The sequence below is a fragment of the Amycolatopsis saalfeldensis genome, from assembly GCF_900110575.1.
Classification (GTDB): Bacteria; Actinomycetota; Actinomycetes; order Mycobacteriales; family Pseudonocardiaceae; genus Amycolatopsis; species Amycolatopsis saalfeldensis.
Genome location: NZ_FOEF01000015.1, coordinates 1 through 111,274, shown reverse-complemented (window position 1 = coordinate 111,274; position 111,274 = coordinate 1). Strand labels below are relative to the sequence as shown.

Genomic DNA, 111,274 nt, shown 5'->3' with positions numbered 1-111,274 from the left:
CGGCCGCGGCGGTGCCCTCGGCGCCCGGCACGTTCTTCGTGCCCGGCGGGTCGTACGTGTTCACAGCTCCGGCGTGAGCCGCTGAGGCCGGAGCCGTCGCTGGGAAGGCGGCTCCGGCCTCAGCGCTTGTGACCTGAGTCACCACGCGATCAGGCAACCCGGCGAGGCCCCGGAGGCCTGTACCCGGTGTGGAGCAAGGCTCGGAGGACGAGTTCGTCGCGTACGTCGCAGGTTCCTCGGCGTACCTGCGCTCGACCGCGTTCGTCCTCCGCGGGGACTGGCACCGCGCCGACGACCTGCTGCAGGTCACCTTCCTCAAGCTCTACCGGGTGTGGCCGCGGCTCGTCCGGCGCGGTGAGCTGGACGGGTACGCGCGGCGGATGGTCGTGCGCGCGTTCCCGAGCGGGAACCGGCGGAAGTGGCGTTCGCGCGAGCACCTGCCCGGCGAGCTGCCGGACGGGCCGGCGGCGCCGGAATCCGACCACGCCCAACGCCTTTCCGTCCGCACGGCGCTCGACGGCGTGCCCCCGAAGCAGCGCGCGGTCCTCGTGCTGCGTTATTGGGACGACCTCAGCGTCGAGGAGACTGCCGAGGTGCTCGGCCGGCACCGTGAAGAGCCAGTCCGCGCGGGGCCTGGCGACGCTGCGCAAGCTCCTCGATCCCCTTTCAGCTCGGGTGACACCCACCTACCACCGGCCACCGCTGCCCCGGTCCGGCCCGGCCGCCGCCCACACGACACTCACCAGTCACCCGGCACCATCACTCACCCGCACAACACCCACCACTGGGCCGCCACCACCACCGACCCGCACGACACCCACCGGCCACCGCCCACCACCACTCACCCGCACACCACCCCCAACCGCCCCTCGCCCGGCATCACCGCCGACTCCGACCCCACCGGTGTCCCCGCCGGACCCCGTCCGCCGGTATCTTCGGGGGGCCCGCACCACCAGGAAGAACTGCCTTGACGACACTCGCAGAACCGGCCGCCCCCAGCCGTCCGGTGATCCGCTGGTATCAGCGGCCCTACGTCCGCACGATCGGCGTGTACCTGCTCGTGCGCGCGTTCGGCGTCGCCGTGCTGGCGGTGTTCGCGGCGAAGACCGGCCAACCGCTGATGGACCGGCTCACCGCGTGGGACGGGCAGTGGTACCTGGACCTGGCCAACCACGGGTACTTCGGCATCACGCGCGGCCTGTACGACGCGGCCGGGAACTACGCGCCGAACACGCCGCTCGCGTTCTTCCCCGCGTACCCGATGCTCGCGCGGGTCCTCGCGCCGGTGACGCTCTCGAGCACGTTGGTGGCCGAGCTGCTGCTCAGCGCGATCGCCGGGTGCCTGGCCGCGTGCGCGATCTTCCGGCTGGCCCGGCTCGTCGACGGCCGCGAGCGGACCGGGCTGCTGCTGGTGGCGCTGTGGGCCGGGGCGCCGATGGCCATCACGCTGTCCATGACCTACACCGAGGCGATGTTCACCGCCCTGGCCGCCTGGGCGCTGGTCGGGGTGGTCGAGCGCCGGTGGCTGCTGGCCGCCGTGTGCTGCGTGGCCGCGGGACTGACCCGGCCGACGGCGACGGTGCTCGTCTGCGTGGTCGGGCTCGCGGCGCTGATCGCCTTCTTCCGCACGCGCGACCGCTGGCAGACGCTGGTCTGCGTCGTGCTGTGCCCGCTCGGGCTGCTCGGCTTCTGGACCTGGGTCGCGATCAACACCGGCACCCCCACCGGCTGGTGGGACCTCGAGCGGAACAACTGGTGGACCCGCTTCGACGCCGGTCGCGAGGCGGCGCAGTTCGCCTGGGACAAGCTGGTCCCCGGCGCCTCGGTGATGGAGACGATGACCGTCTTCATCCTGCTGGCCGGGGCGGTGCTCGCCGTGCTGCTGTTCCGGCTGCTGCGCCCGCTGGCGCAGTGGTGGCCGCTGGCCGCGTACGGCGCCGGGATGCTGGTGCTGGTCATCGGCACCGCGGGCCTGCCGTCGGCGAAGGTGCGGTTCCTGCTGCCCGGCTTCATCCTGCTGTACCCGGTCGCCCGCGGCCTCGCCGCCCGCCGCCCGGGCACCGCGATCGCCACGGTCGCGGGCTTCGTCGTCCTCGGCAGCTGGTTCAGCGCCTACGCCCTCACCGGCTGGCACTACACGATCTGAACGCACGGAAAACGGGCAGGGAAACGGTTTCCCTGCCCGTTTTCCGTCCTATCGGGTCAGCTCAGGGTCACCGCCAGGTCGTCGAGGACGAAGGACGTCTGCAGGGACGCGTCCTCCACGCCGGTGAACTTGAGGGCGAGCGTCTGGCCGGCGAACGACGACACGTCGACGGTCTTCGCGGCGTAACCGCTGACCTGGTCGAGGTTCGAGTAGCTGGCCAGCGTGGTGCTGCCGCCCGCGACGGTGAGCTTGTCGTAAGCGGTGGCGCCCGTTTCAGAGGTGTCGATGTGCAGGGAGTACGTCAGCGTGGCGTGGCAGCCGGCCGGGATGCTCACCGACTGCGCGAGGGTGTCGGTGTGCGACTGGCCGTACCCGTCGAGCCAGGCGTTCCAGGTGCCGCCGTGGGCCGGCTGCTGGCTGCCGTTCTGCGCGATCACGCCGGTGGACGCCGTCCAGCCGGTGGCGCCGGATTCGAAGCCGGGGTTGACCAGCTTCTGGCCGGAGCAGCCGGTGGTGGTGCCGACCGTCCAGCTGAACGTCGCCGTCCCGCTGTGGGCGGCGCTGTCCTTCGCGGTCACCGTGACGTTCGACGTGCCCGCCGTGGTCGCGGTGCCCGAGATGGTGCCGGTGGAGGCGTTGATCGACAGGCCGGCGGGCAGGCCGGTCGCGGTCCAGGTGTACGGCGCGGTGCCGCCACTGGCCGTGAGCGGCAGGTTGACCGCGGTGCCGGTGGCCGTGGACTGGTTGCCCGGGCTGGACACCGTGACCGTGCCGGTCGCGCTGCACGTCGGGTCGCCCGACTGCGCCGGCACGCTGATCGCGTCCCACGCCGCCTTCACGGTGTTGAACTGGGTGCAGCTGCCCGGGAACAGGTTCTTCGCCGCGGTCAGCGTCCAGGTGCGGTACTTCAGGTACGAGCTGGCGGAGGTCTTCAGCAGCATCGCGTTGTAGAAGATCTTCACCGCGTCCTGCACCCCGAGGCCGGTGACCGTGGAGCTGTTGCAGGTGGTGCTGGTCGGCTGCCCGTTGGTCGGGTTGGTGCCTTCGGCCAGCAGGTAGAACCAGTGGTTGCCGGGGCCGGCCGAGGCGTGCACCTCACCGCCGGGGACGGAGCTGTCGTAGCAGTTCTTGTCCCCGAGCGCGGACGGGTTGTACATGTTGCGGATCGGGCCGCTGCCGACGAGGTTGACCTGCTCGCCGACGAGGAAGTCCGGCACGTCGTAGGGCGCGGGCTCGTTGGCGAACCACTCGGTCGAGGCACCGAAGACGTCGGCGACGAACTCCTGGGTGCCGTTGCCGGAGATGCCGCCGGGGGTGTGGTCGTCCACGCCGTGGCCGTGCTCGTGGGCGACGACGTCGATCGAACCGATCCACTGGTTCGCGGTGTTGTGCCCGACCTGCACCTGGGTGCCGTCGTAGTAGGCGTTCTCGTCGTTCAGGCCGACGCGGATCGGCCAGCCGCCGCCGTTGCCGTCGAAGCTGTTGCGCCCCAGCCACTGGGACAGCATCTTGTTCTCGGTCTGCGCGGCGAACAGCGCGTCGACGCAGCCGGTCTCGCGGCTGGTCGCGTTGCCGGTGCCCCAGTGGTCGTCGGGGCCGCTGAAGGTGGTGTTGTTCGCGGCGTCCTGGCAGCTGACGTTGGTCAGCGTCGGGTCCTTCATGCTGTACGTGCCGCCGGACTGCGTGGTGTTCAGGGCCACCGGGTTCGGCCCGTTCCACGCGCTGTTGCCGTCGTGCAGGACGTGCTCCTGGGTGTGCAGGACCTTGCCGGTGAGGGCGTCGACGACCACGTCGAGCCGGGCCGGGCCCTCGGCGTCACGGCCGGTCACGGTGCTCTCCCAGGCGAGCCGGGGCGAGCCCAGCGCGTAGGTGACGAGCTGCGCGGCGCCCACACTGTCCACAGTGGGCAGCTGCTGGCGGGCGGTCCCCTGGGCCTGCGCGCCGGTCACCGACGGGGTGACGCTGGGCAGGTCGATGGTGGCGTCCTGCGCGACCGACGTGCCGACCACCTGGCCGGTCGAGTCGGTGGCGACCACGAAGTCACCGCCGACGACGGGCAGGCCCCGGTAGGTGCGGTCGTACGGGACGTACTTGAGCCCGTTGGTCGAGGAGATCACGTTGTGCTGCACGAAAACGTCGCTCGCGCTGGCGTGCAGGGCGGCGGGCCGGGAGGCCACCAGCCCGGCCGCGGCGCTGACGGCCATCGCGTCGGCGGTCTGCGCGGCGGCGGGGGCCGCCGGTTGCGCCTGGGCAGTCGGGGTGACGGCCAGCGCGGCCGCCAGGACACCGGTAGAACCGAGGACGGTCAAACGTCTCAGTTTGTTCATCGAAGAAGCTCCTCCGGGCAGGACGGACACGGCCCGGGGTCACCAGGCCGTGCACGGTCGGGGTGGGGAAACTCGCTGTGTGAAAACGGGGTGAAATCGGAGCAGGGAACGGAAATCAGGATCCGGCGCGGACACCGGGGAAACAAGCGACGAAGGTAGTGATCTCATCAGTCGGCGGCAATAATTCCCATAAAGGACATTTCGGGAGGGTGCCGATCAGCGGAAAGTGTTGGCACGACTGAAGATCAGGCCGCACGGGACTACTCCGAATGGCCCTGGATCGGCGTCTCCGGAAAGGACCGAGGCCGCCGTGCGGAAAGCGTTGCGCCGTCAGGAATCGCGGCGACGCGACCGGTCAGTCCTCGTTCCTGGCGGCCTTCCGGACGGCGTCGATCGCCGCGGTCTCGGCGGGAGTGCGGCGCTGGGCCCCGAGGCCGAGGAAGCCGCCTTCCTGGTTCGCGTCGGCGACCACCGTCGCGATCTCGACCAGGAACTCCCGGAAGTCCGGCAGCTCCGCCGGTGCGGTGCGGGCGACGATGGCAGCCGCCGAGCGGATCGCCTCCAGCGCCGGCACCTGGTAGTCGGCGTACTTGATCCCGGGCCGCAGCCCCGTTTCGAAGGTGCACGCCGCGGTGAGTTCGCGGATGAGCCGCCTCGGGTGCGTGACGCTGGCCTCGCGCAAGGTCTTGATCAACGTGAACATCTCGTCGGAGTCGACGCCTCCCACGGCGAGCGCGGCCAGTATCCCGGCCGCCATCATCGCCCGCTGCAGGACTTCCTGTTCCGGCGCGGTGAAATCCGCTTCCCCGGCGCCGTCACGTGCCCGCCCGTCGCGGACCACCTGCATGCCCACACTCGCCACCAGGCCGGGGATGCTGCGCGCCACGTGCAGCCGCCTCGCCCGCGCCGGCTCGGGAAGCCGGTCCCACGGCCCGAGGTCGGGCACCGGCCCGTCCACCGGCTGCCCGGTCCGCTCGGCCAGCCACCGCTCGTGCTCCTGCCGGGCCAGCAGCGCCACTTCGCTCTCGTCGAGGGTGATGGTCAGCGTCGCATCGAAGGCCGGCACCATCACGCAGCCGACGGTGGCCAGCTGCTCGCCGAGCTGCCTCGCCTGGGCCTGCGCCAAGGCCTTGTGCTCGGGGGGCAAGTGGTCCCATCGGAGCCGCAGCGGGCCGCTGTCACCGGCGCGTGGCCCGGGGCTCGTTTCCCGCAGGGCGTGGCTGTCCGCATCGTGGATGGCCCGCGCGAGATCCTCGATCAGCTCGCCCCGGGTGTAGCGGCTGAGGTCGTCGATGAGGCGGTCCTGCGCCAGGAGGCGTGCCTTCATCCGCCCGCACTCGTGCAGGATCGCCTCGCCGTTGAAGAACGTCTGCTCGGAACGGCGGTCGCCGGCCCGGCCGAGCACGCCCTGCCCGACCATGATCACGATCATGAAGATCAGCTGGGCCAATGTGGACAGAAAGGACATGAACGCGAACGGGTAGGGGTCGAACCGCTGCACCCCCAGCGCCGCCAGGCCCATCCAGACCACCTGGGTGCCGGCCGCCGCGTAGAACGCGGCCATGCTGCCGAGGCGTTGCGTCAGCCGCGCGGCGATGCGGTCGTTGACGCTCACTTCCTGGTCGAGGGCCTGGGCCGGGCGCCCCACCTGATGCCGCTCGATCCACGGGTGCGGGCTCGACTCCAGCAGGCTGACCCCGCGGCTGAGCGCGCGGTCGTGCCGGTCGAGGTGCTGCTGGAGGTCCGCGATCCGGGCGAAGACCGCCTCGGCGTTCTCGTAGGTCTGCACCGACCGGCGGTCCGCGGCGCGGCCCAGCACCCGCTGCCCCACCAGGATCACCAGGCAGAGCACGAGCTGCACGACGTTGTCCAGGAACAGAAGGAACGCGAACGGATACGGGTCGGCCGCGTGCAACGGCCCCCAGGTCGCCAGCGCCATCCAGCCCGCGACGAGGACGAGCACCACGTACAGCGCGGGCATCGAGCCCACGACCCGGGTCAGCGCGGCCGCGATCGCGCCGTTGAGGCCGACCCGCTCGTCCGCCGTGGTGACCGGCTGCCGACGCGGCCGGACCCGTCGGCCGGTGTTGCTCACAGCTTCTCCCACCTGATCGCCGGACCCGCGACGGTTTCCCACCGTCGCGATGCCCCGTCATTGTGGACCCCGGCGGCGATGGGCCCCCACCGCCACCACAGCCGCGCCACCGAAGCACCCGATCCAGCGAACGGGAGGGAAGTCCGTTGCGCCCCAAGGCGAAGCCGCGGCCCACCACCGGCCGCGGCGGGCGCAGGCTAACCACCGGATGCTGGCAGAACGCTGAGAACGCTCCGTGGGCGCGCGCGGCGGAACCCGGTAGCGTTCTGGTACCCGGAAACGGTGCGGTCCCGGGTTTCCGGACTGGCCGCGAGCACGGGCAGGATCGCCGAACGGGCCGCGAAACGCGAGGCGGGCCGGGGGAAGGCGAGGCGGTGAGATGAGCGGCCGGCGCACAGTGGCAGTCGCGGCGATGGGCTTGGTGGCACGGTTGTCTCCGGGCGCGGTGGCGAGTCCAGGCCCGGGCGGGGTGGGGGACTTGGCCCCGGGCATGGTGGCGCGCCTGGTCCTGGGTGTGGTGGCGCCGTTGTCCTCCGTCGTGGTGGCGCGCCTGGTCACGGGGGTGGTGGCACGCCTAGGCCCGGGCAGGGCGGGACGCTTGCCCCCTCGGGTGATGGCACGCCCAGCCACAAGCGTGATAGCACATCTGACCCCAGGCAGGGCGGGACACTTGCCCCCGCGGGCGATCGCGCGCCCAGCCACTAGCGTGATGGCACACCTGACCCCAGGCATGGCGGGACACTTGTCCCCTCCGGTGATGGCGCGAGCGTGATGGGACCCCTGATCCGCGGCAGGGCGGGACGACTGGCCCGTCGCGCGATGGCGCGCCCAGCCACGGGCGGGGCGAGACGCTTGTCCCCGCGCGTGGTGGCGCGGTTGGCGGCGGGCGTGGTGGTGGGTGCAGCCGGGCTGGTGGCCGGGTGCTCGGGGCCTGCCCCGGTGCCGCCACCGTCCCCGTCGACGTCCACTGTGGACCCGATCGATCTGGCCGCCTTCGAGAACGCGCCCTGCGGGCTCCCCGGCGACGCGGAACTCACCCGCTTTTCCTTGACCAAGCCCGGACTTCTCACCACAGTGGCCGGAATTTCCCTGTGTGATTGGGTTTCAGCCAATCCGCGGGCCGCTCGCTACCAGGCCGGCGTGGACCGGCGTTCCGGCGGTCTCCCGGGGTTGCGGCGCCGGACCGCGTTCACCCGGTCCGGGCCGGACGTCATCCACGGATACCCGGCGGGCCACGCCGCCGCGGACCGGACGGCGGGCCGGTGCACCGTGGACGTGGGAGTCGCCCCGGACACGGTGCTGCGGGTGACCGCGGACATCCCCGCCCCGGGCCCCCTGTCGGACGACCCGTGCGCCGACGCCGACCAGTTCGCCGGCGCGATCATCGGCTTCCAGGGGCACCGGGCCCCCTGAGCGCCCTCCGCCGGACACCCACGCCCTGGCCACGACCGGAAACCCGCTCCGATCACCTCCGGCCAGACCACGATCCCGCCACCCGCGATCGCCCCAGCCGACCCGCACCCCAACCACCATCCCAGCCGGACACCCGCCAACTGCCTCGAGCCAAACGACGCCACCTGCGACTGGGACCCGACCCCGCCACCCCACGCCCGACCACCCACACCCGCGATCACTGCAGCCGATCCGCACCCCAGCCGGGCACCCGCACCAAGCGCCCGACCGCCACCAACCAGCCCGCAACCACCAGCCACCGGCACCCGACCCCACCACCCACACCCGGCCACCCCGCAGCCCAACCACCACCCCAGCCGAACACCCGCACCGAACGCCCGACCGCCTCCAGCCAGACCACGACCACCAGCCAGCGGCACCCGACCCCACCACCCACACCCGGCCACCCGTACCGCAGGCCCGGCCACCCTCCGCAGGGCCACCGCCGTGGTCACGGATCGTCTTCGGGGCAGGCCGCGATCAACCGAGGCCGCGGCGGGGCCAAGGCCCGGGTCCACCACGCGTGCCCGCCAACAGGTCACCCACGCAGCCGGGTTCTACAGCGGGCGGGCGCTCATCTGAGCACATCGGCTCCACCCGCGCCCTAAATCCGGCTCAAGTCCATTTCGCTCGCGCGGCCGTAGTGCTAGACCTGGCCTGCCCAAGTTCGCGAGTTGCCTCGAGGTGTCGCGGCCGCCGGGGAGGTCCCGGGGGACGTGCACGGACCGGCCGGGCCGGCCGCCTCGTCCCGGGAAGGGATGCTCATGCGTACCAGCAGGAACTTCAGAGCCGCGGTGTCGATCGGCCTCGTCGCCGGTCTCGCCCTGGTCTCCGCCGCGGCGCCGAGTTCGGCGCAGCCCGCGCGGCCGCTGCCCGCCAAGCAGCCGGTCGCCGAAGGATCGGGCGGCGCGGTCGTGTCCGACACCGCCGAGTCGACGCAGGCCGGCATCGACGTCCTGCGCCGGGGCGGCACCGCCGCCGACGCCGCCGTCGCGGTGGCGTCCACGCTCGGCGTCACCGACCCCTACGTGGCCGGGCTGGGTGGTGGCGGCTACTTCGTCTACTACGACGCGAAGACCAAGAAGATCTCCACCATCGACGGCCGCGAGACCACCCCCGCCGCCGACAGCCCCACGATGTTCATCGACCCGGCCACCGGCAAGCCCTACGCCTTCGAGACGGCCGTGGAGAGCGGCCGCTCGGTCGGCGTGCCCGGCATGCTCGCGACCTGGGAGCGCGCCCTGCAACGGTGGGGCCGGTTCAGCCTCGCCGACAACCTGCGCCCCGCCGAGGAGGTCGCCGACCGCGGGTTCGTGGTCAACCCCGCCTTCGCCCAGCAGACGCAGCAGAACGCGGCCAAGCTCGGGCACTTCAGCTCCAGCGCGCAGCTGTTCCTGCCCGGCGGCAAGGTCCCGCAGGTCGGCTCCGTCATGCGCAACCCCGACCTCGCCGCCACCTACCGGCAGATCGCCCGCCAGGGCACCGGCGCGTTCTACGGCGGCTCGATCGGCCGCGACGTGGTGGGCACCGCCCAGAACCCGCCGCTGGCGCCGAACGCCCCGATCCAGAAGATCACCGGGCCGATGCAGCTGTCGGACCTGAAGGCGTACCAAGCGCTCGACGGGACGCCGACGCACATCAACTACCGCGGTTACGACGTCTACAGCATGGCGCCGTCCTCCAGCGGCGGCATCACCGTCGGCGAGTCGCTCAACATCCTCGGCAACTACGACCTCGCGCACATGGACCGGGTCCAGGCCCTGCACCACTACCTGGAGTCCAGCCGGCTCGCCTTCGCCGACCGCAACCGCTACATCGGCGACGCGCGTTACGTGAACGTGCCGCAGCAGCAGTTGCTGTCGAAGTCCTTCGCCGCGACTCGGGCCTGCCAGATCGACCCGGCCAAGGCGGGCAAGAGCCCCGTCGCCCCCGGTGACCCGTACGCGCCGGGCGGTGGCTGCACGACCGTGCCCGCCGCTTCGTCGGACAGCAACGAGCAGCACACCAACCACTTCGTGGTCTCCGACCGCTGGGGCAACGTCGTGTCCTACACGAACACGATCGAGCAGTCGGCCGGCAGCGGCATCACCGTCCCGGGTCGCGGGTTCCTGCTCAACAACGAGCTGACGGACTTCAACTTCGCCCCGACGCAGGGCAGCGCGCCCGACCCCAACCTGCCCGCGGGCGGGAAGCGGCCGCGCTCGAGCATGTCGCCCACGATCGTGCTGCAGGACGGGAAGCCGTTCCTGGCCGTCGGCTCGCCGGGTGGCGCGACCATCATCACGACGGTCCTGCAGGTGCTGGTCAACCGGCTCGACCTCGGCATGACCCTGCCGCAGGCGATCGCCGCGCCGCGCGCGTCCCAGCGCAACGCCGCGACGAGCGACGCCGAGCCCGCGTTCATCGCCCAGTCCACGACCGCGGGGCTGCAGGCGCTCGGCCAGAGCTTCACCGACGTCGGCAGCATCGGCGTCGCGGCCGGGCTGGAGTTCCTGCCGCACGGCCGGATCCTCGCGGCGGGCGAGCCCTCCCGCCGCGGCGGCACGGCAGCGGCGGTGGTGTCCCGCCACTGACCCTGCCGGCCGCGCAACCACCGGCCCTGACCCGCTGACCCGTGATCCGGCCGGACCCGCTACCCAGGCCGACCGGGCGGGCAGCCGGCCGGCCCGCTACCCGGGCCGGCCATTGACCCGCCGTCCGGCCCGCTTCCCCGACCGGGCCGGACGGCGCCCGGGCCCTGTCCGCCCGCGTGCCTCACCGGCCGCGGGCGGGCGGGGCCTTCCCCATTTCGGCCCCTCCCCACCCGGCCCTCGCCCGGTCCGCCCTGCCCTCTCGGCCATCCCGGCCCAGCCCTCGCCCGGTCCGCCCTACCCCTTCGGCCATCCCGGCCCGGCCCTCGCCCGGCCAGCCCTGCCCGGCCCTCCTCCCCCCAAGCCTTTCCAGGCCCACCGGCCGACCCGCGGGCAGGTCCACGGCACCGCGGGAATAACCCGGTGCCACGCGGTGATTGCACCCCGCATGAGAGCTGTCACGTACCGCAGTCCCGGTGGTCCCGAGGTGCTTTCCCTGTCCACCCGTGAGCGCGCCGAGCCCGGGGCCGGCGAGGTCCGCGTCCGCATCGTGGTCTCCGCGGTGAATCCGACCGACTGGAAACAGCGGCGGGGCGCGGGAGTGACCGCGGTGGACGGATCCGTGGAGACCGTGCCGAACCAGGACGGCGCGGGCGTCGTCGACGCGGTCGGGACCGGGGTCAGCGGGATCGAGGTGGGCGACCGCGTCTGGGTGATCCTCGCGGCCGCGTACGGCCCGGGGTCCGGCACCGCGCAGGAGTACACCGTGGTGCCGGCCGAGCATGTACTGCCGCTGCCCGACGGCGTCGGGTTCGACGAGGGCGCGAGCTTCGCCATCCCGGGCCTCACCGCGCACCGCGCCCTGACCGTCGCCGAAGGCGGACCGGACCGGCTCGCGCCGGGCGCGCTCGAAGGCACCACGGTCCTGGTCGCCGGTGGCGCCGGCGCGGTCGGGAACTCGGCCATCCAGCTGGCGCGCTGGGCCGGGGCGACGGTGATCACGACCGTCAGCACCGAGGCGAAAGCCGAACTCGCGCGGGCGGCCGGCGCCCACCACGTCCTCCGCTACACCGAGCCCGGTCTCGAGGACGCGATCAAGCAGCTCGCGCCGGACGGCGTGGACCTGATCGTCGAGGTCGCCGCGGGCGTGAACGCCGAGCTGGACTCGCGGGTGCTGCGGCCCCACGGCACGATCTCGATCTACGGCGACGACGGCGGGACCGGCACGGTGGGCCTCTCGTTCCGGGCCAACGCGTGGGTCAACGCGCGCTACCAGTTCGTCATCCTCTACACCCTCGGGATCGACCGGCTCCGCGCCGGCGCCGAGTCGATCTCGGCCGCCATGGCCGGCGGCGCCCTCGCCATCGGGGAGAAGACCGGCTTGCCGATCCACCGCTTTCCGTTGGCGGACACCGCATCCGCCCACGCGGCGTCGGAGAACGGCGCCATCGGGAAGGTCCTGATCGACGTCACCCCGGCCGGCTGAGCCCCGGGTGGCCGGTACGAGGGGTGCCGGCCACCCGGAACCCGGCGCTCCGGCGGCCCGATAGCCGACGTCGATCGCCTTCTCCCACTTGCCCACGACCAGGGTCGCCACACAGTTGCCGGCGATGCCGGTGAAGACGAACGCGGCCGAGCACCAGCGCGATGCTGCTGACCGGGATCGTGTGCGTCGCCCTGAGACGTCAGCAGCAGCAACGGGCCCAGCTGCGCCTGCCAGCCCAGGTCGGTGCCGGTGACGCTCACCGCGGCGAAGTACGCCAGGGCGGCTGGCCCGGCATCGTGGTCCCGGTGGTGAACAGGCGGAATCCGGACAGCCCCTGGTCCTGCCGGTACCGGCTGCGCTCGACCGCGTCCGGGGTCGACCGGGGCAGGAGGTTCTCCGGACAACCTCGTACGCGATCGTCCACACCGAAAAAGCCGCCTCCCCGGAGCGGATCCGGGAAGGCGGCTGGGGTTCTGCGACGGAGTCAGCGGGTCACGGATAGCTCGTGACGTTCACCGGCTTCGTGCCGTCCGGCGTGACGTCGCCCGTGTCGTTGACGACGTGGGTGATCGTGCCCCGGTGGTTGAGCGAGACCGTGAGCAGGCTGTGCAGCTTCACCCCGGCGTTCTGCGGGACCTCGAACGCATGGGCGCTGGCCACCGCGGGGTTGGTGTCGAAGAAGCAGTAACTGCCCAGGCCCCAGGCCTCGTGTGAGGTGACGTTGTCGCCGACCTTGTACGCCGCGTAGCCGGTGACCCCGGGCGCGGAGTTCCACGAACCCTGGTCCGGCACGTCGTAGGGCATCTCGTTCTGGAAGAAGATCGTCTTGCCGCCCTGGCCGTTCCAGATCACCTGGAACTTCTGGTAGTGCTCGACGAACAGCCCGGTCGCCTCGACGTTGTCGCCGTTGACCAGCACGCCGGTGTCGGCGGTGTTGGTGGTCCAGCCGACCGTGCCCGGGTTGCCGTGGTCGGCGCGCCAGGCCCAGACGTGGTCGATGATCGTGTTGTTGCTGTTGACGACCAGGCTGGTGGTCGCCTTGCCGGCGATCTGCCCGCCGACCCGGAAGAACACGTCCTGCAGGGTGGCCGGGTCCTTCGAGTGGTCCGCGGACCCGCCCTCGTCGCCGACGGTCAGCAGGGACTTCGAGTTGGCCGTGCCCGCGTCGAACAGCAGGCCCTTGACCCGCACGCCGTCCACGTCGGCGACGTGCATCGCGTCCACGCCGTTGTCCGGCACCAGCGTCGGGTAGCCGACGCCGAGCACCACGGTGTCGGGCCAGGTCACGTTCAGCGTCTTGTCCAGGTGGTAGGTGCCCGGGGTGAAGAACAGGTTGCAGCCCGAGGAAAGCGCGTTGTTGATCGTGTCCGCGGTGTCGCCGGACTTGACCACGTAGAACTGGGTCATCGGCACCGAGTCGCCGGGGGTGTCGCCGTTCGCCCAGCTCGGGCCGGAGGCGTTGGTGCGCAGTGCGGGGCGGAACACCTGGTAGTTGCCGCTGCTGTCGACATAGAGGTACGGCACGTCGCGCGAGACCGGCGTGGTGTCGAGCGTCGTCTCCGGCGGGCTCGGGAAGGTGTTCGCCGGCGCACCGCTGGTGCCGGAGAAGACCATGTTCCAGACGCCGCCGTCCCAGCTGCCCAGCGCGGAATCGCGGGTGTACCACTGCTGCTGCGAAATGGACGCGGCCTGACCGGAGACGCGGGTGTCGGCGAGGTAGCCGCCGCTGGCGTAGCCGTAGCTCGCGGGGAAGAGCTGAAGCCCGCCCTTGATGTCCATCCGGCGGAACGGCGCGGCCTGCGAAACCGCCCACCGGTCGTTGCCACTGGACGGCGTGACCGCCATGTTCTCCGCGGAGCGCCAGAAGTTCTGCAGCGCCGAGCCCTGGTCCGACGGGTTGAACGCGTCCACGGTGATGTCACCGTTGATCTGCACGTCGTCCGGGTTCTTGCCCAGTCCGGCGACCGAGGTGTAGTAGCCGACGTTGTCGTGCACGCCGTAGGTGCCCGGCTTGAACAGGTGCGCCACGCGGCCCTCGGAGAACTGCGCGGTCTGCGTGTCCTTCTGGGCGTTGAAGTCCTTGTCGAGCTGCGCCTGGATGGTGTCAGCGGGCATGCTCGGGTCGAAGACGTGCACGTTCGGGCCGAAATCCGGCTGCGCGGGCTGACCGGTGCAGCCGGCCTGCGTACCGTTGCCCGCCAGAGGCCGGTCGGCGCCGGCCGCGGCGCCCGGGATGCCCAGTCCCGCCGCGGTCAGCAACCCCGCGGCGGTCAGGGCGACCGCGGCGACCGGGCCGCGACGGCCTCGCAGCAGCCGTCCTGGTAGCCGTCCTCGTACTGACTGTCCAAAGGTCCGGTCCACGCCGTGACACCTCCGCCGTTGGGGATTCACCGACCACATATTTGTTGTTCGCGACAACAAAGTAGCTTCCAGGGAGGAATCCGGCAGTCACGGTTGGGTAACATTTGTCTGGACCAATGATCGAATACGGCCGCGCGTCGCAGAGATCGAGTGCGCCCGGACCCCGCGGGAATAGTCACTGTCCGCGTCGGGTTGACTTCGGGCATGGCCGATGAGAAAGCCGAACTCAGCCCGACGGGCTGGGTTCAGGACCAGACGAAGACCATCCTCGAGACCGGCACCACGGAAGGCCTGCAGGTGGCCGGGTCGCCGATCGTGCTGCTGACCCTGCGCGGCGCGAAGTCCGGCAAGCTGCGCTACACGCCGGTGATGCGCGTGGAGCACGAGGGCAGCTACGCGGTGGTCGCCTCCAAGGGCGGCGCGGACGAGCACCCGGTCTGGTACTACAACATCAAGGCGTACCCCGAGTTCCCGCTTCAGGACGGGACCGTGACCAAGGATTACGTGGCCCGCGAGGTCGAGGGCGACGAGCGCGCCGCGTGGTGGGAGCGCTCAGTCGCGGCGTACCCCCCGTACGCCGATTACCAGAAGAAGACCGACCGTCAGATCCCCGTCTTCGTGCTCGAGCCCAAGGCCTGAAAAAGCTCGTGAGTGTTGGGGACGGTCAGCACCGTCCCCAACACTCACGAGTGCTAGTCGACGGTCATCAGGCCGTCCGGGAGGCCGTCGAGGCCGACCTCGACCCACCTCGTCCGCCAGTTCTCGACCTCGTGGTAGCGGCGCAGTTCCGCCAGGCCGGCGAGCGCGCCGAGCCAGCCGTCGTACGGCGGGCGGGCCTCGTCGAATCCACTGTGGACGAAAGTCAGCCGGGTGCGCCCCGCCGAGTCGTCCAGCTCCCAGGACTGGACCATCTCGCCCCAGTCGACCGACATCGAACGGCCCGGCTGGAGGTCGACGATGCGCGCGGGGGTGGGGTTCGCTTCGAAACCGCCCATCGCCCAGCGGCCGCCCGGGCGCAGCTCGGCCTCGACCTTCGCGCCGAACCACCGGGAGAACTGCTCCGGCTCGGTCAGCGACGCGTAGACCGCGAGCCGATCGGCGTCGATCACCAGCTCGTCGCGCAGCACCGCGCTCGTGAAGTCGCACAGCGCGACGGGTTCCCGTCCTTCGGCGTAGTCGGCCAGATTGGCCAGGACCAGCGCCCAGTAGGTGTGCATGAGGCTGCGGTTGCCGGGGGTCGACAGTGCTTCGGGCCAGCCGATCACCTCGGCCTGGGTGAGCGTCAGCAGGGTCGATCCGCCTTCCCCCGGCTCGGCGGCCAGTCCGATGTCGACAGTGGTGGTGACGCCGTCGAGCTCCCAGTCGAAGCGCAGCGAGCTGTCGTCGACGTGCCGCAGTCTTTGGTGCGGCGCTTCGCCGTCCGGGGTGAAGCGGCCCCAGAACCGGTACTGGCCGGGCAGGTCCACCTCGGCGTGCTCGGCGAGCCAGACCCGCAACGCCGCCGGGTCGGTGAGCGCGCGGTGCACCGCGCCGGGCGAGGCGGCGATCCGGATGCTCTTCTTCAACGTGGCCATCAGTCTTCTCCTTGTCGGCTTCGGTCGTCTTCGTCGTGGGGGCGGTCGGGGTAGCAGGCGACGGCGAGCTTGAACGCGTCGCCTTCGGCACCGCCGTACTTGGTGAACAGGTCCTGCAGCGCGGACTTCAGGTCCGCCATGAACTCGGGCCGCCGGTCCGGCCGCACCCGGATCTCGCCGGAGACGCCGAGCGACGGCAGGTCCGGCTCGGACTCGCTCTCGTCCCGCTCGACCCGCTGGGCCGCCTGGGCGTGGAGGGCGGCGACGTCGTACTGGACCTCCTCCATGAGGTCCAGCAGGTAGCCGAGGCTGGCCTCGTCGCGGTGCTGACGCCGGCCGATCCGCCCGACGAGGCGGGGCGAAAGCCAGTACGCGCGAGCGGTCGCCTGGTAGACGCCCTCGGTGATGCCGCGCACCCGCCGCTCGTCGACCCGGGTGACGAGACCGTGCTCGACCAGCCGTTTGACGTGGTAGTAGACGCGCTGCTGGGTCTGGTCCAGCCGGGCGGCGACCTCGGTGCACGAGCGCGGCTCGGCCAGCTGCCGCAGCACCTCGATGCGCTGCGGTTTGAGCAGCGTCTCGGCCTGTTCGACGCGCTCCAGGTAGAGGAGGTCTCTCATCACAAAAATCATCCTGGACGTACAAAATCTTTTTGTCAATAGGCCGTGGGCCAGTAGGGAGCGCCTCGGCCGTCAGCAGCTAGGCGCCGCCGAACCAGCCGCTGTAGTGGTTCGCGTGCCGTGGCCTCGGGGCCGGGGCCTGCCGGGGGATGCGCTTCGGCAGGTTGTGCCGCGGGATGACCAGGGTGTCCTGGTCGATCCACCGCGGGAAGCATTTCGCGCAGCGTTCGCGACCGGGGCCGTCGGCGTCCAAGGTGCACACCGCGCCGCACGCGGCGATGCCGAACACCTTGCCGTCCACGCGCAGCTGGTCCGAACCGCCGTAGACGTCGTGCAGCACACCGCAGTGCAATACCGCGCGCCACACACCGCTTTCGACCCGGTCTCTTGTTCTCCCCATTTCCCTGCCTGCAATCAACGGCACGACCCGGCAGCGGCGTATTACTGGAGTAATCGCCGCGCCCGCGCGCTACGGTCCCTTGTCCGATAACCCTGGTGAACGGCGGCCTAACACACTGGGAAAACCGTGGTTTCCCGAACTGGCCTGCGGAGATCATCGTTCACGCGGTTACCCCCTCGACGGTCGATACCGCCCCAGAATCACCCATCGGCCGGACGGTGGGTACCTCCTAATGGGGCTCTCTTCACTGGTCGGCGCCATTTGTTCCGATAGCACAAAGCAGCGCGGTGAGACAGAGCCTTTACACCGTTCACCGGCGAGTGAACGGGCGATGGCCGCAATCGGCCGAATGCCCCCGCTCAGACTGCGACCGGCGCGGCGAGGACGTAGTCGGAACCACCGCCGCCCGGCTCCCGGGCAGCTGGCTGTGGGCGCCGCTGTAGTCCCACAGCTGAAACACCCGGTCCGAGCGGTACAGCTCCGCGCCGGGGAGAAACTGCTCGCTACCTCACCGGTCACCGATCGTCCATAGTGGACACCAAACGCCCGCCGCCCCGGACCGGCCCGGGCGGCGGGCGCAGGCCTCAGACGCCCCAGTCCGGCCGCAGCGGCAGGTGCGCTTCGCCGCCTGGCTCGACCTTCACGCCGAGGACCTGGTGCAGCTCGATCTCCCGGCGTTCGAAGGCGAGGCGGCAGGCGGCCATGTACAGGGCCCACACCCGGCTGCGGCCGGCGCCCGCTTCGGCCACCGCCTCGTCCCAGTGCTCGTCGAGGTTCGCGCACCAGCCCGCGAGCGTGGAGGCGTAGTGCTCGCGCAGGTTCTCCGAGTGCCGGACCTCCAGGCCGCTGTCGTGCATGGCCGTGACGATCTCGCCGACGGCCTCCAGCTCGCCGTCGGGGAAGACGTAGCGGTCGATGAACCCGCGCGAGTGGTGCGCGACGCTCGTGTCCGGGTTCGTGATGCAGTGGTTCAGCAGCCGGCCGCCCGGCTTGAGCCGCTTGGCCAGGAAACCGAAGTAGGAGCCCAGGTTCCGGGCCCCGATGTGCTCGGTCAAGCCGATCGAGGAGATCGCGTCGAAGCCCGTCTCGGTGACGTCGCGGTAGTCGGAGTGGCGGACCTCGGCGCGGTCCGCGAGGCCCTTCGCGACGATGTCCTTCTGCGCCCAGCTCGCCTGCTCCCGCGACAGCGTGACGCCGAGGACGGTGACGCCGTAGTGCTCCGCCGCGTGCTCGGCCATGCCGCCCCAGCCGCAGCCGACGTCGAGCAGCCGCATGCCCGGCTTCAGGCCGAGCTTGCGGCAGACCAGGTCGAACTTGTTCGCCTGCGCCTCTTCCAGCGAGGCCTCGGCCTTGGGGAAAACCGCGCAGGTGTAGGCCATCGACGGGCCGAGCACCAGCTCGTAGAACCGGTTGGACACGTCGTAGTGGTTCGCGATCGCGCTGCTGTCGCGCGCCTTCGAGTGCCGGAGTCCTTGCACCGTGCGGCGAAGCCGGCTCGGCAGCTCCTCGGCGGGCGGCGCCACCCGGCGCAGGTGCGTCGAGCCGAGCTTGCGCAGCAGCCAGACGCGGTCGGCCGTGGTCAGCTGGTCCACCTGGGCGGCCAGCGCGTGCAACGCGGTGTACAGGTCGCCCTTGACCTCCAGCGCGCCCGCCACGTACGCGCGGGCCAGGCCGAGGTCCCCCGGCGAGGACATCAGGTACGTCAGCGCCAGCGGGGAGCGCACCTCGATCGCCACCGGGGCGTCTTCGGGACCGCTGCGGCTGCCGTCGTAGGCCGTGATCGACACCTCCGCGCTCGGGCCGAGCAGCCGCGTGAAGACCTCGCCGACCGGGGTCAGGACCTTGTTCATGTTCTTCTCTCTCTTCTCAGGCCGGTGCGGTCAGCGCCGCCGCACGCACTTCTCGTGCAGGTCCAGCAGCCGGCTGTCCGGGTCGTAGACTCCCTTGAGCTTCCGGTAGGCGTCGCCGTTGTAGAGCCGCCAGAACTCGTCGGCTTCGTAGAAGCTGTCCGAGTACAGCGACTTCCGGCCGCCGAGGGCGGTGACCTCGGCCTCGATCATCCGGTTGTGCGTGTCGCCCGCCTCGCCCGGATCGAGCGGCACCGCCGACCAGAACCCGAAGTTGACGTACAGCGCGTCCGGGTTCATCTCGTACAGCGGCCAGCTCACGCCGCCCGGGCGGCCCTTCAGCGGGCACACCCAGACCGGGCTGATCGGGATCTCGCGCTCGAAGAACTCCAGGAACTCCGCGGCCCGCTCCAGCGGCACCTCGATGTCCTGGACCACCGTCTCCTCCGGCGGCAGGCCGCGCGCCTTCAGCAGCCGCTCGGCGAACCGCAGCCGGCGGTCCAGCGCGACCAGCTTCCAGTACACCGAGGAGCGCAGCAGCCGGCGGCCGAGCAGCAGCCGCGGGAGCCGGCTCTGGACGCCGAACGCGCGTGAGCACCAGAACCAGTCGGTGTCCCACCGCCACAGGTAGTCGCGCACGGTGAGGTGATCGGTGCGGCGGCGCTGGATCGAGCGGTAGTAGATGCCGAGCCAGGTGTAGTCGCTGGTCTCGGGCGCGGTGTCGGTGAAGGTGCCCAGCGTCAGGTACATCTCGTCCGGCCCGAACACGGTGCCGTCCACGAAGTCGACGGCCTCGCCCTCGTGGGCGCTGGCGCGGCAGGCCGCGCCGAGCGCCGTGAAGTAGGTTTCCCGGTCGTCGTAGCGGACGTGGCGCAGCCGGACGTACGGCTTCACCGGCTCCAGCTCGATTCGCAGCCGCAACGCGTAGCCGAGCGTGCCGTAGGAGTTGGGGAAGCCGTGGAACAGCTCGCTGTGCTCGTTGTCCGGCCGGGCCACCACCACCCGCCCGTCGCCGGTCAGCAGCTCCATTTCCAGCACCGACTCGTGCGGCATGCCGTTGCGGAACGAGGAGGACTCGATGCCGAGCCCGGTCACCGCGCCCCCGAGGGTGATGGTCTTCAGCTGCGGCACGACCAGCGGCATCAGCCCGTGCGCCAGGGTGGCGTCGACCAGCTGCTCGTAGGTGACCATGCCCTCGACCTCGGCCGTGCGGGTCTCCGGGTCTACGCGCAGCACGTGGGTGAAGCCCGAAACGTCCAGCCCCGGGGTTTTCGTCGCGGCCCGCGAGCGGAACAGGTTGGAAGTCCGTTTCGCCAGCCGGACCGTGCCGTGGCGGGGGATCGCCGCCAGCTGTTTCAGCAGCTGCGCGACGCGCAGCTCGTGCGCCGGGAAATCCGGGCGCGCGGGCCGGGTGGTGGGGTCACTCGTCATGCTTGATCGCCATCACTCCATCGTGCCCCACCGGCGGCGCGGGCGCAGCTACGGCTTCGTCTCACCTGCCGTCCCACACTGCGGAACGAGCCGTTACTTCTTCGCGGGGTTGCCGTCCATTACCGCGATGTGGCGCTCCCAGCTGCCGCTCAGGTGCTGCTCCATCGCCTCGGCCGCGCGGTCCGGGTTGCGGCGGAGCACGGCCCGCAGCACGCGGTCGTGTTCGTCCACTGTGGTCAGTGCGTCGCCGGGCGCGGTGTTGAGGCGGAACATGTGCAGGTGCGTGTGGAGCCGCTGCACCGCCTGGGCCAGCAGCGGGCGGCCGGACGCGGCCGCGAGCGTGTCGTGGAACTCCTGGTCCAGCGCGGCGAACCGGCGGTAGACCAGGTACCGCTCACCGGTGACGGGGTGGCTGCGCATGCCCTCGACGGTCGTTTCGAGGTGATCCAGCTGCTCGTCGGTGGCGTGGACGGCGGCCAGCGCCGCGGCCCGCGGCTCCAGCAGGCGCCGCATGTCAAACAGGTCCACCAGGCCCTCGACCGAAAGCAGTTCGGTCGCGCGGTAGCCGGCCTGCGAACGCTTCGTCACCAGGCCGTCGGATTCCAGGCGGGCGAGCGCCTCCCGCACCGGGGTCGGCGAAACCTCCAGCCGGCGCGCCAGGCTTTCGATGCCCACCCGCGCGCCCGGCTCGATCCCGTGGTCCATCACCAGGGCCTTGATCTCCTCGTAGACCCGGTCGGTGAGACCCCGGCGGCCGCTGTCCTCCACAGGACGGGACTCTAGCGGCCCGGCCGGCCCGCGAGCCGACCCTATAGGTTTCGTCGACGCCGACATCGCCACCTCCCCCGGCCGCTCCGGCCGGACGGTTCGGAAAATCCAGGTCTTGACACTACCAAGGCCCCTCTGGCTAGAGTCCTCTCCGCAGATATCCTATAGGAAATTCTGCGCCGTGCTCTCCCAAGCTCTCCCCAGCTCTCCCCCAGCCGTCCCCAACCGCATCGCACTGTCGCGAGACCGGAGGCCGATCGCCCGTGCCGGACCGGACCATCCTGCAGCCCGCCCCAGCCACCGCCCGCATGCCCCGTTTCGTCGCCGTCGTGGCGGTGCTCGGGGGCATGGCCGGGCTGCTCTACGGCTACGACTCGGGCGCGATATCGACCGCGCTCCCCTTTGTCACCAAGCAGTTCGGCCTGAGCTCCACCGCGCAGGGGCTGGTCACCAGCCTGATCCTGCTGGGCGCGCTGCCCTCGATCGTCGCGGGCACACTCGTCGCCCGGCGCTACGACCGGCGCGCGCTGCTGCTGGTCGCCGGCGTCATCTTCGTCGTCGGCTCGGTGGGCTGCGCGGTCGCGCCGAGCGTCGGCTGGCTGCTGCTCGCGCGGTTCGTGCTCGGGCTGGCGGTGGGCCTGGCCAACATGTTCGGCCTGATCTACCTGACCGAGCTGGCCCCGAAACGCACCCGCGGCATGATCAGCGCGCTGTACCAGCTGGGCGTGAACATCGGCATCCTGTGCGCGTACGCCGCGGGAGACGCGCTGGCCGGCTCCGAATCGTGGCAGTGGATGCTGGGACTCGGCGCCGCCCCGGCCGCGCTCTTCTTCGCCGGCATGCTCGCCAGCCCGCGCAGTCCCCGCTGGCTGATCCTGCGCGGACGCGAGGCCGAAGCGGTCGGCGTGCTGACCCGGCTGCGTCCCACGAAGGCCGACGCCGTCCGGGAAGCCGGCGAGGTGACCGCCAGCCTGTCGGTGCAGGAAGCCCGGCTGGGCGACCTGTTCCGCCGCTACCGGCCCGCGCTCACGATCACGCTGGTGCTCACGTTCTTCCAGGTGTTCACCGGCATCAACGCGGTCGTCTACTACGCGCCGACGGTGTTCCAGGGCCTGGCCGAGCACACCAGCGACACCGGCATCATCGCGAACTACAGCGTCGGCGGCGCCCTGGTGCTCTCCACCGCACTGTCACTGCCGTTCATCGACCGGCTCGGGCGGGTGAAGCTGCTGGCGATCAGCCTCGGCGTCCAGGTGGTGCCGCTGCTGCTGCTCGCGCTGTTCCCGCACCAGAGCACGCTGGACGTCGTCTGCGTGTTCGTCTACACGTTCGCGTTCGGGTTCGGCCTCGGGCCGGTGTTCTGGCTCTACGTGCCGGAAGTGCTGCCGCTGCGCGCCCGGGCGATCGGCATGGGCGTGGTGACCTTCACCCAGTACGTGTTCAACTTCCTGTTCTCGCTGACCTTCCCGGACCTGCTGAACGCCATCGGCTTCTGGGTGTTCGGCATCTACGCGGTGCTCTCGCTGATCGGGCTGGTCTTCGTGCTCAAGAAGGTGCCGGAGACCTCCGGCCGCTCACTCGAGGAGATCGAGGCGAACTGGCGCACCCGGAAACCGCTGCCCGGCTGAGCCCCCGCCCGGCGCGATCCGGACGGGGGCTCCCCTGTGGACGGACGGCTACCAGGTGAAGGTCGCCGAGGTGTGGCCGGGCAGGGTGTAGCTGAAGGACTGACCGGCCCAGTTGACCCGGACGTTCTGATCACTGGTGCTGGAGTTGTAGGCGATCAGCGCCTTGGACCCGTCGGGGTTCTTCCACGCCACATTGCGCACCGTGGAGTTGTCGTTCGAGTTGATCCGGACCGCGCCGGGCTTCACGAACTTCGTCAGGTGGCCCATGGTGTAGTACTCGACGGTGTAGTCGACCTGGCCACTGCGCGAGTCTCCGTTGTGGACGGTGATGAACCCGGTGCAGGTGCCGCAGCCCCCGTTGTGCGGGCCCATGTTCTGGTCCACGGCGAGGCTCCACTTGGTGACGGTGCGGCTCCAGTTCCGCGTGTAGTCGACGATGTTGTTCATGTCCTCGGCCTGCTGGTCGCCGACCCAGGTCCCGCCGGAGTGCTCGGTGGAGTACGCGTTGACGTCCGGGTACTGGTTGTGCACGGTCGTCTGCTGGCCGATGTCCCCGCCGTAGCCGTGCCAGGCCATCCCGCCGAAGTTCGGGTCGGTCCGGATCGCGGCGTCGTCCATCGACGGGGCAGCGAAGGACTGGTACTGGTCCCAGTTCCAGTCCAGCGCCAGCACCTTGGTCGACAGCCCCGCGCTGTGCAGCGCGGGCAGCAGGCTGTTCTTCGTGAAGTAGGCCAGGCCCGAGCCGTTCCAGTTGGTGGACGGGTAGCCGTCGCAGCAGGTCGGCTCGTTCTGCACCGAGAGGTAGTCGATCGGCACCCCGGCGTTCTTGTAGGCCTGCAAGTACTTCACGAAGTACTGGGCGTAGTTGTTGTAGTACTGGGACTGCACCCAGCCCAGGTTGTAGCTGTCGTTGTCCTTCATCCAGGGCGGCGCGCTCCACGGCGACGCCATGAGTTTCAGCTGCGGGTTCAGCTGCTTGGCCTGCTGGGTCAGGGGCAGCACGTCGGCCTGGTCGTGCGCGATGGAGAAGTGCGCCAGGCCTGGGTCGGTCTGCCCGGCGGGCATGTCGTCGAACGTGTAGCTGGTGCGGGCCAGGTCGGACGCCCCGATCGGGTTCCGCACGAAGCTCAGGCCGATCCCCGTGTTCGGGTCGAACAGCTTCTGCATCACGTCGTCACGGGTGCTCTGCGAAAGCGCGCCGGAGGAGTTCATCAGCCACGCCGCGGTGTCGGTGAACGAGGCGCCACCACCTTCGAACTGCTGGTAGGTGGTGTTGTCGTCGACCGTGATGGTCTGCTGGCCGGTGCCGGTGCCGGTGGAGAACGCGATCGGGGTCTGTTTCTCCAAACCCCGCGTCACCGTGCGGCCGCCGGCGTCGTTCGTCGTGGTCAGCCAGATGTTCACCGGCTCGTTCGCGGCCTGCGCGGTCGGCACCAGCATCGTCGAGACGGCCAGGGCCGCGACGCCGAGCAGCGGCAGGAAGTGTCTTCTTCTCATGCTGGGACACCGCCCGCGGCCAGGGGGAAGGGGGAGATGGACACCGTTGTCACCTCTCTGCCGGGGCGCGCCGGGCGCGCCCGCACGGATCGACCGGAACGGGCGACGGAGAGGCCGTCGAGAGGGGGCGAGGACGGTGAATAACCGACGACTTCGCTGCGCCCGCGAGAAAGTATGCATGCTCGCCACCGGCCGGGCAATCCTTCACGGGTATTTTCTTCTCGACTCGAATTAAGGTGCGAACCTCTGCGGCGGCGCGGCCTCCCCGAACACGGAGAAACCGGGGCCGCGCGTCCTTTGTGGACACGATGCCCCGGTTCCGGCCCGAGTTCCGCTGAGCGGGACCGGGTTCAGCCGTTGACGCGCTCCAGCAGCGCGAACAGGTTCTCCCAGTGCCGCCGTTCGCCCTCTTCGTGGTAGGCCGCCGTGTCGGTCATGGTGTAACCGTGCGGCGCGCCCTCGTAGACCTCGGAGGTGTAGCGCACGCCTGCCTCGTCGAGGGCGGCCTCCAGCGTCTTGATCTGCTCCGCCGTCATCGCGTGGTCCTGGTCGGCGTGACCGAAGTACAGCTCGCCGGTGATCGCGCCGACGGCCAGGTGCGGGCTGTCGGGCTCGTCCGTGGCGAGGCGGCCGCCGTGGAAGCTGCCGACCGCCTTGACGCGGTCCGGCAACGCCTCGATCACGCGCAGCGCGTTGGTGCCGCCCATGCAGTAGCCGGTGATCACCACCGGGCCCGGGTCGACGCCCTCCTGCGCGGCGAAGAAGTCGAGGTAGGCCCGCGCGTCACGGGTGATCGCGGCGGTGTCGAGCGCCTGGATCTGCGGCATGATCTTGCCGAAGATCTCCCCGCGCTTCTCCGGGTCCTCGAGCCCGGCCATGTCGACCTGCCCTGCCGGCCCACCGCGGTAGAGCAGGTTCGGCGCGAGCACGGCGTACCCGCGCTCGGCGATCCGGTTCGCCATCTCCTCGATCCGGGGGCGCAGCCCGAACGCATCCGGGAACAGCAGCACCCCGGGATGGGGACCGCCGTCCGGGACAGCCAGGTACGAGTCGGCGGTGCCGTCCTCGGTCGGGACGTCCACCTTCGCAGTGCGCATCCGTCGTCACTCCCATCGCTTCACATGACCGGGCTTGTGATCGCCAACCTACTCGCGCGAGAGGAGCCGCGGCGGGGCGGTGGTGGAAGTTCGGCGGCGCCGGCGGGTGATCCACTCCCGCCGGCGCCGCCGGTCCCCCGCCCCCGGGGGTCAGGTGCGGTACACGCCGAACTCGTACAGCGAGTAGCCGTACGTCGTGCCGCGCTGGGTGGCCGACATCCGGACATACCGCCCGGTGCCGCTGATCGCCAGATCGTCCACGCCGCCGTCGCCGGTCGTGGTGGTGTAGACGCTGTGCCAGGTGGTGCCGTCGTCGCTGACCTGGATCTCGTAGGCCTTGCCGTAGGCCGACTCCCAGATCAGCTGCACGTGGTCGAAGGACTGCGAGTGGCCGAGGTCCACCTGGAGCCACTGCGGGTCGCTCCAGTCGCTGGCCCACCGGGTGTTCGCGTCGCCGTCGGTCGCGGCCTGCGGCGGGTACGGCGCGCCGGGTCCGTCGGCCTGGTAGCTCGACGCGGTGGTGACGGCGCCGCGCGCGAGGTTCGTGCCGCTCACCGGCGGCGCGACCACCCGCAGGGAACGGGTCTCGATGCCGACGTTGCCGTGGCCGTCGCGGGCGTAGAGGTAGAGCTTCCACACCCCGAGCGCCGACGGCGCGGTGACGGTGAACGGGCCGCCGCCGGTGAACTGCGCCGGGATCAGGCCGCCCGCGCCGTTGATGTACTTGCTGTTGTAGCCCATGGTGTACGTGATCGGGTCGCCGTCGGGATCGGCCACGTCGGCGGTCAGGGTGAACGTGCCGCCGGCCGGCACGTCGGTGGTGCGGCTCAGGTTCATCGAGCCGATCACCGGCGGGGTGTTGCCGTCGGTCCGTCCACTGTAGAGCTTGCGGACGGCGTACCAGGAGAGCCGCTTCTCGTTGCCGGTGGTGATGTTGAACCACACGCCGCCGAAGTCGCCCTCGCTGCCGTAGTGGAACAGCGTCGCGCCCAGCGCCACGCCGGGATGGCCGAGGATGCAGTTCCACGCGTTCACGTAACCGTCGCGCTTCTGCACGTCGGTCGGCTCCGCGGGCACGCCGTTCGCGTCGTTCGGCACCTCCCACTCGCCGGCCGGACCGGTCTCGGTGACGATGTAGGGCTTCGTGTAACCACCGGCGTTCCAGTCCTGCTTCACCTGGCAGACCTGCTTGTACGCGTTGACCGAGTACAGGTCCAGGCTCGGCGCGTACGCCTTGTAGTACGGCCAGGCCCCGGTCCACGCGTCGGTGGAGGTGACCGGGTGGTTCGCGTCGATGGCGTGGATCGCCTGCGCGGCCTGCTCGACGAACTGGGTGTAGGCCACGCGCTCCTGCTCCAGCTGGGTGCCGGAGTAGCAGTTCTGCATGCCGAGGATCGACTCGTTGCCGACGTTCCACATCAGCACGCCCGCGTGGTCGCGGTACTGGGTGACCCAGCGCTGGATCTCGCCGAGCATGGTGTTCTTGTAGGTGGTGTCGGTGAGGTAGTCGACGCAGCCGCCGCTGCCCGGACCGCCGCCCGGCTGCAGCCAGAAGCCGTTGATCACCTTGAGGCCGTTGGCCGCCGCGGCGTCGAGCAGCGGTTGGGTGGTGGCGTCGGTGCCCCAGGTGCGGACGGTGTTCACGCCGGCCTCGTGCAGCTCCGGCATCCGCGTGGCGGCCTCGCCGACCGGCGGGCCCCAGGTGAGGCCCTTGACCACGTACGGCGCGCCGTCCACAGTCAGCTGCCAGTTGCCCTGCGAGCCGGTCACCTTCACCACGCCGGGCCCGGCCGGGGTGGTGCCGCCGAAGCTGCCGGAGACCTGGAACTCCCAGAGCGAGTAGCCGTAGCCGCCGACGCGGTGGGTGCCGTACATCCGGACGTACCGGCCTGAGCCGCTGACGCTCAGCGTCTGCACTCCCCCGGCGCCGGTTGTGGTGCTGTAGACCGGATGCCAGTTCGCGGCGTCGTCGGAAACCTGGATCTCGAACGCCGTGGCGTAGGCCGATTCCCAGTTCAGGGTGACCTGGGTGATCGTCGCGGTGGCGCCGAGGTCGACCTGCAACCATTGCGGATCGGCGTGGGCGGGGTCGGCGAAGGCGCTCGACCAGCGGGTGCCGGCGTCGCCGTCGACCGCGGCGGAGGCGGGGGTGCCCGCGCCTTCGCTGGACGACGCCGTCGCCGCCTTCCCTTGGGACAGCAGGCTCGCGGCCCGGGCGGCAGGCGGGACGGCCAGCCAGCAGAGCACGAGCAGGACGGCCAGCGCCAGCGCGGAACGGGGGCGCACGGTCACGGGCAACGTTCGGTCCACGATGACTCCCGCGGCAGGGGACAATGGGAGAGCGCTCTCCAGTGCGCAGGGAAGATTCGCGCCACTACCGGGCTGTGTCAAGGGTTTCGCCGAAACCAGGCCGAAACTGGACAGAAACCGACTACTCGTGACACCCGGGTGCTTCTTGACAGGAGCCCGGCCCGGTCACATGCTTTCTGGAGAGCGCTCTCCCACATCGGCCCCCTCACCGTGGAGGACTCTTGTCTTCGAAACTCGCGCTCCTCGCCTGCGCGGCCGCCGCGGCACTCGCCGCCGCCTTCCTGACCGGCACCGCCGGTACCGCCGGCGCGGACGACGTCGTGACCCACCACGAGTTCCAGGTCAACTGCTCGCCGAGCCACCACCAGCCCGACGACCCGATCGTCTACCCGGGCCTGCCCGGCGCTTCGCACGACCACACCTTCCTCGGCAACAACACCACCAACGCGAACACCACCACCGAGTCGCTGCTCGCCGCGGGCACCGGCAACACCACCTGCCTCGCGCCGGACGACCTGTCGGCGTACTGGTTCCCGACCGTGCTCAACGGCGACCAGGTCGTGCTGCCGAACTTCGCGCAGGTCGTCTACTACAAGTCCGGCGTGCTGGACTACAAGAGTGTCAAGCCGTTCCCGCAGGGGCTGCGCTACCTCGCGGGCAGCATGAACGCGACGCAGGACGAGTTCCAGCACGCGCCCGGCGCCATCGAGGGCTGGGAATGCGGGGAGAGCTTCCACAACTGGGACATCCCGGTGACCTGCACGCCCGGCAGCCAGCTCAACATCCGTTACCAGGCCCCGAGCTGCTGGGACGGCGTGCACCTCGACTCGGCCGACCACCGCAGCCACATGGCCTACCCGGACCCGGTTTCGCTGACCTGCCCGGCCGACCACCCGGTGCCGGTGCCGATGCTGGAGTTCAAGATGGCGTTCCCGGTCTCCGGCGACATGTCCGGCGTGCACCTGGCCAGCGGGCGCGGGTACTCCTGGCACTACGACTTCTTCAACGCCTGGGACCCGGAGACGCTCGCCGCGATGGTCACCCACTGCATCAACGGCGGCCTGCAGTGCGATCCGCGCGGGTTCGACGTGTACAAGCCGGACCGCGGCGGTGTGCTCGGCCCGAACTACCGGCTCCCCGGCCGGCCGTGAAGGGCGCCGTCGCGCTCGTGGTGGTGGCGCTGCTCGCCGCCGGTTGCGCCACCACCACCGCGGCGGGCCCGACCGCCGCCCCCGCTGTCTCTTCCGCGTTCAACCAGACCGACGTCGCGTGGCTCGAGCTGACCGTGCCGATGACCGAGAACGCCGTGGCCGCACTGGAACTGGCCGACTCCCACGGCGCCGCGACCGCCGTCACCGGGCAGGTGCTGGCCGGGCAGCGCGAGCTGCTGGACCGGCTGCAGGCGGTGCGCACGCGGGCCGGGCTGCCCGACGTGAACATCCACAGTGGACACCGGTTGCCGGGCCTGATCACCCCGGCCGACCTGGTGGCGCTGCGCGACGCGCACGGCCAGGACTTCAGCCACCGGCTGCTGCCGCTGGTCGGCGCCCACCTCGCCCAGCTCGTCGTGCTCGCCCGCGGCGAGCAGCAGTCCGGCGCCGAGCCCTCGGCCCGCGCGCTGGCAGGCGACATCGCGAAAGTGGCGGTGGAACACCAGAGCCTGGTGCGCGGCTGAAGCGCTGTCCCTGACGACGGGGTCCCGCGGCGCGGCCAGGCCGCAGCGTCGCGGGCCAGGCCACAGCATCGCCAAGCCGCAGCCTCGCGGGCCGGGCCGGAGATGGCGCAGCGTGACCGGGTGAGGAATTGGCCCTGCCGCGTCAGCCCGAGTCGCGTTCGATCAGGATCGGGTCGAAGACGCGGGAGACCGCGCGCAGGTCCGGGTCGGCCATCCGGTCGAGGACCATCCGCACCATCGCCGCGCCCATGTCCTCGACCGGCTGGCGGACCGTGGTCAGCCGCGGGCGGCAGGTGAGCGCGGCCGGGCTGTCGTCGAAGCCGATCACGGCGACGTCGTCCGGGACGCGGCGGCCGCCGTCGCGCAGCACCGACAAGGCGCCGTACGCCATCAGGTCGTTGGCGACGAACAGCCCGTCCAGCCCGGGTTCCTCGGCGAGCAGCCGTTCCATCGCCTGTTCGCCGCCGAACTGGGTGAAGTTGCCCTCGGCCACGGCGACGTACGCGTGCCCGTGCCGCGCCATCGCGTCGCGGAAGCCGGCCAGGCGGTCCTGGCCGGCCGCGGTGTCGCCCGGGCCCGCGATCGTCGCCACGTGCCGGCAGCCGCGGGCGACCAGGCGGTCGGCCGCGAGGCGGGCGCCGTCCTGGTGCGCGACGTCGACCCAGCACACCGGCGCGGGCCGCGTCGGCCGGGCGAACAGCGCGGTCGGCATGCCCGCCTCGGTGAGCATGCGGGGCAGCGGATCGGTGCCGTGCAAGGAGATCATCAGCACCCCGCCGACGTTCTCCTGCCGCAGCTTGCCCACCAGCTTGGCCCGCTCGTCGTCGCTGTCGACGACCATCAGCAGCGGGTGCAGGCCGTGCGGGCGCAGTTCGGCGAGCGCGCCGTCGAGCACCCGGCCGAAGAACGGGTCGCCGAACACCCCGCCGCCGAACTCCTCCTGGCCGATGTGGCGGTCGGGCTCGGAGACGACCACCGCGACCGTCGCCGTGCGGCGGTTCACCAGCGACCGCGCGGCCTGGTTCGGCACGTACCCGGTCTCCGCGATGGCGCGCTCCACCGTCTCCCGCAGCCGCGGGTCGACGTTGCGCACCCCGTTCACGACTCGCGAAACGGTGGCGCGCGAGACGCCGGCCACGCGCGCCACGTCCTCCAACGTCGGCGGCTGCTGCGTGGTCACGTGTTCTTTCTAGCATGTGTGAGAGCGCTCTCCCACCCGGCGTGCGACGATCACCCGCGAGCGCCGGCAACCCAGGGAGCACCCGTTATGACCCAGCACCGCCTCGAGCCCACGCCCGCGACGACCGTGGACTGCTTCAGCCGCGAGACCCCGCCCGTGCTGACCGTGGACGCCGGCGACACCGTCGTGGCGGGTTCCCTTGACGCACACGGGTTCCTGGAACGGCAGCGCACGCCAGGAGAGCAGCGGCCGCGGATGTTCGAGCCGGGCCGCGGCCACTGCCTCACCGGGCCGATCGCCGTGCGGGGCGCCGAGCCGGGCACGGTGCTGGCGATCAGGATCGAAGACCTGCGCCCCGGCGAGTGGGGCTGGACGGTGGCGGCGGCGAAGGACACCTGGCTCACCCGCCGTCTCGGCGTCGCCGACGGGCCGCCCGGGCACCTGCTGTGGGAGCTGGACGCGGACACCGGCACCAGCGACCGCGGCCAGACCGTGGCGCTCGCGCCGTTCCTCGGGGTGCTGGGCCTGCCGCCGGCCGAGCCGGGCGAGCACTCGACCATCCCGCCGCGGCCCGAGGGCGGCGGCAACATCGACTGCCGCGAGCTCGTCGCCGGGTCGACGCTGTACCTGCCCGTGACGGTCCCGGGCGCGCTGCTGCACCTCGGCGACGGCCACGCCGCCCAGGGCGACGGCGAGGTCGGCGGCACCGCGATCGAGTGCCCGATGACCACCCGCCTGGCCCTCGACGTCGTCCCGGCCGCGCAGCGCCCGGTGCCGGGCGTCCACGCCGAGACCCCCGCCGGCCGGATCACGTTCGGCTTCCACGAAGACCTCAACGAGGCCACCGCGGCGGCGCTCGGCGCGATGCTCACCTGGCTGCAGGCGTTGCACGGCCTCGACCGCCCGGCGGCGCTGGCGCTGGCCAGCCCCGTGGTGGACCTGCGGGTCACCCAGGTCGCCAACCAGACCTGGGGTGTGCACGCCGTCCTGCCCACGGGCGCCCTCCGCTGACCGCTCCCCCGCAGCCCGGCCGCGCGATCGGCCGGGCCCGGGTCCGCCCGTTACCTATCCGCCTTAATTCGAGTCGAGAATTAACAAGACTTCCGAAGGGTCCGGACCTATTGACGGGCTCCGCTTTGCCCGGTCAGGATCGCCTGGGCCCCGCCGGGCCCGCTCGCCGCCTCTTCAGAACGGAGGAGTAGATGGCCAGAAGATCCCCCGGGTGGTCCCGGGCCCGCCGGACCACAGTCGCCGCGCTCGCCGGCCTCACGCTGCTCGGCGGTGTCGCCCACGCGGCACCCAGCCCCGCCGCGGCACCCGCCCCCGCCGCGCAGCCCGAAATCGGGCAGCCCGCCCTCGACAAGAACGGCTGCGCCCGCATCGAGCAGAACCTGCCGACCCTCTCGGACTGGCCGAAGGTCGACAGCCAGATCGCCAAGAACCCGAAGGATGAGCAGCGCATCGCCCAGATCGTCGCCGGCATGACGCTGGAGGAGAAGGTCGGGCAGATGACGCAGCCCGAGATCTCCGCGATCACGCCCGACGAGGTGAAGCAGTACGCCATCGGCTCCGTGCTCAACGGCGGTGGCTCGTGGCCGGGCGGCAACAAGCACGCCACCCAGCAGGACTGGCTGAACCTGGCCGACGCCTACTGGACCGCCTCGAAGTCCACCCGCACCCGGATCCCGGTGATCTGGGGCATCGACGCCGTGCACGGCAACAACAACGTCTACGGCGCCACCGTCTTCCCGCAGAACATCGCGCTCGGCGCGGCCCACGACTCGTGCCTGGTCCGCGACGTCGAGAACGCGACCGCCCGCCAGATCCGCGCGACCGGCCAGGACTGGGCCTTCGCGCCGACGCTGGCCGTGGTCCAGGACGACCGCTGGGGCCGCACCTACGAGGGCTTCTCCGAGGACCCGCGCATCACCCGCGCCTACGGGTACGAGGCCATCAACGGCCTGCAGGACGGCGCGACCAAGCGCATCGGCTACAACGGCGTGATCGCCACCGCCAAGCACTTCATCGGCGACGGCGGCACCACCAACGGCCAGGACCAGGGCGTCAACGCCTCCTCAGAGGCCGACATGATCAACATCCACGGCCAGGGCTACTACGGCGCGCTCGCCGCGGGCAGCCAGACCGTGATGGCGTCGTTCAACAGCTGGACCAATCCCGACCTCGGCATCAACGAGGGCAAGATCCACGGCAGCGACAAGGCGCTGAACCAGATCCTCAAGGGCAAGATCGGCTTCGACGGCCTGGTCGTGTCCGACTGGAACGGCATCGGCCAGGTCACCGGCTGCACCAACGCCAGCTGCCCGCGCGCGATCAACGCCGGCATCGACCTGGTGATGGTCCCGAACGACTGGAAGGCGTTCATCACCAACACCGTCGCCCAGGTCCGCGACGGCGAGATCGCGCAGTCGCGCATCGACGACGCGGTCACCCGCATCCTGCGGGTGAAGCTGCGCGCCGGGATCCTGGACGAGCAGAAGCCGTCGGACCGCTCGTACGCCAACTCCGACGAGGCGCTGAAGGACAACTGGCTCGCCCGCGACGCCGTGCGCGAATCGCAGACCCTGTTGAAGAACAACAACAACGTGCTGCCGCTGAAGCCGAAGTCGAAGGTGCTGGTGGTCGGCAAGAGCGCCGACAGCATCTCGAACCAGACCGGCGGCTGGACGCTGTCGTGGCAGGGCACCGGCAACACCAACGCCGACTTCCCCAACGCCACGTCGATCCTCGGAGGGCTGCGACAGGACCTCGGCACCGCGAACGTCACCTACGACCCCACCGGCACCGTGGACCCCAAGGGTTACGACGCCGTCATCGCGGTGATCGGTGAGACCCCGTACGCCGAGGGTGTCGGCGACCTGCAGCGCAAGACGCTGGAGGCGGCGAAGCTCTACCCCGAGGACCTGGCGACGCTGGACAAGGTCAGCGGCAAGGGCACCCCGGTCGTCACGGTCTACGTCAGCGGCCGCCCGCTGTACGTGAACAAGGAGCTCAACCGCTCCGACGCGTTCGTCGAGGCCTGGCTGCCCGGCACCGAGGGCGGCGGCGTGGCCGACATGCTGGTCAAGGGCAAGGACGGCACCGGTTTCCAGGCCAAGCTGTCGTACTCCTGGCCCAAGAGCGCGTGCCAGACGCCGCTGAACCCCTGGAGCCCGAACTACGATCCGCTGTTCCCGCTCGGCTACGGCCTCAAGACCGGGCAGCACGCCACCGTCGGCCAGCTCGACGAGACCGAGGGCCCGGTCACCTGCGGGTCCACCGGGGGCGGCGGCACCGCGACCGAGGACCTGCCGATCTTCGACCGCACCGCCGTGGCTCCGTACCAGGCTTTCATCGGCTCGGCGGAGAACTGGGGCGGCACCCTGATCGGCCCGAACGGCACCGCGTCGCATTCGGCGATCAACGTGGTCCCGGCCGATGTCAACGTGCAGGCGGACGGGCTGAAGACGACCTGGACCGGCACCGGTGCGGGCCAGGTGTATCTGCAGAACCCCAGCGGCACCAACGATCTGCGCGGCTATCTCAACGCGGATTCGGCGCTGGAGTTCGACGTGATCGTGAACTCGCCACCGGTGAACCGCACGGTGGTGAGCATGCACTGCGTCTACCCGTGCTTCTCGGAGGTCAAGGCCACCAAGCTGTTCACGGACCTGCCCGCGGGCCAGAAGGCGACGGTGAAGATCCCGCTGTCGTGCTTCGCGAACGGGCTGGACTTCCAGAACGTCAACACCCCGTTCCTGGTCTACACCGACGGCGCGTTCTCGGCCTCGTTCGCGAACGTGCGGTGGTCGCCCGGCGGAGCCAAGGATCCGGACGCGAAAGCGTGTTCGGATCTGACTTAGCCCGGCTGACGACGGCGGCCCGCCGGGAGACCTCCCGGCGGGCTTTCCGTTACTGTGCCTGTAATTTCCCGGCCAGCTCGGTCACCTCCGCGATGGCCGTGGCCAGTGACTCGGCGGCCAGCGGCTCCATGCCGGCCAGCGCCGGGATCTCGCGTACGCGGGTCAGCTCCGCCTTCACGAACGAAAGGCGCTCCGGGGCCACGCCCAGATTCGTCAGGTACGCGCGCAGGTACGGCAGCTGGAAGTCGAACGCCTCGCGCGGGGTGCCGGGCCCGTAACCGCCGCCCCGTGCGAGGACCACCACGAAGTTCGTGCCGCGCAGCACCTGCTCCCCCGTCGCCGGGCCGGTGAACGCGCCCGGGAACGTGAGCCGGTCGATCCAGGCTTTCAGCGTGGCGGGCACGGTGAAGTTGTACATCGGCACCCCCAGCAGGACCGTGTGCGCGGCTCGGACCTGATCGATCAACGGGCGGGTCAGCGCCCACTCGCGCAGCTCGCCTTCGTCGGCGGCCAGCGCGGCGACGTCGTCGAGCGCGGTGGCCCCGCGCCGTTCCACGCGGCGGCCGAGCGTCGTGTACGGCGCGCGGATCAGCGGCACCGGCTCCTCGGCCAGGTCGCGGCGGCGCACCGGCCCGCGCCAGGCCGACGCGAACAACGCGGTCAGCCGCCGGCTCACGGACTCGGCCCCGTCGGCGCTGGAGTCGAGGTGCAGCAGCAGCGCCTCGGTTAGCATGTCGGTCATCCGGTTCGGTTCCTTCTCTTGTGTCGGTACTCGGTCTCCCTGCCGAACCCGACGAAGCAGGACGAGGAAAGGTGACCGATGCCCGAGGACAAGACCCTGGCGCTGCGGTTCGAGGCGGAACGGCCCCGGTTGCGCGCGCTCGCCCACCGGTTGCTGGGCTCCGCCGCCGAAGCCGAGGACGCCGTGCAGGAGGCCTGGCTGCGGCTGGCCCGGCACCCTGCGGGCAGCGCGGAACCCACCGGGATCACCGGAGCCGCGGGGACCGCCGGGATCGCCAACCTCGCCGCCTGGCTGACCACGGTCGTCTCACGGGTGTGCCTCGACGCGTTGCGGGCCCGCCGCGAAACGCCGTTCGAGCAGGTGCCGGAGCACGGCGTCCAGGGCGGGCCGGAGGACGAGGTCGTGCGCGCGGGCGAGGTCGGCCGCGCGCTGCTGGTGGTGCTGGCCACCCTGACCCCGGCCGAACGGGTCGCCTTCGTGCTGCACGACCTGTTCGCGGTGCCGTTCGACGCCATCGCGCCGATCGTGGACCGCACCCCCGTCGCGGCGAAGAAGCTCGCCAGCCGGGCCCGGCTCCGTGTGCGCGGCACTCCCGCGCTTCCGGAGGCCGAGCTGGCCCGGCACGCGCAAGTGGTCCAGGCCTTCCTGGCGGCGGCCCGCGGCGGCGACCTGGCCGAACTGCTCCGGGTGCTGGCCCCGGACGTCGTCCGGGGCGCCGATCCGGCCACCCTGCCCGCCGGCGCGCCGCCGGTCCTGCGCGGCGCGGACGCCGTCGCCCGCGGCACGCAGTTCTTCAGCGCCCGGGCCGCACTGGCCGAACTCGCCTTGGTCGACGGACGGCCCGGCCTGGTCCTCGCCCCAGCGGGCCGCCTCACCGCCATCCTCCGCATCACCGTGGCCGACGACCTGGTCACGGCCTACGAGGTCGTCATCGATCCGGGGCGGTTGGCCGGGATCCCGCTCGCGCTGCTGGAGCACGAGCGGGCGGACGTATAGGTCGTTATACGCGTGGCCGGGATCAGCCCCAGTGCAACCCGAGCCGGTCAGTGCCCGTCCGGGAACGGCCACTCGTTGGTCACGCAGGTGCGGTGGTCGGCGGGGACCGCGCCCTGGTCGCCGCCCGGCACGTCGTTGAGGCGGGCCACGTAGTCGTCGGCGACGCCGAACGACTGCTGCATCATCACCGGCGCGGGCTGCCCGTCGCCGCCGCAGCCGACGTGCGAGTGGCCCAGCGCGTGGCCGACCTCGTGGTTGATCGCGTACACCCGGTAGCCGCTCAGGTTCGGGCCGTAGGCCTTCGCGCCGCGCACCCAGCGGGCCAGGTTGATCAGCACGCGGTGCTTGCTGCTGCGGAAGCAGGACGCCTCGTAGGTGATGGAGAACCCGCAGGTGTCCGGGCGGTGGGTGGTGTCCGGGGTGGTCAGGCTGACGCGGAAGTCCGGTCGCGCCGAGCTGCCGTCCACCCGTTGCAGCGCGAGCTTCCCGTCGGCGGTCCAGCTCTTGGCGTCCGACAGGGTGCCCTGCACCGCGCTCGCGAAGCTGTCGTCGCCGGCGTAGCTCGACGGGTCGATGCCGTCCTCGACCTCGACGGTGTAGCGGTAGAGCCGCCCGGTGCCGATCTTCTCGCCGGAGCCGGGCACGACGTGCCAGTTCCCCTTGCCGGACAAGGTGAAGTCACCGCCGTTCGGCAGGACCGCGGTCTCGCCGTTCAGGTCCACCGGGGCGGCCGGGTTCTCCCGGACGCCCGGTCCGGCCGCTTCCGAGACGGGGGCGGTACCGGCCGGCGGCGAGCCTGCCGGCTGCTGCGCCGACGGTGCCGGGGCCGTCGCGGACTGGACCCCGACCAGGACCGTGACCACTGCCAGCACCGGCAGCGCGTACACCCGCCAGCCGTAGGTTCTCAGGAACCCCTTGCGCTGCGCGGGTTTCCGCGTTTCCAACGGCTTGCGCGCCGCGCGCAGCGGTTCGCGGGCGTCGATCGGTGGCACGTGCTTCCCCAGTTTCCCCGGTGACGGATGTCCCCCCATCATGGACGGTCCGGGCCCCCGGAAGGTTGAGTTCACCGGGCCCCGGTTCGCCGCGGCCGCCGCGGAGCAGGACTTTCGGCGGTTCCGCACGGCCCTCGCGAGTGATCATGATGGGCCGGTGCCCCCGTCCCACCCCGCATCGTTCGCGGTCACGCTGGACGCCGCGATCGAGGAGTCCGGGCTCTCGCTCGACCGGCTCCGGCACCACCTCGCCGCGCGCGGGGTGACGTTGTCGCGCTCAGCCCTGTCCTACTGGCGCCGCGGCCGCTCCCAACCGGAACGGTCCGCTTCGCTGGAGGCCGTGACGCACCTGGAAGCCGTGCTGAGCCTGTCCCCCGGCACGCTGACCTCGCAGCTCGGCCCGCGGGCACCGCGCGGGCGATGGCTCGGACGGCCGGCGGACCGCGTCGAGCGCCGGCGGCTCTGGCCCGAGCTGCGCCCGTTCTCGGCCGAGCTGAAGCCGCCGCCGGACGGCCAGCTCGCGTTCTGGTCGATCCACGACCGCGTGCTCGTGGACGACGGCGGCAGCGAGCGCGCACTGCGGGTGCACCTGGTCGCCGAGGCCACGATGGACGGCGTCGACCGGCTGATGACCTACCACCAGTCCGATCACCCGCTGCCCGGCGAGCCGCGGTACCAGGGTGTGCGGTTCGCGCGGACCGGCCGGGTGCGCGTCGACCGCGCGAGCGGCATGACCGTCGGCGAGCTGCACCTCGACCGCGTGCTCGCGGCGGGTGAGGTGACCGCCGTCGAGTACGAGATTGTGTTCCCGCCCGGCGAGCGGATCGACCACTACCACCGGCGGTTCACGCGGCCGGTGCCCGAGTACGTGTGCCAGGTGCAGTTCGGGCTGAACGTGCCGCGGCGCGTGCGGGCCTACGAGCAACGCGGGCTGTCGGGCCCGCGGCACCCCGGCGCGCCGTTGCGGATCGGCACCACGCACGCGGTCACGTTCGCCGCCCGCGACGTGCGCCCCGGCCTGTGCGGGCCCCGGTGGGAGTGGTGACGCAATTCTGTGGACAGCGCGCGCCGACCTGCGGATTCACCCCGTGTTCGGGCTTCTGTCCACTTCCTCCTGGTACGCGGCGTGGGCCCGCGGTTACGTTCCGCGGCACTTCGCCAGTCCCCGTCGCAGAAAGGCATCCGCCATGCGCCGTCTCACCCGGGCCCTGACCACCCTCGCCGCCGCTGCCGTGCTCGTCTCCACCGGCACGGCGACCGCCACCGCCGCACCGGCCAGAGCGTTGTCGATGGCGGCCCAGTTCGGCACCGCGGCGGCGTCGACGTCGCAGGACACGATCGGCGACACCTATCCCGCGAAGTGGCGCGACATCCCGCAGGACTCGGTCGTCGACGACTGGAACATGTACAACCGCGAGTGCGTCTCCTGGGCGGCGTTCAACGTCGCCGGCCACGGCGAAAGCGCCTCCAACTACGGCGACGCCAAGTACTGGGACGACAACGCGCGCCAGCACGGCTACCGCGTCGACAACTCGCCCACCCCCGGCTCGATCGCGCAGACCGACAACGGCACCTACGGTCACGTGGCCATTGTGGACAGTGTGCACGGCGGCACCGCGACCGTCGAGGACTACAACTGGGCCGGTGACGGGCACTACCTGCGCCACGACGTGAACGTGGGCGACTTCCGCTACATCCACTTCTACAACTGAGGCCCGCGGCCGGCCGGGGCCCGGCGCGGGGTCCCGGCCGGCGCGCTCAGGGTGGTAGGTTCCGCGTTCGCCGGTGCTTGTCCACTCCGGACCGGCGCCCCCGGCCGACGGTGAGGAGCGACGCCCGTGTCCAGCTGCTGCCCGCCCGGCCGGTCCGGCACTCACCCGGCCCGCGCTGTGCCGGCCGCGCCTGCCGCCCGCGCCTCCGTCCCGGACGGCATGATCGTGGTGCCCGGCGGCACCTTCCGCATGGGCACCGACGACCCGGACGGTTTCCCCGAAGACCACGAAGGCCCCGTCCGCGCGGTCACCGTGGCCCCGTTCGCGATCGACGCCCGCGCCGTGACCAACGAGCGGTTCGCCGAGTTCGCCGACGCCACCGGCTACCGCACGGAGGCCGAGGACTTCGGCTGGACGTACGTGTTCGCGAAGTTCCTGCCCGGCCCGCTGCGCAAGACCTCCCCGCGCCCGTCGGCGGCGCCGTGGTGGTGCGGGGTGTCCGGCGCGAGCTGGCGCTGTCCCGAAGGCCCCGGCAGCTCCGTGGCGGACCGCGCCGACCACCCCGTGGTCCACGTGTCGTGGAACGACGCGACGGCCTACTGCGCCTGGGCCGGCCTCCGCCTGCCCACCGAGCCCGAATGGGAGTACGCGGCCCGCGGCGGCCTGGACCAGGCGCGTTACCCGTGGGGCGACGAGCTGACCCCGGACGGCCGGCACCGGTGCAACATCTGGCAGGGCCGCTTCCCGTCGCACGACACCGCCGAGGACGGCTACTCGGGCACCGCCCCCGCCGATGCCTTCCAGCCCAACGGTTTCGGCCTGTACAACGTCTCCGGCAACGTCTGGGAATGGTGCGCGGACTGGTTCGACGGGGCGAAAGCGAACCGATCCATGCGCGGCGGCTCGTACCTGTGCCACGAGTCGTACTGCAACCGCTACCGGGTCGCCGCCCGCACCTCCAACAGCCCCGACAGCTCCAGCGGCAACACCGGCTTCCGCTGCGTCGCCGACATCGCCGACGGTGCCGGCTAGAGCCTGGCCCTCACCGTGCGGGCGCCGCCGCCACTGAGTGCCGCTCGCGCCTCGACCGCGTGACGGCTGCTCCGGTGTCTGCGCGCCGACCGTACGGCGACCGCCTTCGCCGGCTGTGCTCGTTCCGGGCCAATCCACTTGCCTCTAGGTGGCCCGCCGCTTCCTCCACCCCCACGCCGGCCGGTGTGGGCGGCCGCTTCCCTGGCCCGTGCTCTTGCCACGCTGCAACCGCCCCGCGCCCTCAGAGTGGCGACCACTTCCACCGCCCACACACCAATCCGCGTGGCAGCCACTTCGCTCACCCATGCACTCGCCGCAACGCAACCGCCCCTCCACGTGGCCGCCGCTTCCTCCACCCCACACGCCGACCCGCGGGGCGGCCGCTTCCCTGGCCCATGCCCTTGCCGCGCTGCAACCGCCCCGCGCCCTCAGAGTGGCGGCCACTTCCTCCACCACGCGGCGACCGTGTGGTAGCCACTTCACTCACCCATGCTGTCGTCGCGCTGCAACCGCCCCCGCGCCCTCCACGTGGCAACCGATTTCTCTTCACTCACCCATGCACTCACCGCACTGCAATCGACCCGCACCCTCCACGTGGCGATCGATTTCTCAGGCGCCCCCTCGCGGTCGGGGCGACCGGCCCGACCTTCCGCATCCTCATCGCTTCGCGATCGCCCGCCCCGCCCCGCCAGCGCGGCGGGAACTACCCCGCCCCCTCACTGCGTCGCGAAGGTCCCGCGCGCCGCCCCGGCAGGGCGGCGCCCCGCTCGCCAGGTCGAGGCCGTCCACCCACTCGCCCGGCGGGAACCGCACCTTCACCGCACGATGACCGGCCCCACCACCTGTGCGCACCGCACCGCAATCACCGCACCCTCACCGCACGAAAACCGGGCCTGGCACCTCACCTCGGTGGCGGGACTGCTGCGCGTGGTCCACAAGCACGGCAAGGACCTCCGCCGGTTCCGGCGCGCGCGCGATTTCCGCGGCGACCTCGGCCGCCCGGGTGTGCAGTGCGTCGTCGTGCAGGGCGTGGGTCACGGCGGCGGTGACTTCGGCGGCCGAGCCGACCACGATCGCCACGCCCGCGGCCGCGGCGAGGGCCGCGTTGACCGGCTGGTCGGCGCCCTGGGGCCAGAGCACCATCGGCTTGCCGCGGCTCAGCGCGCCCAGCACCGTGCCGGAGCCGCCGGCGGCGACCACCAGGCGCGCCCCGTCGAGGAGCCGGTCCATCGGCGCGAACGAGACGTACCGCAGTTCGCCGCGGCCGGTGGTCTCGGGCGGCTGCGCGAGCACCAAACCGAGGGTGGCCAGGACGTTCACCTCCGCGTCGGCGACCGCCGAGGCCAGCGCGGCCAGCGTTTTCTCCTCGGTGAACACCGTGCCCAGCGTGAGCAGCACCGTCGGGCGGTCCGGGTCGCGGAAAGCGGGCAGGGCGACGGGCTCACGGCCCGGCCGGCGGTGGGCCCTGGCCCGGACCGGCAGCCGCGGCGCGGGGCCGGCCCAGCCAGGGGCCTGCAGCGCGGGCGGGCACGGATCGAGATAACCGGACGCCGGCACCGGCTCGATCCCGGCCTGCCGGTAGTACGGGACGACGGCCCGTTCGATCACCTCGGCCGCCGCCGGGGCCAGCCCCGGGCCGATTCCCGCCTGGTGCCAAGGAATTCCGAGCGCGGCGGCCACCAGCGGGCCGACCGTGTCGAAGGCCTCGGCGACGACCAGGTCCGGCGCCCAGTCACGGGCGTGCCGCAGCGCCTGGCCGCCGTCGAGGGACAGCCAGGCCGCGCCGAAGATCTCCCCGAGCATCGCCGGGTCCGGCCGGGTGGGGTCACCGCCGGTCCGCGCGGCCGCCTCGGCCAGGAACTCCGGCACCCCGGCCCCGGCGCCGAGCAGGCGCACCCCGGGGTCCAGCTCGCCGGCGACCAGCGGCCGCACTCCCGGCCCGCCCAGCAGGCCGACGGTGTGCCCGCCCGCCACCGCCGCCTCCATCAAGGGGGCCAAGGGAAGCAGGTGCCCGTGAGCGGGCACGGCGCTGAACAGAATCCTCATCGTTTCCCCCTGATCCGAGACCCTCCGAATTCAGGTTAGCGCATCTGCAATGAATTCGGGGGCCGGGCAGCCAAGGTAATCTGACCGGATGCCGGCTTCACCCCGCTCGTACCACTCGCCCCGGCGGGCCCAGGGCGCGAGCGAAACCCAGCAGGACATCCTCACGACCGCCCGGAAGCTGTTCATCGCACACGGCTACGCCAAGGTGACGATGGCCGACATCGCGCGCGCGGCCGGAACCGCCGTGAAGACGGTGTACGCCAGCGTGGGCACGAAAACCGACGTCCTGCACACGCTGTTCGCCGCCGACCTGGCGGAGTCCTGCGCCGCCCGCACCAACGCCGAGGTGCGGGCCAGCCCGGATCTCGGGTCCGCCGCCGGGGCGCTGGCCCGCGGCACCCGCGCGGACAACGAGCAGTTCAAGCCCTCGGTCGACCTGCTGTACTCGTCGATGGCGAGCGACGACGGCGCGCGAAAGACGTGGCAGCACGTGGTGAAGGAGTACCGCGACGCGCTCCGGGAAGCCGCCGCCCACCTCGTCGCGGCGGGTCTCGTCGCGCCGCACCTCGACGTCGACGGGACCGCGGACCGCCTGTGGTTCTGTTTCGGGCTGGGCGCTTGGCGAACCCTCACCGTCGACTGCGGCTGGGGTTACGACGACGCCGAGCGCGCGCTGCGGCGCCAAGCCGTCACCATGCTGACCGAGCCGGCTCCCGGCTGACCCGGCGAACGTCCGATCCGCGGATCGGCGCCACCGCCGCGGACCGGGTTCGCGACTACCGTCGAGCCCATGATCGAACCCTTCACCCCGCGGGCCGATCCCGCCGCGCTCGACGACCTCCGCACCCGGCTGCGCCTGACTCGCTGGCCCGACGCGCCGGCGGACGCCGGCTGGTCGCTCGGCGCCGACGTCGGCTATCTCCGTGAGCTCGTCGCCTACTGGGCCGACGGCTTCGACTGGCCCGCGCAGGAGGCCGCGCTCGCGCGCCTGCCCCGGTTCCGCACCACGCTCGGCGGCCTCGGGATCCACTTCGTGCACGCCCGCGCGGCCGTCCCGGGCGCGCTGCCGCTGGTGCTCAGCCACGGCTGGCCCGACTCGTTCTGGCGCTACAGCAAGGTGATCCCGCTGCTGGCCGAGCCGGACGACCCCGCCGACGCGTTCGACGTGATCGTCCCCGACATGCCCGGCTACGGCTTCTCCGAACCACCCGCGGGCGCGCCGCTGGACTCGATCGCGGTCGCCGGGCTCTGGGCCGAGCTGATGACCGAACTGGGCTACCCGCGCTTCGCCGCGGCGGGCGGCGACATCGGCAGCAGCGTCAGCCGGTTCCTCGCGCTCGACCACCCCGGCCGCGTCGTGGCCGTGCACCGGATGGACGCCGGCCTGCCCGTCTTCACCGGCGACCCCGCCGACCTCACGACCGAAGAACGCGACTGGCTCGCCGGCACCGCCGCCTGGGGCCGGGACGAAGGCGCGTACGCCGCCATGCACCGCACCAAACCCCAGACCGCCGCGACCGGCCTCAACGACTCCCCCGCCGGGCTGGCCGCGTGGATCGTGGAGAAGCTCCGGTCATGGAGCGACTGTGACGGCGACGTCGAGCGCAGCTTCACCCGGGACGAGATCCTCACCAATGTCACGCTCTACTGGCTGACCGGCACCATCGGCTCGTCCATGCGCATGTACCACGCGAACGCCGCGATCCCGCCCGAGCAGCACGCCCGCCGCGTCGAGGTCCCCTCCGGCTTCTCGCGGTTCCCCGGCGACATCGCGTTCCCGCCGCGCAGCTGGCTGGACCGCATCGCGAACGTCCAGCGGGTCACCGACCATCCACGCGGCGGGCACTTCGCGCCGTTCGAGGAGCCCGAGGCCTACGCCGCCGAGCTGCGCGAGTTCTTCCGGCCCTACCGGCAGGCCTGATTCAGACGTCGGCGAGGTGGCGGCCGGTCCGGTCCTCGAGCGCCTCGTCGCGGCCGGGCCGGTGGCGCGGCCAGAAGTGCTGGGTGGCCACCACGATCCAGCCGATCAGCACGACGCTGCCAGTGGAGAGCACGCGGTACAGCAGGACGCTCGCCAGCGCCGAACCCGCGCCGCCCGAGACGGTCAGCGACAGGGCCATCGCGGCTTCCACCGCGCCGAGCCCGGACGGCACCGGGAGCAGGCTGCCCGCGGCCATGCCGGCGGTGTAGGTGAGCAGCAGCACCGGCAGCCCGACGTGCATGCCGACGGCCGCGCAGCACGCCGCGAGGCAGGCCAGGTCGAGCACCCAGTTGACGACGGCCAGCAGCAGCGCGCCGATCCAGTGGTAGCCCGCCGGCCGGATGATGTAGAGGTCCTCGACGATCGCGTCGAGCCGGGCGTGGCCGACCCCGGCCGGACGGCGCCGGATCCGGTTGTACCAGGCCAGCACCCGGTGTCCCAGCCGCACCAGCGGCTGCGGCTTCCGGACCAGCCGCACCACCAGCGCGAACACCGCGATCGACACCAGCACCTTCACCGCGAGGCCGGGCGCCGAGCCCAGTGCCCCGCCGCTCAGCACGACGCCGACCAGCCCCACGGCGCCCAGGGTGAGCGCCGACAGCAGCCCGGTGATGGTGAGCGACCAGGTGATGGCCGAGGACGAGGCGCCCTGCCGACGCAGGGACCGGAAGGCGTAGGTGGTGGAGAAGACCGCGCCGGCCGGGAGCGTCGCGTGGACCGCCCCGGCGCCGTAGCTGATCGCGACGTTGCGCAGGACCGACACCCGCGAACCGGCCGCGGCCAGGGTCAGCGCCCGCATCACCGCGAACGCGACCATCGAGCCCACCGTGGCGGCCAGCCCGATCAGCAGCCACTGAGGCGAGGCCCCGGCCACTCCCCGCAGCGCCTCCGTGAAGGTCTGCCCCTCGACGACGGCGTACGTCACCACCGCGCCGACGAAGATCGCCACGACCACGCTCCGCCGAGTCACCGCCACACGGCTGAGCGGCTTCTTTCCCGCTCCGGCAGGCAGCTCGGTCATGACGGTCCTCCTCTCGGACGTCCGGGTCGTCGCATCACTGGCCTCTCCCACCCCAACGCTAGCGCGTCGCCCGGACCCGCCGTCGGAGGTCCGGCATCAACGAGGTCACGACCTCCCGCCCGCTGCCCGAACTTCCCCCGATCGTGACTCTCCGCCCTCGGTCAGAGGCGCTCTGCCGGGCAGTTCCCGACGGCCCGGCCCATCGCAGCCGCCCGGGCCCGTGACCGTCTCCGCCTCGCCCGGCGAGTTCACGCGGCTGCGGGCGTGTCTCACGAACTGCGTCGGTCGCCTGGCAGCCTCACCCGGCGGCGGGCCCTCCTCCGGTCACCCCGCAAAGTCCCCCGGCGGCGGGCCCGGTCGGCCGCCAGGCAAACGCACCCGGCGGCCGACCGGGCCGCCTGACCCGTACCCGGCAAAATCAGCAACGCCACCCAGCGGCGAACCAGGACCACAAGCGCCTTGGGCCACCTGGCAAACTCACCCGGCGCCGGGCCTGCGGCCGCCTCCGGTCACCCCGCAAGGTCGCCCGGCGAACCGGACCCACGAGTGTCTTGGCCCGCCCGGCGAACTCACCCGGCGGCCGACCGGACCCCCGGCCCGTGCCCGGCAAAATCAGCAAACTCACCCGGGCGTACTCGACCGGCAAGCTCACCCGGCGGCGGACCAGACCCACAAGCGTCTCGGGGCCGCCAGGCAAACTCATTCGGCGGCCGACCGGACCCCCGGCCCGTGCCCGGCAAAATCAGCAAACTCACCCGGGCGTACTCGACCGGCAAGGGCGCCCAGCGGCGGACCAGACCCACAAGCGTCTCGGGCCCGCCCGGCACCGGGCCCACCACCGTCTCCAATCACCCCACAGGGCCGCCCGGCAGCGGACCCGGACCTATCTCGGCAAACTCACCCCCCGACCCCTGTCCGGCAAGATCGGCAAGCTCACCCGGGCGTACTCAACCGGCAAGCTCACCCGGCCCATCGATTCACCCGGCAGCCCGGAGCATCGCCGCAGCGGCAGCGAAGCCGCCGGGGAGGTCGGCGGCGAGTGCGGCCAAGGTGGCGTCGAGCGGGCGCAAACCTGCGCGCTCCAGCAGGGTTTTCTCGTTCGTGACCCATTCACCGCGGGCGGCGAGCACGGCGTGCGCCGTCTGCAGTGCGGCGACGCCGAGTGAGGCGGCCGTCTCGGTCAGGCGGCCGCGCGACGCGTAGGCGGCTTCGGCGTAGTCCAGGGTGCGGTCGGCGGCGGCGCGCCAGAACTGCGGCGCCGTTCGGCGCAGTGCGTCCGGGTAGTCCGGCCGCGGCAGCCGGCCGCGCAGCACCCGGTTGATCGCCAGTTCCCCGGCCACCAGGTAACTCGGGATGCCGGCCAGGTGGAAGGCGAGCGGCTCCCAGCGGAACCGGCCCGCGCGGGCCTCCGCCAGCTCGTGTTCCACGGACGCCAGGTCGCGGTAGTGGACGTCGACGGCGCGACCGCCGACCGTCAGCCATGCGCCGCCGTTGAACACCCCGCCGCCCCAGGCGCCGATTTCCGAGACCTCGCCCGGGAAACCGAGGGCGCGCAGGCCGGCGGGGTCGAACCCGCCGCGGTAGTAGACCGACACGTCCCAGTCGCTGTCCGGCCGGTGCGTGCCCTGGGCCCGCGAGCCGCCCAGCGCCACCGCCTCGACGCCCGGCAGCGCGCCGAGCAGGTCCCCGAGGTGGTCGGCAAAGTTTTCCGCGGTGTTGTCCGGCATCGCCCGAAGATGCCACGGACCCGCGCGAAGATCGCTACGATTTTCCCGCCTTCCCCACCACCCGATCCGGGGGTCCCCATGCTCCGCTTCCGCACTCCCGCGCTGACTGCGCTGGCCATGCTTACCGGCACAGTCCTGCTCACCACCGGCGCGGCGCCCGCGGCCGCCGCCCAGCCGTTCACCTCGACCGTGTTCAAGGCGACCCACAACAGCTACTCCGGCAACGTCGACGGGGCCAAAGGCGCCATCTCCTACCAGCTCGACCACGGCGTCCGCTTCATCGAGTTCGACGTGCACGACAACGGCTACGCGACCAGCCACGACTACGGCATCGGCCACGGCAGCCCCGGCGATCTGGTGGACCACGCGGGCAACCCGGCCTCGAACAACCTGCGCGACTGGCTGGCCGTGGTGAACACCTGGTCCGCCGCGCACTCGGCGGCCGCACCGATCGTCGTGATGCTGGACCTCAAGGACGACCTCACGGACAACCCGTCGTTCGCCGCCGGGAACCTGACCGCGGTGAACCAGGAGATCCGGTCGGCGTTCGGCTCCCGGCTGCTGGCCGCGAAGGACTACCCGGCCGGTGCGAGCACGGATTCGTTGCGCGGCAAGGTACTCACGCTGCTCTCGGGCGACAGCGGCACGCGCGCGGAGTACCGCCGCGACGTCGGCTACCACCCCGCGATCGCGCTGAACGGGCACGGCCAGGTCGTCGAGGTGCACGACTCCGGCGCGGGCGCGCTCTGGTACTGGACCGGGACCTACGGGGCCGACGGCCGCGTCACCTGGAACCGCCACGGCCGCTACGACAGCGGCCAGACCCCGGCCGTCGCGCTGGACGACGCCGGCCGGATCGTCGAGGTGCACCAGTCGCAGACCGCCGCCACGCTCTGGTACCACACCGGGCAGCTCGGCGCGGACGGCGAGATCACCTGGTCGCCGAGCCACCAGTACGACAACGGTGTGCTCCCGACGGTCGCCTTCACCGGCACCGGAGTCCGCGAGATCCACCGCAGCCAGTCGAGCCAGCAGAACTGGCAGTGGACCGGCACGCTGTCCGGCGAAACCGTGGCCTGGACCGGAAACGCCAAGACCGCCGACGCCCGCTACGACACCACCACCGCCGTCTCCGGTTCCGCCCGCGTCTCCGTGACGACCGGCGCCGACGGCCCCACCCCCGCGCAGACCCTGCGCTACTCCACCGACCGCGTCACCGGCGCCCGCGTCCAGTACCCGCAGATCGCCTTCGACGAGTACCAGAAGGGCGACCCGGCCGAACTCCAGCCGGACGCGCTGTTCTACGGCGCCCCCGCGACGGAGTCGGCGTTCATCGTCGCGGCCCGCCAGTCCGGCCACCTCGTCCGCGGCTGGGACTTCGACTCGGCCTCCCTCGCGACCAGCCCGCCCGCCAACTACGCGGCGACCAACCACCCATGGGACGCCTGGTACCAGACGCTGACCAGCGGGGCCGCGGAGTAACCCGGACTGGCCACCCGGCAGACGGCACCAGGGGTTTTCGATCACCGGTACACGCACTCAGAGTAGTCGAATAATCGATTCAGACTAGTCCCGATTAGCCCGAATGGCGGCTTCCTGTGAGTAATCTGTGTACGCAAATATCAACGCGTTCGCATGACTCGAAAATATCCAACGGGCGCCGCCACACCGCGTCCGAGGCCACGTCGAAGGGCTCCAGCACGGCCCCGTGACGGGTGCGCGTTCTCTCGTCTCGCCGAGTGAAGAGGCCAGGATGCCCATGCTGCTGCTCGGTGCCACCGCCGTGGCGCACTCCCCGTACGACGCCGGGGTCCGGCAGGTTGCCCAGCTGTCCTCCCGGCTGGCTTACCTGTTCTCCTGCCTGACCGTCGTCTGGGGCGTGTTCGCCGCGACCGGGTGGGTCGGGCGGCTCAGCGGGCGGCCCGCCGTGCGCGGCGCGCACCTGGTGCTCGCCACCTTCACCATCGCGTTCGGAGTGCTGCACGCCGCGGCGTTCCTGCTGCTCACCGACGCGGACGAGCGGTTCGGCCCACTGCTGCTGACCGTGCCGATGGCCGGCGGCGGCACGGTGCGCTGGGCGGCCGGGATCGTGGGGCTCGAGCTGCTGATCGCGATCGCGGTCACCGCGGGGCTGAGAAACCGCGTCGCCGGCTACCGGCGGTGGCTGCGGTTCCACCAGCTCGGTTACGTCGCGGTCGGGCTGGTCGTCGCGCACAGCTGGCTGGGCGCCTCGGCCAACGGCCACCTCGACGTGCTGTGGCTGGCCGGGCTCACCGTGCTCGCGCCCGCCGTGCTCGTGTGCGTGCTGCGGTTCGTCCCGTCCCGCGTGCTCGCCTCCGCCGGGCTGATCGGCGGCTGACCAGGAAGGAGAACCCGCCTTGAGCCCTCGCCGTACCCTGCGGCTCGTCACCCCGGTCGGGATCAGTGTGAACAACGCACGCTGCCACCTCTACGGGTTCTGCCAGGCCGAGGCGCCGGACCTGTTCCAGCTGACCGAGGACGATCGGCTGCGCTACATCGAGCAGGTCTCCGACGACCACGTCGAAGCCGCCCGGGCGGCCGCGCGGGTCTGCCCGATGCGCGCCATCTCCTTGTCCGCCGAACAGCGGTGAAAGCCATGGAACGGATCGTCATCGCCGGTGCCGGGCCGGCCGGGCTGCGAGCGGCCGAACGGCTGCGGGAGATCGGGTTCGGCGGGCAGGTCACCATCGTGGGCGAGGAGCCGCACAAGCCCTACCACCGGCCCGCCCTGTCGGAGCAGCTGCTCACCGGCGAGTGGAAGCAACGGGACCTCGGCGTTCCCGCGTACACCGAGCTGGGCGCCCGCTGGCGGCTGAACTGCACCGCGCGGCGGCTGGATCCGGCCCGGCGGGTGGTCGAGCTGGCCGGCGGCGAGGAACTCGGTTACGACGGGCTGATCATCGCCACCGGCGTGGAACCCCGCCGCGTGCCCGGAATCCCTTGGCACGACCCGAGAGTGCACGTGTTGCGCACCCTGGGCGAGGCGAACGCGCTGGCCGCCGGCCTCGCCGCCACCAAGGGCCGGGTCGCGGTCATCGGCACCGGGTTCACCGGCTGCGAGCTGGCGTCCACCCTGCGCGAGATGAACCGCGAGGTGACGCTCATCGGCCGTTCGCCGACCCTCTGCGGCAAGGCGCTCGGCCCCCGGCTGGCCGGCACGCTCGCGGATCTGCACGCCGGGCACGGCGTGGACCTCGCACTCGGCGTGGAGATCCGGGTCGCGACGCCGACCCTCAGCGGGATCGTGCTCGTGCTGTCCGACGATCGCCTGGTGATCGCCGACTGCGTGGTGGTGTCGGTGGGCAGCCTGCCCGGGGTGAGCTGGCTGCGTTCCTCCGGGCTCACCCTCGACGACGGCATCCTGTGCGAGTCGACCTGTCACGTGTCGGGTGCGGCCGACGTGGTCGCCGCCGGCGACGTGGCCTGCTGGCCGAACCTGCGTTTCGACGCGGTGCCACGACGGGTCGAGCACTGGATCAACGCGGTCGAGATGGGCCGGGCGGCCGCGGAGAGCCTGATCTCCGGCCGGGCCGGGGCGAGGGCGTTCACGCCGTTGCCGCGGTTCTGGTCCGAACAGCACAAGGTCCGCATCCAGGGCGCCGGGATGCCCTCCCTGGCCGACCAGTCGGTCCGCCTCGGCCTGCCGGCCGGACGGGCCGAAGGCTCGGTCACCCTGTACACCAAGGCCGGGCAGACCGTCGGCGTGGTCGGCCTCGACCAGCCGCGCACCACCCTCGAACTGTTCGCCGAGCTGGACCGGCAGTTCCCGGCGGACCACGCCACGGCGGCCAAGTACGGGGAGAGCGCATGACGAGGCTCGGGAACTGGCGCGAGATCACCCCTCGCCGAGGCGCCCGGCGTGCCCCTCGGGCGTTGCAGCGCCCGAGCACCGCGATCGTCGCTTCCGGGATCGTGGCAGCCGCGGCCGTGATCACCCTGGCGGTGACCGGCAGCAGCGGATCGCCACCCGGTGACAGCGGAACGCGAGCCGCCCCGGCCCCGCAGTCCCGGCCGGCCCCGGCGCCGGGCACCACGACCACGACCGCACCGCCGGAACCCGCGAGCGCCCGTCCCGTCACCCCGACGCGCACCTTGGTGAAACAGGCCGGCGGCACCGCACCGGCGGCCGAGACCTACCAGCCCGCACCCGCCGGCACCCCGGCCACCAGCGCCGCATCCAGCACCCCGCCGACGATCCCGAGCACCGTGGTGATCATCTGGAGCGACCCCGGCAGCCCGGACAACGGGTCCCACGACGGCAGCGGCCGTCGCCACGGCCGGTGACCCGGCCACGAGTCAGCGCGGCGTGCGCAGTCCGGCGATAAGCACCTCGACGAGCCGGCGCGCGTCGTAGCGGGAGTCGGACTCGGCGCCGATGCAGAGGTTGCCGACGCCGCGCATCACTTCGATGGCCTGCAGATCCGAGCGGATCTCGCCGGCCGCGGCCGCGGCGTCGAGCAGCTCGGCGCACACCGGCACCAGGCGGTCGAGGAAGTACGCGTGCAGCGTCTCGAAGCCGGCGTTGTCGGAGCGCAGCACGGTGGCCAGGCCGTGTTTGGTGACCAGGAAGTCGACGAACCGGTCGATCCACCGGGCCAGCGCGGCGTGCGGGGTTTCGCTGCTCTCGAGCAGGGCCGGGCCGGCCTCGGCGAGGGCCTCGACCTGGTGCCGGTAGACCGCGATGATCAGGTCCGCCCGGGCCGGGAAGTGGCGGTAGATCGTGCCCATCCCGACGCCCGCCTTGGCCGCGATGTCCCGGACCGGCGCTTCCACGCCCGACGCGACGAACACCGCGGCGGCCGCGTCGAGCAGGGTTTCCTCGTTGCGCCGCGCGTCCGACCGCTTGGACCGGGCCGCCGGCTCCCCGCCTGCACTCACCACGTGACTCCTTCCACGACTCGCTCCGGCACCACCGGGGTTGCAAAACGGAACAACGCTCCGTATGTTTAGCGGAGCAAGGTTCCGCTTGCTCATCATGCCAGAGCCGCGGGCCGTCCGCCAAACCCGTCACGGAGGACCACGCTCATGCAGTACCGCACCTTGGGCCGCACCGGTGTGCAGGTCAGCACCCTCGCGCTCGGCGCGATGAACTTCGGCGCCATCGGCCGCACCACCCAGGAAGAGGCCACCGCCATCGTCGACGGCGCGCTCGAAGCCGGGATCAACCTGATCGACACCGCTGACTGGTACAGCCACGGCGAGTCGGAGGAGATGGTCGGCCGGGCCATCGCCGGGCGCCGGGATGACCTCGTGCTGGCCACGAAGGCGAACAACCCGATGGGCGACGACCGGAACCGGCAGGGCAGCTCGCGCCGCTGGCTGGTCGCCGAGCTGGAGCACAGCCTGCGCCGGCTCGGGGTCGATCACGTCGACCTGTACCAGATCCACCGGTGGGACCCCACGACCGGCGACGAGGAGACGCTCTCCGCGCTGACCGACCTGCAGCGCGCCGGGAAGATCCGCTACTTCGGCTCGTCGACCTTCCCCGCGTACCGCATCGTGCAGGCGCAGTGGGCCGCCCGCGAGCACCACCTGGGCCGGTATGTCACCGAGCAGCCCGGTTACTCCGTCCTGCAGCGCGGGATCGAGGCCCACGTGCTGCCGGTGACCGAGGAGTACGGGCTCGGTGTGCTGGTATGGAGCCCGCTCGCGTCGGGCTGGCTGTCCGGCGCCGTCCGCGAGGGCCGGGAGGTCACCACCCACCGCTCGGCGATGCTGCCGGAGCGCTTCGACCCCGCCGTCCCGGCCAACCGGGCCAAGCTCGACGCGGTCGAGCAGCTGGCCAAGATCGCCGAGGACGCCGGCCTGACCCTGATCCAGCTCGCGCTCGGGTTCGTCACCGCGCATCCCGGCGTGACCAGCGCGATCATCGGCCCCCGCACCCTGGGCCACCTGGATTCGCAGCTCGCCGCCGCGGACACCGTGCTCGGTGCCGACGTGCTCGACGCGATCGACTCCGTGGTCGCGCCCGGCGTCGACCTGGCCCCGCACGAGAAGTTCGACACCCCGCCCGCGCTGCTCGACCCGGCCCTGCGCCGCCGCTGACCCGGCCGGAAGCGAAGAAAGGACCGCAAACCCATGTCCCACCCCAGTTTCGGCCTCATGACCGCCCCGCAGCAGGTCGATTACGCCGACGTGCACCGCGTCTGGCGCGAAGCGGACCGGATCCCCGAGATCGAGCACGCCTGGCTGTTCGACCACCTCATGCCGATCGGCGGCGACCCGGACGGGCCGATCTTCGAAGGCTGGACGCTGCTCTCGGCGCTGGCCGCGTCGACCGAGCGGCTGCGCCTGGGCCTGATGGTCACCAGCAACCGCTTCCGGCCGCCCGCGGTACTGGCCAAGATCGCCACGACCGTCGACGTCGTCTCCGGCGGACGGCTCGAGTTCGGCATCGGCGCCGGCTCACGGCCCAGCCTGCCCATGGCCCGGCGCGAGTACGACGCGCACGGCCTGCCCTACCACGACGCCGAGCACGCCGTGGAGAGCCTCGCCGAGGCCTGCACCGTGATCCGCCGGCTGTGGACCGAGGACAAGCCGTTCGACTTCGACGGCACCCACCACCGGCTCACCGGGGCGTTCGCCAATCCCAAGCCGGTGCAGCGGCCCCACCCGCCGATCGTCATCGGCGGACGCGCCCTCGCGACGTTGCGGGTGGTCGCCGAGCACGCCGACCGCTGGAACATCCCGGGCGGCGACATCCAGGACGCGATCAGCCGCAGTGCCCGGCTGGACCGCTACTGCGAGGAGATCGGCCGCGACCCGGCGGAGATCACCCGCTCGATCTTCCTGCCGGTCGCCTACGACCAGCCCGAAACCACCCGCGCGGCGATCCGCGAGGCGACCGGCGCCGGCTTCTCGCACGTCATCCTCGGCCTGTCCTCGCCCTACCCCGCCGGCGTCGCCCGGTGGCTCACCGACGAGGTGATCGGCAAGTCGAGGTGAACGCGCGGACGGGCCGGGCTCCCTCACCCCGACGGAGGAAACCCGGCCCTGTCCCCGCAGGTGCAGCACCGGCCATCGTCCCTGGCCGTCACCGGCCATGGCCGATGCTGCACCGGCGTTCCCGCCGCCCGTGCGGCGTTCCCAGGCGCAGCACGAAAAACAGGAAGTCCTTTGTGGTCCGCGGATCAGCTCCACACCGGGGCGCCGCCGACGACCGCCAAGGGCCGCCGGACCTCGCGCTCCGGAGCGGGTTCCGCCACGCGCACGCGGGATCTCGCTGGTGCCTCCGCGCAGCGCTGCACCACCGCGCAACGCTGTTCGACCCGCTCCATCAGAACGGCGCCGACCATCAGGAACACCGGGGTGCCCAACGCTAACCACATGACTGACGGGTACCCAGCGCTCCCGGAACTGAATCACCCGGATCCCGAAGTCACATGATTTCCTTGACCCATACCGAAAATCAGGTCCCATCGGGCGAATGTCCCCTTACCGGGCCATGATCATCAGGTGAACGGGCACCGGAAATCGAACTTCGGCATCTGGTTCTTCGGCGCGCTCGGCGGGATCCTCTGGGGCTACGACACCGGCGTGATCTCCGGCGCGCTGCTCTACATCGGCCGCGACATCCCGCTCAGCCCGATCGCGCAGGGCCTGGTCGTCTCCGGGTTGCTCGCCGGGTCGATGGCGGGCGCGGGCCTGGCCGGGCGGCTGGCCGACTCGCTGGGCCGGCGCCGGATGATCCTGGCCTCCGGCGCGGTGTTCACCGTCGGCACGCTCGGCGCCGCGCTGGCCGGCGGCGCGCCGCTGCTGGTGGCGTTCCGGTTCGTGATGGGCATCGGCGTCGGCATCGCGTCGGTGGTGGTGCCGATGTACCTGTCCGAGCTGGCGCCGAAGGAGATCCGCGGCAAGCTCACGTCGCTGATGCAGCTGCTGGTCACGATCGGCATCCTGGTCGCCTACCTCGCCGACTACGCGCTGTCCGGCGCGGGCGCGTGGCGGTGGATGATCGGGCTGGGCGTGGTGCCCGCCGTGCTGCTCATGGCCGGGATCTACACCCAGCCGGAGAGCCCGCGCTGGCTGGTCGTGGCCGAACAGGACGACGCCGGGGCCAAGCAGGTCCTCACCGGGCTGCGCGGCAGCGAGGCCGTCGCCGAGGCGGAGCTGGCCGAAATCCGCGCCGGCGCCCGCGCCGCGGCCGAGAACGAGGAGCCGCTGCGGCTGCGCATGCTCACCGGCGGCCGCCTGCGGAAGGTGTTCACCGTCGGCCTGCTGCTGGTGTTCTTCCAGAACTTCGTCGGGATCAACACGATCATCTACTACGCCCCGACGCTGCTGACCAATGTCGGCTTCGGCTCCTCCGGCGCGATTCTGGCGAACGTCGGCATCGGCGCCGTCAACATGCTGATGACGCTGCCCGCGATGCGCTTGATCGACCGCGCCGGGCGGCGGCCGCTGCTGCTCGCCGGCGCGCTGGGCATGTGCGGCGCGATGATCCTGCTGGCCGCGGCCAACCTGTCCGGGATGGCCACGGGGCCGCTGCTGCTCGGCCTGACGCTGGCGGGCATCGTGGTCTACGTCGCGTCGTTCTCCGTGTCCTGGGGCCCGGTCCAGTGGGTCGCGCTGCCGGAGCTGTTCCCGCTGCGGGTCCGCGCGGCCGCGGTGGGCCTGTGCGTGGTGCTCAACTGGCTGTTCAACCTGGCCGTCGCGCTGGTCTTCCCGCCGCTGCTGGCCCGGTTCGGCGCGGGGCTGAACTTCCTGTTCTTCGCCGTGATGACGGCGCTGGCGTTCGTGTTCGTGAAGAAGCTGATGCCGGAGACGAAGGGCCGCAGCCTGGAGGACCTCGAGCGCGAGCTGGCCCGCCCGTAAACTGGGCGGGTGCGCACACGACCGACGTTGACCTGGGCCGGCACCGGGGAGCCGCTCCCGCGCACCGGCACCCTCGCCGAGGTGGCCCGGGCGCTGGCCGCCGGCCGGGTCGTGGCGCTCACCGGCGCCGGGATCTCCACCGAGTCCGGCATCCCGGACTACCGCGGCGAATCCGGCAGCCTGCGCCGGCACACCCCGATGACCTACGGCGAGTTCGTCGCCGGCGAGGACGGCCGCCGCCGCTATTGGGCGCGCAGCCACCTGGGCTGGCGGACCATCGCGCGGGCGGCGCCGAACGCCGGCCACCACGCCGTCGCCGCGCTGCGGGCCGCCGGGCACCTGTCCGGGGTGATCACGCAGAACGTCGACGGCCTGCACCGCGCGGCCGGCACCCCGGGCGTGGTCGAGCTGCACGGCAACCTCGACCGCGTGATCTGCCTGGGCTGCCGCCGGTCCAGCGCTCGCGAGGAGCTGGACGCCCGGCTGCGCGAGGCCAATCCCGGCTTCGGCGGCACCGTCACCCGGATGAACCCGGACGGCGACGCCGAACTCGGCGAGGACGTCGTCCGCTCGTTCCGCCTGGTCCCCTGCACGGCCTGCGCGGGCGTGCTGAAACCGGACGTGGTCTTCTTCGGCGAGAACGTGCCGCGGGCCCGCGTCGAGCGCTGCTACCGGCTGGTCGACGAGGCTGCCGCGGTGCTGGTCCTCGGCTCTTCCCTCACGGTGATGTCCGGCCTGCGCTTCGTCCGCCACGCCGCGAAAACCGGCAAGCCCGTGCTGATCGTCAACCACGGCGAGACGCGCGGCGACAGCTACGCGGACGTACTCGTGGACCAGCCGCTGGGCCTCGCGCTGACCGGCCTGCTCACCCGGCTCGAGGTGGCTCCACCAGCGCCGTAACCAGCCTGGCCGCTTGATCCTCGGTGATCAGCGCGGTGGCGAACGACAGCCCGTACACCGCCGGCGTGTTCGCACCCTGTGTACAAAGTGGACGGTGCCAGGCAGCCTGCTCTAGGAGCGCAGGCCGTGCGCGTCGGCCCAGTTCGCGAGTGAGGCGGCGAGCGCGGCGGGCTGGTCCTCGGGGGTGTGGTGCCCGGCGGGTACCGGGTGGTGGGCCACTTCGAGGGCCGCGTAGGTCTCGGCGCACCACGCGTGCAGGCGCGGCCCCAGCATCGCGCCCGGGCCCGGTTCGAAGGTGACCAGCAGCTTGGGCACCTCCGCGCCGGCCGACAGCCAGGCGACGTACCGGTTCACCCGCGCGACGACGTCCGCGGGCTCGCCGCCCAGTGGCATCGACCGCGCCCAGTTCAGCAGCGGCCGGCGGGTTTCCGGCGTCGGGTACGGGCGGAGGTAGGCCTCGAGATCGGCGGCGGCCAAGGTGGTCCGCGTCGAGGCCGGCAGCCCGTCCCGGAGGAAGCTGTTGTCTTCGAGCACCAGTTGTTCGCCGGCGCCCGGGGTCTTGAGCGCGCGGAACAGCTCCTGGCCGCCGTCCGGGAACTCGTGCCACGCCATGGCTTTCACGATCGTCTCGGTGAACGCGAGCCCGCGGACGCGGCCAGGGTGGCGGGCGGCGAAGTCGAACGCGAGCGCGCCGCCCCAGTCGTGGCCGACGAGCACGACCCGGTCGAGGCCGAGTGCGTCGAACCAGGCGTCGAGGTAGCGGGCGTGGTCGTCGAAGGTGTAGGCGAGCGGCGGTTTTCCCGACTCGCCCATGCCGATCAGGTCCGGCGCGAGCAGCCGGCCGGGCTCGCCCACCGCGGGCAGCACGTGCCGCCAGAGGTAGGACGAGGTCGGGTTCCCGTGCAGGAAGACCATCGGCGCGCCCGCGCCGGTCTCGCGGTGGAACATCGTCGAATCGAGTACGCGCGTCATCGGCACGGCGCGGCCCCTACTCGAAGGCCGCGGCGGAACGCGCGGCCCACTCGGCGAACGACCGCGCCGGGCGGCCCAGGATCCGCTCGACGTCAGGGCTGACCCGCCGTTCCGCGGGCAGCGGGTCACCGAGCACCGCGAGCGTCGCGTCGGCGATCGGGCCGGGCACCTGCGCCGCCATTTCGGCACGCGCGTCCGCCGGGCTCTGGTCGAGGAAGCGCACGGCCACACCCAGTGCCTCGCCGATGGCGTGCGCGCGCTCCCGCGGCGTGAGCGGAGCCGGGCCCGTCAGCTCGTAGACGCGGCCCGCGTGCCCGTCGCCCAGCAGCACTTTCGCCGCCACTTCGGCCACGTCGGCCGGGTCGACGAACGGGAGGGCGACGTCCCCGAAAGGTGCGGCGGCCGTCCAGTTGACACGGATGCTTTCCTGCCACGCCAACGTGTTTGTCGCGAAGCCGCCCGGACGCAGCACGGTCCAGGCCAGCCCGGAGTTCCGCACCGCACGCTCGAACCCGGCGAAATGGGCGTACGCGCCGGGCCTGGTGCCGGCGCCCTGCGAGGACAGCAGCACGATCCTTCGCACTCCCCCGGCCTTCGCGACGTCGACCAGCGCGTCGGCCGGGCCCTGTGGGAAGAGGAACAGCGCGTCCGCGCCGTCCAGGACCGGCCGGAGTCCTTCCGGCTCGGCCAGGTCCGCGCGCCGGTGCGCGATGCCGGACGGCCACTCCGCCGGCTTGCTCCGCGATACCGCCGTCACCTGTGCGCCCGCCGCCGCCAGCGCCGCCACGAGCGGGCGGCCGACGTTGCCGGTCGCCCCTGTCACCACGATCATCTTCCCGCTCTCCTCCGTCGGTTCCCCCGTGGCCACGACGTTAGGAAGCGCTTGGCCGGACGGTAAGGACGCACTTCGAAGTAAGCTCACGACATGGAGGAATGGACGCAGTTCAGGGGGCGCGCCGAAGCGGAGGGTTATGAGGTGTTTCACACCGACTGCCCGGCGCGCACGGTGCTCGACCACGTCACCAGCCGCTGGGGCGTGTGGGTGCTGATCGCCCTGCGGGACAAGGAACTGCGGTTCTTCGAGCTGCGCCGGTCGATCGACGGGGTCAGCGAGAAGATGCTGTCGCAGACGCTGCGCACCCTGGTCCGCGACGGACTGGTCTGGCGCACGGTCGAGCCCACCACCCCGCCGCAGGTGAGCTACGGGCTGACCCCGCTCGGCCGTGGCACCGGCGAGTCGCTGTCCACGCTCTTCTACTGGCTCCGCGACAACGCCACCGACATCCTCGCCACGCAAGCCCGGTTCGACGAGGATGGTCAGAAGCAGAGCGTGTAAGGACTTCTCAGCGCAGGGACGAGGCGCTCGGGGCCGAGGACGAGAGCCGATCAGTTTCGGAGAAGCGCCCGGACCCGCTTCCGGCTAGCGTCGGTGCCCATGACCGTTTCCATCAGCCACGTGCACGTCCTCGTCGACGATCCGGACGCCGCGCTCGCCTTCTACCGCGACACCCTCGGGCTCACCGTGCGCAACGAGGTGTCCCAAGGCGGCTTCCGCTGGATCACGCTCGCGACGGCCAGCCAGCCCGAGATCCAGATCGTGCTGTCCCAGCCGCACGCCGGCCGTTCCCAGGAGGACGGCGACGCCCTCGCCGCCCTGCTCGCGAAGGGCGAGCTGCGCCCACTCCAGTTCAGCAGCGACAACCTGGACGAGACCTTCGAGAAGGTCGCCGGCTCCCCCGGCGCCGACGTGGTGCAGGAGCCCGTCAGCCAGCCGTGGGGTGCTCGCGACGCCGCCGTCCGCGACCCCGCGGGCAACATGGTCCGCATCGAACAGAGCTAGTCTCACAACCAGAGGCCTTCACCTCGCTGCACGACAAGCCGTCACATCCTCAACCCGGTACGACCTTCCTGGACATCACGCCTAGTGCGAGCGTTTCCCCGAAGGCACAGCCAGGCTGTCGAGCCACTTCAGCAACAGCTGCGTTTCCTGCTCCCCCAACGAAGTCGGCTCGGTGCGCAGCACCGCGGCCAGCTGCAACGCGGCACCGGGCAGCGGCGCATCGGCCCTCTTCGCGGGCTTCTTGCCGGCGGGGACCAGCAGGCTGTCATGGACCGCGTCGCGGACTCGGGTCGAGAGGTCGGGGTCGGTGTGCGTCTCCGGCTGGCTCACCAAGCTGAGCGCGACGCCGATGTTCGCCGCCATGATCCGCTGGGCCGCGACGTCCGGGTCGATCCGCAGCCGGCCCGCCGCGGCGCAGCGGACCAGGACCTCGCGCAAGAGCCGGAGCGCCTCCTGCGCCGTGCTCGGCACATCGGCGAAACTCGGCGAATACATCAGCCGGTAGACCGCGGGGTGCGCCTTGGCGAAGGCGACGTGCGTGTCCCAGCCCGTCTTCAGATCGGCCACCGGATCCGACGACGGCTCGGCCGCCCGCTTGGTGGCCAGGTACCGGTCGAAACCGTGGTCCACGACCGCGCTGAGCAGGCCGTTCTTGTCCCCGAACAGCCGGTAGAGCATCGGCGCGCCGACCCCGACCGCCTCGCAGACGGCCCGCGTGGAGATGTCGCGGTCCGGCGAGGCGTCGAGCAGCTTCTCCGCCGCCTCCAGCATCTGCGATCGCACGTCCATGGCCGCCACCCTAGCGCAGATATCAGCGCGGCGTAGCAATGTTACGCAGATCATAGCGTTGCTACGAGAAGCCCCTAGCCCCGCTACGTCCGAGCGCGTAACTTCGCTATCAACAGAGCGAAACACCGATACGGACGGAGACAGGCCATGAGCAGCACCGAGAACACCCGCGTCGCGATCGTCACCGGGGGGTCCGGCGGGATCGGCCGGGCGGTCGCGCGGCGGCTGGCCGCCGACGGGATGAGCGTGCTCGTCCACTACGCCGGCAACCCGGCCCGCGCCGAGGAAGTCGTCGAGGCCATCACCGCCGCGGGCGGCACGGCGAGCGCCGCGCAGGCCGACGTCGCCGACGAAACGCAGGTCGCGGCCCTGTTCGACACGGCGGAGCAGCGTTACGGCGGCGTCGACGTGGTCGTGCACACGGCCGGGGTGATGCTGCTGGCGCCGCTGGCCGAGCTGGACCTCGACGACTTCGACCGCATGCACCGCACCAACGTCCGCGGCACGTTCGTCGTCGGCCAGCAGGCCGCACGACGCCTGCGCCGCGGCGGCGCGCTGATCAACTTCTCGTCCTCGGTGGTGAAGATCGGCCTGGTCGGCTACACCGGCTACGCCGCCACCAAGGGCGCGGTCGACGCGATCACCCTGATCCTGGCCCGTGAGCTGCGCGGCCGCGACATCACCGTGAACGCCGTGGCCCCCGGTCCGACCGCGACCCCGCTGTTCCTCGACGGCAAGGACGAGGCGACCGTCGACCAGCTCGCGAAGATGGCGCCACTGGAGCGCCTCGGCGTGCCCGAGGACGTCGCGGAGACCGTCGCGTTCCTCGCCGGCCCGGCGCGCTGGGTCAACGGCCAGGTGCTCCACACCAACGGTGGCGTCATCTGATCTCCCGGAAACACCCTTTCAGGCAAGGAGAAACGTCATGTCGAAGACCATCGTGATCACCGGGGCGTCGAGCGGGTTCGGCGCCATGACCGCCCGCGCCCTCGCCGACGCCGGCCACACCGTCTACGCCGGGATGCGGGCCACCACCGGCCGCAATGCGCCCGCGGTCACCGAGCTGGCGGACTACGCCCGTGCGCACTCGGTTTCCTTGCACGCCTGGGAGATGGACGTCTCCGATCAGTCCTCAGTGGACGCCGCGATCCGGCGGGTGCTGGACGAGGCGGGCCGGCTGGACGTGGTCGTGCACAACGCCGGGCACATGGTGCTCGGCCCGGCCGAGGCGTTCACCGTGGAGCAGTTCGCGCAGGTGTACGACACCAATGTGCTGTCCACGCAGCGGGTCAACCGCGCCGCGCTCCCCCACCTGCGGGGGCAGCGGGACGGGCTCGTGGTGTGGGTCGGCTCGAGCAGCAGCCGCGGCGGCGTGCCGCCGTACCTCGCCCCGTACTTCGCCGCGAAGGCCGCCGAAGACGCGCTCGCGGTGAGCTACGCGGCCGAGCTGGCGCGGTTCGGCGTGGACACCAGCATCATCGTCCCGGGCGCGTTCACCACCGGCACCAATCATTACGCGCACGCCGGCCACGCCGCCGACACCGAGGTGGAGCGGGCGTACGAGGAGCTGTACGCCGGGATCATGGAGGACATCCCCGCGCGCCAGGCCGAGCTCGCCCCGCCCGACGCGGACCCGGCCGAGGTCGCCCGCGAGATCGTGCGCGTGGTCGGGCTGCCGAAGGGCCATCGGCCGTTCCGCGTGCACGTCGACCCGATGCACGACGGCGCGGAGCCGGTGTTCGACCTCGGCGACCGGATCCGCGCGGACTTCTTCCGGCGGCTCGGCTTCGAGGACCTGCTCACCCCGGCCGGAGCCGAACGACCGTGACCACAGTGGACGCCCGCAGCGTCCACTGTGGCCGGCCTTCACCAGGTGACGGGCACGCTCTCCACCCCGCCGGTCAGCCGGTTCGACCGCACGTCCAGCTCCTCGGCGGGCACGGCCAGGCGCAGGCCGGGGAACCGGCGGAACAGGGTGCCGAACACGACCCGCAGCTCGGTGCGGGCCAGGCTGGCGCCGATGCAGAAGTGCCCGCCGTAGCCGAACGAGATGTGGGAGTTGGGCTTGCGGTCCACATCGAACTCGTCGGGGTGGTCGAACACCGAGCCGTCCCGGTTCGCCGACGCGGTGGAGATGATCACGGCGTCGCCGGTCCGGATGATCACGCCGCCGATCTCGACGTCGTCGTGGGCGTAGCGGAGCAGGCCGAGCCCGCCCGGCGCGGACATCCGCAGGATCTCCTCGACGGTGCCGTGCACGCGGCCCTCGGGGTCGGCGATCAGCGCGTCGCGGCGGCTCAGGTCCGTGAGCAGGAGCAGCACGCCGAGGTCGATGCGGTTCGACGTCGTCTCGTGCCCGGCGAAGAGCAGGCCCGCGGCGAGGCGCCCGAGGTCGTCGTCGGTGAACGTCGGATCGTCGGCCTGCGCGGCCACCAGGTCGGAGACGACGTCCTCACCCGGTTCGGTACGCTTCGCCTCGGCCAGCTCCCCCATGTACGCGGCGAACTCGTCCATCGCCACCTGCGCGTCACCGCCGCTGTCGAGCACGCCGACGCGGTCGGACAGGTCGCGGAACTTGGCCCGGTCCTCGTACGGCACGCCCAGCAGTTCGCAGATCACCAGCACCGGCAACGGGAACGACAGGAACTCGTGCAGGTTCACCGGCTCGCCCGGCGCCGCGTCGTGCGCCGCCGCCAGCTCGTCGAGGCAGCGGTCGGCCAGCTCCTGGATGTGGTCGCCGAGGCGGCGCATGCGGTTCGCCGAGAAGGCGGGCACCAGCAGTTTCCGCAGCCGAGAGTGGGAAGCCCGCTCGGTTTCGTAGTCGCCCTGCGGGCCGGACAGGACTGCGGCGTCCGAGATCATCGAGGCCTGTTTCGGCGCCGGGTGCGAGCGGCCGAAGCGCGGGTCGGCGAAGATCTCCCGCGCCTGTTCGAAGGCGGTCACCAGCCAGGCCGGGTCGCCGGCCGGCGTGGTCACGCGCACGAGCGGGCCCTCGCGGCGCAGCACCCGGTACAGCGGCGCGATCTCCAGCACGTTCGGCCGCTCGAACGGCAGCTGGGGCGCGCGCTCCGTGGTCGTCATCGAAGTTCCTCCTCGGGTAAGGGTTTCCGGGCCCGCGCACGCAGCGTCGCGAGCCAGTCCTGCTCGTCGGCCAGGCGGCGGCCGACCTCGTCGAGCACCAGCCGGCTCCACGGGTCCGCCTGCGCCGCGGCCAGCTTGGCCATCCGGTCCGCCTGCGCGGTCAGCGCGCCGACGCGGGCGTCGAGCACCGCCACCCGCTCGTCCGGCGCCAGCCAGCGGAAACTGGCCACCCGCGCCAGGAACTCGGCGGAATCGCCGGCCAGGTCGGGGGGCAGGTCGGCGAGCAGGTCGTGCAGCAGCTCCCGCCCGACGTCGGTGATCGTGTAGATGTGCCGGGGCGGCTTGCCCTCCTGCGGCTCGGCGGCCCGGGTAACCGCGCCGGCCTCGGCGAACCGGCGCAACGCCGGGTAGAGCGAGTTGTTGGACAGCGCCCGCCCACTCGACTCCTCGACCTGTTTGCGCAGCTCATAGCCGTGCATAGGCTGCCTGGCCAGCTTGGCGAGCAGCAACACCTCGATCCACACGTAGGTCACCGTAACCTAGGTTTTGGTGACAGAGCAACGCGCTGGGGGTGGACTTCGGGTGGAGATTCCCCGTCAGCGGCCGCTCCAGTGGAAGGTCACGGTCGCCCCCGCCGGCACGGTCGCGTCGAACGACCGGCCGCCCGAAACGACGGTGAACGTCTGCGCCGTCTTCGCCGTGTTCAGGGCGACGAGCGCGGTCGAACGGTCGGGATCGGTGAAGGCGACGGCCTGGATCGGCGTGCCGGTCCCGCTCGTGTAGACCACCGAGGCGGCGATGTGCACCGCGCCCGGCGGCACGAACTTCGTGAAGTGCTCGATGTCCCGGTACTGGTCGTTGTACGTGACCGCCCGGGTCCGCGAGTCCACCGTGACAGTGCCGTTGCAGGTGCCGCAGCCGCCGAGGTGCGGGCCGTGGTTCTCGTCCAGCGCGATGTTCCAGTCGATCGAGCTGCGGCCCCAGTTCTGCATCACGCCGATGATCGTGGCCGAGTCGCCGCCCTCGCACTCGGTCATGAAGACGTCTTTGCCCGGGTACGAGGCCTTCAACGGCGTCTGGGCGTCCGGCGAGCCGTAGTAGCAGTGGTACGCGGTGCCCGCCATCCACTTCGCGGCGTTCGTGGCCAGCAGGTCGTACGGGTACTCCGGCTGGGGGTCCTCCCCCGCGCGCTGGTGCGAGGCGATGTCGCCGGGATGCTCGGTCCAGTTGTGGTCGAAGCCGAGGATCTTCGTGTCGAGGCCGGCCGCGTGGATGGCCGGGCCGAGCGCCTCGATCACCTTCGCCTCCTGCTGCCACGGCAGGTCGGTGCCCGGGTAGTTCTTGCGCTCCAGCGCCTGCGGCTCGTTCTGCACGGTCAGGTAGTCCACGTGCACACCGGCTTTTTGGTACGCCTGCAGGAACTTCACCAGGTAGGCGGCATAGGCGCGGTAGATCCGCGGCGAGTCGATCAGCTTGCCGTCGATCATCGAGCCGCCGGTCTTCATCCAGCCCGGCATGCTCCACGGGCTCGCGACGATCTGCAGCTTCGGGTTCAGCTTCTGCGCCTGGCGCACCAGCGGCAGGATCTGCGCCTCGTCGTGGGCGATGGAGAAGTGCTGCAGTGCGTAGTCGGTCTGGCCGGCGGGCACGTCGTCGAAGCTGTAGTCCTGGCCCACGGCGAAGTCCGACGCGCCGATGGGCTGGCGCAGGAAGCTGATGCCGGCCCCGGCCCGGGGGGCGAACAGGTTCTTCATCACCTCGTCACGGGCCGCCGGCGCGAGGCCGTACAGCACGTGGGCGGCGGAGTCGGTGATGGCCGCGCCGAAGCCGGACACCGACTGGAACTTGACGTTCGAGTCGAGCCGGATCGTCGTCGCCCCCGAAGCCGCGGGGGTCTGCCAGCTCAGCTCCGCTTCGGTCGGCGTGGTCACGCCGGGCCGGGTGAGCCACTCGTGCACGGTCTGCGGCGCGGCCGTCGCCGGGCCGGTCGCCATCGTGACGGCGGCCGCCGCGGCCGTCACGCAATACAACACTCTGCTCAAGCGCGGCATGGTCTTTTCCTTCGCTGCTGTCGGAAATTGCACCGTCCCGGGCCACGTTGGCGGCCGCGCCCGGGGCCGGTCCCGACACAAACAGACCGCACCGGCAGTGACAAGATCTTTTTGTTACGCCCCAAGCGATTCGCGGCGTTCGGGTGCTTTGCCCGCAAACCCGGTCACCGCTCACCGGGATGCGGCTCAGTACTCGGCCGGGCGGTTGCGGACCACGACGAGGCTGACGATCTTCCCGTCCCGCACGCTGAAGTAGTTGGACAGGATCAGCTCGTCCGGCAGGTTCGTCTTGTCGTAGGCGCCGTCGTAGGCGCCGCGGACGATCGTGTCGCCGTGGTGGCCGGCCACCTCGCGCACGTCGATGGTGACCTTGTCCGCCACCAGCTCCCGCTCCACCCACCGGCGGATCGCGGCCCGGCCGGCGAACTCGCGGTGGTTGTCGTTGACGTAGGCGTCTTCGGCGAAGGTGGCGACGATCGCGTCGGTGTCGAAGGCGTTGACGGCGGCGATGTGCTCGGCGATCACGCCGGTCGGTCCGGTGGTCATGGCGATGGTCCCTTCTCCTCGCCGGCGGCCCGGGTGGCCGGCGGCGAGGACCACGTTCGGGTGTCCCGCACGGGGAGGCGCAACCCGCGTTCCGGAGGGGACTCTCCCCCGGGGGGAGGCGGCAGACTGGCGGCATGCGGTCCTCCCTCGCGATCGGCGACTTCGCTCGGGCGACACACCTGAGCGTCAAGACGCTGCGCCACTACCACCGGATCGGCCTGCTCGTGCCCGCCGCCGTCGACGAGCGCACCGGCTACCGGTACTACGCCACCGAGCAGATCCCCACGGCGCAGGTGATCCGCCGGTTCCGTGGCCTCGACATGCCGCTGGAGCAGGTCCAGGCGGTGCTCGCCGCGCCCGACGTCGCGACGCGCAACGACCTGATCGCCGCCCACCTCGACCGGCTGGAGGACACGCTCGCCCGTACCAGGGAAGCCGTCGCCTCCCTGCGCGACCTCCTGCGAGACCCGGCCGAGGCGGCGCCGATCGAGATCACGCTCCGGACCGTGCCCGCCGTCCCGGCGGCGGCGGTCCACGCGGAAATCGACCTCGCGGACGCCACGCCGTGGTTCGAGGGCGCGATCGGCGAGCTGCGGGCGACGCTGGCCGCGCAGGGCCTGGCCGGGACCGGCCCGGCGGGCGGGATCTACGCCACCGGGCTGTTCGCCGACGAGCACGGTGCCGGCACGGTGTTCGTGCCGTGCCACGGGCCGGTCCGCCCGGCCGGCCGGGTGGTGCCGTTCACCGTGCCCGCCGCCGAGCTGGCCGTGACGGTGCACGCCGGCGGCCACGAGGACATCGACCGGGCCTACGGCGCCCTCGGCGCGTACGTCGCCGAACACGCGCTGGGCCTCGACGGCCCGATCCGCGAGTACTACCTGACCGGCCGCCACGACACCCCGGACGCGACGCGGTGGCGGACCGCGATCGGCTGGCCCGTGTTCGGGACCGGGGAGGTCACCCGATGACGTATCCACTGGCGGCGCGGTGGCCACGAACTTCGCCGCTACGCCAAGCTCGGCGCACAGGGAGCTTCAGGTCTGCCACTGCTTCGACCGTTGGCGGCCACCCGCCGCGCGACCGGCTCCGCAGTCCGGTGTCCTTTTAGGACAATCCGGTAGCCGGGCCCAATTCAGCGTCTCCGCGCCGCCGCGGCTAGGTTCGCTCGCACCCATCACGAGGAGGAGACCAGTGAGCGTTGTGCGCCACGGCGTGTACCTGCCGCCGTTCGGGCCGTTCGGGGAGCCGTCGGTGCTCGTCGACCTGGCGGTGCGGGCGGAGGCGGCCGGGTGGGACGGGGTGTTCCTGTGGGACCACGTCGTCACCGACGCGATGCCGATCGCCGACACCTGGACCACGCTCGCCGCCATCGCGCAGGCGACCACGACCCTGCGGCTCGGCCCGATGGTCACGCCACTCGCGCGACGGCGGCCGTGGAGCGTCGCGCGGCAAGCGGCCACCGTCAGCCGGCTCTCCGGCGGCCGGCTGGTCCTCGGCACCGGGCTCGGATCGGACGAGTCCGGCGACTTCAGCCGGTTCGGCGAACCCGCCGGGCTCGCCGAACGCTCCTCGCGGTTCGACGAAGGCCTCGAAGTGCTGCGCGCCATGCTGTCCGGCGATGCGGTGCGCCATCACGGCGAGCACTACCAGGTGACGCTGGAACCGGCCGCGCCGTCACCGATCCCGCTCTGGACGGCCGCCTCCACCAGCCACCCGCACGTGCTAGACCGCGCCGCCGCGAGCGACGGCTTCTTCCCCAACCCCGGCCCGCGCCCGCCCGAGCCGGAGGAACTGGCGCGCCTGGTCACCCGGGTCCGCCCGGCCGGGCGTCCCTTCGACGTCGCCGTGGCCGGCAACGCCAGCCCCGCCTGGGACGAGCCCACCGGAATCGACCTGCGCGCACTCGCCGAGGCGGGCATGACGTGGTGGATGGAGTCACTCATCCACTTCGACCCGCTGGAACTGTCCCTGGAAGTGGTCGACGCCGGCCCACCCGCCATCTGAGCAACGCTCCGACCACGCACCCGAGCCTTCCACCAAATCGACGGCGACGCCGGCCCGGGCCCCCGCCCGGCACTGACGAGCCGCTTGCCCTGCGCTGCGTAGTCCCCTGCCTGGCTCTGAAAAGCTGCCCTCCCCGGACTTGCCCGACCACCCGCGGTTAAGCCCGCACGCACCCGACGGCGAGGCCGCCCGGCGCTTTGGCGCCCAGCTCACCCAGCCCGACGGCCGGCCCGGCGGCGGCCAGATCCTGCGCGCCTGAGCGGCTCACCTGGCGACCACCCCAGCCCGGCAGCCAAGCACCACACAACACGGCAGGCCCGGCGCGACACAGCAACTCACCCAACGACCAGCCCCGCGCAGCGGCCACGTCCTGCGAGACGAAGCAGCCGGCCAACCCCGCCCAACGACCAAGCACCGCGCGCCGCAGCGGCACCCGTCAGCAGGGGTGGCCGTGCCGGCCGAGGGTTTCCTCCGCCGTTACCGCCGGGCGGGTCCACTGCGGCACCGGACGGCTGGTCGGGCCCCAGCTGGCGGAGCCGTCCGCCGACGAACGCCAGTACCAGCACGCGTGCTGTCCTTCCGGGCGGCCCTCGGGGTTGTCCTCCCAAGCTTCGCCGCGGCCGTGGGGCGTCATGTCGAGCAGGCCGAACGAGCCGTTGAAACGCTCGGTGCCCCGGCCCGTCGTGGAGTAGGTCAGGAACACGCGGTCGCCGTCGCGCAGGAAGCAGCTGAGGTGGCCCATGCGGTCGCCGATCGGTGCTGCCACGCCGCGCACCGAGTACCAGGGCTGGGTGTAGCCCATGAACTCCACGAAGGCGGCGACCTCGTCCCACTCGCCCTCGGTCACAATGGCGAGCGAGACGCCGCGGGCGTTGAGGTAGACGGCGTCCTTCAGGTGCCAGACCGCGTTGGTGCAGCCCTCGCACTGCCCCTGGTGCGGCGCGCCGTCGTACCACATGTGCTGGTACGTCACGAGTTCGTCGCGGCCCTCGAACAGGCTCGCGAACGGGACCGGGCCGTCGGGTCCGACGACCTCGGCCGTCCCGTCGACCTCCACCATCGGCAGCCGGCGGCGGGCGGCGGCCAGGGCGTCGCCCTCGCGGGTGTGGGCCTTCTCGCGGATCAGCAGCTCGTCGCGGGCGGCCTGCCAGGTGGCCAGGTCGGCCAGGGGCGGGCGGCCGGGCAGCGTGATGGTCGGGTCCTCCGGCATGGTGTCCTCCATCGCCTCTTGTGCCGGGCCGCGCCCGGCGCCGTCCTGCGACCCTAGAACAGGCGCGCGCCACTGCCGGGAACTCCGCGGGCCGGTACCCCGGTCGGCCGAACCGGCGCGCTTTCGACGGGCGACGGGCCTAGTGTCGCCCCATGAGCGATTCGACGGATCTGCCCCGGTTCCCCCAGGAATCCTCCCCCGGACCGACCGGGCCCACCGGACCCACCGGACCCACCGGCGCGGCGCCGACCCGGCCCGGCACGGTCAACGGCGCCTTCTGGGCGTTCCTGGCCGCGACCGTGATCAGCATCGTCAGCGGGCTGCTGGTGCTCGGCGAGCGCGACTCGCTGGCCGACGCCGTGCGCCGGTCCGACGCGAAGCTGACCGCCCAGCAGATCGACCAGGCCGCCACCGTCGCGATGGTGGCGGCGGTCGTGATCGCCGTGCTGATCGCGTTGCTGTACCTGCTGTTCGCGGTCAAGCTGCGGGCCGGGCGCAACTGGGCGCGCATCGTGCTCACCGTGCTGACCGCGCTCCAGGTGCTCTCCCTGCTGGCCGGCAGCGGCGGCAGCTGGATCGGCTACCTCAGCTGCCTGGCCGCCGTGATCGGCGTGGTGCTGTCGTTCCTGCCCGAGTCGAGCGCCTACTTCGCCGCGGCGAGGCCCGTCCGGCGGTGACCCGGCGGATGCCGGTCCGGCGCGGATGCACTAGCCTCGATCCTGGTTGAGCCACCAGCCGCCGTGTTTCCTCCGCATGCCGAGAGGTCCGGCGCCGATCTCCCGGTGCGCTGCCTTCCGCCCGGCGTGTGGCCGACGAGAGGCAGGCCGCCATGAGCGCCGTGCGCCCCACTGACCAGAGACCGATTCCCGACGCCGTCGGGCAGCTCCGGCTGCACGTCCGGCGCCCCTCGCCGGGCGCCGCCGTGATCGAGGTGGCCGGCGAGCTGGACCTCGCCACGGCCCCGCGGCTCGCCGAGGTCGTGGAGTCGCGGATCCGCAGCACCGTCGGCGTCGTGATCGTCGACCTCGGCCGGACGACGTTCCTGGCCGTCAGCGGCCTGCGGACCCTGCACCACCTGCAAACACTCGCCCGCGAGCACGACGTCGACTTCTACGTCGACCACGCCGGCTCACACCCGGTGCGCCGCCTCCTGGAGCGGCTGCCGCTGGGCTGCGAACGCCCCGGCATCGCCGCCGGCCTGACCCGCATTCCCGCGCCCCGGGGCATCCCGACCTGACCGGCGGCCACTGTCTGTCCACTTCGGACGGTGGACATGAGGATGGCCCTCGGCCGGAGCCAGGTCGAGGGCCATCGTTTCGGGGCCGGTGCGTTACGGCCGCCTCGCGAGCGGCGTGACGCACAGCCACCTGAGTCAACACAGCGGGTGGTGATCGGTATTCCCCGCCCGGCTCAGCCGGTGCCGGGGTCGCGGAAGTCGTCGGGACTGACCTCGTCGAGCAGGTCGCGGAACTGGCGGATCTGGTCCTCGCTGGTTTCCGGGGGGCCGTCGAGGGGGTCACCCGGCAGGCTGCCGAGCACCTCCGCCGCTTCGTCGGCGTTCGCCACGGTGACGTCGACGGCGGCCTCCTCCAGCACCGCCTCGGCCACCTCGATGGGGGCGCTCGCGCGCAGGCCGACGGCGATCGCGTCGCTCGGGCGCGCAGAGACGCGCACCCCGTCGTCCAGCACCAGGTCGGCGTGGAAGATGCTGTCGCGCAGCTCGGTCACCTCGATCTGCACGACACGCTGCCCCAGCGCCGAGATCACGTCGAGGATCAGTTCCACCGTGCCCGGCCGCGGCGAAGCGGTGCGCTCCTGCGCCGCGGCCAGCTCCTGCGCCTCGGGCGCGCCGATCGTGATGGCCAGCCAGCGGCGCAGGCCGGCCTCCTCCCGCAGCAGCACGACCGGCGCCACTTCCTGCGCGACGACGGCCAAGCCCTGCACCCGCACCTGCACCATGTGGTTCACCCGCTTCCGATGAGGTCTCCCGGGGTGGACTACCCAGTTGCCCCCGCTCGTATCCCCCAGCTTATTCACTCACCGGGGCCGCCGCCGCGCCCTCGGCCGCTTGCTGCGCCGCCTCGGAGGTGTCAGGCACCGGCCGAGTGGGTAAACGGGTCGCATGGACAACGAGGGACCCGGCAGTGCGCACCGCGGCGGACTGCCCGCGGTAGACCGGCTGCTCGATGAGCTGATCGAGCTGCGAGTGCCCGCGGACGCGAGTCAGATACCCCTGGTGCGGATGCTCGTGCAGGCGGTGGTGGTGCGAGCGGACTACGGCCTGGACGCGATCGCGGACGCCAAGATGGCGGTCGACGAAGCCTGCGCGCAGCTGGTGGAGCTGGCCGATCTCGGCGCGACGATGACCTGCCGGTTCCGGGTGGCGCCCGAGGGCATCCACCTCACCGTGGAGACGCGGTCGAGCCACAGCCGGCCGCCGAGTGACCGGTCGTTCGGCTGGCACGTCCTGACCACGCTGGCGCGCTCGGTGCGGGCGCGGTGCGACCCGATCCCCGGCGAGTCCCTCAACACCCTGTCGATCGACCTCGACCTGGGCGCGGGGTGACCGGGAACCAGCCGGCCACCCGGCGCCGGGACGAGTACGCCCACACCGCGCCGCTGTTCGAGCAGCTGGCGGAGCTGGCGGCGGACGACCCCGGCCGGGCCGGGCTGCGGGAGCGGCTCGTGACCGAGTTCCTGCCCGTGGCCGAGCACATCGCCACCCGGTTCACCGGGCGCGGCGAGCCGCGGGAGGACCTGGTGCAGGTCGGCCGGATCGGGCTGATCAACGCGATCGACCGGTTCACCCCGGATCGCGGCCCGGACTTCCTGTCCTTCGCCGTGCCGACGATCATGGGCGAGATCCGCCGGCACTTCCGCGACACCGGCTGGTCGGTGCGGGTGCCGCGCCGGCTCAAGGAACTGCACCTGGCGCTCAGCCACGGCTCCGGCACGCTGTCGCAGACGCTCGGCCGCGCGCCGACGCCGACCGAGCTGGCCCAGCACCTGAACCTCGACCTCGCGGAGGTCCACGAAGGACTGATCGCGGGCAACGCGTACCAGACCCTTTCGGTCGACAAGCCGGTCCACGACGACGCCGAGCCCCTGTCGCTGGCGGACACCCTCGGCGAGGAGGACCCGGAGCTGGAGCAGATCGAGAATCACGAGGCGCTGCAACCACTTCTGCGCGAGCTGCCGCAACGCGAGCGCGCCATCCTCGTGATGCGCTTCTTCGGCGGGCTGACCCAGACGCAGATCGCCGACCGCGTCGGGATCTCGCAGATGCACGTGTCCCGCCTGCTCTCCCAGACCCTAGAGCAGCTGCGCGGCAAGCTGACCGGCGAGCCGTGAACCGCCGCCGCGGACCGGGCCGGGCCGGCCGTCCCCCGGCCACGGACGCGGTGCGTGCCACCCCGCTCCCGGTTTTCGCCGGGCTGCTCGGGCTGCTGGTGGCTGCTCGGCTGGTGACCCGGCGGGTGAAAAGCCCGTTCCCCCGGTGGTGGCGCGATCGTTGTCGGCGACCCCGCTGATCTGCGAGGATGCGGTTCCGTCCGAGATCGAGGAGCGACCGGTGACCACTCGACTGAACCCCTACATCAGCTTCCGCGACCAGGCCCGCCCGGCCCTGGAGTTCTACCGCGACGCGCTCGGTGGTGAGCTCACCCTCAGCACGTTCGGGGAATCCGGGATGCCGGACGCCCCCGAGGCCGACCTGATCATGCACGGCCAGCTCGAGACCCCGGCCGGCTTCACGCTGATGGTGGCCGACACGCCGCCGGGCATGGACTACAGCCCCGGCATGAACATCTCGGTCAGCCTCAGCGGCGACAGCGGTGACGAGCTGCGCGGCTACTGGGCCAAGCTCATCGAAGGCGGCACGGTGACCGTGAAGCTGGAGAAGCAGATGTGGGGCGACGAGTTCGGCATGTGCGTCGACCGGTTCGGCATCTCCTGGATGGTCAACATCGGGCAGCCGCAAGCCTGAGCGCGGCCCGGGGCGGGGTTTCCGGCCGCCGTCCCGGGCACCCGCGCGGGAAACCGTGGCCCAACCGGAGGAGACGTGATGCGGGTCGTGATCGTCGGCGGCGGATTCGCCGGCTACCACGCGGCGAAGACGCTGCTGAAGACCGCCGGCGGCACCGGTGTCGAGGTCGTGGTGGTGAACCCCACCGACTACTTCCTCTACCTGCCGCTGCTGCCGGAGGTCGCGGCCGGGACCCTCGACCCGCGGGCGATCACCGTGTCGATCCCGGACACGCTGCCGGGGGTGCGGCTCGCGCTCGGCACGGCGACCGCGGTCGACCTCGACGGGCACACCGTCACCTACACCGATCCCGAGGACCACGAGCAAGCCCTGTCCTACGATCGGCTGATCCTCGCCGCCGGCAGTGTGAACAAGCTGCTGCCGATCCCCGGCGTCGCCGAGTACGCGCACGGGTTCCGCGGGGTGCCGGAGGCGCTGTACCTGCGCGACCACGTCACGCGCCAGATCGAGCTGGCGGCGGCAGCCGAGGACCAGGTGGAGCGGGATGCGCGCTGCACGTTCGTGGTCGTCGGCGCGGGGTACACCGGCACGGAAGTCGCCGCGCAGGGCCCGGACTTCACCGCGGCGCTCACCGCCCGGCATGCCGGGCTGGAGGGCCAGCGCGTCCGCTGGCTGCTGCTGGACATCGCGGACAAGGTGCTGCCGGAGCTGAACCCGAAGCTCGGGCGGACCGCCGACGAGGTGCTGCGCGCCCGCGGCGTCGAGGTCCTCATGGGCACTTCCGTGGACCACGCCGGGCCGGACGGCGTCAAGCTCACGAACGGCGACACAGTGGCCACGCGCACGCTGGTCTGGTGCGTCGGCGTACGGCCGGATCCGTTCGTCTCGGAGCTGGGCCTGGCCACGGCGAAGGGCCGGATCGTCGTCACGGCGCAGCTGAACGTGCCGGGCCGCGAGGACGTGTTCGCCTGCGGTGACGCCGCCGCGGTCCCGGACCTGACGCAGCCCGGCACGTACACCGCGATGACCGCGCAGCACGCCGAACGGCAGGGCCGGCTCGCCGCCCGCAACGTCGCCGCGTCGCTCGGGCACGGCCGCGCGCGAACCTACCGCCACCACGACCTCGGTTTCGTCGTCGACCTCGGCGCGGGCCGCGCGGCGGCGAATCCCTTGCACGTCCCGCTTTCCGGCTGGCCCGCGAAGATCGTCACCCGCGCCTACCACCTGTTCGCCATGCCGGGCAACCGGCTGCGCACCGCCACCGGCTGGGCACTGGCCACGGTGAGCAAGCGCCCGACCGTCCAATTGGGACTCGTGCGCGGAGCCGCCGTGCCACTGGACACGGACTCGCCGGAACTGCCGACCCTGGGCCACTGAAGGCATTCGGGCGCGCTCAAGCCGCGACTTGGACCTCGGCGCCGACCGGCAGGCCGTTGAAGAACACCGTCGAGTCGGCGTCGGTCAGGTGGATGCAGCCGTGTGACGGCTGATCCAGTGGGCCGGCGTGGAAGGCTATGCCGCCGGCGGCGAAGAACACCGAGTTGGGCATGGGGTCGCCGTATTCGCTGCTGGTGTGGACCTTGTCCTTCCACGCGACGCGGAAGGTGCCCGCCGGCGTCGGCTGGGCGGCGTCGCCCGGCTCCATCGGCACCGGGCCGTGCACGACCGCGCCGTCCTTCAGCAGCCAGGCCAGGCGCAGCGAAAGGCTCGCGCACGCGCCCGTTTTCACCGAGCACGGCGGAGACGGCGGGGGCGGCGGCGGGGTCGGACTGGGCGTGGTGCTCGGCGGCGCGGGCAGACTCGACGGCGGAGCCGGTGGCGGCGGCTCGGTCGCCGCCTGGGCCGAGCATCCCGTCACGGCGACGGCCGTCAGCAGCCCCGCCGCGTAGGTCTTCGCCCGCATCGAAACCCACCTCCTCGCCGGTGTCCATGGTGGTCGACGGGCCGGGGTTCCGAAAGGTTGAGTCCGTGACCACGAACACGGCGCGCGGAAGATGTTGACGCATCAGCAATCGTGCTATTTTCGAAGTCAGGACCAGCGAGGGGCAGACATGGAACTCGGTATCTACAGCTTCGGCGACCGGCCGCCGGACCCGTTGACCGGCGAGCAGGTGCCGGTCGCGCAGCGGCTGGCGGAGACCGTCGAGCGGATCAAGCTCGCCGACGAGCTCGGCCTCGGCTTCTACGGCCTCGGCGAGCACCACCTGGAGAACTACGCGATCTCCAACCCGGCCACGGTGCTGGCCGCGGCGGCGAGCGTCACCGAGCACATCACGCTCTCGAGCGCCGTCACCGTGCTCTCGACCGAGGACCCGGTGCGCGTCTACCAGCAGTTCACCACGCTCGACCAGCTGAGCAAGGGCCGCGCCGAGCTGCTGGCCGGGCGCGGCTCGTTCACCGAGTCGTTCCCCCTCTTCGGCGCCGACCTCGGCGATTACGACGCGCTGTACGAGGAGAAGCTGGCGCTGCTCCTGCGCATCGACCGCGAGGACCCGATCACCTGGTCCGGCCGGTTCCGGCCACCGCTGGAGAACGCGCACGTGTACCCGCGGCCGTACGGGCGCCGCCTGCGCATCTCCGTCGGCACCGGCGGCAACCCGGAGTCCTCGATCCGCGCCGGCCTGCTGGGCCTGCCGGTCGTGTACGCGATCATCGGCGGCCGGCCCGAGCGCTTCGCCCCGCTCGTGGACCTCTACCGCCGCGCGGGCGAGGCCGGCGAGCACGCCGCCGAGGACCTCGACGTGACCATGAGCGCGATCGGCCTGATCGCCGAAACCTCCCAGGACGCCAAGGAAAGCTTCTACCCGTACTGGCTGGAGACGATGAAGTACGGCGCCCGGGCGCGAGGCTGGGCGATCCCGTCGAGGGCCGAGTACGACTCGTACACCGACAACGCGCAATCACTCTTCACGGGCAGCCCGGCGGAGATCGCGGAGCGGCTCATCACCGTCGGCAAGCTGACCGGCGCCGACCGCTACGCGATGCAGATGGACTGGTCCGGTGTCCCGCACGCGAAGATCATGAAGGCCATCGAGCTGCTGGGCACCGAGGTGCTTCCGGCCGTGCGCAAGGAATTCCCGGCGCAGCCCTGAAAAACTCGCGAGTTTTCACGACGGTTCTAACCGTCGTGAACACTCACGAGCGGTTCCCGCGCGGGCCCGGCCAGCAGCGCCGCCCGTCGCACCGCCACCCGCACCGCCTCGCCCGGTGCGCAGCAGGCGTCGACCAGTCCGGCGATCCGGGCCGACTCCGGCCCGAAGGTGCGCTCCCCCACCGAGACCGCGCGCCAGACCGGTCCCGCGTGCCGTCGCAGGATTGCTTCGACTTCCGGGGTCAGCGCCGTCGCGGCGGCCAGCCCGAGCTGTCCTTCCGACATCACCCGGGCATCGGCCGCCGCGGCCAGTGCGTAGCCAGCGCCCAGCGTGTCGCCGCCGATGGCCGCCACCACCGGCGTCGGATGGCGGGCCACCGCGAGCACGGCGCGCTCCAGCAGATTCGCGTCGCCGCCGGCCCAGCCGCGGGAGAACACGTCCTCCCAGCCGGTGAGCACCACCGCGTACGAGTCACCCACATAGCGCAGGGCGGCGACCACCCGGTCCAAAGTGGACGGATCGAGCGCCCCGCACCGGTTCTCGTGCATCCGGATCACGGCCACCCCGTGAGCGTGGTCCAGGTCGATCATGCGCCGCCCTTCCGAACATTCACGACGGGATTCACGACGGGATGTCGATGCCGTAATCGCGGATCTTGCGGTAGATCGTCGCCCGGGACATGCCGAGCGCGTGCGCGGCGCGGGACTTGTTGCCCTCCGCGTCGAGCAGCGCGCGCACGATCGCGTCCCGCTCCAGCGACTCCAGCGGGTTCAGCACGCGCTTGACCACGGTCCGGCACTCCGGCGGCAGGTCCTCCGGCTCGATCACGCCCGCGCGGCGCGTGTGCACCACCGTCCGCAGCACCCGGCGCAGCTGGGCGACGTTGCCCGGCCACTCGTTGCGCAGCAGCAGTTGCAGCGCACCCGGCGAGCAGTGCAGCAGCGGGCCCTTGCCCAGCTGCGCCAGCAGGAACGGCACCAGCGCGCGGACGTCCTCGATGTGGTGGCGCAAAGGCGGGACCGAAACCGACGTCGGGAAGTGGCGCATCAGGTCGGCGTCGAGGCCGTCCTGGCGGCCCTCCGAAACCGTGGCGACGCCCCAGACCCGCGCGTCGAGCCGGGCCTCGTCGAGCACCTCCGCCAGTGCCCGCTGCTGCTTGGCGGGCAACGCGTCGAGGTGCCGGAAGACGACCGAGCCGAGTCCCTTCCCCAGCGCCTCGCGCACCCGCGCCTCCCACTCGCCGCCACCGGCCAGCTCGACGACCTCGCACGGCGCGCCGGCCGTCGCGGCCGAGTGCGCGGCCCGGGCCAGGGCGAGCTTGCCGCTGCCGGCCTCGCCCTCGGCGACGGTCCACTTCCGGTCCCGCGCGAAGCGGCCGATCGAGTGACAAGCACGGGCCCACAGCGCGCCGGTCCCGACGACCCCGGGCAGCACGGGCAGCCGGGAGTCCACGCGCGCGGCGACGACCTCCGGCTCCTGCAGCAGCCGGGCCCGCACCACGCCGCCGGCCGGGCCGACGTCGCTGGAGACCGGGGTGTAGGAAAGCCGCGCGCGGGCGCCGCTGGGCAAGTCCATCGACAGCGAGCGGTCGGACTGCGTGTCGAGTGCCTCCACCGCCCGCGCCAGCAGCGCGGCCTGGTCCTCGGGCACGAGCAGCTGCCGCGCGTGGTCGTTCAGCATCACCAGGTCGTTGTTGACCGCGAGCACGATGCCCTGCCCGCGCCGGCAGGCCCGCAGGTACGCCGAGAACAGGCTCAGCTCGCGGAGGCCGACCTGGTTCGTCACCTCCGTCTCGATGTCGTGCGCGGTCGCCTTCGCCAGCGCCAGCAGCAACGGCCCGGCGTCCTTGCGCCAGCAGGTCAGGTCGAGCAGGCCGAGCACCTGCCCGGAGATCGGGTGCCGGATCGGGACGCCGGCGCAGGCGAGCGTGTCCAGGTTCTCCGCGTAGTGCTCGTGGCCGAACACCGCGGTCGCCTGCCGCCCTTCGAGTGCCGTGCCGATCCCGTTCGTACCAACGAACTCCTCGGCGTAACTGAAACCGCGCGCCAGCTGCACCCCGTCGAGGTAACGCTCGAGCGCCCGGTCCTCGGTCCGGCGGTCGAGCACCAGCGCCTGGTCGTCGGTCAGCACGACGCTGACCGCGAGGTCGCTGAGCTTGTCCTGCAAGCCGTCGAGCACCGCGCCCGCGCTCTGCAGCAGCGGCGTCTCGAGATCGGGATCCTCGACGAAGGGCGTGACCACGTGGTCGGCGGCCACCTGGTGGGTCCGCGAACGCGACCACGAAGCCAGGATCGTCTTGCGGACCGACCCCGAATCGAATTCTTCCGTGCAGAGGAACTGTTCCCTGGCCGTCGCCAGCCGGTCCGGCGACGCGAGGGAGCCGGTGGACTCGGTCAATGCCTCACCTCCCGGCGCTAGGGCGTCGCGCGGCCCGGCCGGCGCACGACGTCGTGTCCTGGCCACCATAACCGCGGCGCCGAACACCGCCTGTCTCAAATTGAGACCGCCATCACATGCTACTCGCGATGTAGTCCTCCTCATCCGGACGGCGACGTGCGAGCTGCATCCGGTGCCCGGCGGCGCACACCGCTGTCACGGGGACCGGGTCACCACCGCGAGCGGCGCGAACCAAGCCGAGCCAGGAACTGCCGACGACCGATCCCAACGGAGGTACGGCGTGAGTCGACAAAGTCTGAGCAAGGCCCACAAGAAGATCACGGAACTGTCGTGGGAACCGACCTTCGCGACCCCCGCGAAGCGCTTCGGCACCGACTACAAGTTCGACAAGGCACCCAAGAAGGACCCGCTGAAGCAGATCCTCCGCTCGTACTTCCCGATGGAGGAGGAAAAGGACAACCGCGTCTTCGGCGCCATGGACGGCGCCATCCGCGGCAACATGTTCCGCCAGGTCCAGGAGCGGTGGATGGAATGGCAGAAGCTGTTCCTGTCGATCATCCCGTTCCCGGAGATCTCCGCGGCCCGCGCGATGCCGATGGCCATCGACGCGGTGCCCAACCCCGAGGTGCACAACGGCCTCGCGGTGCAGATGATCGACGAGGTCCGGCACTCGACGATCCAGATGAACCTCAAGCGCCTCTACATGAACCACTACATCGACCCGGCCGGGTTCGACATCACGGAGAAGGCGTTCTCCAACAACTACGCGGGCACGATCGGGCGGCAGTTCGGCGAGGGGTTCATCACTGGTGACGCGATCACCGCGGCCAACATCTACCTGACGGTGGTCGCCGAGACCGCGTTCACCAACACGCTGTTCGTCGCGATGCCCTCGGAGGCGGCGGCCAACGGCGACTACCTGCTGCCGACGGTGTTCCACTCGGTGCAGTCCGACGAGTCGCGCCACATCAGCAACGGCTACTCCATCCTGCTGATGGCGCTGGCCGACGAGGACAACCGGCAACTGCTGGAGCGGGACCTGCGCTACGCCTGGTGGAACAACCACTGCGTGGTGGACGCCGCGATCGGCACCTTCATCGAGTACGGCACGAAGGACCGCCGCAAGGACCGCGACAGCTACGCCGAGATGTGGCGCCGGTGGATCTACGACGACTACTACCGCAGCTACCTCATCCCGCTGGAGAAGTACGGCCTGAAGATCCCGCACGACCTGGTCGAGCAGGCCTGGGACCGGATCATCAACGGGTTCTACGTGCACCGCGTGGCCCAGTTCTTCGCCACCGGCTGGCCGGTGAACTACTGGCGCATCGACCCGATGACCGACACCGACTTCGAGTGGTTCGAGTCGAAGTACCCGGGCTGGTACAACCAGTTCGGCAAGTGGTGGGAGGCCTACAGCCGGCTGCGCTACCCGGGCAAGAACAAGCCGATCGCCTTCGAGGACGTCGGCTACGAGTACCCGCACCGCTGCTGGACCTGCATGGTCCCCGCGCTGATCCGCGAGGACATGGTGGTGGAGAAGGTCGACGGCCAGTGGCGCACCTACTGCTCGGAGACCTGCGCCTGGACCGACACCACCGCGTTCCGCGGCGAGTACGAGGGCCGCGAGACGCCGAACATGGGCCGGCTCACGGGCAAGCGCGAGTGGGAGACGCTGTACGACGGGATGGACCTCGCCGACATCATCTCCGACCTGGGCTACGTCCGCGACGACGGGAAGACCCTGATCCCGCAGCCGCACCTGAACCTCGACGACGCGAAGAAGCTCTGGACGCTCGACGACGTCCGCGGCATTCCCTTCGGCAGCCCCAACATCGCGCTCAACAAGATGTCGGACGCCGAGCGCGAGGCGCACGTCGCGGCGTACCGGGCGAACCCGAACGTCACGGTGGCCTGACCGCAAGACCGCACCCTGAACCGGTTCCCGCCGGGGTGCCCGGGTTCGAGTCCCGGGCGCCCCGGTGGGCGCCCCCATCCCCAGGAAGGCCGTCCATGGGCGAGAAGCACAAGATCCGGTTCGAACCCGTCGGCATCGACATCGAGGCCGACGAGGACGAGACGATCCTCAACGCGGCCTTCCGGCAGGGCGTCATGCTCATGCACGGCTGCAAGGAGGGGCAGTGCTCGGCGTGCAAGTCCTTCCTGCTCGAAGGCGACCTGCAGATGGACCGGTACTCCACCTTCGCGCTGGCCGACTACGAGAACGAGGAAGGCTACGTGCTGCTCTGCCGCGGGCACGCGTACTCCGACCTCGAAATCGAGCTGGTCAACTACGACGAGGACATGATCCGGTCCGGCCTGCCGGTCGTCACGGCGGGGACCACGGTGGAGTCGATCGCCGGCCTCACCCACGACATCTCGCTCGTGCGGCTGAAGCTGGACCCGGACGCCGGCCTGCGCTTCCACCCGGGGCAGTACGTCGACATCGCCATCCCCGGCACCGAGGAGCACCGGTCGTTCTCGATGGCCAACACGACGGTGGCCGACGGGGTGCTCGAGTTCATCATCAAGCGCTACCCCGGCGGGAAGTTCTCCGGGCTGCTGGAGGGAACACTGGCCGCGGGCGACCCGCTTTCGGTGACCGGGCCGTACGGCACGTTCACCCTGCGAGTCAGCTCCGACCGGCGGCTGGTGTTCGTCGGCGGCGGGGCGGGCATGTCGCCCATCCTCTCGCTGCTGCAGCAGATGGCGGACAGCGGCAACGAGCGGGAGGCCGTGTACTACTACGGCGCCCGCACCGAGCGGGACCTCTTCCACCTCGAGCAGATGGCGGACCTCGCGCGGCGGCTGCCGAACTTCACCTTCGTGCCCTGCCTTTCCGAGAGCGCGCCCGAGGGCTGGCCGGGCGAGGGCGAGGGCGAAACCGGGCTCGTCACCGAAGTGCTGGAACGCCGGGAGGCGAACCTCGCGGACTGCGACGTCTACCTGTGCGGCCCGCCGCCCATGGTCGACGCGGCGCTGCCCCTGCTGGAAAGCATGGGCGTGCCGGGCGAGCAGGTCTTCTACGACAAGTTCACGATCACCGCCGCCGCGGACGACTGACTCAGGCGACGGCACCACCCGAAAGCAGGCCGACACACACAGAGAGGTGTGCTCATGGTCAGTACGGAAAAGGCCCCGCAGAGCTTCCCGAAGCCGGAATTCACCGGCGCCGAAGCCGGGCTGCTGGACTTCCCGAGCTCGACGAGCCGCAGCTACAACTACTTCAAGCCGCGCAAGCTCCGCGCGACGATGTACGAGGACGTCACGATGGACGTCCAGCCCGACCCGGAACGCCACCTCTCCCAGGGCTGGATCTACGGCTTCGCGGACGGCCCCGGCGGTTACCCGAAGGAGTGGACGGCGCTCAAGTCGTCCGACTGGCACCAGTTCCTCGACCCCAACGAGGAGTGGGAGCAGACGATCTACCGGAACAACTCGAACGTGGTCCGGCAGATCCAGCTCAACCTGGAGAACGCCAAGAAGGCCGGCGCCTACCACAACTGGACGCCGACCTGGGCGCGCTTCGTCGAGCGGCACCTGGGCGCGTGGATGCACGCCGAGCACGGCCTCGGCATGCACGTGTTCTGCTCGGAGCAGCGGTCCGCGCCGACGAACATGATCAACAACGCCATCGCCGTCAACACCGCGCACAAGCTGCGCTTCGCCCAGGACCTGGCGCTCTACAACCTGGATCTGAGCGAGTCCGACGTCCCCTTCGACGGCGCGGTGCACCGCTCGGTCTGGCAGGAGGACCCGGCGTGGCAGGGCGTGCGCGAGGCCGTCGAGCGGCTCACCGCGATCGGTGACTGGGCCGAATCGCTGTTCGCCGCCAACGTGGTGTTCGAGCAGCTGGTGGGCGTGCTGTTCCGCAGCCACCTGGTGATGCAGGTGGCCGCGCGCAACGGCGACTACGTGACGCCGACGCTGGTCGGCGCGGGCGAGCACGACTACGAGCGGGACCGCAGCTACACCCGCGTGCTGTTCGCCATGCTCACCAACGACGCGGCCCACTCCGCGCACAACAAGGAGGTGCTCGCCTCCTGGCTGGAGAAGTGGGTGCCGGTGGCCACCGCCGCGGCCAAGGCGCTGCAGCCGATCTGGTCGCAGCCGCACGAGAAGGTCGTCACCTTCGCCGACTCCTGGGACGCGTCGGTGACCGGCCTGCGCACCCTGCTGGACGAGCTGTCCCTCGACGAGCCGAAAGGACTGCTTTCATGACCGCGAGCAGGCAGTACACCGTTGACCGCACGGCCTCGAACATGTGCGGCGTGACGCTGATGAACAACCAGAACGGCTACGTGGTGGCGGATGTGATGCGCCGCAAGGAAGGCGTCACGGTCGCGGAGTACCCGTCGATGATCCGCGTCGACGGCAAGAACAAGGTCGTCTTCAACTGGGACGAGATCTCCGACGCGATCGGCTTCGACTTCGGCCAGCCCGACTTCGAGGAGATCATGTCGACCCACTACGGGCGCATGGTCCACCTCGACGACGAGACGGTCCTGTTCGCCAATCCGGAGGACGCCGCCGAGTACATCGATTTCGATCTCGAACCGGTCGAGTAGCCCGCGCCCGACACCGGTTCACCGAGGGGGCCGGGGCGGCGCGACGCGCCCCGGCCCCCCGCACCACCCGAGAAAGGGATCCCCATGTATCGCAAGGACGGCGAAAGCTACTTCATCGTCGACAGCCACGTGCACTTCTGGGACGGCAGCCCGGCCAACCAGGCCAACCGGTACGGCAAGGGCTTCATCGAGTGCTTCTACGACTACCACCGCAACCTCAGCCCGTCGGAATGGGTGTGGACGCTGGAGAAGTTCGGCAAGTACTCCGAGGAGACGCTGCTGAACGACCTGTTCACCGAGGGCTACGTGGACAAGGCCATCTTCCAGCCGACGTACCTGAGCGACTTCTACGTCAACGGCTTCAACACCACCGAGCAGGACGGCGCGGTCTCGGAGCACAACCCCGGCAAGTTCATCGTCAACGGTGCCTTCGACCCGCGTGACGGCGAAGCCGGCCTGGACAAGCTCGAAGCGCTCTCGGAGCGCTGGAACCTCAAGGGCGTCAAGCTCTACACCGCCGAGTGGAAGGGCGACTCCAAGGGCTGGAAGCTGTCCGACCCGTGGGCCTACCGCTACCTGGAGAAGTGCGAGCAGCTGGGGATCCGCAACGTCCACGTCCACAAGGGACCGACGATCTACCCGCTCAACCGCGACGCCTTCGACGTGGCCGACGTGGACGACGCGGCCAGCGCGTTCCCGGAGCTGAACTTCATCATCGAGCACGTCGGCCTGCCGCGGCTGGAGGACTTCTGCTGGATCGCCACGCAGGAGCCGAACGTCTACGGCGGCCTGGCCGTCGCGATGCCGTTCATCCACACCCGCCCGCGGTACTTCGCGCAGATCATCGGCGAGCTGCTGTACTGGCTGGACGAGAACCGGATCACCTTCGCCAGCGACTACGCGATCTGGCAGCCGAAGTGGCTGGTCGAGTCCTTTGTGGATTTCCAGATCCCCGAGGACATGCAGAGCGAGTACGGCACGCTCACCCCCGAGATCAAGAAGAAGATCCTCGGCCTGAACGCAGCCAAGCTCTACGACATCGAGGTGCCCGCGGAGGTCACCGCCGGGCTGGCGGGCGCGCCCGCGGACTCCGGTGAGGCGGTCGGCTCGGCTCCCAGGGTGCCGGCATGACCGCAGCGACGAGCGAGACACTGACCGCGCGGGTCTGGCGGGCGCTGGCCACCGTGGTGGACCCGGAGCTCGACGAGCCCATCACCGGCCTCGGGTTCGTCTCGGACGTCCAGGTGCGGCTGCACGACGACGGTGGCCACGCCGTCGCCGTGCGGCTGCGGCTGCCGACTTACTTCTGTGCGCCCAACTTCGCCTACCTGATGGTGGCGGACGCGCATGACGCGGTGCTGGCGCTGCCGAGCGTCGGCACGGTGGAAGTGGTGCTCGAGGACCATTTCGCGGCCGAGGAGATCAACGCCGGGGTCGCCGCGTCGTCCGGCTTCAGCGGATCGTTTCCCGGGCAGGCGGACGACGAGCTGGCCGAGCTGCGCCTGACCTTCCGCCGCAAGGCGCACCTGGCCTGCCTGGAGCGGGCGGTGCGCCGGCTGGTCGGCGAGGGCTGGCAGGTCGACGCGCTGTCCGGCGGCCGGCTCGGCGACGTCCCGGAGTCGCCGGAGCGCGAGAGCCTGCTGCGGCGCCGGGCCGAGCTGGGCCTGTCCACCGAACCCGGCTCGCCACTGCTGGTGGAGGACGACGGCGAGGCGGTCGCGCCCGAGCGCGTGGCCGGCCGGCTGCGGTTCGCCAAGGCGGTGCGGGTCAGCATCGAAGGGAATTCGGGGCTGTGCCGCGGTTTGCTGCACACGCGTTACCCGGAGACCCGCACCGCGCGTGAGGAGGTTTCGCCGTGAAGGCGGTCCAGCTCCGCGGTTACGACCGCACGCCAGAGCTGACCGAGGTCCCGGACCCGCACGCGACCGGGCCGCTCGACGTCGTGGTGAAGATCGGCGGCGCCGGGGTGTGCCGCACCGATCTGCACATCATCGAGGGCCAGTGGGCGGAGAAGTCCGGTGTCACGCTGCCGTACACGCTCGGCCACGAGAACGCGGGCTGGGTGGCGGAGGTCGGCGAAGCGGTGACTTCGGTGGCCGTCGGCGACCCGGTGATCCTGCACCCGCTCGCCACCTGCGGGCTGTGCAAGGCCTGCCGGGCGGGCGACGACGTCCACTGTGTCCAGTCGCTGTTCCCCGGCATCGACAGCGACGGCGGGTACGCGGAATACTTGCGCACCAACGCGCGTGCCGTGGTCAAGCTGGACTCCTCGCTGGCTCCGGCGGACGTGGCGGCGCTCGCCGACGCGGGTCTCACGGCGTACCACGCGGCCCGCAAGGCGGCCGCGCAGCTGCGGCCCGGCGAACGTGTGGTGTCGATCGGCGCGGGCGGGCTCGGGCACATCGGCATCCAGGTGCTCAAGGCGATCTCCCCGGCCGAGCTGATCGTGGTCGACCGGTCGCCGGAGGCACTGAAGCTCGCGGGCGAACTGGGCGCGGACCACCTGGTGGTGGCCGACGGCTCGGAGGCCCAGGCGGTGCTGGAGCTCACCGGCGGCGAGGGCGCGGAAGCCGTCGTCGACTTCGTGGGCGAAGGGGGCGCGATCGAAGCCGGCGTGGCGATGCTGCGGCGTGCCGGGAGTTATTACGTGGTCGGCTACGGCGGGACGCTGACGGTGCCGACGATCGACGTCATCTCCACCGAAATCAACTTCGTGGGCAACCTCGTGGGTTCCTACAACGACCTCGCCGAGCTGATGGTGCTCGCCGCGCGCGGGAAAGTCTCGCTGCACACCAGCACCTATCCCCTGGCCGACTTCGGCCGGGCGCTCGACGATCTGGACAACGGGCTAGTGCGCGGCCGGGCCATCCTCGTGCCCTGACCGCGGAAGGTTCAACCGCGACCACAACCTCTCCACGGAAGGGACAGCCATGGCCAAGGACCTGCGGTTCAACGTCGAAGCGCGGCAGCTGCTCGAATCGGGCGTGAACGCGCTCGCCGACGCGGTGAAGGTCACGCTCGGCCCCAAGGGCCGCAACGCCGTGATCGAAAAGCTCACCGGGGCGCCGACCATCACCAACGACGGTGTCACCATCGCCAAGGAGATCCAGCTACGCAACCCGTTCGCCAACATGGGCGCGCAGCTGGTGAAGGAGGTGGCGATGAAGACCAACGGGGTCGCGGGCGACGGCACCACCACCGCCACCGTGCTGGCACAGGCGATCGTGCGGGAAGGCCTGCTCGCCGTCGACGACGGCGCGAACCCGCAGCTGCTCAAGGCGGGCATCCAGAAGGCCGTCGGCCGGGTGGTCGAGGTGCTGCAGGAGCGCGCCCGCGCGGTGACCGAGAGCGCCGACCTGGCGCACGTCGCCACCCTCTCGGCCAACAACGACCCGGAGATCGGCGACATCATCGCCGAGGCGATGGGCCGCGTCGGGCTCGGCGGCGTGGTGACGGTCGAGGAGTCGCACGCGTTCGGGCTGGAGGTCAACTTCGCCGACGGCGTGGAGTTCGACAACGGGTACATCTCGCCCTACATGGCCACCGACAAGGACCGGATGGAAACGGTCTTCGAGAACCCGTACATCCTGTTCACCAACGAGAAGATCTCGAAGGTGCAGACGCTGATGCCGGTGCTCGAGCAGGTGACCAGGACGCAGCAGCCGCTGGTGATCATCGCCGAGACGGTGGACGGGCCGGCGCTGGGCATGCTGGTCGCGAACAACGTGCACAACACCTTCCGCTCGGTCGTGGTGCGGGCGCCCGGCTTCGGGCACCGGCGCCTGGCGGAGCTGGCCGACCTGGCCGTGTACACCGGCGGCGAGGTGATCACCGGGGACGCCGGGCAGAGCGTCGACGCGGTGCGGCTCGACCAGCTGGGCCGCTGCCGCCGGATCACCATCACCGAGGGCTCGACCACGATGGTCGGCGGCGCCGGTGCCGATGCGGTGGTGTCGGCGCGGATCGAGCAGATCAAGCGGGAGCTGGAGCGCGCCGACAACGAGCACGACCAGGACAACCTCCAGGCTCGGATCGCGCGCCTTTCCGGCAGTGTCGCGGTGATCCACGTCGGCGCGGCCACCGAGGTCGAGCTGCGCGAGAAGCAGCACCGGGTGGAGGACTCCCTGTCGGCCACCGGCGCGGCGATCGAAGAGGGCATCGTGGCCGGCGGCGGCACCGCCCTGGTCCAGTCCCGGTCCGAATTGGACAGTCTGGACCTCGGCGGCGACGCGGCGATCGGCCGCGACATCGTCCGCCGCGCCCTGGTCGAACCGCTGCGCTGGATCGCGATCAACGCCGGCTACGACGGCGACGAGGTCCTGGAACGGGTCGGCAGCGCCGCACCGGGCCACGGCTTCAACGCGCTGACCGGCGAGTACTGCGACATGTTCGAAGCCGGCGTCATCGACCCCCTGAAGGTGACCCGCTCGGCCCTGCAGAGCGCGGCGTCCATCGCGGCCCTGCTGCTGACCACCGAGACCCTGGTGGTCGAGGAGATCCTGCAGAACCCGGGCGCCATCATGGCCCCCGGCTTCGGCGACCTGGCCGAGGGCATGGTGCGGCCGTCGAACATCTATTGAGCGGTCGGGGCCCCGCTCGGCGCGGTTTGGCCGGTTCGGGTCTCGCCTCGTGCGGGCCTCGCGAGGTGCGGGCCTGCCGGATCGAGTCCCGCCAGGTGCGGGCCCACCGGTTCAGGGTCGCGCCGGGCGCGGATCTGCCGGATCGCGGCCCCGGGCCCGCCTGGCGTGGCTCGGCCGGATCGGGCCTCGCCTGGCGCGGACCCACCGGTTCCGAGCTCGCCTGGCGCGGGCCTGGCCGGTTCGGGTCCCGCCTGATGTGGGCCAACCGGTTCCGGGCCCGCCTGGCGTGGCTCGGCCGGATCGGGCCTCGCCTGACGCAGGCGTGCCGGGTTGGGGCTCGCCGAGCGTGGGGCGGCGCTCGGACATCGGACTCGGTACCCGGCGCGGGACGCCCGCCGGGTGCCGGCCGGTCGTGGGCACGGGTGGTCGCGGCGCCCGGCCCACGCCCGGAATTGTTCTCGCTGGTCATTCACCGGGTTTCTTCGGAGGGCACCCATGATCTTCATCGTCGTCAAGTTCACGATCCGCCCCGAGCGGGGTGAGGACTGGCTCGGCCTGGTCGAGGAGTTCACCCTCGCCACCCGTCGCGAGCCGGGCAACCTGTTCTTCGAGTGGTCTCGCAGCGTCGACGTGCCGAACCAGTTCGTCCTGGTCGAGGCCTTCGCCTCCCCCGAGGCCGGCTCCGCGCACGTCGGCTCGGCCCATTTCAAGACGGCGATGGGCTGGATGCCCGGCGTCATCGCCCGCACCCCGGAGATCGTCAGCGTCGACACCCCCGGCACCGGCTGGGGCCCGATGGGCGAGCTGCGGATCGACTGAACCCGAGCGCGGGGCCGGACCGCCGCGAGGTCCGGCCCCCGCGCCCGGTTCGTCACGGCCCGGGATGACAACGATGGCGGCTTTTTCACCCGCTCCCCGCAATCCGGCCGGCCGGGTCACCACCGGCGCCGACGTGGCCGGATCGTTCAGTCCACTGTGGTCATTGCCGCTGCCGTCATTGCAACGTCCGAGTGAAGGGCCTGGCAGGATCGGCGGACGTTGCTAGCGTGGATGCCGTTCGTGCCGCGGCGACGATGCCGCAGCGCGGCCGGATCTCCGCAGGACGGCCGGCAGGCGACACGACGGACGGTGATCCATGACCGCATCAGTGAAGGACATCCCGGCAGTTGCCGGGCGAAGAACCCCTGAAGGAGCACAACTGTTGTCCCACAAGGAAGAACCGGGCCTGGTCCTGAGCATCGCCCTGACGACGGCCCTCGGGGTCGCCTGGGCGGCCGAGGTGGGAGTCGGCGTCGGGGTGAGCCTCGGGAACATGGTGACCGGCAACACGCGCAAACCGGCGCCCCGGTAGGAAATCCGGCCCGGGTCGGCTCGGCCGCACAGCCGAGCCCCGGGCCCCGTTCGAAAGTACCGCCGCCCTGAATCCCGCGGCCCGGACACCTCGCCGCTCGGAAACCGAGGGTCCGAGAGCCCCCTCGCCGCCCTATAACGCCATGTGGAATTCCGCGGCCGCAAGTCACGCTGTCCGGAACCCGCAGCCGCGAAGTCACACCACTGGAAACCCCGCTGACCCGAGGCACGCTGCCGGGAACGGCGGCCCGCAAGGCCACCCCGTGCGGGAAACCCGCGCGTCAGCTCCAGATCGTCACGTAAACCGGCGGCCGGAAGCGTGACGGGGGCACCCCGCTGCCGGGGGCGCGCATCACATGCATCGCCGCCGGGGTGCTGAGGAAGTGGCGCAGCGAGTTGGCCACGCCGGTGCGGCGGTCGGTGGGGAGGGTGGTCACGAACCAGCACACGGACATCGGCGTGTGACGGGTCGGGACCACGGTCAGCTCGTGGCGGCGCAGCTGCGGGGCCACCAGGTGTTCCAGCGCCACCGAAACCCCGCCCCCGCTGGCGGCCGCCGACCAGGCGGCCGTCTGGTTCGGGAAGACCTGGATGGCGTCGTCGGGGACGCCCAGGCGGCGGAGCAAGCGGCCGGTGTCGCTGCCCGCGTCGGCGCCCGCCGGGTCCAGCAGCCACGGCCAGTGCGCCGGGCTGCCCTGGTGGCGGCAGTGCGGCGAGCCGACCACGACCAGCGACGCGCGGAAGATCGGCACGCTGTCGAGGTCCTGGCCCGGGTCGCCGGTGAGGCTCGGGCCGAGCGCGACGTCCGCGAGCCGATTCGCGACCAGCACCGGCAGCTCCGACGTGCGGGCCAGGCCCGCCGACGCGTCGATCGAATTCCCCGATCTCCGGGTGAACGCCTCCAGCAGCGGGTTGGCGACGAACTCGGCGATCTCGCTGGTCACCGCCAGTTGCAGGCGGGCCGCGACGCCGTTGGCCTGCCGGACGGCGGCGTCGGCCTCGGCGCCGAGCGCCACCATCTGCGACGCGATCGGGAGCAGCCGGCTGCCGCCCGCGGTGAGCGTCATCCCGCCGGAGCGCTTGATCAGCAGCTTGTCGCCGTGGTGCTGGCGCAGCGCGGCCAGCGCCTGGGACACCGCGGGCTCGCTCACGCCCAGCGCCTTGGCCGCGTCGGTGACCGAGCCGAGCCTGGCGACCAGGACGAACGCGTTGAGCTGGCCCAGTGTCATGCGCAAATACTCTCTGTGACCCCGGCGAGGCGACAATACTCCTTAAGCAAAGGGTTAATCCAGCGGTGACCGGACGCCGCGGCGGGCTTAGCGTCGCGCCATGGACGACGACGCACGGCAGGTCCTGCGCGAGCTCTGGAGCGCCCGGGGCCAGCGCAGCGAAGACCTGGAAGCGGCTTGCGGCCCGCAGCGGACCTGCAAGAACATGTCGGCGGTCGGCTTCGAGGGGCTGGCCGGCGGTGGTGACCTGCGGGACGCCTGGAAGACGCAGCTCGCCAAGGAGGGCAAGCTCAAGCCCGGCACCGGCACTGTCCGCGACCTGGTGCTGGGCGCGGACGAGAACGCGTAGCGCGCGGGGATGGACTACCCGGACACCGTCGCCGGCCTCACCGGATCGCTGCGCGACGGCGGCTACCTAGCCGACCGCGGCCTCGCCACCGCGCTGCTCGTCGCGCTCTCGCTGCACCGCCCGATCCTGCTGGAGGGCGAGGTCGGCGTCGGCAAGACCGAGGTGGCCAGGACGATCGCGGCGGTGTTCGAGCGACGGCTGATCCGGCTCCAGTGCTACGAGGGCATCGACACCGCGCAGGCGCTCTACGAATGGGATTACGCCCGTCAGCTGCTGCAGATCCGCGCGCTGCAGGACCGCGAGGCCGCCGCGGACGCGGTGGTGGAGCAGCTGTTCGGGCCGAAGTTCCTGCTCGAACGCCCGCTGCTGGCCGCCGTCCGCGCCGGCGACCGCGCGGTGCTGCTGGTCGACGAGATCGACCGCGCCGACGACGAGTTCGAGGCGTTCCTGCTGGAGCTGCTGTCGGACTTCCAGGTGACCGTGCCGGAGGTCGGCACCATCGTCGCGCCGAGCCCGCCGCTGGTGGTCCTCACGTCGAACCGCACGCGGGAGCTGCACGACGCGCTCAAGCGCCGCTGCCTGTACCACTGGCTCGGCTATCCGCCGGCCGAGCGCGAGGTGGAGATCGTGCTGGTGCGCGAGCCCGGGGTGTCCGCGGCGCTGGCCCGGAAGGTGGTCGCCGCCGTGCAGCGGCTGCGCGAGCTGGACCTGGCCAAACCGCCCGGGGTGGCCGAGACGATCGACTGGGCCCGCATGCTCCGGTTCCTCGGCGAGGACGAGCTGGACGAGCGGTCCGCCGCCGACACGCTCGGCGCCGTGGTCAAGGACCGCGACGATCTCGACGTGGTGCGCGAGCACCTCGCGGAGGTCACTTCCGGTGCCTGAGCGGGCCGCGCTGGTGCGGGTGCTCGTCGGCTTCGCCCGCGCACTGCGGGAAGCCGGGCTGCCCGTCGGCTCCGGTGACGTGCTCACCTACTGCCGGGCGATGACCGCGCTCGACCCGAGCGACCTGCTCGACCTCTACTGGGCCGGGCACGCCGCGCTGCTCAAGCGGCACGAGGACGGACCGCGGTACGACGAGGTGTTCCGCCGCTACTTCCTGGACGCCGAAGGCCCCGTGGCCGAGCTGCTTCAGCTGACGGCCGAGGCGGCGGACGACGCGGCGCTCGCCTTGCCGGAACCGGAGCGCACCGGCGAGGAACGGGAGACCGACACGCTGCTCGGCCTGGCCGCGTCCGATGTGGACACGGTGAAGCACAAGGCTTTCGGCGCCTGTACCGACAAAGAGCTGGCGGCGATCCGACGCATGATGGCGAGGATCCGGCTGACCCCGCCGCGCCGCCGCACTCGCCGCACGCGCCCGGCTCGCTCCGGCCGGGCGCCGGACCTGCGACGCACGGTCCGCGATTCACTGCGCAGCTTCGGCGAGCCCGGCGAGCTGCGGTGGCGGCAGCGCCGGACGCGGCTGCGCCCGCTGATCCTCATCCTCGACATCTCCGGCTCGATGGCCGACTACTCACGCAATCTGCTGCAGTTCGCCTACTCCGCGCGCCATGCCGCGGCGAGGGTCGAGGTGTTCTGCTTCGGCACGCGCCTGAGCCGGATCACCGACCGGCTGCGGACCCGCGACGTCGACGAGGCGCTGGCGCGCGCGGCCGAGGCGGTCGTCGATTGGGAGGGCGGGACGCGGATCGGCGCGTCGCTGGACGAGTTCGTCCGCACCTGGGGGCGGCGCGGGCTGTGCCGCGGCGGCGTGGTGGTGATCTGCTCCGACGGGCTGGACCGCGGCGACCCGGACGTGCTGGCGAACGCCATGGCCCGGCTCTCCCGGCTGAGCCACCGTCTCGTGTGGACGAACCCGCACCGGGGCCCCGGCGGCACGGTCGGGTTGATGGTGGCGGCGCCGCACGTGGACCTGCTGGTGTCCGGGCACGATCTGCGCAGTCTGGAAGAGCTGGCGGCGCTGCTGCCCGGGCTCGGTCAGGAGCAGCGGTGAAACGGTGGAGTGTGGGCATCGAAGCGGACGGCGATCGCGTGTTCACCCGCGAGGAGATCGTGGAGCTGGCCGACGCGGTCGCGCCCGCGGGCGGCATCGCCAGCGGGATCGGCACCAGCCGTTACGGCGCGCGGCTGCTGGTCGACGCGCCGGACCGGGAACAGGCCGTCGCGCTGGCGACGGCCCAGTTCCGCCGCGCCGCCGCGGCCGCCGGGCTGCCGCCGTGCCCGGTCGGCCGGGTGGAAGCCGTCGGCGAGGACGAATGATCCGCCTCGGCCCGGCCGCCGGCTACCCGTTCGACGGCCCCCGCCTCCTCGGCGGCTGGACCCCGCCGCCGGTCGCCGCGGTGTATGCCGTGCTGTACAAACCGGACCCCGAAACCCGGCCCGAGCGTTACGCGGTGATCTACGTCGGGCACGGCGAAGACCTTTCGCGCGAGCACTTCCCGTTCCGCCACCCGCGTGCCGCCTGCTGGATCGCCCGCGCCGGCTCACGGTGGAAGGTGCACATCTGCACCTACGAGGTCCCGGGCGGCCTGCCCGCGCACCGCGAGCAGATCGTCCGCGAGCTGACGGCGGCCTACCGCCCGCGCTGCAACGCCGAGCAGTTCGAGCCCAGCTGGCACGAGAACTGGATCGGGCACACCCGGTGATCCGCGTAGACTGGGCCGATCGAGCACGAGGGGGACACCGGCATGGCGGTACTGCGCACATCAGGCGGGCTGAACGTAGCCAAGCCCACGGAGGACAACATCCGCGCGGTGCTCGAAGCTCTGCCGCGCGACGGTCACGTCATCGTCGACGGCGCCCACGACGACCTCTACATCCAGGTCTGGTTCCGGCCGAACGGCGTTTACCAGCTCGAGCACCGCGCGGGCTCGCCGGACCAGCACTTCAAGACGCTGACCGTCTCCCGGGACAAGGTCGGCGACGCCCTGCTCGGCTGGTGCGACGGCAAGACGGGGTGGATCGAGCAGTTCGAATGGGAGTCGATCGGCGACTAGTTCACCGGCGACTGACCGGCCCGGCGCCGCTCAGCGGGGCGCGAACCCCACCGCGTCGTGCAGCCGGGACCGCCGGGTACCCGAGGCAGGCCGCGCGGGCGGACGCGCCTCCGTCGGCGGAGCGTAAGTCGCGCCGGCCACGATCTCTTCCGCCATCCCGTAAAGCAGCGGCAGCGCCCCCGCGACCACCCCGCCGGTGCGGTTGATGTGCGAGACACCCGGCACGATCGCCGCGGCGTGGACGTTGACGCGGCGGACCGTTTCCGCACAGTCCTCCAGGTTCGCCGCGATGCGGGCGAGCAGCGTGCCCACCCAGAACAGGTACACCGCCAGCCCCGCGATCAGCAGCACGATGTCGGCCACGGTCAGGACGACCAGCGTGGTGGTCATGACTTCACCTTTCCGAGCACCCGGCCGAGGAACAGGTGGTGCTGCAGGCCTTCGGCGAGGACGGCGTCGACGCGGGCGGCCGTCTCCGGGATCAGGGCGGTGTGCTGGGTGTTCTCCGCGGCGCCCTGCAGGGTGTCGCGGATGCCCGCCACGCGGCGGTCGATGATCTTCACGAAATGGACCAGCAGGCTCAGCAGCGCGGCGACCGCCAGCACCACCACGAAACCGGCGATGATCGCGACCCACCACAGGGTCTCGTCCATAGCAGACATGCCTTAGCCTCCCAACCGCGCGCGGCCGCGCTGCAATCCGGCCACGATCACCTCGGCGTGGTCGATGGTGGTGCGCAGCCCGGTCAACACCGCGGTGCTCGCCTCGGCCGCCTTCAGCTGCTCGTCGATCAGCGGGGCCGCGCGGCCGATCGAGCGGGCCAGCGCCAGGATCGGCACCACCAGCGCGACGACCACCAGCACGATCACGACCCCGATCGCGAACCCGACGATCCAGCCCGCCGTCATGGCGCGCTCCTCTCCCGAAAACTGTCCATTGTGGTCACACCGTCTCGCAGAAGTCGCGCACCGGCTTGAGGCTCGCGTTCACCGAGCCGAGGGCGGCGGGCACGGGCGCGGTGCGCTCCGCGACCAGCGTGACCCCGCCCAGCACCGAGCCGAGCGTCCGCCGGACGTGGCGCAGGTGCAGGATGACGCGCAGCAGCCCGACGGCGGCGAACAGGATGATCAGCGCGGCCACGGCGAGCGTGGCCCAGGCGGCAGCAGGCATGACGGGATTCCTTTCAGCCCAGCAGTTTCGCGACGCTGCCCGCGTACCGGGTCGCGCCGGCGGCCACTTCGTCGATGGTGCGGCCGGTGCGGGCGAGCGCCGCGGGCACCGGTTCCAGCCGCCCGGCGAGCTCACCGCCGCCCGCGAGGATGTCGTCAGCCGCGGCGCGGATTCGCTCCACCGCCGCCAGGACGCGGTTGAGCAGGGCGATCACGACGGGCAGCACGACGAGCAGCAGCACGGCGTTGCCGATCCACCACAGGACCATGGTCGCCTCCTCAGGCCGGGGTACTCGGGTAGGGCAGGAAGAACCGGCGGAACACGCGTCGCAGCGCCATCAGCGCCGCCTGCAGGCCGATCCGGAACCCGCGCGCCGGGGCCGCGTGCCGGGCCGCCGGGTCCTCGCCGCGTTCGGCGCGCGCGATGCCGTTCTGCAGGTTCACGGCGAAGTCGCGCATCAGCACCGAGGTGACGTCGGCGATCATGCCGCGGCCGTACTGCGCCGCGGCGCCGGAGATCTGCAAGTCCTGGTCGACGTCGACGCGCGTGCCGCTCCCGGAGCGGACCAGGGTCGCGGTGATGGTCATGCTCGCCTCGCCGCGGCCCTTCTCCTCCGAGCCGGCGGCGTCGACGACGATCCGCTGCGCCGCGTCGTCGCGCTCGGTGATGGTTGCCGTGCCGCCGAACCGCAGCGACACCGGCCCCATCCGCACGCTCACGCGACCCTTGTACCGCTCGCCGCCGAGGTCTTCGGTCAGCTCGGCGCCGGGCAGGCAGGCCGCGACCCGCGGCACGTCGTCGAAGAACCGCCACACCTTGTCCGCGGTCTGCGCGACCTCGAACTGGTTCCGGATCAGCATCGGGTCTCCTTCTTCGCGTAAACGGCCGGGTCGCGCAGGAATTCGGCGCGGCAGCCGGAGCAGCAGAAGCTGTACTCAGCCCCCTCGTACTCGACAGTGTCCGCTGTGGACACTGCGGGCACGGTCATGCCGCACACCGGGTCCACGGCCTCGGGCAGCTCGGCGGCAACGGCCACCGGCGTCGAACGAGCAGCGCGGGCCCGCACCAGCTCGGCCAGGATCGCGACGGCGATCTCCCGGTGCGAAACGCGGCCCAGGTCCAGCCCGGCCGGCACCTGCACGCGCGCCAGGTCCTCGGCGGGCACCCCGCGGTCGGCCAGGTAACCGAGCACCGCCTGGCCACGGCGGAGCGACGCGACCAGGCCGAGGTACGCGGGCCGGGCGGCCAGCGCGCGCTCCATCGACTCCTCGTCGTTGTGCCCCTGCGTCGCGACGACCACAAAGGACTGTGCGGTCACGCCCGCCAGCTCCGGGGTCTCCAGCCGTTCGGCGCGCCAGCCCAGCGCCGCCGCCAATTCGACGAGCGTGCAGGCCATCGGCGAACGCCCGACCACCACCAGGTGCGGCGCCGGCTCCACCGGCTCGATGTACACCTCGAGCGCCCCTTCGCTCTGGCACGAGATCGGCACCACGGTCATGCCGTCCGGCACCGCGGCGCCGAACTGGTCCGGGGTGCCGAGCAGCAACAGCCGGGGCGTGCCCTCGACGAGCGCCTGGCGGGCCTCGCGGACCACCGTCGGCTCGGCGCAGGCCCCGCCGATCCAGCCGCGCAGCTCACCCGCGGCAGTGATGATCGCGCGGCAGCCTTCCTTGCCCGAGGACGGCCCCTGCCGCCACACCACCGTGGCCAGCGCGAACGCCTCACCGCGGCGGGCCAGCTCGCCCGCCTGCTCCAGCACGCCCCAGCCGTCCGGCACCATGCCCGTCACCTCAGTCCGTCCGCACCGGCGGCGCGCCGGAGACGTCGTGCCGGTAGCGCAGCGCCTCCCACACCCGGTCCGGCAGCAGCGGCATGTCGATGTTGCGCACGCCGGTGTCGCCGATCGCGTCCATCACCGCGTTCACGAACGCCGCCGGCCCGCCGACCGCCGCGCACTCCCCCACGCCCTTGGCGCCGATGGGGTGGTGCGGCGAGGGCGTGACGACTTCGCTGTGCAGTTCGAAGCCCGGCGTCTCCCAAGCGGTGGGCAGCAGGTAGTCCAGATAGTTCGAGCCGACGCAGTTGCCCTCGGCGTCGAAGGTGATGAACTGCATGTTCGACATCGCGTAGGCCTCGGTGAGGCCGCCCATGATCTGGCCCTCGACGATCATCGGGTTGATCCGCACGCCGCAGTCGTCGACCGCGACCAGGTTCAGCACGTCCCACACCCCGGTCTCCGGGTCGACCTCCACGGTCGCGATGTAGACGGCGAACGGCCAGGTCAGGTTCGGCGGGTCGTAGTAGGCGTTGTTCTCCAGGCCCGGCTCCATGCCGTCGGGCATGTTGCCGTACGCGGCCATCGCGCACTCCTGGATCGTCACGCCGCGGCCGGGCGCGCTGCGCACGAAGAACCGGCCCAGCTCCCACTCGACGTCCTCTTCGGACACTTCCAGCAGGTGCGCGGCGAGCTTACGCGCCTTGGCCCGGATCTTGCGCGACACCATGGAGATCGCCGCGCCCGCGACCGGCGTGCTGCGGGAGGCGTAGGTGCCCATGCCGAACGGCGCGGTGTCGGTGTCGCCCTCCTCCACCGTGACGTCGTCGGCCGGGATGCCCAGCTCGTGGCTGACGATCTGCGCCCAGGTGGTCTCGTGGCCCTGGCCCTGGCTCTTCGCGCCGACCCGCAGCAGCGCCTTGCCGGTCATGTGCACCCGCAGCTCGGCGGAGTCGAACATCTTGATGCCGAGGATGTCGTACTCGCGGCTGTTGCCGGCGCCGAGCGGCTCGGTCATGGTGGAGATGCCGATGCCGAGGAGCCGCCCGTGTGAACGGGCCTCTTCCTTCTGCCGCAGGAAGTCCTCGTAGCCCACCGCCTTGAGGCCGACGTCGAGGCAGGCTTCGGGCTGACCGGAGTCGACCAGGAAGCCGAACGGCGTGCGGTGCGGGAAGGCGTCGGCCTTCACGAAGTTGAGCCGCCGGAACTCCGCCTGGTCCATCCCGAGGTCGGCGGCGGCCTGGTGGACCATGCGCTCCTGGAAGAACATCGCCTCGGTGACGCGGAACGAGCACCGGTACGCGACCCCGCCCGGCGCCTTGTTGCTGTACGTGCCGCGCGCGGTCAGGTGCGCCGCCGGGATGTCGTAACAGGCGAACGCCGAGTGCAGCAGCCCGATCTTGAACTTGCTGGGCTGGGCGTCGGCGAAGAACGCGCCGTGGTCGGCGTCGGCGTGGATGCGGACGCCGAGGATCTTGCCGTCCTCGCGCAGCGCCATCTCGCTGTCGAGGTACATGTCGCGGGCGAAGCCGGTGGAGATCAGGTTGCCGGTCTTGTCCTCGATCCACTTCACCGGCCGCTCCAGCAGGATGGAGCAGAGGATCGCGCACACGTAACCCGGGTACACCGGCACCTTGTTGCCGAAGCCGCCGCCGATGTCCGGCGAGATGATCCGGATCAGGTGCTCGGGCAGCTCGGCCACCATCGACACCGCGGCGCGGATGATGTGCGGCGCCTGCGTGGTCATGTAGACAGTGAGCTTGCTCGTCGCGCGGTCGAAGTCCGCGACGGCGCCGCAGCACTCGATCGGCGAGGGGTGCGAACGCGGATAATGCAGGCGCAGCTTGGAGATCCGGTCGGCCCGCTCGAACGCGCGGTCGGTGCCGGCCTTGTCCCCGACCTCCCAGTCGTAGATCACGTTGCCGGTCTGGCCGGCCTTGTCGTCGCGGATCACCGGCGCGCCCTCGGCCACGGCCTGGAGCGGGTTCACGATCACCGGCAGCGGCTCGTACTCGACGTCGATCGCCTCGCAGGCGTCCTTGGCGATGTACGGGTCGTCGGCGACCACGCAGGCGACCTCCTGGCCCTGGAAGCGCACCTTGTCGGTGGCGAGCACCGCCTGGGTGTCGTAGGAGAGCGTGGGCATCCACGCCAGGTTGCGCGTCGCGGCCATCTCGCCGGTCAGCACCAGCCGCACGCCCGGGATCGCCCAGGCCCGGCTGGTGTCGATCGACTTGATCCGCGCGTGCGCCAGCGGGCTGCGCAGGATCTCCAGGTGCAGCATGCCGGGCAGCACGATGTCGTCGGTGTAGTTGCCGCGGCCGCGGATGAACCGGTTGTCCTCGACCCGCTTGCGGCTCGCGCCGAGCCCGCCGATCTTGTTCTCGTCCAGCGCCTGGGACACGTCGATCCTCCTATTCGGACCGCAGTTCGGCGGCGGCCCACAGCACCGACTTCACGATGTTCTGGTACCCCGTGCAGCGGCACAGGTTTCCCGACAGCGCCCAGCGGACGTCCTCTTCGGACGGTTCCGGGTTCTCGTCCAGCAGCGCCTTGGCCGAGAGCATCATCCCCGGCGTGCAGAAGCCGCACTGCAGCCCGTGCTCCTCGCGGAAGCCCTCCTGCAGCGGGTGCAGCCCGCTCTCGGTGGCCAGCCCCTCGACGGTGGTGACCTCGTGCCCGTCGGCCTGCACGCCGAGCATGGTGCACGATTTCACCGCGCGGCCGTCGACGAGCACAGTGCAGGCGCCGCAGTTCGTGGTGTCGCAGCCCATGTGCGTGCCGGTGAGCCGGAGTCCCTGGCGCAGCAGGTGGACCAGCAGCAGCCGCGGCTCGCACTCGACCACGCGGCGCTCGCCGTTCACGGTCACCGTCACGCGCCGCACCGGCACGTCGCCGGTCGCCTCTTCCCGGATCTCGTGGACACTGGTCATCTCACGCCGCCCTCTCGCTCGTGCGGCCCAGCGCGCGCACCACGAAGGTGCGCACCATGTGCCGTTTGAATTCGGCTGTGCCGCGGTGATCGGACTTCGGGCGCGCCGCTCCGGCGGCCAGCTCCGCCGCGTGCTCCACGGATTCCTCCGTCAGCGGCCCGCCGACCAGGGCGTGCCCGGCTTCGACGGCCTCGATGGTCGAGCCGCCCACTCCGGTGAGCGCGATGCCGGCCCGGGTCACCGTCTCCCCGGTGGTCTCGATCGCGACCGCGACGCCGACCGTGGCGAAGTCACCGACCCGCCGTTCCAGCTTCAGGTAACCGCCGCCGGGTATGCCGCGAGGCGCGGGAATCACGGCCTCCACGGCGATCTCGTCGGACGCCAGCGCGTTCTGGAACGGCCCGGTCACGAACTCGCGGGCCGGGATCGTCCGCCGCCCGCCCGGGCCGGCCGCGACGACCGAGCCGCCGAGCGCGAGCACCACCGCGGCCCAGTCGCCCTGCGGGTCGGCGTGGCACAGCGAGCCGACCAGGGTGCCGCGGTTGCGCACGATCGGGTCGGCGATCAGCGGCGCGGCCGCCGCCATCGTCGGCTGGGTGCGCTTCAGCAGCGCCGAACGCTCCAGGTCGGCGTGCCGGCACAGCGCGCCGACGTGCAGCGCGCCCGAGGCGTCCAGCTCGTGGTGCGCCAGCCCCGGCAGGTTGTTGATGTCCACCAGCAATCCGGGCGAGGCGAAGCGGAGTTTCAGCAACGGCACCAGGCTCTGCCCGCCGGCCAGTACCTTGGCCTCGTCGCCGTGCTGGTGTAACAGGTCGAGCGCCTCCGCCAGCGAGCGGGGCGCTTCGTAACGGAACCGGGACGGGTACACGCGGGCCCCTCAGTCTCGATCGGCCGGTTCGGGCACGGCGGTGGGGAGGGTGTCCTCCTCCGGCTCCGGGCGTGGCCGCTGGTGCGGGGGCCAGGGCCCGGCGACCGGGCGGCCCGCGACCTTCAGGAAGTCCACCAGCTCGGGCCAGGCCCACACGGTCGGGCTGTTGCCCTCCTTCGGGGCGTCCTCGACGAGCTCGTACAGCCGCGGGTTGCCCCGGCTGTGCCCGTCGGACTCGATCCGCATGACGCGCACCCGCTTCCGCCGTTGGTCAGGTGCGGTGATGCTCCACCCGGGCGAACGCCGGGACAACGCGCGATTAACCCTTTGCTTAACCCCGCTATTGCGGGTGGCCGCGGCGGCGGGGACGATCGCTTTCATGCAGGTGCCGGCGCAGTTCGAGTACGAGCGGGCCTCGAGTGTCGAGCACGCGCTCGCGCTGCTGGCCAAGTACGGCCCGGAAAGCCGCGTGATCGCGGGCGGGCACAGCCTCATTCCGATGATGAAGCTCCGGCTGGCCCGGCCTGAGGCGCTGATCGACGTGAATGAGCTGGCCGAGCTGGCCACGATCGAGGTGACCGGGGACGAGCTGCGGATCGGCGCGCTGGTGCGGCACGCCGAGTTACTCGCGTCGGAAGTCGCGGGCGGGCTTTTCCCGATCCTGCACGACGCGGAGCGGGTCATTGCCGACCCGATCGTCCGCAACCGCGGCACCATCGGCGGTTCGCTGTGCCAGGCCGATCCGTCGGAAGACCTCTCGGCCGCGTTCACCGCGGTCCGCGCGATCGCCGTGATCCGGGGTGAAGAAGGCGAGCGGACGGTGCCGGTGCGCGACTTCTTCGCCGGCCCGTACGACACGGTCGTCGGCCCGGCCGAGCTGCTCGTCGAACTGCGGCTGCCGATCCGCGACGGGCTGGGCAGCGCGTACACGAAGGTCGGCCGGCGCGCGGGCGACTGGGCGGTGGCCGCCGCCGGCGCGGCGCTGGCGCTCGACGGCCCGGATGTCACCGAAGCCGGGATCGGCCTCACCGCCGTGGGCGCGCCCCGGTTCGTCGCGGCCGAGGCCGAGGACTTCCTGCGCGGCGGCGCCGCGACCCCGGACCGGTTCGAGAAGGCGGGGACGATCGCCGCCGGGCACTGCTCCCCCGCCGCCGACCAGCGCGGCCCGGCCGACTACAAACGCCACCTCGTCGCCACGCTGACCACGCGCGCACTGCATCTGGCCCAGGCCCGGGCGGAGGGCTGAAGGCGTGGAGATCACCGTGACGGTGAACGAGGAGCAGTACCGCCGGTCGGTCGAGCCCCGCCTGCTGCTGGTGCACTTCCTGCGCGACGACCTCGGCCTCACCGGCACGCACTGGGGCTGCGACACGTCGAACTGCGGTGCCTGCGTGGTGTGGCTCGACGAGGTGCCGGTGAAGTCGTGCACGGTGCTCGCCGCGATGGCGGACGGCAAGCGCGTCCGCACCGTCGAAGACCTCGCCTTCGGCACGGCGCTCGACCCGGTGCAGCAGGGTTTCGTTCAGTGCCACGGGATCCAGTGCGGGTTCTGCACGCCGGGCCTGCTGATGACCGCGCGCTGGCTGCTCGACCACAACCCCGATCCGAGCGAGGGCACCATCCGCGAGGCCATCTCCGGGCAGCTCTGCCGGTGCACCGGTTACGAGAACATCGTGCGCTCGATCCGCTGGGCCGCCGAGCACCCGGACGGGGCCACGCCATGACCAGCTCGCTTGGATACGGATCGTTGCCCCGTAAGGAAGACGCGCGGTTCGTGCGCGGGCGCGGCACGTTCGTCGACGACGTCGTGCTGCCCGGGATGCTGCACGGCGCGGTGCTGCGCAGCCCGCACGCGCACGCGCGGCTGCTCTCGGTCGACACCAGCGCGGCGGAGGCACACCCGAAGGTGCGCGCGGTGCTCACCGGCGCGATGCTCGCCGAGCGCGGGATGGCGTGGATGCCGACGCTCTCGCACGACGTCCAGGCCGTGCTCGCCACCGACAAGGTCCGTTTCCAGGGCCAGGAAGTCGCGTTTGTCGTCGCGGAGGACCGCTACGCCGCCCGCGACGCGCTGGAGCTGATCGACGTCGAGTACGAGCCGCTGCCGGCCGTGATCGACGGGCTCGCCGCGCTCGACCCCGGCGCCGAGGTGATCCGCGACGACCTCGGCCGCACCGACAACCACATCTTCGACTGGTCCTCCGGCGACGCCGATGCGACCGAGGCGGCCATCGCCGGCGCGGAAGTCGTTGTCCGCCAAGACATGCTGTACCCGCGGGTGCACCCGGCGCCGCTGGAAACCTGCGGCGCGGTGGCCGACATCGACGCCGTCACCGGCAAGCTCACGGTCTGGGTCACCGCGCAGGCCCCGCACGCGCACCGGCTGCTGTACTCGCGGATCACCGGCCTGCCCGAGCACCGGGTCCGGATCATCGCGCCGGACATCGGCGGCGGCTTCGGCAACAAGGTCGGGCTGTATCCCGGTTATCTGTGCGCGGTGGTCGGCTCGATGCTGACCGGACGGCCGGTGAAGTGGACCGAAGACCGTTCCGAGAACCTGATGAGCACCTCGTTCGCCCGCGATTACCACATGAGCGGCGAGATCGCGGCCACCCGCGAGGGCAAGCTGCTCGGCCTGCGCGTGCACGTGGTGGCCGATCACGGCGCGTTCAACGGCACCGCGCAGCCGTCGAAGTTCCCGGCCGGGTTCTTCCACGTGTTCACCGGCTCCTACGACCTGCCGGTGGCGCACTGCGCGGTCACCGGCGTGTACACGAACAAGGCGCCCGGCGGCGTGGCCTACGCGTGCTCGTTCCGGATCACCGAAGCGGTGTACGTCGTCGAGCGGATGATGGACCTGCTCGCGCGCGAGCTGGGGCTGGACCCGGCCGAGCTGCGGATGCGGAACCTGTTGCGCCCCGAGCAGTTCCCGTACACCTGCGCGACCGGTTGGGAGTACGACTCTGGCGACTACCCGCGGGCGCTGGAGCTGGCCAAGGAGATCGCCGGCTACGACGGGCTTCGCCGTGAGCAGGCCGAAAAGCGCACCCGGGGCGAGCTGATGGGCGTCGGGCTGAGCTTCTTCACCGAGGCCGTCGGCGCCGGCCCGCGCGAGCACATGGACATCCTCGGCCTCGGCATGGCCGACGGCGCCGAGCTGCGGGTGCACCCGACCGGCTCGGCCGTGCTGCGGCTGTCCTGCATGTCCCAGGGACAGGGTCACGAAACGACGTTCGCGCAGCTGGTGTCCGAGGAGCTGGGCATCGCGCCGGACGAGGTCGAGGTGGTGCAGGGCGACACCGACCACACCCCGTTCGGGCTGGGCACGTACGGCTCTCGCTCGACGCCGGTCTCCGGCGCGGCCGCGGTCACCGTCGCGCGCAGGGTCCGCGAACGGGCGCGCCAGGTGGCGTCGGCGATGCTCGAGGTGAGCCCGGACGACCTGGAGTGGGAACGCGGGCGCTGGTTCGTGCGCGGCGTGCCGGGCCGCGGGGCCACGATCCGCGAGATCGCGCTGGCGGCGCATTCGGACCTCGCGCTGCCCGAGGGCGTCGAGGGGCACCTGGACGCGAGCACGGTGTACAGCCCGCCGAACCTGACCTACCCGTTCGGCGCGTACATCTGCGTGGTGGACGTGGATCCCGGGACCGGGCAAGTGAGGGTGCGCCGGTTCGTCGCCGTGGACGACTGCGGGGTGCGGATCAACCCGATGATCGTGGCCGGGCAGGTGCACCGCGGCCTCGCCGACGGCATCGGGATGGCGCTGATGGAGCTGATGGCCTTCGACTCCGACGGCAACCACCTGGGTGGCTCGTTCATGGACTACCTGCTGCCGACGGCGCTGGAGTGCCCGTCGTGGGAGCTGGGCGAGACCGTCACCCCCTCGCCGCACCACCCGATCGGCGCGAAGGGTGTCGGCGAGTCGGCGACCGTCGGCTCTCCCGCCGCGGTGGTGAACGCGGTGCTGGACGCGCTCGCCCCGTTCGGCGTCCGGCACGCCGACATGCCGCTGACCCCGGCGGCGGTGTGGCGCGCGATGCAGGGCAGTCCACTTCGGACAGACCTGGCGATCACCTGAGCCCGTGGGCCGGTTGGTCCGCCCGCAGATTGGTCTGCACCTTTACGCCGAGCGGCAGGCGGCGCGCCGTGAGCGGTCGGCGGGCGCCGTTCGGCGCAGCCCGCCCGGCGATGGGCGCCGCCGGTGAACCGTTCCCGCACGGGGTCCGTTTTCCCTGGTAGAAACACAGAAAGCAGCCCCAGGAGGAAACCGCCATGCTCACGAACCGCTCGCTCGCCATGCTCCGCGCGGTCGCCGCCGGCCGGGCCGACCTGGGCGCTGGCAGCGAGCCCGACCTCCGTGTCGACGGGCTGCCCTGCTGCGACCAGCCGGCCGCCCACCGGCTGTTCCACGACGGCCTGGTCCGCCCCGCGCGCCCGGCCCGGCCGGGCCACTGGACCCCGGCCGAGCTGACCGCCGCGGGCGAGCTGGCCCTCGGCCTGCCCGTCGCCGCCTGACCGGCGCGTTCCCCCGGGCCGCGTTACCCGGTGACGCCGGCCGGAGTCCGGTCCACGCGGTCGTAGGCCTCCTGCGACGCCGACACGTCGCCGAGGTGCTCGACCGCCCATTCCTGCAGCATGCGCAGCGGCTCACGCAGGGTGCGGCCCGCGCCGGTGAGCGCGTACTCGACGCGGACCGGCACCTCGGGATAGACGGTGCGGCGCACGAGCCCGTCCCGTTCGAGCCCGCGCAGGGTCTGGGTGAGCATCTTCTGCGAGATGCCCTCGATGCGCCGGCGCAACTCCGAGAAACGGGCGTCCCCCTCCCAGAGGACGCCCACGATGAGCACCGTCCACCGGTCGCCGACGCGGTCCAGGATGCGGCGGGTCGGGCAGTCCGCGCGGTAGGGGCTGCCCAGGAGCGTCGACTCGGCTGGCGTGGTTACCACAAAGTGCCTTCTTCCCATTGGAGAGCTGCACTCATACGGTAACCACGGGGCGTCGCCCGACGCCAGCTCTCTCCGCAGGAAGGCACCTCCGTGTCTCGTATCACCGTCATCGGCGGCACTGGTTACGCCGGCTCGGCCATCGTCGCGGAGGCCGCCGCGCGCGGTCACCAGGTCACCGCGCTGAGCCGCTCGCAGCCCGCCGAGCCGGTCGGTGGCGTCACCTACACCCGCGGCGACGCCACCGACGAGGCAACGCTGTCCTCGGTCATCGAAGGTGCCGACATCGTGGTGGCCGCGCTCGCCCCGCGCGGCCCGCTGGCCACCGGCTTCCGCGACGCCTACCGCACCATCGCCCGGCTGGCCGACGCCGCCGGCGCGCCGCTCTACGTCGTCGGCGGCTACTCGTCACTGCGCCCCGCGCCCGGAGCGGACCGGTTCGTCAGCGACCTCGGCGACATCCCGGCGGAACTGCGCGCCGGAATCCTCACCGACGCCGCGTTCGTCATCGAAGACCTCCCGGCCACCCCCGCGACCCTCGACTGGGTCTACGTCAGCCCGGCCCGCCAGTTCGGCGCCCACGCGCCCAGCGCGCCCCGCGGCCACTACCGGCTCGGCGACGAGGTCGCGGTCCGGCCCGAGGACGGCGGCTCCATCGGCGCGGCCGACTACGCCCTCGGCTTCCTCGACCTCATCGAGAAAGCCGAGCACCACCGCACCCAGGTCAACCTCGGCAACTGAGGCACCGGCGCCGTCGGGGCGATGTCGCTTGTCCGGCGTTCTGTCCGTTCCCTCACCTGATCAGCGGTCACCGGACGCCCCGGCCCGCCAGCACTGTGATCCCCATGAGACGGCTACTGGCGGTGGGCACGGCGGTCCTGGTCACCTTCGGCGCGGTCACGGCGTCGAGTACCGCGCAGGTCGAGCAGACGCCCGGCGGCTGGGTCGGCAGCTGGGCGGCCGCCCCCGCCGCCGGGGTCCCCGGCACCCCGCAGGGCTACCCGAACTACTCGATCCGCAACGTCGTGCACACCAGCATCGGCGGCAGCAAGGCGCGGGTGCGCCTGTCCAACACCTTCGGCACCGGGCCGCTGGTGTTCGGGCACGTGACCGTCGCCGTCGCGGCGGCGCCGGGCAGCCCGCGCGCGGTGCCCGGCTCCCTGCGGACGCTGACGTTCGGCGGAATGTCCACTGTGGTCGTCCCGGCCGGCGCCGAGGTGCTGAGCGACCCCGCGCCGGTGCGGGTGCCCGCGGACGCCGACCTGCTGGTCACCACGTTCGTGCCGACGCCGTCCGGCCCGGTGACCTATCACCCGGCGGCCCAGCAGACGTCGTTCTTCACCCGCAACGGCGACTTCGCCGCGGAGGAGTCCGGCGCATCCTTCACCGAGCAGACCACCGTCTGGCACTACGTCAGCGAAGTCGACGTGCAGGGTGTCGCGCCCGGCGCCGTCGTCACGCTCGGCGACTCGATCACCGACGGCGTCGGCTCGACCCCCGGCGCCGACCACCGCTGGCCCGACTACCTCAGCGACCGCCTGCACGGCCGCCTCGGCGTGCTCAACGCCGGCATCAGCGCCAACCGGCTGCTGCTGGACGTGCCCGGCAGCGGCGCCGGCAGAAACGCGCTGGCCCGGTTCGCCGACGACGTGCTCAGCGTCGGCGGCGTGCGCACGCTCATCGTGCTCGAAGGCATCAACGACATCCAGCAGGACCCGCACCAGACCGACCCGGAGATGATCATCTCGGCGCTACGGCAGCTCGTCGCGCAGGCGAAGGCGCGCGGCATCCGCGTGATCGGCGCGACGCTGACGCCGTTCAAGGGCTGGCAGGTCTACGACGAGACGCTGGAGCGCACCCGCGAGGCCGTGAACACGTTCATCCGCACCAGCGGCGTGTACGACGGGGTGGCCGATTTCGACGCCGCCATCCGCAATCCGGCCGACCCGCTGGCGATGCAGGCCGCGTACGACTCCGGCGACCACCTGCACCCCAACGACGCCGGCTACGCGCGGATGGCCGCCGCGATCGACCTCAACCGGCTGTGACCGGCGTCCGGGGGAACGCCAGCACGGCCACGAGGCTGATCAGCCCGACGCCCACCATGTACAGCGAGACCGAAAGCGAGGTCCCGGTCGAGGTCTGCAGCTCCACCGCGATCAACGGGGCGAAGCTGCCGCCCAGCACGGCGCCGACGGCGTAGGAGAACGACGCGCCGCTGTAGCGGAACCGCGGCTCGAACAGCTCCGAGAACAGCGCCGACTGCGGCCCGTAGGTCGCGCCGAGGCCGAGGTTCAGCACCACCACCGCGACGATCAGCAGCCACACCTGGCGGGTGTCGACGAGCAGGAAGAACGGCACCGCCCACACCACCAGCAGCACCGAGCCCGCGAGGTACACCGGTCTGCGGCCGACGTGGTCGGACCAGATCGCCGACGCGATGATGCTGACCAGCCACGTGACACTGCCGGCGATCACGACCACGAGCATGGTGTCACTGCTCAGCTTCAGCACCGAAGTGCCGTACGACAACAGGTACGCGAAGAAGACGTAGCCGATCGCGGTGTTCGCGATGAAGCTCGCCGACGCCACCAGCACCTCGCGCGGCCGCTGCCGCAGCACGTCCGCGATCGGCACCCGGCTGCGCTCGCCCGACTCCCGCAGCCGCGCGAACACCGGGCTCTCCTCGACGCGCAGCCGGATCACCAGTCCCACGGCCACCAGCACCAGGCTGGCCAGGAACGGCAGCCGCCAGCCCCACGAGCGGAACTCCTCGGCCGAAAGCGCGTTGCCGACCCCGAAGAACACCAGCTGCGCCAGGATCAGCCCGGCCGGCACCCCGATCTGCGAGAACGACCCGTACCGCCCGCGGCGCCCCGCCGGCGCGTGCTCGACGGCCATCAGCGCGGCCCCGCCCCACTCACCGCCGGCGGAGAGGCCCTGCAGCAGCCGCAGCACCACCAGCAGCACCGGTGCGAGGACCCCGGCCTGCGCGAACGTCGGCAGGACACCGACCCCGGCCGTCGCGATGCCCATCAGGACCAGCGAGAGCACCAGCATCGTCTTGCGCCCGACGCGGTCCCCGAAGTGCCCCCAGACGATCCCGCCGATCGGCCGGGCGACGAAGCCCACCCCGAGCGTCGCGAACGCGGCGAGCGTGCCCGCCGACGGTGACAGCGAAGGGAAAAACGCCTTGTTGAACACCAGCGCGGTCGCGGTGCTGTAGATGAAGTAGTCGTACCACTCGATCGTCGTGCCGATCGCGCTCGCCACCGCGACCCGCCGCACGGACCCGGCCCGCACCTGTGACTGTTCCGCCATTCCCGTTCTCCCCCGCTCCGTCCGGCCGGCGGATCATGATGCCAGACCACGCCCGGCGGGTCGAGCGCCGGAAGTCGGGTGATCCGCCCGGGCACTCCGGTCCGATGTGGACGTTTCGATCGGGTGCCACCAGAGTCCGATGTGGACACTTCGCGGCCGCCTGGACAGCGGCTCAGCGGCGGGTGGCCACGCGGACCAGGCCGGCGAGCGCCCGGGAACGGCTGTGCGGCGGCCAGGCGATCACGGTGGTCACGGCCGGAGCGTCCACGACCGGCACGGCGACCAGGCCTTCGAGCAGGTTGGCGCGGCTGGACTCGGGCAGCACCACGGTGGTGCGGCCCAGCGCGATCAGCTGGAAGAGCTGCGTCTGGTTGCGCACTTCCACGCCGGGGCCCTCGGGATAGTCGCCGCCGGGGCCGCGCCAGCGGGCCATCGGGAGGTCCGGCAGGCAGCCGACCTCGGCCAGCCGGAGCCGGGTCCGGCCGGCGAGCGGATGCGCGGCGGGCAGGATCGCGACCTGGCCCTCGGTGGCCAGGACCTCGGTGTCGAGCCCGGCCGTCGAGTCGAAGGGCTGGTGCAGCAGCGCCACGTCGGCCTGGCCGTCGGTCAGCGCCCGCTGGGGCTGGGACTCGAACAGCAGCAGATCGACCGGGACGGCATCCGGCTCGGCGGCGTACGCGTCGAGCAGCTTCGCCAGCAATTCACCGGAAGCGCCGGCCTTGGCGGACAGCACGAGCGGCGGCGGGCTCGTCGCGGCGCTCCGGGCGCGCCGCTCGGCCGCGGCCAGCGCGCCGAGGATCGCCCGGCTTTCGGCCAGCAGCACCGACCCGGCTCCGGTGAGCGAGACTCTGCGGCTGGTGCGTTCCAGCAACGCGACGCCGAGCCGTCGCTCGAGCTGCGCGATCGTCCTCGACAGCGGCGGCTGGGCGATGCCGAGGCGCTCGGCGGCCCGGCCGAAGTGCAGCTCCTCGGCGACCGTCACGAAATACCGCAGCTCCCGCGTCTCCACCCCTTCAGGCTACCGCCCGATCAATACCGCCCGGGTATCGTCGCGCGACCCAGACGGTGTTGGTCCCCCGCCGCCGCGCGGCCACGATCGAAGGCATGAGCGAACAGACGATCGCGCTGGTCACCGGCGCGAACAAGGGAATCGGGTACGAGATCGCGGCCGGCCTCGGCGCGCTGGGCTGGAGCGTCGGCGTCGGCGCCAGGGACGAGCAGCGCCGGGACGATGCCGTGGCCAAGCTGCGCGCGGCCGGTGTGGACGCGTTCGGCGTGCTCCTCGACGTGACCGACGACGCGAGCGTGACGGCCGCCGCCGCCCTGATCGAGGAGCGCGCCGGGCGGCTCGACGTGCTGGTCAACAACGCCGGCATCGCCGGGGCGTGGCCGGACCCGCCGACCGCCGTCACCCCGGACGGCCTGCGGGCAGTGGTGGAGACCAATGTGATCGGCGTCGTCCGGGTCGTCAACACGATGCTGCCGCTGCTGCGGCGCTCCGCGCACCCGCGGATCGTGAACCAGTCCAGCCACGTCGGCTCACTGGCGTTGCAGACCGCGCCGGGCACCGGCTTCGGCGGGCCCAGCGGTGCGTACTCGCCGTCGAAGACGTTCCTCAACGCCGTGACCATCCAGTACGCCAAGGAACTCGGCGGCACCATCAAGATCAACAACGCCTGCCCCGGCTACATCGGGACCGACCTCAACGGCTTCCAGGGCACCGGCACCCCCGCCGACGGCGCCGAGATCGCCGTCCGGCTCGCCACCCTGCCGGACGACGGCCCGACCGGCGGCCTGTTCGACGAGGCCGGCCCCGTGTCCTGGTGACCTTCTCCGGCCCGCCTGGTCGCTCGAAAACGGTGTCAGTCAAGGGTTTCCGACACCGCTGAACGCCGAAGGCCCGCACCGTCCGGTGCGGGCCTTCGGCGTCGGTGAGGCCGGGCGGCTCACCAGGGGTTGTTGTCCTGCTCGTCCGGGTCGATGCCACCGGGACGGCGGGCCGGCGGGGACGTCGGGGCGGCCGGCGGGGTCGCCGCACCACCCGAGGCCGGGGACGGCGGCACGGGCTCCGGGTCCGGGTCGCTGTCCGGCTCGGGCGGGCCGTCCTCGGGCTCGTCCGGGTCCGGGAACCGGCCGCGCAGCGAGTCGAGCAGGACGCCGCGGGTCTCCTGGTCCTCGTCGCCGAGGTTCTCGGTCATCACCTCGGCGACCCGTTCGGTGATGCCGGCCTGCGCCCGGCGCATGGTCTCCAGCACCATCCGCGAAAGCTCCTCCGGCGGCATCGTCCGCGTCTTCGAACTGAAGACCAGATCCGACACCACGCCGTCGGCGCCGACGGTGACCCGGACCGTGCCGTCCGGGCTCGACGCCGTCAGCCGCAGCCGCTCGGTCTCCTCCTGAGCCGCCGCGTACCGCTCCGCTTTGCGCGCGAAGCCCGCGGCCCACTCGTCCATCCGCCGGATCGCCTCGTCGGGGTCCCTCATCAGGTCGCCCAGGCCGCCGCCAGCACTAGTCATGCTCGTCGTTCCCCTCGAATCCTCGTCACTGCAACGCGCCGCTCACGAATCCGCGACCGCTCAGGCGCCGTTCCGCTCGACCGTGCCGACCCGCAACTGCTTCGCGTCGACCTCCGCACCAGCCTGCTTCTTGAACGGCTCCGCCTCCGCCTCATCACCCTCACGGTAAGTCTTGGCAGCAGTACGGACATTGTCCGCCGTCGTCTTCACACCCTCACCCGCCGAACTCACCGCCTCCTTCGCCTTCTCACCCGTCGGATTCACAATCAACGGCAAAAACGCACACAACAACCCATACGCATCCGTCGACATAGCACTGTCCGCCGCCTGCACCGCCGTATGCAAACGATCCACCAAACCGTCCAAATGACTCGCGTGCGCGACCAGATCATCCGGCTC

At 71.7% G+C, this 111,274-nt stretch carries 113 protein-coding genes (1 of these 113 cut by a window edge); 63 read left to right on the top strand and 50 right to left on the bottom strand.

Annotated elements, in window-relative coordinates:
- From BMY97_RS29525 to BMY97_RS29515, 3 genes are all read left to right on the top strand, one after another.
- Positions 1–77, top strand: the 3' portion of a protein-coding gene (locus BMY97_RS29525) for a family 78 glycoside hydrolase catalytic domain (RefSeq protein WP_091622831.1). 3,580 nt of this gene lie to the left of the window's left edge; only the last 77 of its 3,657 coding nucleotides appear in the window; its start codon lies off the left edge, out of view; the stop codon is at positions 75–77.
- A gap of 111 nt (positions 78–188) precedes the next feature.
- Positions 189–971, top strand: a complete 783-nt coding sequence (locus BMY97_RS49395; RefSeq protein WP_342744059.1) for a SigE family RNA polymerase sigma factor — start codon at positions 189–191, stop codon at positions 969–971.
- Positions 968–2,146 carry a glycosyltransferase family 39 protein gene (locus tag BMY97_RS29515; protein WP_245787560.1) on the top strand — a complete coding sequence of 393 codons (1,179 nt, stop codon included), beginning with the start codon at positions 968–970 and terminating at the stop codon, positions 2,144–2,146. The genes BMY97_RS49395 and BMY97_RS29515 overlap by 4 nt, the downstream gene beginning before the upstream one ends.
- Positions 2,147–2,202: 56 nt before the next feature.
- Here the strand turns inward: BMY97_RS29515 and BMY97_RS29510 are convergent, their stop codons facing one another.
- A complete protein-coding gene (locus tag BMY97_RS29510; protein WP_091622826.1) occupies positions 2,203–4,473 on the bottom strand; it encodes a M4 family metallopeptidase in 2,271 nt (756 codons plus the stop codon).
- Between the two features lie 355 nt (positions 4,474–4,828).
- Positions 4,829–6,568 (bottom strand): DUF1003 domain-containing protein, encoded by a 1,740-nt coding sequence (locus BMY97_RS29505; RefSeq protein WP_091622823.1) that lies wholly within the window; start codon positions 6,566–6,568, stop codon positions 4,829–4,831.
- A gap of 771 nt (positions 6,569–7,339) precedes the next feature.
- On the opposite strand from BMY97_RS29505, the gene BMY97_RS29500 reads away from it, so the two are divergent.
- The 3 genes from BMY97_RS29500 (at position 7,340) to BMY97_RS29490 (ending at position 12,076) form a co-directional block, all read left to right on the top strand.
- On the top strand, positions 7,340–7,981 hold the full coding sequence (locus tag BMY97_RS29500) for a DUF3558 family protein (RefSeq protein ID WP_091622821.1): 642 nt from the start codon (positions 7,340–7,342) through the stop codon (positions 7,979–7,981).
- A gap of 803 nt (positions 7,982–8,784) precedes the next feature.
- A complete protein-coding gene (gene ggt / locus BMY97_RS29495) occupies positions 8,785–10,593 on the top strand; it encodes a gamma-glutamyltransferase (RefSeq protein WP_091623189.1) in 1,809 nt (602 codons plus the stop codon).
- A 445-nt stretch (positions 10,594–11,038) separates the two neighbouring features.
- The gene (locus BMY97_RS29490; protein ID WP_091622818.1) at positions 11,039–12,076 is read left to right on the top strand and encodes an NADPH:quinone reductase; all 1,038 of its coding nucleotides are present in this window, start codon (positions 11,039–11,041) and stop codon (positions 12,074–12,076) included.
- Between the two features lie 256 nt (positions 12,077–12,332).
- On the opposite strand, the gene BMY97_RS47275 is transcribed toward BMY97_RS29490, so the two are convergent.
- Together BMY97_RS47275 and BMY97_RS29485 are read right to left on the bottom strand one after the other, a co-directional pair.
- Entirely contained in the window at positions 12,333–12,500 is a 168-nt protein-coding gene (locus BMY97_RS47275; protein ID WP_177231600.1) for a hypothetical protein, read from the bottom strand.
- 68 nt (positions 12,501–12,568) lie between these two features.
- A complete protein-coding gene (locus BMY97_RS29485; protein ID WP_245787559.1) occupies positions 12,569–14,437 on the bottom strand; it encodes a hypothetical protein in 1,869 nt (622 codons plus the stop codon).
- Positions 14,438–14,641: 204 nt separating this feature from the next.
- Here BMY97_RS29485 and BMY97_RS29480 point away from each other — a divergent pair, with 204 nt between their 5' ends.
- Positions 14,642–15,076, top strand: coding sequence for a nitroreductase family deazaflavin-dependent oxidoreductase (locus BMY97_RS29480; RefSeq protein WP_091622816.1), 435 nt, complete (start codon positions 14,642–14,644; stop codon positions 15,074–15,076).
- A 53-nt stretch (positions 15,077–15,129) separates the two neighbouring features.
- Here BMY97_RS29480 and BMY97_RS29475 read toward each other — a convergent pair whose 3' ends face one another.
- The 6 genes from BMY97_RS29475 to BMY97_RS29450 all read right to left on the bottom strand — a co-directional run bounded on the left by BMY97_RS29475 (position 15,130) and on the right by BMY97_RS29450 (position 21,077).
- Positions 15,130–16,011, bottom strand: coding sequence for an SRPBCC family protein (locus tag BMY97_RS29475; RefSeq protein WP_091622813.1), 882 nt, complete (start codon positions 16,009–16,011; stop codon positions 15,130–15,132).
- A complete protein-coding gene (locus BMY97_RS29470; protein WP_091622812.1) occupies positions 16,011–16,631 on the bottom strand; it encodes an ArsR/SmtB family transcription factor in 621 nt (206 codons plus the stop codon). The genes BMY97_RS29475 and BMY97_RS29470 overlap by 1 nt, the downstream gene beginning before the upstream one ends.
- 79 nt (positions 16,632–16,710) lie before the next feature.
- Positions 16,711–17,031: a hypothetical protein gene (locus BMY97_RS29465; protein WP_143086330.1), complete on the bottom strand. Its 321-nt coding sequence runs from the start codon at positions 17,029–17,031 to the stop codon at positions 16,711–16,713.
- A 584-nt stretch (positions 17,032–17,615) separates the two neighbouring features.
- Positions 17,616–18,881, bottom strand: coding sequence for an SAM-dependent methyltransferase (locus tag BMY97_RS29460; protein WP_091622807.1), 1,266 nt, complete (start codon positions 18,879–18,881; stop codon positions 17,616–17,618).
- 30 nt (positions 18,882–18,911) lie between these two features.
- Positions 18,912–20,309: an FAD-binding oxidoreductase gene (locus BMY97_RS29455; protein WP_091622804.1), complete on the bottom strand. Its 1,398-nt coding sequence runs from the start codon at positions 20,307–20,309 to the stop codon at positions 18,912–18,914.
- Positions 20,310–20,402: 93 nt separating this feature from the next.
- Positions 20,403–21,077, bottom strand: a complete 675-nt coding sequence (locus tag BMY97_RS29450) for a GntR family transcriptional regulator (RefSeq protein WP_218156907.1) — start codon at positions 21,075–21,077, stop codon at positions 20,403–20,405.
- A gap of 308 nt (positions 21,078–21,385) precedes the next feature.
- On the opposite strand from BMY97_RS29450, the gene BMY97_RS29445 reads away from it, so the two are divergent.
- Positions 21,386–22,705, top strand: a complete 1,320-nt coding sequence (locus tag BMY97_RS29445) for a sugar porter family MFS transporter (RefSeq protein ID WP_091623183.1) — start codon at positions 21,386–21,388, stop codon at positions 22,703–22,705.
- A gap of 48 nt (positions 22,706–22,753) precedes the next feature.
- On the opposite strand, the gene BMY97_RS29440 is transcribed toward BMY97_RS29445, so the two are convergent.
- The 3 genes from BMY97_RS29440 to BMY97_RS29430 all read right to left on the bottom strand — a co-directional run bounded on the left by BMY97_RS29440 (position 22,754) and on the right by BMY97_RS29430 (position 27,609).
- Complete coding sequence (locus BMY97_RS29440; RefSeq protein ID WP_245787558.1) at positions 22,754–24,202, bottom strand: glycoside hydrolase family 30 protein; 1,449 nt, start codon at positions 24,200–24,202, stop codon at positions 22,754–22,756.
- A gap of 350 nt (positions 24,203–24,552) precedes the next feature.
- Positions 24,553–25,299: a dienelactone hydrolase family protein gene (locus tag BMY97_RS29435; protein WP_091622799.1), complete on the bottom strand. Its 747-nt coding sequence runs from the start codon at positions 25,297–25,299 to the stop codon at positions 24,553–24,555.
- A gap of 150 nt (positions 25,300–25,449) precedes the next feature.
- Positions 25,450–27,609, bottom strand: a complete 2,160-nt coding sequence (locus tag BMY97_RS29430) for a discoidin domain-containing protein (protein WP_425425342.1) — start codon at positions 27,607–27,609, stop codon at positions 25,450–25,452.
- A gap of 221 nt (positions 27,610–27,830) precedes the next feature.
- Between BMY97_RS29430 and BMY97_RS29425 the strand changes: the two genes are divergently transcribed.
- Positions 27,831–28,760: a DUF1996 domain-containing protein gene (locus BMY97_RS29425; RefSeq protein ID WP_091622796.1), complete on the top strand. Its 930-nt coding sequence runs from the start codon at positions 27,831–27,833 to the stop codon at positions 28,758–28,760.
- Positions 28,757–29,284 (top strand): DUF305 domain-containing protein, encoded by a 528-nt coding sequence (locus BMY97_RS29420; protein WP_091622793.1) that lies wholly within the window; start codon positions 28,757–28,759, stop codon positions 29,282–29,284. Before BMY97_RS29425 ends, BMY97_RS29420 begins: the two co-directional genes overlap by 4 nt.
- A gap of 142 nt (positions 29,285–29,426) precedes the next feature.
- Here the strand turns inward: BMY97_RS29420 and BMY97_RS29415 are convergent, their stop codons facing one another.
- On the bottom strand, positions 29,427–30,464 hold the full coding sequence (locus tag BMY97_RS29415; RefSeq protein WP_091622790.1) for a LacI family DNA-binding transcriptional regulator: 1,038 nt from the start codon (positions 30,462–30,464) through the stop codon (positions 29,427–29,429).
- 87 nt (positions 30,465–30,551) lie between these two features.
- Between BMY97_RS29415 and BMY97_RS29410 the strand changes: the two genes are divergently transcribed.
- Both BMY97_RS29410 and BMY97_RS29405 read left to right on the top strand, forming a co-directional pair.
- Complete coding sequence (locus BMY97_RS29410; protein ID WP_091622788.1) at positions 30,552–31,475, top strand: acetamidase/formamidase family protein; 924 nt, start codon at positions 30,552–30,554, stop codon at positions 31,473–31,475.
- A gap of 191 nt (positions 31,476–31,666) precedes the next feature.
- A complete protein-coding gene (locus tag BMY97_RS29405) occupies positions 31,667–34,324 on the top strand; it encodes a glycoside hydrolase family 3 protein (RefSeq protein ID WP_091622785.1) in 2,658 nt (885 codons plus the stop codon).
- 49 nt (positions 34,325–34,373) lie between these two features.
- Here the strand turns inward: BMY97_RS29405 and BMY97_RS29400 are convergent, their stop codons facing one another.
- The gene (locus BMY97_RS29400; RefSeq protein WP_245787557.1) at positions 34,374–35,066 is read right to left on the bottom strand and encodes an FMN-dependent NADH-azoreductase; all 693 of its coding nucleotides are present in this window, start codon (positions 35,064–35,066) and stop codon (positions 34,374–34,376) included.
- Between the two features lie 78 nt (positions 35,067–35,144).
- Between BMY97_RS29400 and BMY97_RS29395 the strand changes: the two genes are divergently transcribed.
- Complete coding sequence (locus BMY97_RS29395) at positions 35,145–36,062, top strand: sigma-70 family RNA polymerase sigma factor (RefSeq protein ID WP_091622782.1); 918 nt, start codon at positions 35,145–35,147, stop codon at positions 36,060–36,062.
- Positions 36,063–36,109: 47 nt separating this feature from the next.
- Here the strand turns inward: BMY97_RS29395 and BMY97_RS29390 are convergent, their stop codons facing one another.
- Positions 36,110–37,054 (bottom strand): DUF3152 domain-containing protein, encoded by a 945-nt coding sequence (locus BMY97_RS29390; RefSeq protein ID WP_245787556.1) that lies wholly within the window; start codon positions 37,052–37,054, stop codon positions 36,110–36,112.
- 157 nt (positions 37,055–37,211) lie between these two features.
- Here BMY97_RS29390 and BMY97_RS29385 point away from each other — a divergent pair, with 157 nt between their 5' ends.
- The 3 genes from BMY97_RS29385 (at position 37,212) to BMY97_RS29375 (ending at position 39,798) form a co-directional block, all read left to right on the top strand.
- The gene (locus BMY97_RS29385) at positions 37,212–38,099 is read left to right on the top strand and encodes an XRE family transcriptional regulator (protein WP_143086329.1); all 888 of its coding nucleotides are present in this window, start codon (positions 37,212–37,214) and stop codon (positions 38,097–38,099) included.
- A 142-nt stretch (positions 38,100–38,241) separates the two neighbouring features.
- Entirely contained in the window at positions 38,242–38,766 is a 525-nt protein-coding gene (locus BMY97_RS29380) for a CHAP domain-containing protein (protein WP_091622774.1), read from the top strand.
- A gap of 219 nt (positions 38,767–38,985) precedes the next feature.
- Entirely contained in the window at positions 38,986–39,798 is an 813-nt protein-coding gene (locus BMY97_RS29375; RefSeq protein ID WP_091622772.1) for a formylglycine-generating enzyme family protein, read from the top strand.
- An 873-nt stretch (positions 39,799–40,671) separates the two neighbouring features.
- Here BMY97_RS29375 and BMY97_RS29370 read toward each other — a convergent pair.
- Positions 40,672–41,844, bottom strand: a complete 1,173-nt coding sequence (locus BMY97_RS29370; RefSeq protein WP_091622769.1) for a glycosyltransferase — start codon at positions 41,842–41,844, stop codon at positions 40,672–40,674.
- 88 nt (positions 41,845–41,932) lie between these two features.
- Between BMY97_RS29370 and BMY97_RS29365 the strand changes: the two genes are divergently transcribed.
- Both BMY97_RS29365 and BMY97_RS29360 read left to right on the top strand, forming a co-directional pair.
- Positions 41,933–42,565, top strand: a complete 633-nt coding sequence (locus tag BMY97_RS29365; protein WP_091622766.1) for a TetR/AcrR family transcriptional regulator — start codon at positions 41,933–41,935, stop codon at positions 42,563–42,565.
- A gap of 69 nt (positions 42,566–42,634) precedes the next feature.
- Complete coding sequence (locus BMY97_RS29360; protein ID WP_091622763.1) at positions 42,635–43,765, top strand: epoxide hydrolase family protein; 1,131 nt, start codon at positions 42,635–42,637, stop codon at positions 43,763–43,765.
- A gap of 1 nt (position 43,766) precedes the next feature.
- Here the strand turns inward: BMY97_RS29360 and BMY97_RS29355 are convergent, their stop codons facing one another.
- Positions 43,767–44,846, bottom strand: coding sequence for a lysylphosphatidylglycerol synthase transmembrane domain-containing protein (locus BMY97_RS29355; RefSeq protein ID WP_091622760.1), 1,080 nt, complete (start codon positions 44,844–44,846; stop codon positions 43,767–43,769).
- Between the two features lie 977 nt (positions 44,847–45,823).
- The gene (locus BMY97_RS29350) at positions 45,824–46,573 is read right to left on the bottom strand and encodes a nucleotidyltransferase domain-containing protein (protein ID WP_091622757.1); all 750 of its coding nucleotides are present in this window, start codon (positions 46,571–46,573) and stop codon (positions 45,824–45,826) included.
- A gap of 78 nt (positions 46,574–46,651) precedes the next feature.
- Between BMY97_RS29350 and BMY97_RS29345 the strand changes: the two genes are divergently transcribed.
- The 5 genes from BMY97_RS29345 (at position 46,652) to BMY97_RS29325 (ending at position 50,878) form a co-directional block, all read left to right on the top strand.
- Positions 46,652–48,055, top strand: a complete 1,404-nt coding sequence (locus BMY97_RS29345; protein ID WP_091622755.1) for a PI-PLC domain-containing protein — start codon at positions 46,652–46,654, stop codon at positions 48,053–48,055.
- A gap of 271 nt (positions 48,056–48,326) precedes the next feature.
- Positions 48,327–48,932, top strand: a complete 606-nt coding sequence (locus BMY97_RS29340; protein WP_245787555.1) for a ferric reductase-like transmembrane domain-containing protein — start codon at positions 48,327–48,329, stop codon at positions 48,930–48,932.
- A 19-nt stretch (positions 48,933–48,951) separates the two neighbouring features.
- Complete coding sequence (locus BMY97_RS29335; protein ID WP_245787554.1) at positions 48,952–49,185, top strand: ferredoxin; 234 nt, start codon at positions 48,952–48,954, stop codon at positions 49,183–49,185.
- Positions 49,186–49,190: 5 nt separating this feature from the next.
- Entirely contained in the window at positions 49,191–50,405 is a 1,215-nt protein-coding gene (locus BMY97_RS29330) for an NAD(P)/FAD-dependent oxidoreductase (protein WP_091622749.1), read from the top strand.
- Positions 50,402–50,878, top strand: a complete 477-nt coding sequence (locus BMY97_RS29325; protein ID WP_143086328.1) for a hypothetical protein — start codon at positions 50,402–50,404, stop codon at positions 50,876–50,878. Before BMY97_RS29330 ends, BMY97_RS29325 begins: the two co-directional genes overlap by 4 nt.
- Positions 50,879–50,890: 12 nt before the next feature.
- On the opposite strand, the gene BMY97_RS29320 is transcribed toward BMY97_RS29325, so the two are convergent.
- Positions 50,891–51,472 carry a TetR/AcrR family transcriptional regulator gene (locus BMY97_RS29320; RefSeq protein WP_245787553.1) on the bottom strand — a complete coding sequence of 194 codons (582 nt, stop codon included), beginning with the start codon at positions 51,470–51,472 and terminating at the stop codon, positions 50,891–50,893.
- A 147-nt stretch (positions 51,473–51,619) separates the two neighbouring features.
- On the opposite strand from BMY97_RS29320, the gene BMY97_RS29315 reads away from it, so the two are divergent.
- Both BMY97_RS29315 and BMY97_RS29310 read left to right on the top strand, forming a co-directional pair.
- A complete protein-coding gene (locus BMY97_RS29315) occupies positions 51,620–52,639 on the top strand; it encodes an aldo/keto reductase (RefSeq protein WP_091622744.1) in 1,020 nt (339 codons plus the stop codon).
- Between the two features lie 33 nt (positions 52,640–52,672).
- Positions 52,673–53,539 (top strand): LLM class flavin-dependent oxidoreductase, encoded by an 867-nt coding sequence (locus tag BMY97_RS29310; protein ID WP_091622741.1) that lies wholly within the window; start codon positions 52,673–52,675, stop codon positions 53,537–53,539.
- A 185-nt stretch (positions 53,540–53,724) separates the two neighbouring features.
- On the opposite strand, the gene BMY97_RS29305 is transcribed toward BMY97_RS29310, so the two are convergent.
- Positions 53,725–53,922, bottom strand: a complete 198-nt coding sequence (locus BMY97_RS29305) for a hypothetical protein (RefSeq protein WP_091622740.1) — start codon at positions 53,920–53,922, stop codon at positions 53,725–53,727.
- Between the two features lie 127 nt (positions 53,923–54,049).
- On the opposite strand from BMY97_RS29305, the gene BMY97_RS29300 reads away from it, so the two are divergent.
- Complete coding sequence (locus BMY97_RS29300) at positions 54,050–55,408, top strand: sugar porter family MFS transporter (RefSeq protein WP_091622737.1); 1,359 nt, start codon at positions 54,050–54,052, stop codon at positions 55,406–55,408.
- A gap of 9 nt (positions 55,409–55,417) precedes the next feature.
- Positions 55,418–56,308 carry an NAD-dependent protein deacetylase gene (locus BMY97_RS29295; RefSeq protein ID WP_091622734.1) on the top strand — a complete coding sequence of 297 codons (891 nt, stop codon included), beginning with the start codon at positions 55,418–55,420 and terminating at the stop codon, positions 56,306–56,308.
- 111 nt (positions 56,309–56,419) lie between these two features.
- Here BMY97_RS29295 and BMY97_RS29290 read toward each other — a convergent pair whose 3' ends face one another.
- Both BMY97_RS29290 and BMY97_RS29285 read right to left on the bottom strand, forming a co-directional pair.
- Positions 56,420–57,280 (bottom strand): haloalkane dehalogenase, encoded by an 861-nt coding sequence (locus BMY97_RS29290; protein WP_218156906.1) that lies wholly within the window; start codon positions 57,278–57,280, stop codon positions 56,420–56,422.
- 16 nt (positions 57,281–57,296) lie between these two features.
- A complete protein-coding gene (locus BMY97_RS29285) occupies positions 57,297–58,112 on the bottom strand; it encodes an NAD(P)H-binding protein (RefSeq protein ID WP_091622728.1) in 816 nt (271 codons plus the stop codon).
- A gap of 93 nt (positions 58,113–58,205) precedes the next feature.
- On the opposite strand from BMY97_RS29285, the gene BMY97_RS29280 reads away from it, so the two are divergent.
- Together BMY97_RS29280 and BMY97_RS29275 are read left to right on the top strand one after the other, a co-directional pair.
- On the top strand, positions 58,206–58,616 hold the full coding sequence (locus tag BMY97_RS29280; protein ID WP_091622724.1) for a winged helix-turn-helix transcriptional regulator: 411 nt from the start codon (positions 58,206–58,208) through the stop codon (positions 58,614–58,616).
- A 99-nt stretch (positions 58,617–58,715) separates the two neighbouring features.
- Entirely contained in the window at positions 58,716–59,120 is a 405-nt protein-coding gene (locus tag BMY97_RS29275; protein WP_091622721.1) for a VOC family protein, read from the top strand.
- Between the two features lie 81 nt (positions 59,121–59,201).
- Here the strand turns inward: BMY97_RS29275 and BMY97_RS29270 are convergent, their stop codons facing one another.
- Positions 59,202–59,909 carry a TetR/AcrR family transcriptional regulator gene (locus BMY97_RS29270; RefSeq protein ID WP_091622718.1) on the bottom strand — a complete coding sequence of 236 codons (708 nt, stop codon included), beginning with the start codon at positions 59,907–59,909 and terminating at the stop codon, positions 59,202–59,204.
- A gap of 147 nt (positions 59,910–60,056) precedes the next feature.
- Here BMY97_RS29270 and BMY97_RS29265 point away from each other — a divergent pair, with 147 nt between their 5' ends.
- Complete coding sequence (locus BMY97_RS29265) at positions 60,057–60,797, top strand: SDR family oxidoreductase (RefSeq protein WP_091622715.1); 741 nt, start codon at positions 60,057–60,059, stop codon at positions 60,795–60,797.
- A 37-nt stretch (positions 60,798–60,834) separates the two neighbouring features.
- Positions 60,835–61,737 (top strand): SDR family oxidoreductase, encoded by a 903-nt coding sequence (locus BMY97_RS29260; RefSeq protein WP_091622712.1) that lies wholly within the window; start codon positions 60,835–60,837, stop codon positions 61,735–61,737.
- 38 nt (positions 61,738–61,775) lie between these two features.
- On the opposite strand, the gene BMY97_RS29255 is transcribed toward BMY97_RS29260, so the two are convergent.
- From BMY97_RS29255 to BMY97_RS29240, 4 genes are all read right to left on the bottom strand, one after another.
- Entirely contained in the window at positions 61,776–62,990 is a 1,215-nt protein-coding gene (locus tag BMY97_RS29255; protein WP_091622709.1) for a cytochrome P450, read from the bottom strand.
- Positions 62,987–63,523, bottom strand: a complete 537-nt coding sequence (locus BMY97_RS29250) for a PadR family transcriptional regulator (protein ID WP_245787552.1) — start codon at positions 63,521–63,523, stop codon at positions 62,987–62,989. The genes BMY97_RS29255 and BMY97_RS29250 overlap by 4 nt, the downstream gene beginning before the upstream one ends.
- Before the next feature lie 63 nt (positions 63,524–63,586).
- A complete protein-coding gene (locus BMY97_RS29245) occupies positions 63,587–65,023 on the bottom strand; it encodes a glycoside hydrolase family 30 protein (protein ID WP_245787575.1) in 1,437 nt (478 codons plus the stop codon).
- Positions 65,024–65,227: 204 nt separating this feature from the next.
- The gene (locus tag BMY97_RS29240) at positions 65,228–65,587 is read right to left on the bottom strand and encodes a nuclear transport factor 2 family protein (RefSeq protein ID WP_091622702.1); all 360 of its coding nucleotides are present in this window, start codon (positions 65,585–65,587) and stop codon (positions 65,228–65,230) included.
- A gap of 134 nt (positions 65,588–65,721) precedes the next feature.
- Between BMY97_RS29240 and BMY97_RS29235 the strand changes: the two genes are divergently transcribed.
- Together BMY97_RS29235 and BMY97_RS29230 are read left to right on the top strand one after the other, a co-directional pair.
- Entirely contained in the window at positions 65,722–66,555 is an 834-nt protein-coding gene (locus BMY97_RS29235) for a MerR family transcriptional regulator (RefSeq protein WP_091622699.1), read from the top strand.
- A 223-nt stretch (positions 66,556–66,778) separates the two neighbouring features.
- On the top strand, positions 66,779–67,591 hold the full coding sequence (locus BMY97_RS29230; protein ID WP_091622696.1) for an LLM class flavin-dependent oxidoreductase: 813 nt from the start codon (positions 66,779–66,781) through the stop codon (positions 67,589–67,591).
- A 436-nt stretch (positions 67,592–68,027) separates the two neighbouring features.
- Here the strand turns inward: BMY97_RS29230 and BMY97_RS29220 are convergent, their stop codons facing one another.
- Complete coding sequence (locus BMY97_RS29220; protein WP_091623165.1) at positions 68,028–68,801, bottom strand: DUF899 family protein; 774 nt, start codon at positions 68,799–68,801, stop codon at positions 68,028–68,030.
- A gap of 152 nt (positions 68,802–68,953) precedes the next feature.
- Here BMY97_RS29220 and BMY97_RS29215 point away from each other — a divergent pair, with 152 nt between their 5' ends.
- Both BMY97_RS29215 and BMY97_RS29210 read left to right on the top strand, forming a co-directional pair.
- The gene (locus tag BMY97_RS29215) at positions 68,954–69,478 is read left to right on the top strand and encodes a hypothetical protein (protein ID WP_091622690.1); all 525 of its coding nucleotides are present in this window, start codon (positions 68,954–68,956) and stop codon (positions 69,476–69,478) included.
- 152 nt (positions 69,479–69,630) lie between these two features.
- Complete coding sequence (locus BMY97_RS29210; RefSeq protein WP_091622687.1) at positions 69,631–70,038, top strand: STAS domain-containing protein; 408 nt, start codon at positions 69,631–69,633, stop codon at positions 70,036–70,038.
- A 173-nt stretch (positions 70,039–70,211) separates the two neighbouring features.
- Here BMY97_RS29210 and BMY97_RS29205 read toward each other — a convergent pair whose 3' ends face one another.
- Positions 70,212–70,760 carry a bifunctional nuclease family protein gene (locus BMY97_RS29205; protein WP_091623162.1) on the bottom strand — a complete coding sequence of 183 codons (549 nt, stop codon included), beginning with the start codon at positions 70,758–70,760 and terminating at the stop codon, positions 70,212–70,214.
- 163 nt (positions 70,761–70,923) lie between these two features.
- On the opposite strand from BMY97_RS29205, the gene BMY97_RS29200 reads away from it, so the two are divergent.
- The 4 genes from BMY97_RS29200 (at position 70,924) to BMY97_RS29185 (ending at position 74,163) form a co-directional block, all read left to right on the top strand.
- The gene (locus tag BMY97_RS29200; protein ID WP_091622684.1) at positions 70,924–71,367 is read left to right on the top strand and encodes an ATP-binding protein; all 444 of its coding nucleotides are present in this window, start codon (positions 70,924–70,926) and stop codon (positions 71,365–71,367) included.
- Positions 71,364–72,152: a SigB/SigF/SigG family RNA polymerase sigma factor gene (locus BMY97_RS29195; protein ID WP_091622681.1), complete on the top strand. Its 789-nt coding sequence runs from the start codon at positions 71,364–71,366 to the stop codon at positions 72,150–72,152. The genes BMY97_RS29200 and BMY97_RS29195 overlap by 4 nt, the downstream gene beginning before the upstream one ends.
- Before the next feature lie 220 nt (positions 72,153–72,372).
- Positions 72,373–72,786, top strand: a complete 414-nt coding sequence (locus BMY97_RS29190; RefSeq protein ID WP_091623160.1) for a VOC family protein — start codon at positions 72,373–72,375, stop codon at positions 72,784–72,786.
- A 78-nt stretch (positions 72,787–72,864) separates the two neighbouring features.
- Positions 72,865–74,163, top strand: coding sequence for an NAD(P)/FAD-dependent oxidoreductase (locus tag BMY97_RS29185; RefSeq protein WP_091622678.1), 1,299 nt, complete (start codon positions 72,865–72,867; stop codon positions 74,161–74,163).
- 16 nt (positions 74,164–74,179) lie between these two features.
- Here BMY97_RS29185 and BMY97_RS29180 read toward each other — a convergent pair whose 3' ends face one another.
- On the bottom strand, positions 74,180–74,689 hold the full coding sequence (locus BMY97_RS29180; RefSeq protein WP_091622675.1) for a L,D-transpeptidase: 510 nt from the start codon (positions 74,687–74,689) through the stop codon (positions 74,180–74,182).
- A gap of 148 nt (positions 74,690–74,837) precedes the next feature.
- Between BMY97_RS29180 and BMY97_RS29175 the strand changes: the two genes are divergently transcribed.
- The gene (locus tag BMY97_RS29175; protein WP_091622673.1) at positions 74,838–75,878 is read left to right on the top strand and encodes an LLM class flavin-dependent oxidoreductase; all 1,041 of its coding nucleotides are present in this window, start codon (positions 74,838–74,840) and stop codon (positions 75,876–75,878) included.
- A gap of 26 nt (positions 75,879–75,904) precedes the next feature.
- On the opposite strand, the gene BMY97_RS29170 is transcribed toward BMY97_RS29175, so the two are convergent.
- Positions 75,905–76,468, bottom strand: a complete 564-nt coding sequence (locus BMY97_RS29170; protein ID WP_091622670.1) for an enoyl-CoA hydratase-related protein — start codon at positions 76,466–76,468, stop codon at positions 75,905–75,907.
- 31 nt (positions 76,469–76,499) lie between these two features.
- Positions 76,500–78,275: a sigma-54-dependent Fis family transcriptional regulator gene (locus tag BMY97_RS29165; protein ID WP_245787551.1), complete on the bottom strand. Its 1,776-nt coding sequence runs from the start codon at positions 78,273–78,275 to the stop codon at positions 76,500–76,502.
- 280 nt (positions 78,276–78,555) lie between these two features.
- Between BMY97_RS29165 and BMY97_RS29160 the strand changes: the two genes are divergently transcribed.
- From BMY97_RS29160 to BMY97_RS47270, 10 genes are all read left to right on the top strand, one after another.
- Positions 78,556–80,193, top strand: coding sequence for a ferritin family protein (locus tag BMY97_RS29160; protein ID WP_091622665.1), 1,638 nt, complete (start codon positions 78,556–78,558; stop codon positions 80,191–80,193).
- 95 nt (positions 80,194–80,288) lie between these two features.
- Complete coding sequence (locus BMY97_RS29155; protein WP_091622662.1) at positions 80,289–81,338, top strand: FAD-binding oxidoreductase; 1,050 nt, start codon at positions 80,289–80,291, stop codon at positions 81,336–81,338.
- A gap of 54 nt (positions 81,339–81,392) precedes the next feature.
- Entirely contained in the window at positions 81,393–82,496 is a 1,104-nt protein-coding gene (locus tag BMY97_RS29150; RefSeq protein ID WP_091622660.1) for an aromatic/alkene monooxygenase hydroxylase subunit beta, read from the top strand.
- A complete protein-coding gene (mimD, locus tag BMY97_RS29145) occupies positions 82,493–82,843 on the top strand; it encodes a propane 2-monooxygenase effector subunit MimD (protein ID WP_091622658.1) in 351 nt (116 codons plus the stop codon). The genes BMY97_RS29150 and mimD overlap by 4 nt, the downstream gene beginning before the upstream one ends.
- A gap of 84 nt (positions 82,844–82,927) precedes the next feature.
- On the top strand, positions 82,928–83,974 hold the full coding sequence (locus tag BMY97_RS29140; protein WP_091622655.1) for an amidohydrolase family protein: 1,047 nt from the start codon (positions 82,928–82,930) through the stop codon (positions 83,972–83,974).
- Positions 83,971–84,702: an iron-sulfur cluster assembly protein gene (locus tag BMY97_RS29135; RefSeq protein WP_091622653.1), complete on the top strand. Its 732-nt coding sequence runs from the start codon at positions 83,971–83,973 to the stop codon at positions 84,700–84,702. The genes BMY97_RS29140 and BMY97_RS29135 overlap by 4 nt, the downstream gene beginning before the upstream one ends.
- Positions 84,699–85,724, top strand: coding sequence for an NAD(P)-dependent alcohol dehydrogenase (locus BMY97_RS29130; RefSeq protein WP_091622650.1), 1,026 nt, complete (start codon positions 84,699–84,701; stop codon positions 85,722–85,724). The genes BMY97_RS29135 and BMY97_RS29130 overlap by 4 nt, the downstream gene beginning before the upstream one ends.
- A 49-nt stretch (positions 85,725–85,773) precedes the next feature.
- Positions 85,774–87,423 carry a chaperonin GroEL gene (groL, locus tag BMY97_RS29125; protein WP_091622647.1) on the top strand — a complete coding sequence of 550 codons (1,650 nt, stop codon included), beginning with the start codon at positions 85,774–85,776 and terminating at the stop codon, positions 87,421–87,423.
- Positions 87,424–87,918: 495 nt separating this feature from the next.
- Positions 87,919–88,242, top strand: a complete 324-nt coding sequence (locus BMY97_RS29120) for a putative quinol monooxygenase (RefSeq protein ID WP_091622646.1) — start codon at positions 87,919–87,921, stop codon at positions 88,240–88,242.
- 382 nt (positions 88,243–88,624) lie between these two features.
- Positions 88,625–88,774 (top strand): hypothetical protein, encoded by a 150-nt coding sequence (locus BMY97_RS47270; RefSeq protein WP_177231598.1) that lies wholly within the window; start codon positions 88,625–88,627, stop codon positions 88,772–88,774.
- A 280-nt stretch (positions 88,775–89,054) separates the two neighbouring features.
- Here the strand turns inward: BMY97_RS47270 and BMY97_RS29115 are convergent, their stop codons facing one another.
- Positions 89,055–90,002 carry a LysR family transcriptional regulator gene (locus BMY97_RS29115; RefSeq protein WP_091623157.1) on the bottom strand — a complete coding sequence of 316 codons (948 nt, stop codon included), beginning with the start codon at positions 90,000–90,002 and terminating at the stop codon, positions 89,055–89,057.
- Between the two features lie 100 nt (positions 90,003–90,102).
- Here BMY97_RS29115 and BMY97_RS29110 point away from each other — a divergent pair, with 100 nt between their 5' ends.
- Genes BMY97_RS29110 through BMY97_RS29085 form a run of 6 tightly spaced genes read left to right on the top strand, consistent with a single transcriptional unit; the run spans position 90,103 to position 93,350 of the window.
- Positions 90,103–90,351, top strand: a complete 249-nt coding sequence (locus tag BMY97_RS29110) for a hypothetical protein (RefSeq protein ID WP_091622643.1) — start codon at positions 90,103–90,105, stop codon at positions 90,349–90,351.
- 9 nt (positions 90,352–90,360) lie between these two features.
- Positions 90,361–91,236, top strand: a complete 876-nt coding sequence (locus BMY97_RS29105; RefSeq protein ID WP_091622641.1) for an AAA family ATPase — start codon at positions 90,361–90,363, stop codon at positions 91,234–91,236.
- Positions 91,229–92,347, top strand: coding sequence for a vWA domain-containing protein (locus BMY97_RS29100; protein WP_091622639.1), 1,119 nt, complete (start codon positions 91,229–91,231; stop codon positions 92,345–92,347). The genes BMY97_RS29105 and BMY97_RS29100 overlap by 8 nt, the downstream gene beginning before the upstream one ends.
- Entirely contained in the window at positions 92,344–92,613 is a 270-nt protein-coding gene (locus tag BMY97_RS29095; protein ID WP_143086327.1) for a hypothetical protein, read from the top strand. The genes BMY97_RS29100 and BMY97_RS29095 overlap by 4 nt, the downstream gene beginning before the upstream one ends.
- Positions 92,610–92,999: a hypothetical protein gene (locus tag BMY97_RS29090; RefSeq protein WP_091622634.1), complete on the top strand. Its 390-nt coding sequence runs from the start codon at positions 92,610–92,612 to the stop codon at positions 92,997–92,999. The genes BMY97_RS29095 and BMY97_RS29090 overlap by 4 nt, the downstream gene beginning before the upstream one ends.
- A gap of 42 nt (positions 93,000–93,041) precedes the next feature.
- The gene (locus BMY97_RS29085) at positions 93,042–93,350 is read left to right on the top strand and encodes a hypothetical protein (protein WP_091622631.1); all 309 of its coding nucleotides are present in this window, start codon (positions 93,042–93,044) and stop codon (positions 93,348–93,350) included.
- A 30-nt stretch (positions 93,351–93,380) separates the two neighbouring features.
- On the opposite strand, the gene BMY97_RS29080 is transcribed toward BMY97_RS29085, so the two are convergent.
- The 11 genes from BMY97_RS29080 to BMY97_RS29030 are packed head-to-tail and all read right to left on the bottom strand — an operon-like array spanning position 93,381 to position 100,341.
- Positions 93,381–93,740: a hypothetical protein gene (locus BMY97_RS29080; RefSeq protein WP_091622628.1), complete on the bottom strand. Its 360-nt coding sequence runs from the start codon at positions 93,738–93,740 to the stop codon at positions 93,381–93,383.
- Positions 93,737–94,012 carry a hypothetical protein gene (locus BMY97_RS29075; RefSeq protein WP_091622626.1) on the bottom strand — a complete coding sequence of 92 codons (276 nt, stop codon included), beginning with the start codon at positions 94,010–94,012 and terminating at the stop codon, positions 93,737–93,739. The genes BMY97_RS29080 and BMY97_RS29075 overlap by 4 nt, the downstream gene beginning before the upstream one ends.
- A gap of 3 nt (positions 94,013–94,015) precedes the next feature.
- Complete coding sequence (locus BMY97_RS29070; protein WP_091622623.1) at positions 94,016–94,258, bottom strand: hypothetical protein; 243 nt, start codon at positions 94,256–94,258, stop codon at positions 94,016–94,018.
- 34 nt (positions 94,259–94,292) lie between these two features.
- On the bottom strand, positions 94,293–94,520 hold the full coding sequence (locus BMY97_RS29065; protein WP_091622621.1) for a hypothetical protein: 228 nt from the start codon (positions 94,518–94,520) through the stop codon (positions 94,293–94,295).
- A gap of 13 nt (positions 94,521–94,533) precedes the next feature.
- Entirely contained in the window at positions 94,534–94,788 is a 255-nt protein-coding gene (locus tag BMY97_RS29060) for a hypothetical protein (RefSeq protein ID WP_091622618.1), read from the bottom strand.
- Between the two features lie 10 nt (positions 94,789–94,798).
- Positions 94,799–95,380, bottom strand: a complete 582-nt coding sequence (locus tag BMY97_RS29055) for an SRPBCC family protein (protein WP_091622616.1) — start codon at positions 95,378–95,380, stop codon at positions 94,799–94,801.
- On the bottom strand, positions 95,374–96,300 hold the full coding sequence (locus BMY97_RS29050) for an XdhC family protein (protein ID WP_091622613.1): 927 nt from the start codon (positions 96,298–96,300) through the stop codon (positions 95,374–95,376). Before BMY97_RS29050 ends, BMY97_RS29055 begins: the two co-directional genes overlap by 7 nt.
- 10 nt (positions 96,301–96,310) lie before the next feature.
- On the bottom strand, positions 96,311–98,698 hold the full coding sequence (locus tag BMY97_RS29045) for an aerobic carbon-monoxide dehydrogenase large subunit (RefSeq protein ID WP_091622611.1): 2,388 nt from the start codon (positions 98,696–98,698) through the stop codon (positions 96,311–96,313).
- Between the two features lie 10 nt (positions 98,699–98,708).
- The gene (locus tag BMY97_RS29040) at positions 98,709–99,227 is read right to left on the bottom strand and encodes a (2Fe-2S)-binding protein (RefSeq protein WP_091622608.1); all 519 of its coding nucleotides are present in this window, start codon (positions 99,225–99,227) and stop codon (positions 98,709–98,711) included.
- Between the two features lies 1 nt (position 99,228).
- On the bottom strand, positions 99,229–100,095 hold the full coding sequence (locus BMY97_RS29035) for an FAD binding domain-containing protein (RefSeq protein WP_091622605.1): 867 nt from the start codon (positions 100,093–100,095) through the stop codon (positions 99,229–99,231).
- A 9-nt stretch (positions 100,096–100,104) separates the two neighbouring features.
- Positions 100,105–100,341: a hypothetical protein gene (locus BMY97_RS29030; RefSeq protein WP_143086326.1), complete on the bottom strand. Its 237-nt coding sequence runs from the start codon at positions 100,339–100,341 to the stop codon at positions 100,105–100,107.
- A 133-nt stretch (positions 100,342–100,474) separates the two neighbouring features.
- On the opposite strand from BMY97_RS29030, the gene BMY97_RS29025 reads away from it, so the two are divergent.
- The 4 genes from BMY97_RS29025 to BMY97_RS29010 all read left to right on the top strand — a co-directional run bounded on the left by BMY97_RS29025 (position 100,475) and on the right by BMY97_RS29010 (position 104,610).
- Positions 100,475–101,341 carry an FAD binding domain-containing protein gene (locus BMY97_RS29025; protein WP_091623154.1) on the top strand — a complete coding sequence of 289 codons (867 nt, stop codon included), beginning with the start codon at positions 100,475–100,477 and terminating at the stop codon, positions 101,339–101,341.
- A 4-nt stretch (positions 101,342–101,345) separates the two neighbouring features.
- Positions 101,346–101,819 carry a (2Fe-2S)-binding protein gene (locus BMY97_RS29020; RefSeq protein WP_091622600.1) on the top strand — a complete coding sequence of 158 codons (474 nt, stop codon included), beginning with the start codon at positions 101,346–101,348 and terminating at the stop codon, positions 101,817–101,819.
- Positions 101,816–104,173, top strand: coding sequence for an aerobic carbon-monoxide dehydrogenase large subunit (locus BMY97_RS29015; protein ID WP_091622598.1), 2,358 nt, complete (start codon positions 101,816–101,818; stop codon positions 104,171–104,173). Before BMY97_RS29020 ends, BMY97_RS29015 begins: the two co-directional genes overlap by 4 nt.
- A gap of 194 nt (positions 104,174–104,367) precedes the next feature.
- Complete coding sequence (locus BMY97_RS29010) at positions 104,368–104,610, top strand: hypothetical protein (RefSeq protein ID WP_091622595.1); 243 nt, start codon at positions 104,368–104,370, stop codon at positions 104,608–104,610.
- A gap of 23 nt (positions 104,611–104,633) precedes the next feature.
- On the opposite strand, the gene BMY97_RS29005 is transcribed toward BMY97_RS29010, so the two are convergent.
- The gene (locus BMY97_RS29005) at positions 104,634–105,041 is read right to left on the bottom strand and encodes a winged helix-turn-helix transcriptional regulator (RefSeq protein WP_245787550.1); all 408 of its coding nucleotides are present in this window, start codon (positions 105,039–105,041) and stop codon (positions 104,634–104,636) included.
- 90 nt (positions 105,042–105,131) lie between these two features.
- On the opposite strand from BMY97_RS29005, the gene BMY97_RS29000 reads away from it, so the two are divergent.
- Together BMY97_RS29000 and BMY97_RS28995 are read left to right on the top strand one after the other, a co-directional pair.
- Complete coding sequence (locus tag BMY97_RS29000) at positions 105,132–105,779, top strand: NAD(P)-dependent oxidoreductase (protein WP_091622589.1); 648 nt, start codon at positions 105,132–105,134, stop codon at positions 105,777–105,779.
- A gap of 104 nt (positions 105,780–105,883) precedes the next feature.
- Complete coding sequence (locus BMY97_RS28995; protein WP_091622586.1) at positions 105,884–107,086, top strand: SGNH/GDSL hydrolase family protein; 1,203 nt, start codon at positions 105,884–105,886, stop codon at positions 107,084–107,086.
- On the opposite strand, the gene BMY97_RS28990 is transcribed toward BMY97_RS28995, so the two are convergent.
- Together BMY97_RS28990 and BMY97_RS28985 are read right to left on the bottom strand one after the other, a co-directional pair.
- Complete coding sequence (locus tag BMY97_RS28990; RefSeq protein WP_091622584.1) at positions 107,073–108,359, bottom strand: MFS transporter; 1,287 nt, start codon at positions 108,357–108,359, stop codon at positions 107,073–107,075. The genes BMY97_RS28995 and BMY97_RS28990 overlap by 14 nt on opposite strands.
- Positions 108,360–108,531: 172 nt before the next feature.
- Positions 108,532–109,368, bottom strand: coding sequence for a LysR family transcriptional regulator (locus BMY97_RS28985; protein ID WP_091622581.1), 837 nt, complete (start codon positions 109,366–109,368; stop codon positions 108,532–108,534).
- A 95-nt stretch (positions 109,369–109,463) separates the two neighbouring features.
- On the opposite strand from BMY97_RS28985, the gene BMY97_RS28980 reads away from it, so the two are divergent.
- Positions 109,464–110,186, top strand: coding sequence for an SDR family NAD(P)-dependent oxidoreductase (locus BMY97_RS28980; RefSeq protein WP_091622578.1), 723 nt, complete (start codon positions 109,464–109,466; stop codon positions 110,184–110,186).
- Between the two features lie 119 nt (positions 110,187–110,305).
- Here BMY97_RS28980 and BMY97_RS28975 read toward each other — a convergent pair whose 3' ends face one another.
- Both BMY97_RS28975 and BMY97_RS28970 read right to left on the bottom strand, forming a co-directional pair.
- Positions 110,306–110,875, bottom strand: coding sequence for a YbaB/EbfC family nucleoid-associated protein (locus tag BMY97_RS28975; protein WP_091622576.1), 570 nt, complete (start codon positions 110,873–110,875; stop codon positions 110,306–110,308).
- A 60-nt stretch (positions 110,876–110,935) separates the two neighbouring features.
- Positions 110,936–111,274 (bottom strand): type VII secretion target (locus BMY97_RS28970; RefSeq protein ID WP_143086325.1); only part of this gene is annotated, 339 nt, incomplete at its 5' end.

What these genes read in the sequence shown, in the direction of transcription:
- BMY97_RS29345 (WP_091622755.1), top strand. Translation starts at nt 46,652, where the DNA reads ATGCTCCGCTTCCGCACTCCCGCGCTGACTGCGCTGGCCATGCTTACC.
- BMY97_RS29400 (WP_245787557.1), bottom strand. Translation starts at nt 35,066, where the DNA reads ATGACCGACATGCTAACCGAGGCGCTGCTGCTGCACCTCGACTCCAGC.
- BMY97_RS29210 (WP_091622687.1), top strand. Translation starts at nt 69,631, where the DNA reads ATGAGCGCCGTGCGCCCCACTGACCAGAGACCGATTCCCGACGCCGTC.
- BMY97_RS29110 (WP_091622643.1), top strand. Translation starts at nt 90,103, where the DNA reads ATGGACGACGACGCACGGCAGGTCCTGCGCGAGCTCTGGAGCGCCCGG.
- BMY97_RS29330 (WP_091622749.1), top strand. Translation starts at nt 49,191, where the DNA reads ATGGAACGGATCGTCATCGCCGGTGCCGGGCCGGCCGGGCTGCGAGCG.
- BMY97_RS29310 (WP_091622741.1), top strand. Translation starts at nt 52,673, where the DNA reads ATGTCCCACCCCAGTTTCGGCCTCATGACCGCCCCGCAGCAGGTCGAT.
- BMY97_RS29015 (WP_091622598.1), top strand. Translation starts at nt 101,816, where the DNA reads ATGACCAGCTCGCTTGGATACGGATCGTTGCCCCGTAAGGAAGACGCG.
- ggt (WP_091623189.1), top strand. Translation starts at nt 8,785, where the DNA reads ATGCGTACCAGCAGGAACTTCAGAGCCGCGGTGTCGATCGGCCTCGTC.
- BMY97_RS29510 (WP_091622826.1), bottom strand. Translation starts at nt 4,473, where the DNA reads ATGAACAAACTGAGACGTTTGACCGTCCTCGGTTCTACCGGTGTCCTG.
- BMY97_RS29500 (WP_091622821.1), top strand. Translation starts at nt 7,340, where the DNA reads ATGGGACCCCTGATCCGCGGCAGGGCGGGACGACTGGCCCGTCGCGCG.
- BMY97_RS29275 (WP_091622721.1), top strand. Translation starts at nt 58,716, where the DNA reads ATGACCGTTTCCATCAGCCACGTGCACGTCCTCGTCGACGATCCGGAC.
- BMY97_RS29205 (WP_091623162.1), bottom strand. Translation starts at nt 70,760, where the DNA reads ATGGTGCAGGTGCGGGTGCAGGGCTTGGCCGTCGTCGCGCAGGAAGTG.
- BMY97_RS28975 (WP_091622576.1), bottom strand. Translation starts at nt 110,875, where the DNA reads ATGACTAGTGCTGGCGGCGGCCTGGGCGACCTGATGAGGGACCCCGAC.
- BMY97_RS29150 (WP_091622660.1), top strand. Translation starts at nt 81,393, where the DNA reads ATGGTCAGTACGGAAAAGGCCCCGCAGAGCTTCCCGAAGCCGGAATTC.
- BMY97_RS29050 (WP_091622613.1), bottom strand. Translation starts at nt 96,300, where the DNA reads ATGGTGCCGGACGGCTGGGGCGTGCTGGAGCAGGCGGGCGAGCTGGCC.
- BMY97_RS29170 (WP_091622670.1), bottom strand. Translation starts at nt 76,468, where the DNA reads ATGATCGACCTGGACCACGCTCACGGGGTGGCCGTGATCCGGATGCAC.
- BMY97_RS28980 (WP_091622578.1), top strand. Translation starts at nt 109,464, where the DNA reads ATGAGCGAACAGACGATCGCGCTGGTCACCGGCGCGAACAAGGGAATC.
- BMY97_RS29080 (WP_091622628.1), bottom strand. Translation starts at nt 93,740, where the DNA reads ATGACCACCACGCTGGTCGTCCTGACCGTGGCCGACATCGTGCTGCTG.
- BMY97_RS29070 (WP_091622623.1), bottom strand. Translation starts at nt 94,258, where the DNA reads ATGACGGCGGGCTGGATCGTCGGGTTCGCGATCGGGGTCGTGATCGTG.
- BMY97_RS29270 (WP_091622718.1), bottom strand. Translation starts at nt 59,909, where the DNA reads ATGGACGTGCGATCGCAGATGCTGGAGGCGGCGGAGAAGCTGCTCGAC.
- BMY97_RS29135 (WP_091622653.1), top strand. Translation starts at nt 83,971, where the DNA reads ATGACCGCAGCGACGAGCGAGACACTGACCGCGCGGGTCTGGCGGGCG.
- mimD (WP_091622658.1), top strand. Translation starts at nt 82,493, where the DNA reads ATGACCGCGAGCAGGCAGTACACCGTTGACCGCACGGCCTCGAACATG.
- BMY97_RS29405 (WP_091622785.1), top strand. Translation starts at nt 31,667, where the DNA reads ATGGCCAGAAGATCCCCCGGGTGGTCCCGGGCCCGCCGGACCACAGTC.
- BMY97_RS29235 (WP_091622699.1), top strand. Translation starts at nt 65,722, where the DNA reads ATGCGGTCCTCCCTCGCGATCGGCGACTTCGCTCGGGCGACACACCTG.
- BMY97_RS29475 (WP_091622813.1), bottom strand. Translation starts at nt 16,011, where the DNA reads ATGGCCACGTTGAAGAAGAGCATCCGGATCGCCGCCTCGCCCGGCGCG.
- BMY97_RS29200 (WP_091622684.1), top strand. Translation starts at nt 70,924, where the DNA reads ATGGACAACGAGGGACCCGGCAGTGCGCACCGCGGCGGACTGCCCGCG.
- BMY97_RS29115 (WP_091623157.1), bottom strand. Translation starts at nt 90,002, where the DNA reads ATGACACTGGGCCAGCTCAACGCGTTCGTCCTGGTCGCCAGGCTCGGC.
- BMY97_RS29090 (WP_091622634.1), top strand. Translation starts at nt 92,610, where the DNA reads ATGATCCGCCTCGGCCCGGCCGCCGGCTACCCGTTCGACGGCCCCCGC.
- BMY97_RS29085 (WP_091622631.1), top strand. Translation starts at nt 93,042, where the DNA reads ATGGCGGTACTGCGCACATCAGGCGGGCTGAACGTAGCCAAGCCCACG.
- BMY97_RS29455 (WP_091622804.1), bottom strand. Translation starts at nt 20,309, where the DNA reads ATGACGAGTGACCCCACCACCCGGCCCGCGCGCCCGGATTTCCCGGCG.
- BMY97_RS29440 (WP_245787558.1), bottom strand. Translation starts at nt 24,202, where the DNA reads ATGAGAAGAAGACACTTCCTGCCGCTGCTCGGCGTCGCGGCCCTGGCC.
- BMY97_RS29215 (WP_091622690.1), top strand. Translation starts at nt 68,954, where the DNA reads ATGAGCGATTCGACGGATCTGCCCCGGTTCCCCCAGGAATCCTCCCCC.
- BMY97_RS29410 (WP_091622788.1), top strand. Translation starts at nt 30,552, where the DNA reads ATGACCCAGCACCGCCTCGAGCCCACGCCCGCGACGACCGTGGACTGC.
- BMY97_RS29185 (WP_091622678.1), top strand. Translation starts at nt 72,865, where the DNA reads ATGCGGGTCGTGATCGTCGGCGGCGGATTCGCCGGCTACCACGCGGCG.
- BMY97_RS29375 (WP_091622772.1), top strand. Translation starts at nt 38,986, where the DNA reads ATGATCGTGGTGCCCGGCGGCACCTTCCGCATGGGCACCGACGACCCG.
- BMY97_RS29380 (WP_091622774.1), top strand. Translation starts at nt 38,242, where the DNA reads ATGCGCCGTCTCACCCGGGCCCTGACCACCCTCGCCGCCGCTGCCGTG.
- BMY97_RS29280 (WP_091622724.1), top strand. Translation starts at nt 58,206, where the DNA reads ATGGAGGAATGGACGCAGTTCAGGGGGCGCGCCGAAGCGGAGGGTTAT.
- BMY97_RS29055 (WP_091622616.1), bottom strand. Translation starts at nt 95,380, where the DNA reads ATGCTGATCCGGAACCAGTTCGAGGTCGCGCAGACCGCGGACAAGGTG.
- BMY97_RS29365 (WP_091622766.1), top strand. Translation starts at nt 41,933, where the DNA reads ATGCCGGCTTCACCCCGCTCGTACCACTCGCCCCGGCGGGCCCAGGGC.
- BMY97_RS29260 (WP_091622712.1), top strand. Translation starts at nt 60,835, where the DNA reads ATGTCGAAGACCATCGTGATCACCGGGGCGTCGAGCGGGTTCGGCGCC.
- BMY97_RS29075 (WP_091622626.1), bottom strand. Translation starts at nt 94,012, where the DNA reads ATGTCTGCTATGGACGAGACCCTGTGGTGGGTCGCGATCATCGCCGGT.
- BMY97_RS29340 (WP_245787555.1), top strand. Translation starts at nt 48,327, where the DNA reads ATGCCCATGCTGCTGCTCGGTGCCACCGCCGTGGCGCACTCCCCGTAC.
- groL (WP_091622647.1), top strand. Translation starts at nt 85,774, where the DNA reads ATGGCCAAGGACCTGCGGTTCAACGTCGAAGCGCGGCAGCTGCTCGAA.
- BMY97_RS29025 (WP_091623154.1), top strand. Translation starts at nt 100,475, where the DNA reads ATGCAGGTGCCGGCGCAGTTCGAGTACGAGCGGGCCTCGAGTGTCGAG.
- BMY97_RS29140 (WP_091622655.1), top strand. Translation starts at nt 82,928, where the DNA reads ATGTATCGCAAGGACGGCGAAAGCTACTTCATCGTCGACAGCCACGTG.
- BMY97_RS29155 (WP_091622662.1), top strand. Translation starts at nt 80,289, where the DNA reads ATGGGCGAGAAGCACAAGATCCGGTTCGAACCCGTCGGCATCGACATC.
- BMY97_RS29285 (WP_091622728.1), bottom strand. Translation starts at nt 58,112, where the DNA reads ATGATCGTGGTGACAGGGGCGACCGGCAACGTCGGCCGCCCGCTCGTG.
- BMY97_RS29460 (WP_091622807.1), bottom strand. Translation starts at nt 18,881, where the DNA reads ATGAACAAGGTCCTGACCCCGGTCGGCGAGGTCTTCACGCGGCTGCTC.
- BMY97_RS28995 (WP_091622586.1), top strand. Translation starts at nt 105,884, where the DNA reads ATGAGACGGCTACTGGCGGTGGGCACGGCGGTCCTGGTCACCTTCGGC.
- BMY97_RS28990 (WP_091622584.1), bottom strand. Translation starts at nt 108,359, where the DNA reads ATGGCGGAACAGTCACAGGTGCGGGCCGGGTCCGTGCGGCGGGTCGCG.
- BMY97_RS29490 (WP_091622818.1), top strand. Translation starts at nt 11,039, where the DNA reads ATGAGAGCTGTCACGTACCGCAGTCCCGGTGGTCCCGAGGTGCTTTCC.
- BMY97_RS29255 (WP_091622709.1), bottom strand. Translation starts at nt 62,990, where the DNA reads ATGACGACCACGGAGCGCGCGCCCCAGCTGCCGTTCGAGCGGCCGAAC.
- BMY97_RS29395 (WP_091622782.1), top strand. Translation starts at nt 35,145, where the DNA reads ATGCCCGAGGACAAGACCCTGGCGCTGCGGTTCGAGGCGGAACGGCCC.
- BMY97_RS29240 (WP_091622702.1), bottom strand. Translation starts at nt 65,587, where the DNA reads ATGACCACCGGACCGACCGGCGTGATCGCCGAGCACATCGCCGCCGTC.
- BMY97_RS29105 (WP_091622641.1), top strand. Translation starts at nt 90,361, where the DNA reads ATGGACTACCCGGACACCGTCGCCGGCCTCACCGGATCGCTGCGCGAC.
- BMY97_RS29350 (WP_091622757.1), bottom strand. Translation starts at nt 46,573, where the DNA reads ATGCCGGACAACACCGCGGAAAACTTTGCCGACCACCTCGGGGACCTG.
- BMY97_RS29010 (WP_091622595.1), top strand. Translation starts at nt 104,368, where the DNA reads ATGCTCACGAACCGCTCGCTCGCCATGCTCCGCGCGGTCGCCGCCGGC.
- BMY97_RS29355 (WP_091622760.1), bottom strand. Translation starts at nt 44,846, where the DNA reads ATGACCGAGCTGCCTGCCGGAGCGGGAAAGAAGCCGCTCAGCCGTGTG.
- BMY97_RS29470 (WP_091622812.1), bottom strand. Translation starts at nt 16,631, where the DNA reads ATGAGAGACCTCCTCTACCTGGAGCGCGTCGAACAGGCCGAGACGCTG.
- BMY97_RS29370 (WP_091622769.1), bottom strand. Translation starts at nt 41,844, where the DNA reads ATGAGGATTCTGTTCAGCGCCGTGCCCGCTCACGGGCACCTGCTTCCC.
- BMY97_RS29265 (WP_091622715.1), top strand. Translation starts at nt 60,057, where the DNA reads ATGAGCAGCACCGAGAACACCCGCGTCGCGATCGTCACCGGGGGGTCC.
- BMY97_RS29065 (WP_091622621.1), bottom strand. Translation starts at nt 94,520, where the DNA reads ATGCCTGCTGCCGCCTGGGCCACGCTCGCCGTGGCCGCGCTGATCATC.
- BMY97_RS29040 (WP_091622608.1), bottom strand. Translation starts at nt 99,227, where the DNA reads ATGACCAGTGTCCACGAGATCCGGGAAGAGGCGACCGGCGACGTGCCG.
- BMY97_RS29465 (WP_143086330.1), bottom strand. Translation starts at nt 17,031, where the DNA reads ATGGGGAGAACAAGAGACCGGGTCGAAAGCGGTGTGTGGCGCGCGGTA.
- BMY97_RS29120 (WP_091622646.1), top strand. Translation starts at nt 87,919, where the DNA reads ATGATCTTCATCGTCGTCAAGTTCACGATCCGCCCCGAGCGGGGTGAG.
- BMY97_RS29180 (WP_091622675.1), bottom strand. Translation starts at nt 74,689, where the DNA reads ATGCGGGCGAAGACCTACGCGGCGGGGCTGCTGACGGCCGTCGCCGTG.
- BMY97_RS29480 (WP_091622816.1), top strand. Translation starts at nt 14,642, where the DNA reads ATGGCCGATGAGAAAGCCGAACTCAGCCCGACGGGCTGGGTTCAGGAC.
- BMY97_RS29325 (WP_143086328.1), top strand. Translation starts at nt 50,402, where the DNA reads ATGACGAGGCTCGGGAACTGGCGCGAGATCACCCCTCGCCGAGGCGCC.
- BMY97_RS29305 (WP_091622740.1), bottom strand. Translation starts at nt 53,922, where the DNA reads ATGTGGTTAGCGTTGGGCACCCCGGTGTTCCTGATGGTCGGCGCCGTT.
- BMY97_RS29435 (WP_091622799.1), bottom strand. Translation starts at nt 25,299, where the DNA reads ATGCGCACTGCGAAGGTGGACGTCCCGACCGAGGACGGCACCGCCGAC.
- BMY97_RS29220 (WP_091623165.1), bottom strand. Translation starts at nt 68,801, where the DNA reads ATGCCGGAGGACCCGACCATCACGCTGCCCGGCCGCCCGCCCCTGGCC.
- BMY97_RS29290 (WP_218156906.1), bottom strand. Translation starts at nt 57,280, where the DNA reads ATGACGCGCGTACTCGATTCGACGATGTTCCACCGCGAGACCGGCGCG.
- BMY97_RS29060 (WP_091622618.1), bottom strand. Translation starts at nt 94,788, where the DNA reads ATGGTCCTGTGGTGGATCGGCAACGCCGTGCTGCTGCTCGTCGTGCTG.
- BMY97_RS29445 (WP_091623183.1), top strand. Translation starts at nt 21,386, where the DNA reads ATGCCCCGTTTCGTCGCCGTCGTGGCGGTGCTCGGGGGCATGGCCGGG.
- BMY97_RS29030 (WP_143086326.1), bottom strand. Translation starts at nt 100,341, where the DNA reads ATGCGGATCGAGTCCGACGGGCACAGCCGGGGCAACCCGCGGCTGTAC.
- BMY97_RS29175 (WP_091622673.1), top strand. Translation starts at nt 74,838, where the DNA reads ATGGAACTCGGTATCTACAGCTTCGGCGACCGGCCGCCGGACCCGTTG.
- BMY97_RS29315 (WP_091622744.1), top strand. Translation starts at nt 51,620, where the DNA reads ATGCAGTACCGCACCTTGGGCCGCACCGGTGTGCAGGTCAGCACCCTC.
- BMY97_RS29360 (WP_091622763.1), top strand. Translation starts at nt 42,635, where the DNA reads ATGATCGAACCCTTCACCCCGCGGGCCGATCCCGCCGCGCTCGACGAC.